The organism is Petrotoga sp. HWHPT.55.6.3, from assembly GCF_002895495.1.
Taxonomy (GTDB): Bacteria; Thermotogota; Thermotogae; order Petrotogales; family Petrotogaceae; genus Petrotoga; species Petrotoga mobilis.
Genome location: NZ_AZRJ01000021.1, coordinates 1 through 84,733, shown reverse-complemented (window position 1 = coordinate 84,733; position 84,733 = coordinate 1). Strand labels below are relative to the sequence as shown.

Below are 84,733 nucleotides of genomic sequence, written 5' to 3'. Positions count from 1 at the left end.
ACCATATTTGACAAAGAGCCGTAAAAATTTAAATTTTCACAAAAGATTAGAGAAAATTTTGCTGAATGCTTCGGTAAATTTGATGAGGAAAGGTTGATTATTGAAGTAATCTTGAGAAATGTGAGAACTAATTTTTAAATCCTCTAGGAAAATATCTTCTATTTCTTTAGTTTTTTCCCTATCGTATATTAAGAGATTTGCCTCGTAATTCAGTTCAAAGCTTCTGATATCTATATTTGCGGTCCCTACGGTTGATATTAAACCATCTATGGATACAAATTTAGAGTGTATGAATCGATCTTTTCTGTAAAAATAGACTTCAACACCATATTTTATAATTTCTTCCAAATATGTTCTTGAAGCAAAATATACTAAAAAATGATCCATCTTTCCCGGAAATAAGATTTTTACTTTAATACCTGAAAGAGCAGCTATTTTCAAAGCCGAAAGAATACTATCATTTGGGATGAAGTACGGGGTAGCTATGTATATATGGTCTTTAGCAATAGTAATCATCTTATGGATCGTTTGCATTATGGATGAATTTTCTGACTCTGGGCCGCTCACCGCTATTTGTATTAAAGAGTTCCCTTTTCTCTCTTGTTTTTTAAAGTATTTACTAGGATCTATTTTTTCTTTTTTTCTCTCTGCCTTTACAATTGTTTGATAGTCTTCAAAGAAAATTTTTTGAAGTCCGTTTACAGCCTCTCCTCTAACTTTTAAGTGGAGGTCTCTCCAATATCCCAAACTACTTTTACCAATGTATTCATTTCCAATGTTTATCCCTCCGATAAATCCGATTTTAGAGTCAATTATCGCTATTTTTCTGTGATTTCTGTAATTTACCTGAGTATTTACAAATTTAAGTAAAGGCGATAAAAAATAGCTATAAAAAGCAATTTCAACTCCTGCATTTTTTAATTGCTTTATATAACTTTTCTTTAGACGACCTGAACCTATTTTATCCATAATGAATTTGATTTCTACGCCCTCTTTAGCCTTTTTTATCAGGAGGTCTTTAAGTTTTTTTCCTGTTTCATCGTCTTTTACAATATAGTATTCTAAATTGATAGATTCTTTTGCGTTTTCAATTTCTTTAAAGAAAGAAGAGAATTTTTCTTTCCCATTTTTAAAAATTTCTATGTCGTTTCCCAAAAATAAAGGTGACTTAGAGTTCCTTTTTAAAAGATTAATTAGTTGTAAATATTGAATATCATTTTCCCCAAGTACCTTCTTTAGCCATTCTTTTTCTTCTTGCGATAAAGTAGTGTTTGAATTCAAGTAAATATCACTGGTAAGTTTTCTTCTTTTCCAGTTTCTTCCAAAAAAAAGGTAGATTACAAAGCCTATAAGTGGGATTACGGCAAATATTAAAAGCCAACTTATGGTTTTTTCTGGTCTTTTTCTTTCCAAGATGATAACAGTCGTAGCAACAACTGCATATATTAATACAAAAAAAGTCCAAAATCCAAATTTGAAAATTATAGCAAAAGCCATTTTATATTTCTCCCAAATCTCTTATGTTTTTCCATATAGAGTAGATCTCTTCGTGAATTTCTTCGATTGATTTTAATTCTTCGTTTTCTTTTAAACAGTTTATTATTGTCCAATTGTACTTCTGGGCGATGTATTTCGCATTTGCGTATGTCTTATTTATATATTCAATATTTTTTTCATGGATATCTTTTCCTGTTAGGGCTATTATTTTTTCCTTTCTTTTTTTCAGCAATTCTATACTTATTTTGGGAGGAATATCTAAAAATATTACGTAATCAGGTTTTGGCAAATTAAATTTGTTGAATTCCAAATCCCAAAGCCATTCCAAAAATTCATCTTTTTCACTTTGATTTTCAAATTTTGAAGATTGATATATCATGTTGGAAGTTGTATACCTATCAGATATTAAAACTCCTCCAGATTCATAAAAAGGTTTTAATTCTTTTTGGTAAGTTGCGAATCGGTCCACAGCAAAAAAAGTGGAAGCAGCATATGGATTTATTGCTTCAGGATTTTCCCCAAATTCCCCTTTTAAATACATTTTTATCAAAGCGGAAGAGTCGCTTTTGTAATTTGGAAATTCAACTTTAAATGCCTTGATTTTTTCATCTTTTAATCTTTGTGACAATATTTCTGCTTGTGTGGCTTTGCCACTTGCGTCCGTTCCAGATTCTATTACAATAAGCATTCCTTTTTTCATAAATATCCTCCTACCGTTTAAGCACAGGTGTCTGTGCTTATTTTACTGATTAACTAAGTTAATAAGTTAAAACTTAAAAATGATTCCAACAGCCGCTCCTAAAGCCAAATAAACTACAGGATGCTTTTTAAATCGTTTCATTAAATAAATGATGATTAGAAACAATATTATAGCCTTAAAATTGAACACAGAAACCAAAGTTTGAGTTTCTGTAAGCCTCTCAAGATAAAATAAGGAAACTTTTGCTACTTCATACGTTGCGGCACCTATCAGCCCAACCACTGCCGGTCTTAAAGCATAAAATCCACTTTGTATAAATGGTTTTTCATTGAACCTTTGAAAGTAATGGGCAATTGTAGTAATAATAATTATTGAAGGTGTCACTATCCCCAGCACAGCTATTATACCACCAAAAATACCTCCCGAGTTGTAACCCACAAATGTTGCTGTGTTTATTCCAATAGGTCCCGGCGTAGATTCGGATATAGCTATATAATCAGCTAAGTCATTAAGGGTTAACCAATCATACTTACGAGCTAGATCTTGAAGAAAAGGTATAGTTGCTAAACCTCCACCTACAGAAAAAAGTCCTATTTTAAAGAATTCAAAAAAAAGTATAATGTAATTCACTTTCTATCATCATCTTTATTTTGTTGTATAATCAATCCGACTATGAAAGAAGTTATCACAACTACAACTGGAGATAGTTTTAGGAAGGCAACAACAATAAAAGCAACTGAAAATATAATTATACCTATGTAATCTTTGATAGACTTTTTCCACATATTTATTATAGCGTTCAACATGAGTGCAACTACAACTACCCTAATGCCACCGAAAGCATTTTGTACTATTTGCAAATTTTGAAATTGTTCGAAAAATATGGCAATAATGGTTATTATTACGATAGAAGGGAAGACCATCCCTAAGGTTGCAAATATTCCTCCAAGGATTCCTTTTAATTTGTAACCTATGAAAGTAGCTGTATTTATAGCGATTATTCCGGGTGTACTCTGCCCAATGGCATAATAGTCAATTACTTCCTCATCAGTTGCCCAATTGTGTTTTTTAACAACTTCTTCTTGAATCATTGGTAACATTGCGTAGCCACCACCAAAAGTTAGACTCCCGATTCGAGCAAAAGTTATAAACAAATTCCATAAATCTTTCATAGATACCCTTAGCTCCTTCTATATAATTTTTGAATAGTTTTTATTAACATTAAAAAAGACTTATGTATAGTATCGAACAGACTATACATAGGTCTTATTTAGAGAGTTTATGAACGGATTAAATGGTCTTAAGACTTTCTAATACTAATTTTGTGGCTCGACAATCATCTTCGTTGTATTTAAAAATATTTTTCAAAGCATTTTTATTGCCATTCAAATAGCTTTTGTATTCGGGTATAACAGCAAAACCATTTAACTCTGTTTTCCAAGCAAAGCCAAAGTATTTGCTGATATCTTTTAATGAATAAGAAACAACAGGTAAGCTGTAATTTTTTCTTATTATCTCGTATAGATCACACGTTTTTGAGGAGATCTTGTTTAATTTATCTCTCAACATAGGATATTTAGATGAAAGTTTTTTTAAGGCTGTGAGATCGTTTTTATCGTAATGCAATAGCACCTTGTCTTTTTCATACAGAAAATCAACCATTTTTTCAGCGTTTTTGTATTCGTTTTTTCCTAAAAAGAAAGGAACATACGTTTCATTTTCTAAAAATCCAAACAAAAAGTCTTTGTTTAAGTAAGTTTCTACGTCAAAGACTATGTAATCTTGTGGAAGAGAGTTTTTATTAATAACGTAAACTTGGTTTTCAATTAGAGACTTTAGATTGTATAAAGGTTTTTTGAATCTTTTGTCTAATTTTTCTATTTGATTGGTTTTTATAACTGTCAAGGGTTCCAAATTCATGTTTTTTAAATCCTCAATCATAGGTTTACTTAAATTTGGGACTACGGAATAATCTCCTTCCCTTAAAAATTGCAAATGACATTGGTTTTTAATTTTGCAGAACTTGCAGTGTGGCCCATGGACTTTTTTCGTTGATTTAAGTTTGTTAAGTTCTTTCTTTATCCATTTTTCTCTTAAAAGAATATCAGAAACATTTATTTCGTAACTTCCATTGGATGTTTCTAAGACTATTCTTTTTATATGTTCACCTTTATCTTTGAAATATCTATATACGGTATATATATGTAACCAATAAGATTTTTTAAAATTGTTCCCCATTCTAATGATTTTCACTACACCGTTGTTAATACTTTCAAAATTAGCTTCAACGTTCAAACCATTTAGGTTAATTTTAAAGTATGTGCCTTGCCTTTTATAGGTAGGAACAAAATAACTACAACTTTTAAAATTTTCATAGTAAAGTAAATCCATTGTTCAAACACGCCTTATCTTAAAATTTAGCCCTTGTATAATTTTTCCACGTCTCCAATTTCATAAAACAGAGCAGATAAAGATTTTAAAAAACCTAGTCTATTGCTTCTTATAGATTCGTCTTCAGACATAACAAAGATGTTATCAAAATATCTGTCAATATTTTCTTTTAAAGAGATTAAGCTTTCAATTGCCCCGTCGTAATCTAATTTTTTCAAACAGTTTTCAAAATGGGATTTGACTTCTAAATATTTTTGAAATAATGTTTTTTCTTCTTCTTCTATGAATAGTCTTCCATTATATTCTTGGGATTTATGATTTTTCGAAATGTTGTTTACCCTTTGAAACGCAATAATAAAATCTCGAAATTCTTCTTTTTTTATAAACTTGTCCAAAGATTTTGCAGCCAAGTAAGCTCTTAAAGGTTTATATATATTTATTAAAACCGAATTTATAGCCTCTTTGGATATTTTTTCTCTTTCTAAAATGGTTTCTAAACGGTTGGATAAGAAATTTATTAACTCATTTTCTACAGATTTTATTGAGATATTAGATTTTCCACTTTCAACGAAGGTCTTTTCTGATAAATCGATAAGTTCTTTAAGATTCAGGTCCCAATCCAACGATATTAAGATTCTTAAGATTCCAAAAGCTTTTCTTCTCAATCCAAAAGGATCTTTTGATCCTGAAGGGATCTTTCCAATACCGAAGTATCCAACGAGGTCATCTATTTTATCAGCTAAGGAGACGAGGTTAGCGACTAAATTTTGAGATATTTCATCATTTTCCGAAAGAGGCTTGTAGTGTTCTTGGGCCGTTAAGAAAACATCTTCATTTTCTTCTTTATGTTTCAAATAGATTCTCGCCATAATTCCTTGCAATTCAGGAAATTCATATACAACTTTGGAAGGAATGTCAATTTTACATAACAACCCGGCTCTTTTAACTACATCTAAATTTTCAAAACCCAGTTTTTCGGCAATTTTTGAACTGAGTGTTGATATTCGCTCACATTTTTCTCTGTAATTACCTAATTCTACTTGATAAGTAATACTCTTTAAATCTTCAAGCCTCTTCTGTATATCCGCTTTTAAGTCATCTTCATAGTAAAAAGCCGCATCGTCTAATCTTGCGTTTATTACTCTAGTATAGCCATTTGTAACGTTGCCTTTCCTGCCAAAGCCGTCTTGGAAAGCTATGTATTTATTGATTACCTTTCCATCTTTCATCGCCACAAAACTTCTTTGATGGTGTCTTACAGTGACAATAATAATTTCTGGGGGTAGAAAAAGATATTTTTCATCAAAACTTCCAACTACCCCTTTGGGAAATTCTGTCATTTTGGCAATTTCTCGAATTAAATCCTCGTGCTCTTCCAAAGAAATCTTGATATTATATTCATCTTCTAACTCATGAATTTCTCTCTCTATTACTTCTATTCTTTCTTCATATAGAGGGATTACATAGTTCTTTTTTAATTCACTAAAGAAACTTTGAGGATTTGTAATCAATATCTCTTCACCAAAAAAACGATGGCCATAACTTTTGTTGGAGGATTTTTCATCGAATATTTCAAATTCTAAAATCTCTCTGTTGTACAAACCTAAGACCCAATGTACCGGTCTTACAAAGGTGTAATTACCTTTTCCCCACCTCATACTTTTGGCAAAATTCATGTTGGTTATCAATTCTGGAATGATATTTTGTAAAATAATTTTTGTGGGTTCTCCCGCTTTAACAGACTCTATATATGCGTATTCTGCGCCGTCATTGTTTTCAAATTTTACATCTTTTACCTGGACACCTTGGCTTTTAGCAAAACCTTCGAGTGCTTTCGTGGGTTGGTTATTTCCATCAAAGCAAATCTTTTTTGGAGGACCTTTTCTTTTTTCTTTTTTATCAGGTTGTTTATCTGGAAGGCCCACGATGTAAGCTCCAAACCTACGAGGGGAAATAAAGATATTCATGGATAAAAAATTTAAATCATTTTTTTCAAATGATTTTTTTAATTCTTCTTCTAATTGAGCTCGGATATTATCAAATTCTGATGGGGGTAAATCTTCAACACCTATTTCAAAAATTGCTCTATTCAACATCAATTACCTCCGCATTTGAACTGTCGATATATAGTTTTGCACAGCTTTTCGCCATATTCCTTATATCCAATATGTATTGATGCCTTTCGTTAACTCCAATGGCATTTCTTGCGTCCAATAAGTTGAATACATGTGCTGATTTTGCTAAATAGTCGTATGCAGGTAAATATAATTGTTTTGCAATTAGCCTTTGAAATTCTTTTTTATACATATTGTAAAGTGTTTTAAGCATGTCTATATCAGCTTCTTCAAAATTATAGTAAGAAAATTGCCTTTCGTTTTCTTTATATATGTCTTTGTACTTTACATTTTTATTCCATTTGGTTTCATAAACGTTGTCGATATTCTGTAAATACATAGCTATTCTCTCAATTCCATAAGTAAGCTCAACGGGAATATAGGTTAATGGGATGCCTCCCATCTGTTGAAAGTACGTGAACTGAGTAATCTCCATACCATCTAACCATACTTCCCATCCAACTCCCCACGCACCTAAAGTAGGAGATTCCCAATTATCTTCTACAAACCTTATGTCATGTTCCTTAGGGGATATCCCTAAAGATTCCAAAGACCTAATATATAGATCTTGAATGTCTTTGGGTGAAGGTTTGATAACTACCTGGTATTGATAAAATCGTTGCATTCTATTCGGATTTTCGCCGTATCTACCGTCTGTTGGTCTTCTACAAGGTTGAGCATAGGCAACTCTCCATTCATTTGCTCCAAAAGACCTAAAAAAAGTGGCAGGACTGTATGTCCCTGCCCCCATCTCAATATCATAAGGTTGGTCTATAACACATCCTAAATCGGACCAATATTTTTCTAAGTTCATAATCACATCTTGAATGTACAAATCAAATCCTCCATTCTTCTTGGATAAATTATTAAATGATTATTTGTCAGATTTCACTCAACGGAAATGAGAAGTGGATAATGTCTCTGTCCACCGTTGTGAATTTCTACCTCTATATTGGTGTATTTTTGGGTCAGATTTTTTACTAGTTGATCGATTTTTTCTTTTTTAGCCCCTTCACCGTAAATTATAGTAATGATTTCATAGCCTTTTTTTATTAGTTCTTCTAAAACTTTTTCCGTTTCTTTATAAACATTCTTTCCATGAGCTTTTAATTCTTTCCCAAGAAATATCAAGTACTCACCTTTTTTGATCTTTTCACCCTTAATGGTAGAATCCCTCACCGCATAAGTAACTTCAATTGGAACGATTGATTTAACGTATCCCATCATGGATTCTTTTAGTTCTTCTTTGTCCATATTGTCATCGAAACCAAGCATGGCACTTATGCCTTCTTGAACATGTTTTGTTGGTAATATCAATATTTCTTTATCTGTTAACTCTGCAGCCTTTTCTGCAGCCAGTATTATATTTGGGTTATTGGGAAGTATGATTACTTTTTTTTGTGTAATTTTGTTAATTGCTTCTGAGATATCTTTTACACTAGGGTTGGTAGATTGACCTCCAAAAATAACTTGATCCACTCCCAAGCTTTTAAAAATTTCTGAAATTCCTTTTCCTGGAGAGACTGCAATCACACCCCAATTTTTATTGTTCAAATTATTGTTAACGGCCACTTTGGCTTGCTCTATATCGGCTGTTTTGCCCTCTTTTTGTTTTGTTATAATGTGTTCATGTTGAGCTTTCATGTTGTCTATCTTTGTTTTGATCAATTCGCCATGTTCTAAAAACTTTTCAAAGACAAGTCCTGGATGATTGGTGTGTATGTGTGTTTTTAATATGTCATCCTGATTAACTAAAACGATGGAATCTCCGAGACCTTCCAAAAAACTCCTTATTTCTTCTAAGGTCTTTTTTTGTATAGGCTGTTTCTGGAATTTTACTATCGCTTCTGTGCAATACTGATATGTTAGTTCTTCATAGGCTATTTCTGTTATTTGTTCAGGTGTGGCAGACTCTAATTCCTCTAGTTCTACTTCAATATCACCGTGAAGTGCATCGTTCATCCCTTTTAAAATGTAAGCAAGTCCTTTTGCTCCAGCATCCACAACATTCGAATCGCGTAATTTTTTCAAATATTTTGGGGTTTCCTCTACTATTTCAAATGAATACTTTACCATCGCATCGAAAAAAACCAAAAAATCTTTTTCTTCGAACATAGTTTCTTCCATCTTTTCTGACAATCTTCGTATTAAAGTCAACATTGTTCCTTCAACTGGTTTCATAACGGCGTTATAAGCTCTATCTTTAGCGTTTTGAAGGGCTTTTATAAAATCTTGGGTGTTGATTCTTTTCTTTTTTTCGAGAATTTCTGTTATTCCACGAAATATTTGTGACAAAATAACACCTGAGTTACCTCTTGCTCCTAACAAAAGTCCTCTTCTTAAACTTTCCATCATAGATTTCATATCGTTCTTATCTTCAACTTCATCCATACTTTTACAAGCTTCGAGCATACCTGCTAACATATTATTACCTGTGTCTCCATCTGGGACAGGGAAAACATTTAAGGCGTTAATTTCATCTTTGTTTTTAGCTAATTCTTCCGTACCTTTTTTTAAAGCCAGATATAGGTCTTTTGCATACAAAAACTTGAGCATTCAACAAACACCTTCTCTCAATATTTCAAGCCAGATATGCTCACGTTTACTTTGATATTATCAAAATTTAACATAGATGTAACTCTATGATGAACATTCTCTTGTATATTTTGAGCGACTTTTTTAATGGGAAGGCCATATTCAAAAACGAGGAAGAGATCAATTACTATGCTTTCTTCATTTTCCGATACATTTATTCCTCTATCTTCACTTTTTGACCATAAACTTGATATCCTATCGAAAAATCCTTGTTTTCCGGAGATTTCAACCGTCCCATAGGATTCGATAACAGCTTTATAAACCAATTCTTTTATAACTTCGTTTTTTATATCTACAGTACCAAATTCTGTTTCTATTAACATGAGGTTCACCTCCATAGTTTATTATTTTTGTGAATTACTAACTATTGCAGAGATGTATCCAACTACCGCTTCATAATCCCCACTTTTCTCGCCACTCGTCGTATGGTCAATTATTTCAATATCATCAAATCCTATACTTAAAAGAACAGCGACGGGACCATATCCACACATAGTAATATTATATCTTTTTATTCTATCATACATTTCTTGTAAATCCATCTTTTTTAATGTTTCTATAACTTTTTCATCTTTTAGCAATGTCTTTTCATGACTTTCGTAATGATTCATATCCGAAGAAGCAACGACTAAATCTCCGTCTTCTATTATATTTGCTAAAATTTTTCCTAGTTTCTTGGAGGTTTCTAAACTTTGATCCATCATACAAATAGGTACAATTTCAAAATCATTTCCCATAGCATACTGAAGAAAAGGTAACTGTACCTCTAGTGAATGCTCATTTAAATGTGCAAATTCATCGTTATAAATATCTAACTCTTTCAAAATCTTTCTTGTGGTTTTTTCGTCAACTTTTATTTTTCCCAAGGGGGTTTCCCAACTACCACTTGTAAAAATTGATATTTTAGACCCTAATCCTGTATGATTAGGCCCTAACAAAAATACTCTTTTTGCTATACCTTTTTCAAATATCTTTTTATAGGCTTTTGCTGCGGTTTCCCCAGAATATATGTAACCAGCATGAGGTACTATAACCCCCATAGGAGGAATTAATTTTTCAGAATTTACTTTAAAACTATCACCGAAAAGCTCTTTTATAAGGCTTTTTAAATTTTCTGGATTCGAAGGGTAAAAAGTACCTGCAACTACAGGAGTCCTTGTCTTCTCCATATTTCTAATCGCCTCCTGAGAGACAGATGTTTCAGAAATGATTCTCTATTTTAGGTTTATTAGATACTTCAACATGTATAAGAATAACTAAATCGTATACATTTTCTGTTTTTTCATACGAAGTGAATAATTGTCCTATTACTGGTATTTCTTTAAAAATAGGAATACCGCTTTCGTTTTCAACTATGCTGGTAAAATTCAATCCACCTAATTTTATAAAACCACCGTTGGGTATGGTGAATTTACTACTCATATTTCTTTCATCAACTATGTTTTTATCCTCGTTTTTTAATTCGCTTATACTTATATCTAATTCAGTGTTGACCAATTTTGTAATATTGTCGTATTCACCACTTACTTCCATTATAAAACCTGATTCTATTTTTGAAACTATCTTACCTTCCTCATCGAATACGGGAACCGATAAGACAGATTTTATTGATGCTGGTTCACCTTCATTGACATATATTACAGGTTTTGATATTAATGAAGCTCTATCTTTACTACCATTTATTATACCATCAAATTGTAAAGTTAATAAGTAAAGTTCTTCTACAGAGAATCTATCAACATTTTGTCCTGAGAAGACGAAAATCTCGTATTTTAATAATTTTTTCTGTTCATAAAATCTAAGGGTATTATGCCCGATGTTCTCGTACCATATGTCTTGAGATACCAGATAAGGCTGTAATGATGACATATCTAAATTAAAATTATTGATAGTTATCTTTTTATCGTTTTCAAAATCTGATATAACGTTTATAGATTGTGCTTTTGCTACCAAGGAAATTAACTCTTTTAACGAAACTTCAATATCACCCTTTTCATAAGGGAATGAATCCAGAATATTTTTTACAAAATTTGTTAGGGATTCTTCATATTCTAACATATATAGAACATAATCTTCCTGTGCTGTGATTTTTGAAAAATGGATATCCTCCTGGATTAATAATTTCTCAAAAATTGTACTCTTTTTAACAGAAATGGTAACAAGTTCTTGGTTGATTACAGGTTGGGTCTTTTTAGGAATAATTTGAGGTTGAACAAGTTCGTTGATTTTTTCCGCTATCTTTATTGATTCACTACTTCCTATTAATAAAACATGTTGTTTGTCTAACTTGTAAGTTTTTAGAGGTAGAATTTCTTCTAAAAATGTCATATCGTAGGTAGACGTTAAAACAATATAACTTTCATCATCGTAATTTTCTTTCTTTTCAATAGGAGTAGGCGTTTCACTAATTTCTTGTGATGCTATTAGTAAAGACTCATCGTATGTTTCTGGAATTTCGTTTAAATAATTTATTAGTTCGTTAATTTGATCCTTTTCCCCTTCTTTAGCAAGTACAGCGTAGTAACTATCCTCAAAAAAGGCTACTTTACAATCAAAAATTTTTTCTAAACGGGTTAGGTCATACTTTGATTCAAAGAAAAGCAAATATTCTTGATTTTTATCTAAAGAATCTTCCTTTGAAGAGACTTGCATAAAATTTGTTGATGAACTTTCTTCAGAGATATTTTCATTTTCAATGAATAAAGGCAGATCATTTTCAAAGACAGATGCTTGTTTACCTACCAATACGGTATCTTCATCATAAAAGATTGTGTTTAAAGAGTAAACTTCGTTCAGCATTCTTAAAAAATGTTCTATATGTATTTCATTTGAATTTATAGCGAAAAAGGTGTCGGGTAATTCTTCGGTTTTTATCCAATTCCATCCAATGTAGGTAAACAACAAATCTATAGCGTCATCTAACTTTATTTTTTCAAAGTTTATCTGTTGAAAATTGTATGGTTCATATCCATAAAAGATTATCCTATCATCCTTTATTTCTAAATTGTTTATTGGATAAAGAAATTTGATTGTAATTACATTTTTTGAAGTAGAGACTTCTTTTATAGGCCCTTTACTGATTTTGTAATTAACTTGTTCAAAAATTTTCTCTTCGAAAGAAATTTTGTAAATGGTCTTTGAATCGTTTGGATAAATTTCAAACTTACTTTGCGTTTCAAAAAATACGATATTGGCGTTGGTGGCTGAGTCATAATCTATGAAAAAACCAAAGAAAAATGAAGGTAATAGTAAAAAAATAAAGAAAAGAGATTTCTTCTGCCTCGGCATGAGACCCCCTTAAAATTCAGTAAAAACAGTATAAATTTGTTATTTTAATTGGGTTTTAAAAAAAGCCTTTAGAAAGTTTTAGAATATGGATATGTTTTAGAATATTTTCTTATTACTTTAATTATACCATAAAAACTCAAAAACTCTCTTTAATAGTCATTTGCGTTGTAACTCTTTTGAAATTGAAAAAAGCCCTTTTAGGGCGTCTTTATTTTTTTGATTTTATCATTAGCTTTGTGATCAGTTTTGCAAATGTAGTTTTATCTTCGATTTCTAATCCTTCAAGTAACAAAGATTGATTGTAAAGTAATTTAGCGTAATCTTTAATTTCTTCTGAGTTGGGATCTTTGTGGTATATATCTGTTAATATTTTAAATACTTGATGATCAGGGTTTAGCTCTAAGATCTTTTCAGCTTCAAAGGGTAGTTGCTCTAAGTTTTTTAAGGTTTTTTCCATGTTCAAGGAGATCGCTTCGTTGGCACTTACTATACATGCGGGCGATTCCTTCAATTTATCTGTTAATCTAACATCTTTTACTTTGTCTTTAAGATACTCTTTTATTTTTTGGAGCAAGTCTTTGTTTTCTTCTTCTTTTTCTTTAAATTTTTCATCTATTCTTACATTTGAACTGCTGATCGATTTGAATTCTTTTCCTTCGTAGTCATGCATCAATTTGATGAGGAATTCGTCTATTTCATCTGTTAAGTACAACACCTCATAACCTTTTTCTTTGAAGGATTCCATTTGAGGTAAGTTTTCAATAATATCTTTGCTTTCCCCCACTGCGTAATATATGTAATTACCTTGATCTTCTTTCATTTTTGAAATATATTCTTTAAGGGTTACCATATTTTTATCAGATGTAGAACTTTCGAATAAAAGTAGGTCTTGAACTTTTTCTTTTTCTTGTATATTCTGATATAATCCTGCTTTTATAACCTTTCCAAATTCTTTCCAAAATTCCACGTACTTTTCTCTTTCGTTTTCAAGTTTTGATTTTAAAGCATCTAATATCTTTCTTTCAATATTTTTTCTTATTACTTTTAGTTGTTTGTTTTTCTGGAGTATTTCTCTTGAGATATTCAAAGAGAAGTCTGGAGAGTCCACCAATCCTTTAACGAAACCCAAATAATCGGGGAGAACTTCTTCACAGTTTTCCATTATAAAAATGTTCTTTGAATAGAGGTTTAATCCCCTTTTGTAATCTTTACTGAAAAAAGTAAAGGGCAACTTAGAAGGGATATAAAGCAATGCGGTGAATTCAACCGTTGTTCCTTCAGCTTTGAAATGAATAACATCGAAAGGATCGTTCCAATCGTAAAAATGTTCTTTGTAGAATTCGTTGTATTCATTTTGAGATATTTCTTCTTTGTTTTTGTTCCATAAGGGAACCATCGAATTAAGTATTTTGTCGGTTATCTTCTTTTTACCTGCTTCTACTTCTTCTTCCCATTTCATTTTTATGGGATATTTTATATAATTAGAGTGTTTTTTGACTAATTCTTGAATTTTATATTGGTCCAAATAATTTTCATCCTCATCTAGATCATCTTTCAATATTAGGGTAATCTTAGTTCCTCTATTGGCTTTTTCACATTCTTCAATTGAATAAGTTCCTATTCCATCAGATTCCCATCTCACACCTTTATCCTGATCCCATTTTTTTGTTTCTACAATAACTTTTTTCGCAACCATGAATACCGAATAAAACCCAACTCCGAATTGCCCTATGAGGTTTATTATAGTGTTTTCAGATTGAGCCTGTTTTAGTTGTTCCAGAAAGTTTTTAGTGCCTGATTTTGCAATAGTTCCCAAGTTTTCGATTACTTCTTCATAAGACATTCCAATACCGTTATCTTCAACTATCAAAGTGTTGTTATCTTTGTCTATTTCAATCCTTATCTGCAATTCAGTATCATTTTGTAGAACGCCAGGGTCTTTTAAAGATAAGAATCTGATTTTATCAAGCGCGTCTGATGCGTTAGAAATCAACTCTCTTAAAAATATGTCTTTGTGAGTGTAAATGGAGTTTATTATTAGATTGAGTAATTGTTTTGTTTCTGCTTGAAATTCTTTTACTTCAGGCATTTATTTTCCCTCCTGCTTTTTAGAATCTTAGTGTACTTATAAACTCTAACCAAAAAATAATTATATCGAATCTTTTTGAAGGTTAATTTTCTGTTTTTTTATTATTTTTATATAGAGAACTTTGTTGAGCTCTTGAACTCATTTTAGAATGCAAAGAATTTTGATATATTTTTTTATTATGCTATAGTATTTTTTAATGTAATTTGATAAAATAACACTATGCACTGAAGAACGCATTTTTGGGAGATGGTTTAGTGTTTTTTTGGAAATTTGCCCTTCGTAATTTTTTAAAGAAGTGGCAAGTAAGTATTTTGCTAGTATTGGGGGCTATCATCCCTTCTTTGTTGACTGTTTCTTCTCTTTCCCTTAATGATTCGATAGTTTCATATAGAAAAACTCAAGTGGAAGTTAATTTTGGCCAAGCAGATGCCTTTATTGTTAATAATAGGACATCTCCATTTCTTTCTTTTCCTTTGTCACAAATGATTTTAGACGATCTAAAAAGCAATCCCCAAGTAAAAAACATTCTGCCGGTTTCGGAAAGTTTTGGAAGAATAGAAAATAACGGACGTTTTTTGGAAGTTTTGGTTGTTGCGGTTGAAGAAGAAGACCTTTCAAACTTTGTAGGTCAAACTATTGATTTAAGCCCTGGTAAAATAGTTGTATCTCAGGATATAGCAAAGGAAATTGGAGTTAATGAAGGAGAAACCATTGTAATTCATATGCCTGGAGGTTCAAAAAATTTAGAGATTTCCTATGTTGGTGAAAAAGGTTTTTTGAATTACCGAGGAGAGATGGCACAGTATCCAGGATCAGTCTTTGTTAATGTATCAGATTTCAAAGGTAATACAGTTTTCCCATCCAAGGCGTATGTAGATTTTGTTGAATCTGAAAATGCACATATTTCTGATATTTCTCTCCCTTCAAATTTGGAGATTAATAATATAAAAGAGGATTTTTTAAATTCCCCGGCAAATGAAATTCTAGGATACATTGTTTTTGCCTTTAGTTCTTTTTCAATATTGGCAGGTTTAATATTAGTTATTGTTTTTGGGAATAATTTTGCAAACGAGCAAGAAAAAACGGTGGGTATTTTAAGAATTTTAGGTTTTAAAAGATTTAAGATCTTATTTCTTTTCTTTATGGAGGCTTTGTTATATTTCGGGATATCTTCTATAATAGGAGTCATTTTGGGGGCGAAAATAGGAGCAGTCCTGTTAAACCAACTTGGTGAAATTGCATCAGGTCTAACTTTCGAAACTTTTGGAAGTTTTACAACCGTTCCTTATGAATTAAGTGTTAGAACAATAATATTTGGTTTTTTAATAGGTATTGTAATTCCGTTGATTATTTTTATGATTAAAGGATTACATATTTCCAACAATTCTCCTGTAGAATCCTTGAAAAAAGATGTGGAGGCATACGTTCCTCATGGTATTAACGGATGGTTTGCCCTTCTTTTTATTATATCTGGTATTCTTTTAATCTCCTTTGCAAAAGAGTTTGAAATCCTAGGATTAATTCTAATTTCATTGGGATTAGTATTTGTATTCAAAAACCCCTTATTTAATGTCGGGTTATCCGTTTTTCTTATGATCCTTAGTAAAACATATTTTTCTCTCTCTTCAGGAGTATTATCTTTTAATTTTATTTTTCAAAGATCTTTTTTATTCGGTTTTATCGTTGTTCTTTTTTTTACTTCTATAATTCCAATTTTAAAAAGGTTTTCTAAGGTATTTTCCTCAAAGAAGAGTGTTCCTTTTCTTTTGGGATTTTCGTATGTCGAGAGATTCCCAGTGAGAGTTTTAATGCTTTCTTTGATGTTTGGTATAATTATTTTTGGTTTGATCGTTATTTCTTCTATCCCGGCTAATTTGGTTAAATTTGTTGATACTTCTATGCAAGAAGGATTGTTTGGATACAATTTTTTGGTTGTATCAAACCCTATAAAAAACCTATTTTTTTCTGATGATATAGCTGTTTATGAAGGAATAGAAAAGCCAACTAAAGTTCAAGTTGCCCTGCTCAATTCACAGATCATAGCTTTTGTTGACAATACTTTTCTTGAATCGGCGATAATTCCATCAGAATCAGTAACAGATTGGAGAGAAGAACTGAAGAGTAAAAATACCGTTCTTTATGGAAAATTTAGTGATGAAGAAAAAGTCCCAGCATACGTGAAGGGTAATCTTTCTTCTATTACACCCTTAGGTGGAGAATCTAACGTTTCTTATGATGTTGTTGGTTTTTTTGACTTAAAAGATATTACAATTCCTGTAAAATATGTTGCAAATATAGTTTCTAAACCTAATAGTGTGAAAAGTATCGATATACTTTTAGGGAATGTGCCTAAAGAAAATATTGACGAAGTCAAGCAGAAATATATGTCAAACTTTGATTATCCCATTTTTATAGAAGAGGAATTACAAAATATTTATAATGGGGTGGATGGTATAATTTCTTTAGCAATGGGAATGCTTTATCTTGGATTAATTAGCGGATTTTCAGGACTGGCATTGTACTCTGTGAGATCATGTATAATTCGCCAAAGAATAATTGGAACTCTAAGGGCTATTGGTTCAAGTTCAAAGGATATAACCAAGGGACTTCTCATTGAAAATTTCAGCATTGTATCCGTAGGAGCTTTCATTGGTCTGGTGGGAGGTTACCTAGTTGCAAAGGATGTAATTTTCGCCATCTTTCAATTTTTAGGAAATGTTGATTTTTATTTTCCTTTGTTGAATGTAGTTGGAATAATTGGAATGGTATATTTAATCACTTTTCTAACCTTGATGATACCTTCGTTTTTAATAACTAAAATCACACCAGCAGATAGTTTGAGGGAGATTGGATAATGGAAGTTGAGAATAAAAATAGTGCTTTGATAAAAGCGATTGAATTGTACAAAGTGTACAACGATAAGAGAGTAAAAGTAGAGGCTTTAAAGAACATTAACCTAACGATTAAAAAAGGTGAATTTATTGGTATATTAGGGCCTTCAGGTTCAGGTAAAACCACCTTACTAAATTGCCTTTCGGCAATAGATAATCCTACCAGAGGGGAGATTTACTTTAAAGGGGTTCCGTTCCAAAATTTGAAAGAAGAAGAACGGACTTCCTTCAGAGCCAAAAACATGGGCTTTGTGTTTCAATTTTTTAATCTTATTCCGGTTTTGACGGTTTTAGAAAATGTTCAGTTGCCTTTGCTAATCTTAGGAGAAAAGAACAAAACCTCAAAAGACAAAGCTTATGAAGTTTTAAAGAAGGTTAAGCTTGATAGTAAAGTAGAAAGATTCCCCTATGAACTATCAGGTGGAGAGCAACAAAGAGTTGCTATTGCAAGGGCTATAATACATTCGCCAGAGGTTATATGGGCTGACGAACCAACAGGAAATCTTGACAGTGAAAACGGTGAAATAATAATAGAACTTTTGGAGGAAATAAGAAAAGAAAAGGGAACAACGCTTGTGGTAGTTACCCATGATTTGAATATTGCAAAAAGAGCCGATAGAATTATTCAAATTAGAGATGGAATTATACAAGAAGTTTAATTATTTGATGAATTTTGATATAATATAAAAAGAAGGGGTTGTAGCGCAGCGGGAGCGCGTTGCCTTCGCAAGGCAAAGGTCGTGGGTTCGAATCCCATCAACTCCACCATATTGAATTAGCCGCCTCACCTTCGGCGCGCAAATTTCCCAAATTTTACTCTCTTCTGTCGAAAAACTTCTCATAAGCCGAAATGTTAGTGAAATTCCTTATATTGCCGAGATATGAGGACAAAAAGTCGCATTTTCACTATTACGCTTTTTATTAGATTCGGTTTTCTACTTTCAAAACTGGTAAAGTCTAAGCCTGAGGCTATCAAAGAAACGGATAAAAGGCTACGGTTTACGAACCTTCGCTCACATGCAGCAAAGTCGGACTTTTCAGATACACTCGGAACGTTATCTGAAATTGTGCTTAAAAAAAGAAAGGAAGGGGAAATATGCTTAAAGTATCAGACTACATAGATGTTAAAAAGAAAGCAGAGGAATTAGGATGCAATATACCAACTTCCATAGCACTTTTACCTCGTAATTATGAAGTAGCCGTAACTAAAGAAGATCTTCTTCATGAAAGTACAACATCAACTGTGAGGACACTCTGGCGACAAAATAATGTAATTGAAACACCACTTGAACAATCGGGTGAAAAATTCTCTTTTATATCTGAAAATGCATTTGAATGGGTTGGACCCACTATTTTCATTTCAGCAATGTTATTAAGTGAAAATCCACATTTAGTGTCAATTACTCTTAATGTCATCTCAAATCATCTAACAGAATGGTTTAGAGGAATTCCGAGGGATAGTAGGAAGTCAAAACTTCGTATAGTTACGGAAACTAAAAGTGGACATTATAAAAAAATAGAATACGAAGGTCCACCAGAAGGATTAAAAGATCTTCCTAAGATAATTAGAGAGGTACACAATGAATAGTGAAATAGAGTTGTTTTTAAAAGATTTTTACGAAGTGATAATAGAATGCGGAAAATTTTTTTTTATTAGTAGAGATAAAGAATTTCAGCAAGAGGCTGTTAAGAAGTTGACAAACCTTAAGCATAGAACCATATCTTTGAAGGAACAAATGATAAAAGTTGAAGATGAGAATTCTGCAAACGCTATGCTAAGCTTAGAAAGTTTAATAGATGCTATGGTTAATGAGTTGGAGATGTGGATTGCATTAAAAGAAGACGATCCCAATAAAGCATGGGATTTTCTAATAAATGCTCAATCTGCAGTTAGGACAGCAGCACAAGCACATAGCATAGCAATAGAGCTAAATGCAGAAGGATATGAAAATAAGTTACATTTGATAGAGAAACTTCTTTTCCCTCCTCAAATGTTTGTTAGTCCTAGTTTTATTATTGAAAAAGAAGATTGTTCTATATGTGGGAAGGAATATGGAGAATGTGAACATATCGTGGGCAAAGCTTATATGGGTAAAATGTGCTATAAGAAAATAACAAAAATCAAGGAGATTAAAGAAATATCAATAGTTGAAGAACCGGCGAACAAACATGCAAGAATGTACAGGTTTACTGGTGATGGAGTAACAAGAGACTTTATGACTTGGAGGAAGATTGAGAAAAATGAGTAAGAGCACAACTTCATATAACAGAGAGAGTGTGGCTTCGGAGCTTTGCGCCTACGTCCAAATCCACCTTCGGTGGACTTTCAGATTTGTGTCAGCCGTAATATGACATTCCGTCTGCCTCCAAAAAATTCTCAAGGGTGATATGAATGGTCGATAACAGTAAGATTGAGAAAGATATAAAAAATTACTTTAAAGAAGTTTACAGTATATACTCACAAGGAGATTATACGGAGTGGACTTACAGAACTCCGTTTGAAAATCTTATTAAAGGGTTAAATCCAGATTATAATCTTACTCAGGAACCGAAAAGAGCTGCTGGGCTTGGTGCACCTGACTTTAAGGCGTTTTATAATAACCGAAAAATTGGTTTTATAGAAACAAAAGACCTTGGAGAAAATTTAGATAAAATACTTGAGACGGACCAACTTAAAAAATATATTGAAAGTATTGATAATCTGATACTCACTAATTATCTTCAATTTGTTCTTATTAGAAAAGGGCGCAAGGTTTATGATTGCGATCTTTTCATGCTTTCCGATTTGGATAAAAGAAATTTATCTATCTCTAAAGAGAAAATAGAAACATTTGCCTCTCTCATAAATGAATTTTTTGAGTATAAACTACCAACAATAGTATTAGCTGAAGAACTGGCTGTAGAACTCTCTAAAAGAGCGAAATTATTGAAGGAACTGGCTAAAGACCAACTTTTAAATGATTTGGAGAAAATTAAAAATAATGAATCTCCTTCATCAATCTATGATTTTTATCTGGGTATAAAAGAACTTATCAAAGATGTAAAATTAGAGGATTGTGCAGATGCCTATGCCCAAACCATCACCTATGGCCTATTTTTGGCTAAGAAAAGTTGCCGAGGTAAATTAGATAGAAGAACAGCATCATACTATATCCCCAGAAATGTTGGTGTGATTAAACGTATCTTCTTGAACATTTCTGGTGAAGAGTTTCCTCCAAATATCTCATGGATTGTAGATGACATTATCGATATACTAAATGCTGCAAAGTTAGACGAGATTCTAATTAAAATTGATAAGCGTGGCAAAAAGGACAAAGATCCAATAATATTTTTCTATGAAGATTTTTTGAATTATTACGAGCCTGAGAAGAGAAAACATCTCGGAGTTTATTATACACCCCGCCCTGTTGTAAACTTTATTGTAAATTCTGTACATTCAATTTTGAAGAAGCACTTTGATAAATCATTAGGCCTTGCAGATGACAGTGTAAATGTTCTTGACCCTGCGATTGGAACGGGAACTTTTTTCTGGATAACTTTTCTTGTTGCATTGGGAGAATTAAAGAATCAAGGGTTAAGAGGTATAATTTTTGATAAAATCGAGAATCACCTTCTAAAGCATTTTTATGGATTTGAAATCTTAATCACGCCTTATGTAATCTCACATTTAAAGATTACAGACCTACTTCAGAGATGGCATTACAGGTTTAAAGATGACGATAGAATACAAGTTTACCTTACAAACACATTAGAACAATCAGAGGTTCATGATCCTTTACTGTTCATGAGAGAAATAACAGAGGAAAGCAGAATTGCAAATCAAATAAAGACGGAGAAGCCAATTCTTGTTGTAATGGGTAATCCACCATATTCTGGAATATCTGTCAATAAGGGAAAGTGGATTGATGATTTGTTGAAAAAAGGCTATATAAGAGCAGATGGAAGCAAAGACGATGGTTACTATAAGGTAGATGGTAAACCTCTTGATGAGAAAAACCCTAAATGGCTTCAGGATGATTATGTGAAATTCATAAGATATGCACAGTGGAAAATAGATCAAAATGGTGAGGGCGTTGTAGGTTTTATTACTAATCACAGTTATCTTGATAACCCAACATTCAGAGGGATGAGGGAATCTCTACTGCAAAGTTTTGATAGAATCTTCATCTTAAACTTGCATGGAAATTCTTTAAAGAAAGAAAAATGCCCTGATGGCAGCAAAGATGAAAACGTTTTTGATATACAACAAGGAGTCGCCATTGGAATATTCATAAAGAATAAAAATTTAAGGGAGAAAAAAATTTACTATACCGATCTTTGGGGATTAAGAGAAGATAAATATCATTGGTTAGACAGGCACACAATAGATAATGTTAATTGGCAAGAAGTTAAACCTATTTCACCATTCTATTTCTTTGTTCCTAAAGATACCACATTAGAAGAAGAATATAATAAATTCTGGAAGGTTACGGATATTTTTCCATTAAATGGTGTCGGGATGACTACCGCTAGAGATAATTTTGTAATAGATATGGATAAAAGCAAACTAGAAGAAAGAATGCGTCGCTTCAAACACAGCGATAATTCAGATGAAGAACTTCATTCATCCTTCAATATAAGAAAAAAGAAAGGATGGAGTATCAGAAAAGCTTGGAATATGCTCCAGCCTATCTCTGATTCTGATTTGAAAAAATATATCAAGCCAGTTTTTTATCGCCCTTTTGATGTTCAATGGATTTTTTGGCATGATTCGGTAGTGTGGAGAACTGTTAAAAGAGTTATGAAACACATGCTAAAGGAAAATTTGGGATTGATAACTGTTAGGCAAGTTGCTGAGGGTATATTTAATCATGCTTATGTTACAAACACTATCATCGAGAGTCGTATAACATTAAGTAATAAGGGAATCGCATTTCTTTTCCCACTATATCTTTATTCTGACTTCGAGAAGAAAGCAAATATTGATCCAAATATTTACAAAACCCTATCTGAAAAATATAATAAAGAACTAACTCCAGAAGATATTTTTTACTATATCTATGCCATTCTTTACTCACCTACTTATCGTAAGAGATATGAAGAATTTTTACAATACGACTTCCCAAGAATTCCATTCGTAGACGATTATGAGGATTTTACTAAATTAGCTGAATTAGGCAAAGAATTAGTTGAATTACATTTAATGAGAAAGAGATTGCCAACAAGTGTAAAGTTTGATGTAATTGGTTCAAATATTGTTGAAAAAGTAAAGTATGAAAATGGTAAAGTATGGATTAACAAAGAGCAATACTTTGATGGTGTACCTGGGGAAATCTGGAATTTTTATATTGGCGGTTATCAGGTTTTAGATAAATGGCTTAAAAGCAGAAAGAATAGAAAATTAGAAAGCAAAGATATAGAGCAATTCCTCCAGATTGTTGAAATTATTAGAGAAACGATCAGGTTGATGAAGGAAATTGACAAATTTAATATTCCTTAAAAGGAATAAAGGTGAAAATCAATAAATGTCCGCCTGCGGAATACTTCGTCGATTTGCTCCTTATTCATTCATCATTCTAAGCATATAACTGTGGATAAAAGAAAAATTCAAGTTTTCCCCAATCCACCGGCTGATGAACTTCTTTCATCTGAAGGACGTTATATGCAAAGCTGTGCTTAAAAAAAGAAAAGGCCAATCTTGTGGAAAAGCTGGCATAAAGTAAAGGAGGGCCGAGAAAAACAAAATGAATGATAAAAAATGGTTCAACGAAGGTGTTGCACTCGGTGAGCTTGGGAGGTATGAAGAGGCGTTAAAGGCTTTTGAGAAATCCATTGAGATAAATTCACAGTATGTCGAAGCCTGGGTCAATAAAGGCGTTGCACTTAGCGAGCTTGAGAGGCATGAGGAAGCGCTAAAAGCTTACGAGAAAGCCATTGAGATAAATCCACAGTATGCCGAAGCCTGGTTCGGCAAAGGTTTTGAACTTGGTGACCTTGGGAGGCATGAGGAAGCGCTAAAGGCTTACGAGAAAGCCATCGAGATAAATCCACAGTATGCCAAAGCTTGGTTCGGCAAAGGTTTTGAACTTGGCGAGCTTGGGAAACATGAAAAAGCACTAAAAGCTCACGAGAAAGCCATCGAGATGAATCTACAGTATGCCGAAGTCTGGTTCTACAAAGGTGTTGCACTTGGCAAACTTGAGAGACATGAAGAGGCAATAAAGGCTTTTGATAAAGCCATCGAGATAAATCCATATTATGTCGAAGCCTGGGTTAACAAAGGAGTTGATCTCGGCGAGCTAGAGAGACATGAAGATGCGCTAAAGGCTTACGAGAAAGCCATCGAGATAAATCCACAGTATGCCGAAGCCTTGTTCTACAAAGGTGTTGCACTTAGCAAGCTTGAGAAACATGAAGAAGCACTAAAGGCTTACGAGAAAGCCATCGAGATAAATCCACAGTTTGTCGAAGCCTGTTTCAACAAAGGTGTTGCACTTAGCAAGCTTGAGAAACATGAAGATGCGCTAAAGGCTTACGAGAAAGCTATCGAGATAAATCCACAGTTTGCCGAGGCTTGGTTTGCCAAAGGTGTTGCACTTGGTGAGCTTGAGAAACACGAAGATGCGCTAAAGGCTTATGAGAAAGCTATCGAGATAAATCCACAGTTTGCAGAAGTTTGGTTTGCCAAAGGTGTTGCACTTGGTGAGCTTGAGAAACATGAAGAGGCGTTAAAGGCTTACGAAAAAGCCATCGAGATAGCTCCACAGTTTGTCAAAGCCTGGGTCAACAAAGGTGGTGAACTTGGTAAGCTTGGAAGACAAGAAGAGGCGTTAAAGGCCTCCGAGAAAGCCATTGAGATAAATATACAGTTTACTGAAGCCTGGTACGCCAAAGGTGTTGCGCTTGTTAAGCTTGGGAGACATGAAGAAGCGTTAAAGGCTTTTAATAAAGCCATTGAGATGAATCCACAGTTTGCCTTGGCATACACCCTCTTGGGAGAATTATCCTTTAAACTTGGAAATCTCAAAGAGGCTTCTGAAAATGTTAAAAACGCTCTCAATATAGATCGGGATCTTGTTCCTGCATTGAGTTTACAAGGCAGAATCAAAATCGAAAAAAAAGACTATGATGCTGCAAGTGAATCCTTTAAAAAGGCAATGTATTTGGATATAGGTAATCCAATACATTTCCTCTGGGATATATACGCTAACTATCTTAAGGCAGAATTCTCCTTGGATTCAAAAGATAAAAAGTATCAAGAAGAAGTAGCCACAATCATAAGAAACCTGGAAAAGATGAATGAAACGTTGTCGAAAAACCAAAAACAGGAAAAAGAGATGAGGGCGTATGTCCTGTATTTTTTAGGGCACTTCTACCTTAAAAGCAATGACATTTTTACAGCAAAAGAAAAACTTGAAGGGTGTGTCAAGTTAAAATCAAAAACCCCAATAGAGGCACCCGCTCGTGAATTGCTCGGCAATATCTGGAACTATCGAATTAAGCCACCCTGGTGGCGCTGGTGGTTAAATTCCCCTTTACATCGCTGGCTTAAGAGGATCGGATTTTTCATTCTTTTACTGCTTATTTTTGCATTGTTGCTGCTTCACCCATTTATTCCTGGCTGGTTTCCTTCTCTTCAAATAAACTGGTCTCTTTATGCATTTCTTATTGTATTTTTAATCATTATCCTTGTTTCACCAAGCATAGAACACATTCGGGCAAGAGATATTGAAGTAGAATTGCGTTCCCCTCCTCCCTATGAGCCTGTTCTATCTCCCGTGGTAATGGGAGAAATAATGAAGGAGATAGAAGTAAAATACTTGGCGAAATACTTGGAATCGAAATAACTGAGGTGAATAACAATAGTAAAACCCCAGGTGTTGATCCTACCTGGGGTTTTGATGGTTATTACTCATTATTCAGCGTATTCACCTGTCTCCTTTAATCCTTTTTCTAAAGTATTCACGATGGCATCGTATGTTTCATCTACAGTCGCCATATCGTTTAGGAAGTTAGCAAATACTGTGCTGATATCGTTTCTTATATCGTTCCATGCGGCTGGCTTTGGATCTGGGATAGCAGTTTCTAATTCTTTTAGTGCAATAGTTGGCTTATCATCTGTTGCCGTATAGGTTTGCCACTGTGGAACCTCTTCAACATCTCTTCTTATTGGAACATATCCCGTATTTATAGACCAGTAAGCAACATTAACGGGATCCATCAAAAATTTCATGAATCTCCATGCTGCGTCTTTTTGATCTTGACCTACCCAGTTAAACATTATCAAATCTGTTCCAGCTATAGGAGAGTGAGGAACACCATCTACGGAAGGTAATGGAGCCCAAGCAACACCGTGTTTTCCTCTGGAGGATTGTTCAGCATAAGTTAAACCTGCCACCGTTCCCATGTATGCAGCTATTTCTCCAGAGCCGAACTGGGGATCCAAATAGGCGTTTTGGAACAAAGCGTATCCGGAATCTTTCAGGTTCTTTATGTAACTCAAAACCTCTTTTGTTTTCTCTTCGGGTAAAACAATCTTGTATTTGCCATCGCCGACGTATTCTAAAAATGTTGCGTTATGTGCATATAAAAATATTTGAAAATCATCGATAAAGTTTCTTGCACCTAATCCGTATTGATCCATTTCTCCATCCATATCCAAATCCATTGTTAAAAGTTCACTTACTTCAAATAATTCATCCATGGTTTTGGGGGGATTAACTCCAAATAGGTCAAAGAGATCCGGGTTATAATAATAAACGTAAACAGATTTGTTGAATGGGATTCCATATACTGTGTCTCCCCATGTAACTAAATCCTTTAGAACAGGGAATATCTGATTATCCCAAGCTTCTTTAAACTCAGGATCCTTTTCAATATATCCGTTAAGTGGTTGCACTACATCAGAAAAAAGGTACATTGCGGTCCAGTTTCCATAAGCTTGAGATAAAGTTGGGAGGTCTGTAGTACTTCCTTGGGAGTAAGCGGTGATCGTAGAAAGTAACTTTTGGTTTAAGGCACTGTAGTTTCCCACATATATGGCTGAGACATGGACATCTGGGTTTTCTCTATTAAAAGTGTCGACTAAGGAATTCAACGTCTCTCCCAGTTGTCCCCCCATAGCGTGCCAAAACTCAATTTCAACTTGAGAAAAAGCAAAAGAAACAAGTAAAACCGTAAAAAGAATAGAAACAACTTTCTTCATTCCGAACACCTCCTCATAAGTTTTGGATAATTTTTTCTGTTTCTTTGTACAATTGGTCAAAATTACCAATATTCGATATTTTAAAATCACAACGCTCAGAGTTTATGTATTCTTGGGATTTAACGATGTTTCTTGCTTTCTCCAAGGGGATACCGCGATTTTCTGACAGTCTTTCAATACGTAATTCTTCTGGGGCATCTACGTAGATAATTTTATCGCATAATTTGTCCAATCCTATTTTGAAAAGCAAAGCTGCATCTACAATTATTATATCATTTTTATTTGAAATTTCTTTCAGTATTTGTTCAGTTTTTTTAAGAATTTCTGGATGGACTATCTTATTCAATAATTCTAACTTTTCTTTGTCTGAAAAAACTATTTCGCCAAGTTTTGATCTAGAAATATTGTTATCATCATCGAATATTTCTTCTCCAAAATTTTCTTTTAATTTCTCTTTAATAAAAAAATAGGTTAAGACCTCGTGTCCTAACCTATCCACATCGATTATGGATGCCTTATCTCCGTATATATTTTTTATTATCTTTGATACAGTGCTTTTTCCAGATCCTGCAGGGCCTGTAATTCCTATTACCATTTTTACATCGTCACCTGTTTTTTGTTTTTAAGTTTGTTTTCTACCTCAATGCTGAAATCTTCGTAACCTTTTCTTCCCATCAAAGCATAAGTAACCTTTTTACCTAATTCGACGCCCGGTTGGTCATAAGGGTTTATCTCTAATAGATTTCCCATTACTGCTGTTTGAAATTCATATGCGAATATGAATTGTCCCACATTGAAGGGATTGATCTGAGGAAAAATAACTTTTAGATTTGGTCTATTGTTTTCTGTCAAAGCGTATTCCGTACCAGCTAGTTCTGTATTCAAAAGGGCTGAAAGATTTTTACCTCCCAGATAAGATAACTCGGGAAGATCACAGTGTATGTTAGGGATTTTTATGTTTCGTTCGAAATTTTCTAGTTGTATGAAAGTGATTACTTTATCGTAAGGCCCTTCGTTGTATAGTTGAACTTGGGAATGTTGGTCTGTTGTTCCTAATGCTTTTATTGGAGTTTGCCCAACGTTCACGATTTCACCTTTTAAATTGTATTTTTTCCCCAGACTTTCTGCCCATAATTGTCTGTACCAATCAGCTAGTAGATACAATTTGTTTGAGTAGGACATCATTACAGAAATATTGTAACCTTTCTGGTAATATAGATAATGCACTAAGGCGTTAAAAGCCGCAGGATTTTCCCAAATATTTGGATTGGTAACCCTTTTGTGCATTTCTTTGGCACCGTTGTATAAATCAATTATATCTATTCCACTTGCCAAAGCTGATAATAAGCCAACAGGGGTTAAAACACTAAACCTACCGCCAATTGAAGGAGGTATATCTAAAGTTTTTATTCCCTCCTCTTCAGCTAGCTTCTTTAATATACCTTTTTCAGGATCGGTGGTGAATAGAAAGTGTTTTTTTGGATCTAATCCGTATCCTTCGATTATTCCTCTTGCAACTAGATAATTTGCCATGGCTTCTGCTGTTGTACCGGATTTTGATATAACATTGAACAGAGTAGTCTTTGGATCGATTTGGTCCAAAACTGATGCTATAAAATCGGGGTCAACATTATCCAGGATGAAAATTTTAGGAGTTTTTCTTATTTCTTTAGACAAAGCGTTATAATGCAATGGATTAAGGGCTGTTTGCAGCGCTTGATTTCCTAATGCAGAACCACCTATGCCTAAAACTACTACACTTTCAAAACTTTGTATCCACGTTTTTAAATCCAAAACTCTATCTATGTAAACCCTTGTGAAAGGTAGATTCAAAAAGCCAGGATTGTTTTGTTTTATCGTTTCCACAATATCTTGAACTCTGTTGGCTTGGTCGTTTATTTCTTCTTCAGTTAAGCCATTTTCAATATTGGGATGGAAAACATTTGAAAAATCAAATTTTATTCCATTCATCTTTTTTCCCCCTTCTTGCGTTTAAATTATACTTTCAATATCGTATCAAACTGGCAATTTCTAAATCTTTTAGATTTTCCCTTGGGTTTAGGTAGGTTAGTTCAGCAAGACAGACAACACCAACGGTTTTCCCTCCGGCTCTGTCTATTAATTCCTTTATCGCTTTTGTAGTACCTCCAGTGGCTAACACATCATCAACGACTATCACCTTTTCGCCTTTATCTATCGCGTCAATATGCATTTCCAGAGATGTTTGACCATATTCTAGTTCATAAGAGATCGAATAAGTTTTGTAAGGTAGCTTTCCTGGTTTTCTTATGGGAACGAATTCTTTATTCATGATGTAAGCTAAAGGTGTGGCAAATATAAACCCCCTCGACTCGGGGGATACGATACAATCAAAATCCCACTCTTTTATCAATTCAGCGATTTTTTCGACTGAATACTTAAAAACTTCTGGATTTTTCAAAAGTGGGGTGATATCTCTGAATATAACGCCTTTTTCCGGAAAATCTGGTATATCTCTTATCCATTTTTTTAGGTCTACTATCTCCATGAGTTATCCTCCTAATACCTTTCTATTCTTATTTTTGTGCCAATTCCATGCGTCAGATATTATCTTTTCTAATTCCTTATGTTGAGGGTGCCAGTTTAAAACTTGTTCGGCTTTCTTTGAGGAAGCTATTAAAACAGCAGGATCACCAGACCTTCTTTCTACTACTTCGTAATTTATCTTTTTTGAAGTTACTTTTTCAGCTGTTTTAATAACCTCTAAAACGGTAAATCCTTGACCGTTACCTAAATTAAAAACGTCAGATTTTTCATTTTCCTTCATCCATTTCATAGCTAAAATATGGGCTTCTATCAAATCCATCACGTGAATATAGTCTCTAACGGGTGTGCCGTCCTTGGTTGGATAATCATCTCCATAAACGTACAACTTGTCTCTTTTTCCTAAAGCTGTTTCCAGGACTAATGGGATCAAGTGAGTTTCTGGCTCGTGAGCTTCGCCTATACTGCCATCATAATACGCCCCAGCGGCATTGAAATATCTTAAAGCTACATATCTTATAATATCAAGTTTGGAATACCAATTGAGAATCTCTTCAACCATTAATTTTGATTGACCATAGATGTTCGTAGGGTTCTTAGGTTGATCTTCAGTGATGGGGACTTTTTCTGGTTCTCCATAAACAGCTGCGGTAGAAGAAAAAACTATGTACCTACATTTATGTTTTTGCATGCTTTTTAAAAGGTTCAATGTTCCACATATATTGTTTTTAAAATATTTATTAGGTTCTGTCATAGATTCACCAACCAGTGAAAAAGCTGCAAAATGATATACCTCATCTATTTTGTAATTTTCAAATACGTAATCAATGTCTTTTTCGTTTCTAAGATCTCCTTCAACGACTTGTACGTCTTTAACAGCCCACCTATGGCCTTTTTCAAAGTTATCAAAAACTACTACTTCTTTATTTTGATCTTGCAGCCTTTTCACCAAATGAGAACCTATGTACCCAGCTCCTCCTGTGACAAGTATCATTAGGTCACCCCTCAAATCAAGCGTTAGCTCTAATGTTTAATATTTCTCCATCTTCCAATATTTCATCTTTTCCAGCTAATCTCCAAAGTCCCTGTTCTTTCACTTTTTCTTCGCTTCCGTATTTAATTAAGTCCTCATATTTCATAACCTCTGCACGAATGAAATTCTTTTCGAAATCAGAATGTATTTTTCCAGCGGCTTCCTTCATTGTACTGCCTTTTTTTACCGTCCAAGCTCTTACCTCGTCTTTCCCGACAGTGAAAAAAGAAATCAATCCAACATGATTATACACAATTTTTGCTAATCTTTCAACACCAGGTTCTTTAATTGATAAATCTTCTAAGAATAGTCTTTTTTCTTCTTCATTCTCAAGCTCGTTTATTTCTACTTCTATTTTTCCGTCTATTTCAATATACGCAAAATTTTGCTTTTTACATTCTTCGACTACCGGTTCCTTATATTCATAGCTATTTTTTGAAAATTGGTCATCGTCGACGTTGACACATACGATAATGGGTTTTAAAGTGAATAAAGCTAAAGAACCAACTAATTTTTTATCTTCCTCGCTCAAGTCCATTTTGGAAACGAAAACCTCATCCTCTAAAACTTCTTTTATTTTCAACAAAATTTTTTCTTCATTTTCTTCCGTCACTGAGAATTTTGTCTTTTTCTTTTGGGTTTCAAGCCTTTCTAATCGATTTTCTACAATTTCTAAATCTCTAAAAATTAGTTCCGTTTTCAATATTTCTAATTGTTTTATTGGATTATCAGCATTTTCTGGCCAAGGAACAGAGGGATTTTTAAAAGATCTTATGACCAAAAGCAAAGCATCAACATTTTGTATCATCTGAAAAATTCTCGTTTTTTCTTTCGGATCCCCCTTGTGGTCATAACTTGGTATATCTATAAAATCTAAGCTAGCGAAGATAACCTTTTTAGGATTGTATAAACGAGCAAGAGAATTAACTCTTTCATCTTTGATAATTGCCGTTCTTTTTATAGCCTCTCTTTTATAACTATCCTCTATTTTATAATCAGTTAAAAGGGAAAAAATAGTAGTTTTACCTGTTAACGGAAGGCCGAATATGCCTATTTCCACCTAATTCTCACCTCTTTTCTTCTTTTTTTACTAATTCCCAATATTTATCTAACTCTTCTAAATTTAAAGCTTCAAATTCTTTTCCATCTTTTTCAATTGCTTTTTCCATTTGGTTGAACCGTTCTATAAACTTCTCATTCGCCTTTCTTAAAGAAACTTCTGGGTCTATCTTTAAAAAACGAGCCAAGTTAACAAGTGCAAATAATAAATCCCCAAACTCTTCTTCTACCTCTGGTTGGGTTTTAGCTTCGTTAAGTTCGTCCACTTCTTCTTTTACTTTATCGAGCACGTCTTTCACTTCTACCCAGTCAAACCCTACCGCAGCAGCATTTTCTTGAATCCTTCTTGCTAAAGAGAGTGCAGGTAAGGCTTTGTTGAGTCTCCCGATTCTGCTAAAGTTCTTCTCTCCATTCTCTTTTGCCTTTATTTCCTCCCACCTGGCATAAGAATATCCTTTTTCATCTCCAAAAACATGGGGATGTCTTCTCACTAACTTATTGATCAGTTCATCTATCACTTCAATGGTAAAAAACTCATTGTTTTCCTCAGCAATAGTGGAATGGAAAACAACTTGGAGTAATATATCTCCTAACTCTTCTTTTATTTTTTTAATATCTTTTTCGTCAATAGAATCAACCAATTCATATGCTTCTTCAATTATATAAGGTTTCAAACTCTCATGTGTTTGGACTTTGTCCCAATCGCAACCTTTTGGTCCCCTTAGTCTTTTCATCACTTTCATAAGCTCTTCAAATTTTTCACCTAACTCCAAAATAATTCCTCCCGTATTGTACGTATTAGCTCCCCTATTTGTTATTTTGTTCTTTAAAGATTCGATTGTGTTCTTTGATCTTCCTTTTTTTATCCAAATAATAGAGTAACCATAAAGCAAAAGCTACTCCTAACAGCAAAGGTAATAAATATTTAAGGAAAATTTCAAGTACAACTCTCGATCTCAGTTCTTTTAAAGCTTTTTCAGTTTCTTCAGTTATATAATTGCGACTTTCAGCACCGTTGAGAAAGTATCTTGCCAACTGAGCATACTCTTTTTTATCCCAATTGTAGTAAGTTAACCCCAATTTAGACATTATTCTTCCGTTTTCCTTGTCGAGAGATAAAGCTTTTTGATAATATTCTATCCTTTTTTCGTAATTGTTTTCTATGTCACCTAAAAATTCGTATGTTTCAGAAAGAATCGATGAATCTTTTGAAACAGGAACTAAAGAAAGGGCTATTTCCTTTGATTTTTCTGTTTCTCCCATGTTATAAAAAATTTTTGAAAAGTACAGTAAGGTTTGAGAATCCTTCCCTTTTAAATTCATATAAGTATTATAAAGGTCTTGTATAATTTCGTAGTTATTTGTTTGAAAACTTATTTCAACCAAAGATTCAATTATTTTTTTATCGTAATTGTAAGTCAGATAGATTTCTTTTAAATCATTATAAGCTTTTTGAGGGTCATTATATATTTTAGATTTTGATAAGATTTGTGCTTCACAATAAACAGTAAAAGGAGTTTTTTCTCCCACAAGCTTTTCGATTTTTTCAGAATATTCAAAGATTTCTTCCACTACAGATGGGTCCAAAGAATTTTGCCAATATTGGAAATTGAAAAAAAGATACATAGAATTTATTATTATTGAATTGGGGTATTCTTCTAAGGCTTCTTCAAACAATTCGGTGGGTTCAAGGTAAACATAAGGGTCCAAGTCTTTTAATATCTTTAAGGTTGTCTCATCATCAGGAAACAACGTAAGATCTGAAAGTTGTAAATTATCTACGTACATTGGTAAACCCGTTTCCCATCGCTTCAACAAACCTCCAAGTGTCTTTAAATATGGGTCATCTGATTCATACATTGTTTGAAGATCTACGTAGTAAACAAAATCATCAAAAACTGTTGCGAAGTTCGATAACGTAAAAATAATAAAAAATGACAACACAACTAATTTTTGTCTCAAAACGCTCCTCCTAGGATGTCAAATAGTTTTAAAGGTTTTTGAAATTTTCATCAAGATATTCTTGTAGTGTAATTATACCATAAAGCTGTTTTCTAAGAAAGCTAACGAAGTAAATCATAATTCGATATCTTTGAAATAATATCATAATATCTTTCAATCTTTTTGAAGAAGAACAAAAAAACTTGAAATACATTTTTGGTTGTGGTATAATCTTATGAAAGCGATGACCTTTGGTCATTTTTATTTTATTAGTATGAGGCGAAATAGTTTGGAGAAGAAAAATAAAGAGGAAAAGATGAATTTAATAATGAATGTAGCAGAAAAAATTTTTGTGGAAAAAGGTTATGAGGAAGCTACAATGACCGAAATTGCAAAAAGAGCTAATCTTGCAAAGGGGACGTTGTATTTGTACTTTTCAAGCAAAAAAGATCTATATTTTACCTCTGTTGAAAGGGCATTATCTACTTTACTCGCCTCAATTATTAAAAACTTTTCCTCTTGTAAAAACGGTTTTGAAAAGGTTGTATCAATGGGAGAAACATACGTGTCTTTCAGCCTTGAATATGTCGATTATTATAAATTGATATTGAATTATGAAACGTTGGAAGTTCATTTCGATGATAAAGATCCCCATGTGAAGAAGGCATATGAAAAGAGTGAAGAGATTTTTAAGTTATTAGTTAGCTCGGTTGAAGAAGGAATAAAAGATGGTTCAATAGACGAAAGATTAGAACCTATAAAGATTGCAATGGTTTTGTGGAGTGAGATAACTGGAATGGTTCAGCAAGTAAGCCTTCGAGAGACATTATATCAAAAATGGGCGGGGTTGAAACCTCAACAAATATATGAGTATTACATAGAAGTAACAAAAAAGATGTTGGCTTCTTCATCCTTGTCATAAATCTATCATAAGAACTTTAACAAATCAATAAAATTACAGGCAGGAGGTATGTGGATGCATAAAGTCGTAATAACTGGAATGGGAACAGTAAACTCAATAGCAAAAAACACACAAGGATTTTTAGAAAGTTTAAAAGAAATGAGAAGCGGCATAGATAAAATAACTCAGTTTGATCCCTCGGATCATAAAGTTAAAATAGCTGCTGAAATAAAAGATTTTGACCCTCAAGAGTATCTGGATAGAAAAACAGCCAAACGTTATGATAGGTTTTTGCAATTAGCTATTGCTGCCTCAGATGAGGCTATTGAAGATGCCGGGTTGTCTCAAGATGAAGATTGGAGAGAAAATGCTGCAGTAATAATAGGTTCGGGGATAGGTGGTTTTAAAACGTTGTATCATGAGTTTGGAGTCATGAACGAAAAAGGTCCGAAGTATGTTAGCCCTTTTTTAATACCAATGATGATTGCCGATATGGCAAGTGGAGTTGTTTCTATAAAGCATAAATTAAAGGGACCAAATTTTACTACGGTTAGCGCTTGTGCTTCAGCTGTCCATTCAATAATAAGTTCTGTGATGTTGGTAAGGAATGGAGAAGTTGATGTGGCCATAACTGGAGGTTCCGAGGCGGTTATTGATCCTATGCCAATAGCGGCTTTTGCTAATATGATGGCTCTTTCTCAAAGAAATGATGAACCACAAAAAGCATCAAGACCTTTTGACAAAGATAGAGATGGGTTTGTTATGGGAGAAGGAGCTGGTATATTAGTTTTAGAATCAGAAGAACATGCAAAGGCAAGAGGAGCAAAGATTTATGGATATATAGCAGGATATGGAATGACAGGTGATGCTTACCATATTAGTCAATCTGATCCAGAAGGTGAAGGTGCTGCAAGGGCAATAAAGAACGCCTTAAAAATGGCTGAATTAGATCCTTCGAAGGTGGATCTTATAAATTGTCATGCCACTAGTACTCCTGTTGGTGATAATTCAGAAGTAAAAGCTATTAAAAAAATATTCGGCGAATTTGCCGATAAGCCGTATTTACAATCAACTAAAACTTTAATAGGACATACTTTGGGAGCTGCTGGTGCAATTGAATTAATAGCTTCAGTTATAGAAAGCCATAATCATTTTGTTCATGGAATGCCAAATTTAGAAGAGCCCGATGAAGAGATGAAAACACTTAATATCCCAAGAGAGACTCAAGACGCTAAAGTGGACGTAATTTTAAAGAACTCCTTTGGGTTTGGAGGACACAATGCGTCTTTAATTTTTGTTAAATCATAAAAGGGGGCACAATTATGCCTAAAATAGGAATAGTAACCGATAATACCTGTGACATTGATCCAAAACAATTAGAAGAAATGGGGATAGGTTGCGTTTCTTTGTATGTAAAGTGGAAAGATAAGTTTGAAAGAGCTGTGGATATTGATGTAGACGACTTCTATGAGTTTTTAAAAACATCTGACTATATACCTGCCACTTCACAGCCCACGCCTCAAGATTTTGAAGAAGTATATAAAAAAATGTTGAAAGATTACGATGAGTTAATATCTGTCCATCTTTCAGGAAAACTGAGTGGCACGTATAATTCTGCTAGGATAGCTGCTCAAAATCTCGATGAAAAAAGGATCCATATAGTGGAAAGTTATGAAGCGACATGGGGATTAGGTTATTTAGTACTAGAATTAAAAAAACTTATAGACTCAGGAGATTATAGTATAGAAGATTTGAAAAGTTTCGTGGAACATTTTCAAGAAAAAGTAAATGTATATTTTACCGTAGGAAGTTTAAATTATCTTGCAAAAGGTGGAAGAATAGGGAAAGCAACCGCCTTTGTGGGTAGTATGTTAAACATTAAGCCATTGTTAAAACTAGATAATGGTGAAATATTGCCCGTTAAAAGAATTAGAGGATACAATAAAATAATTAAAGAGCTTAGCACATTGGCAATGGAAGAAAAAGGCAAAGGAGAGTTAAAGAATATAACCGTTGAACATACAGGGAGCTTGAAATTAGGTGGCGATTTGTTGGATGAAGTAGTTAAATTGGGAGTCCCGAGGGAAAAGATCATCTTTGAACCGATGGACATAATAATAGGTATGCATTTAGGACCTGATTCCGGTGGAATAGTAACTACATGGGAGTGAAAAATTATGAATATAGAGGAAATAATGAAAATATTGCCCCATCGCTATCCTTTTTTGCTTGTTGATGGGGTATTAGAGTTAAACGAAGAAAAGATCAAGGCGTTTAAAAACGTGAGTATTAACGAACCTTTTTTTCAAGGCCATTTCCCAAATTATCCCATAATGCCGGGAGTACTCATAGTTGAGGGTATGGCTCAAACCGCCGGGTTATTGCTTATGAAAGATATGGATGAGAATGTAATTCCTTTATTTACAGGTATAGATAAGGCACGATTTAAAAAAGAAGCAAGACCTGGAGACAAGCTGATATACGATTTAGAGATTCTACAGAGGAAAGCAAACATGTTCAAATTAAAGGGAATAGCTACTGTTGAAGGACAGGTATGTGCCCAAGCAGAAATAATGGTAGGTATCAAAAAGAGTTGAAGATGGAGGTGCTGATTTGGAACCAGTAAAAAATAGAGTTACTGACTTATTGAAAATCAAATATCCCATATTAGAAGGCGGAATGGCATGGGTGGGTACTGCAAAATTGGCTGCAGCTGTTTCTAATGCTGGCGGATTAGGAACTATAGGTTCTGGAAACATGGATGCAAAACTTTTAAAGAAACAGATTGATTCAATCAGAGAAATGACCGATAAACCTTTTGCCGTGAACGTTATCATGCTTAATCCTCATATAGACGAAGTCATAGATCTCATAATTCAAGAAAAAGTTCCGGTTGCTATTTTGGGGGCTGGAAATTCTAGCAAATATATTCCTATGCTTAGAGAAAATGGGATAACAACCTTAGCGGTAGTTTCCTCAGAAAATCTAGCTTTGAGGTTAGAAAATGCAGGGGCGGAAGCTATAATAGGTGAAGGTATGGAATGTGGTGGACACATCGGAGATGTAACTACCATGGTTTTAGTTCCAAAGCTTTCTAGCATTTTGTCGGTTCCTGTAATAGCAGCCGGTGGAATTGCTAACGGGCCTGGTGCGGTTGCAGCTTTATCCTTGGGAGCAGAAGGTATTCAGATGGGAACTCGTTTTATAGCTACATATGAATGTGAAGCCCATGAAAATTACAAAGAAAAAATAATAAATGCGGGTATTAGGGACACTATAATTACAGGTCAGAAAATGGGTCATCCAGCTCGCATAATAAAAACAAAATTCGGTAAAAAAATAGCGAAGTTAGAATCATCATCTCCTGAAGAAGCCGAAGAAGCTTTGGTAGGTAGCCTTATGAAGGCTTTCTTGTATGGTGATGAAGAAAGTGGGTCTTTCATGGCAGGGCAATCCGCTGGTTTGATCGATGAAATAAAAAGTGTTAACGATGTTATTGAAGATGTAATGTCGTATATTTTGAAAAATTATGACTTAGAAAATAATGTCGATGAAAGGAGGAGATAAGTTTTGCGATGTTTTGTTTTTACAGGACAAGGATCCCAATACCTGGGTATGGGAAAGGATATATTGGAAAAAAAGCCTGAATATGAATTGTATTTTGATAAAGTAAAAAATAAGATTGGATTGGACATAAAAAGTATAATATTTGGGACTGATGAAAAAGAGCTTACCTTAACCCAAAATGCCCAAGTCGCTATACTCACAATTAGCTATATGAAATATTTGAATGCTTTAGAAGAAGGCCTCAAACCTGATGTGGTAGCTGGTCATTCTTTAGGAGAATGGACAGCACTTTTAGCCGCAAAAATGATCGATTTTGAAGAAGCAATTGAAGCGGTTTATTATAGGGGATTGTACATGAGTGAAGCCTTTGAACCAGGAAAAGGCGGTATGGCAGCGGTAATAGGTATGGATTTAAATGAGATTGAAAAAGTTTTATCCAATTATCCAAACGTCCAAATAGCCAATTACAATTCTCCCTCACAAGTTGTAATAAGTGGGGAAATGGAAGAACTTTTGATCTCTATGGAAAAGCTCAAGGAAGAAGGAGCCAGAAAGGTTGTTCCGTTGAATGTAAGCGGTCCGTTTCATTCGAAATTTCTAAAAGATGCAGAAGAAAGGTTAAGAAGAAGAATTGAGCATATAGAATGCAAAAAGCCAACGGTTCCCATTGTTCAGAATGTAACGGCAAAGTTTGAAACTGATCCTGATATCATAAAGGAAAATGTAATAAAGCAAATAACTTCACCTGTTAGGTGGATAGAATGTGTTGAGGAATGTGTAAAAAACGGTGTGGATGAATTTGTTGAAATTGGACCAACAAAAGTGCTCACAAAATTTATTAAACAAATAAATAAAAACGTTAAACTACTTAATATATAAAAAATCGGGGGTGTTCCCTTTGAAATTAAATCAAAAGATTGCAATCGTAACAGGTGGCTCTAGAGGAATAGGAAAAGAAATATCAAGGAATTTCATAAAAGAAGGAGCCACCGTAATAGCGATCGCTGTAGATGAAAGACCTCAAATAGAAGAAAACGAAAAAAGTGATTTTCCAGAAGATAGGTTCATTTATTACAAAGCAGATATAACTGATTTTAGTACTGTTAGTGAAATTGTGACTCAGATATATAACAGATACCAAAAAATAGACATATTAGTAAACAATGCCGGAATGGCAAAAGATAACTTCTTGATTATCATGAAAGAAGAGGATTTTGATAAAGTAATACAAGTAAATTTAAAAGGAACATTTATAATGACAAAAGCAGTTGCAAAGATAATGAGAAAACAAAAGTTTGGCAATATCATAAGCATGGCAAGCGTTGTAGGTATTGAAGGTAACATTGGCCAAACTAATTATTCAGCAGCAAAAGCAGGTATAATAGGAATGACAAAATCTTGGGCGAAAGAACTTACAATGAAAGGAGAAAATATCAGAGTAAACGCCATAGCACCAGGATTTGTTAGAACAGGAATGACAGAAAGTTTAAAAAAAGAATTGATAGAGTATGTTGTAGAAAATACGTGTTTAAAACGATTGGGAGAACCTCAAGATATAGCCAACTTAGCCGTATTTTTAGCCAGTGATGATTCTTCCTTTATAACGGGACAAGTTATAAGGATAGATGGTGGATTAAGAATTTAATCATAAAGAATAAAAATCCCGAGGCTGTACATTAAATGACCTCGGGATTTTGTTTTCAAAAGAGATGATACACTTTAAAGATTGAAACAGTTATAAGCGCCGTTACCGACATAATCTTGATTAGTATATCCAAAGAAGGACCAACAGTGTCTTTCAAAGGATCTCCAACTGTATCCCCCACGACTGTTGCCTTATGGGCATCCGTACCTTTTCCTTCTCCTTCGACGCCCCCGGCTTCTATTCTCTTTTTAGCGTTATCCCAAGCACCTCCAGAATTGGCAGAAAATATTGCTAACATAACACCACTAAGAGTAGTACCTATTAAAAGTCCTCCTACAAAGTTTGGCCCGAGTAAAAATCCAGAAATTATAGGCGTTAATGTCGCAATGAGGGCAGGGAATTTTATTTGACTTAGCGAACCTTCACTACTAATCCTGATACATCTTTCGTAATCGGGGTCTGTCGTTCCCTCCATCAATCCAGGTATTTCTTTAAACTGTCTTCTTACCTCATCAACCATCTTGTTAGCTGCATTTACTACGGCATTTATTAGAAAAGAACTAAAAAAGAAAGGTAGTGCAGCACCAAAAATAGCTCCAGCTATTGTTCTAGAATCTATCATGTTCAAGATCAAGATATTTTCTAAATGTCCTACTCCTCCATCTCCAGGACCGGCTTGAGAATAAATAAAAGATGCAAAGAGAGCTAATGCCGCTAAGGCAGCGGAACCGATAGCAAAACCTTTACCTATAGCAGCTGTTGTGTTCCCCACGGAGTCTAGTTTATCGGTTATCTCTCTAACCTCTGGCGGCAATTTTGACATTTCGCTTATCCCACCAGCATTATCTGCGATTGGACCGTACGAGTCAACTGAAACCGTTGCTGCAACGAAAGAAAGCATACCCATAGCGGCCATTGCTACCCCATACAATCCTGCTATTTCAAAGGATACAAGGATTCCTAACATCAAAAGGAAAACAGGCAACAGAACGCTTTCCATTCCTAATGCTAATCCCTTTGTAATTACAATAGCCGGACCACCTTTGGCAAATTCGCTCAATTCCTTTGTAGGATGGTATGCATCATTGGTGTAATATTCTGCTATAAGCCCCATGAAAATACCATCTATTATACCGATGACAGCTGCCAACCAAGGTGAGAAGTATCCCAATCTGAAGCCGATATTTTGAAATTCTGTAGCACTAATGCCTCCCAAATAGAAAAAGCTAAGGAAAAAGGTTATAATTAAAGTTAAAAATGCCGATGTCATCAAAGAGATATTTAAATCTCTATGAGGATCATCGGAAGGCTTTTTTAAGATTATATACAATATCCCAATCATCGAAGAAATTAATCCTAGCGATATAAAAAGTATCGGATAGTAAGTTAATCTCATAGTTGCATCATAAGAAAGGTTTTGAGGTCCCAAAAGGAAATGAGAATACAATATTAGAACTATAGATGAAATTACGGCACCTACATAACTTTCCAACAAATCAGCCCCAAGTCCTGCAACATCTCCAACGTTATCTCCGACGTTATCAGCGATAGTCGCGGGATTTCGTGCATCATCTTCCGGTAGAGCTAATTCTGTTTTTCCAACTAAATCTGCTCCCATGTCTGCAGCTTTTGTGTAAACTCCTCCTCCAACCCTATCAAACATAGCGATTATTGAGCATCCAAGAGCGTATCCTGAAACAGTCATGGTGAAAGGAATGTAATTTATTCCCAACCAGTTGACTTTTATTACCAAATTTTCTGCAGAAAGCTGTCCCAGCCAATTTCCAAAAATAATGTATACTAAAAATAAACCTAATAGAGCCAATCCAGAAACGCTGAGTCCCATAACGCTTCCGCCTTGAAATGCAACTTTCAAAGTTTTTCCTACACTTTTCTCTGTTCGAGCCTTATTGCTAACTCTGACGTTAGCGTAAGTAGCTATTTTCATACCTATGTATCCAGCAAGGGCACTCATAAAAGCTCCCATTACAAAAGCGACTCCAACATACCATTCTACCACGATACCTAAAGCTAGAGCGATAAATATACCATAAATTGATAATACTTTAAGCTCATGGTTAACAAAGGCGGAAGCACCAATTCTAATAGCCTTTGCAATGTGTTGCATCCTCTCCGTACCTTCATCTAATACAACGACCTGTCTAAAGTTAACACTAGCAAAAATTAAAGCGATAATAGGAACTATTGCCAAAATCCATAGACTACCCACTGTTTCACCTCCGAAGTGTTGTGAGATTTTAGTTATAACATACTACCCCATTTTATTATATCATTTTCTATTCGAAAAAATAAGTTTTAAAAATAACAATTAAATGTGATTAGGAGCAATTAAACGACTTTAGAAACAATTAGAAGGATATTTCTTCCAAATGGTATATATTGTTTTTTAAATCACTTTTGATAAAATAGATAACAAAGAGCAGCATTTTTAAGGGGAATTTATATATGTATTGTGTTAAATATCACAAAAAAGGAGGAGTTAATTTGTTATCTGATATGAGTTTAAAAGAATTTTTAGAAAAGCTTTCGTCCAACGAACCAGCTCCCGGGGGTGGAAGTGCAGCGGCGCTAGCGGGTTCTATAGCAGCTAGTTTGGGATGCATGGTAGCAAATTTAACTATCGGCAAAAAAAAGTACGAAGAAGTTGAAGAAGAAATGAAAAATTTGAAAGTAAAATTGGAGGAGTACAGAGACAAATTTCTTCAGCTCATGGAAGAAGATGCCGAAGCTTTTAATGAAGTAATCGATGCCTTAAAACTTCCAAAAAGTACTGAAGAAGAGAAAAAAGCTAGAAATGAAAAAATCCAAGAAAAGACAAAAAAAGCCACACTTGTTCCTCTACAAATAGCCAAAGATGCGTTGGAAGTCATGGAACTTTCGGGGGTTACAATAGAAAAAGGTTATAAAATGGCTAAAAGTGACGCAGCTATTTCCCTTGTAATGGCTAAAGCAGCTGTTGAGGGTGGATTATACAATGTAAAAATAAATCTTCCATCGATTAAAGACGAAGATTTTCTAAGAGACATTAACAGTCAAATTGAAAAAATTGAGGGAGAAGCAAACACTCTTCAATTAAGACTGCTTTCTAAAGCTAATATATAATAAATAAAGGGGGTGGAACATAATGGCCGGAAAAGAAAATTTAAGAGAAGAATTAATGAAAAAGAAGAAAACTTTAGAGGCACAGAAAAAATCTATAGAAAAGTACATGGGCCCTCATGAACATGATGAATCTCTTGAAAAAGAATGGGAAAGGATTAACCAAGAGTTAGAGCAAATAGAAAAACAGTTGGAAGAAATAGAGAAAACATAAAAAATTGGCCGGGTTTTTCTTACCGGCCATATGTTTATAAAACTCATTTGATAGGGATTTTAGGGGTGAAAATAAGTTTGATTTTCCAGCAATTCCTCGTTTGGTACGTTTCGAATTTCCCTCGCGGGAACGCCAACGTATATTTTTTTTGGTTCTAAATTTTTAGTAACCACACTCCCCGCACCAACCAAAGCATCTTCTCCAATTATTATTCCTGGTAATATTGTTGCGTTGGCCCCTATTCTTGCCCCTTTTTTGATAGTAGGACCTTTGAAAAGCGCTTTTCTCTTCTCTGTTCTTCCCAAAAATTGATCGTTGGTAAAGGTAACTTCCGGAGCTATGAAGCAATAATCTTCTATTGTAGATATGGCTGTAATGTAAGCCTCTGTTTCTATCTTTACGTAGCTACCTATTTTACTTTTATTTTCTATTGTTGCTCCTTTTCCGATGATAGTATGTTCTCCGATTTCCACATCTTCTCTTATACTCGCTAAATCTCCAATAAAAACATCATTTGATATTTTAGTACCTTTATATAAGAGGCAACATGCTCCTACGATTACATTATTGCCCAAAATTAAAGGAGAAAGATCTTTTGTTTCAGTAGTGGCAGAATTTTTAGCTTTAAGAGGCGATTTACCTATTATACAATTATCCGATATTGTACAGTTTTCTCCAATAATACTGCCTTCTTTTATTATTACATTGTTTCCAATGATAGTACCTTTTTGAATAACGACATCTTCTTCAATTATTGCATTGTAACCTATTTTAACGTTAGCGTCAATTTTAGCGCTTGTAGCTATATAAGACGACATTTCTATCCCCCTTTAGCGGCATAAAAATTGATTTTAATTATACTCTTTTAAAACTTCTTCTATTATTTTATCATCTATCAAACCTTTAACAGTTTTCCCCTTTTTGATCCTTTGTCTGATTTCAGTGGATGAAATTTCAACAATAGGACTTTCCAATTTTATATACTCAAAATCTACGCTGTAGGGACTTTTTTCTTCGAAATATCTGGGATAAACTACTAGTTTTACTTTTTTTACTATTTCTTCCCATTTATACCATTTGTGAAAGTTTTTAAAGGAGTCTTCGCCGATCAAAAGATAAATATTTTTATCAAAATTCATTAAATACTCTATGGTCCTGATTGTGTATGATGGTGAAGGTAGTTTGCTTTCTATGTCGCTTACTTCGAAATAATACTCAAAAAAAACCCTCTCACACCAAGAAAACCTCTTATCGAAATTTGCTATGAAATCTATGCTCTTGTGTGGGGGATTTTTAGACGGTACTATTAAAAACCTTTCAGGTTTGAATTCATCATAAGCTATTTCAGCGATTATTCTATGACCTATATGAGGAGGGTTAAAACTACCGCCAAAAAGCATTAACATGACAAACACCTTTTCTTATGGTATATATTCAAAAGCAAAATTTCCAATGTACACCGTATCTCCTTCTTTAACTCCCGCATCTGTTAAAATTTTATTCAATCCATTTTTCTCTAATGTATTTAAAATTAACAGACGAGAATCCTTTTGGTTGATATCGTATCTAGTTAACAACTTTTCGATACCATCTCCAACTATTTCAAACGTTTCGTTATCCCATTTTATAACGTTGATTTTTATAAAAGGATCAGGTTCATAGCTGACGGGTTGTATTTTTATTTTTTCTGTCACAGTGGATTTCAACCTTTTTTGGAAAAACTTTTGTTGCTCAATTTTTTCTTTACTTATATGATTCCATACCATAGTTATGAGCTCTTGAATGTTTTCACCAGTATAAGCAGAAATAGGGAAAATATCTTTACCCGATCTATTTTTGAAATCTGCTAATCTTTTTTCAAGGGTGTCTTTCTCTATGGCATCTATCTTATTTGCAACAATAATCTCTTTCTTTTTCGAAAGAATATGAGAAAAAGCCTCTAATTCTTTTCTAATGAGTATATAATCCTCTACCGGGTCATCTCTTTCAAAACAAGATATATCTATAAGATGTACCAAAATAGAACATCTTTCAATATGCCTTAGAAATTGATCCCCTAAACCTTTTCCCAAATGTGCTCCCTCTATAAGTCCAGGGATATCAGCTACCACGAAAGAATAACCTGTGTCAACTTTTACCACGCCTAAATTTGGAACAATAGTTGTAAAAGGGTAATCAGCGATTTCCACTTTGGCGTTTGAAATTCTTGAAATTAATGTAGATTTACCCACGTTAGGATAACCAATCAAGCCGACATCTGCTACAATCTTTAAGACGAGCTTTAGATTTTTAGATTCACCTTCCACACCTTTTTCTGCGATTTTAGGAACCTGTAGAGTTGAAGTTGCAAATCTCGCATTTCCTCTGCCGCCTTTACCCCCCCGAGCAACAATCAAATATTGCTGTGGAGCTTTTAAATCTGAAAGTAATTCGTTGGTTTCAAGGTCATAGACACACGTACCTACGGGTACCTCAATCAAAACATCTTCTCCGGCTTTTCCAGCTTTCTTTTTATTTTTACCGTTTTCCCCGTTTTCTGCCCTAAAAATTTTCTTGTATTTAAAATCTACCAATGTATTTTTATTGAGGGTTGATTTGATGATAATCGAACCACCATCTCCTCCGTCTCCGCCATCTGGCCCGCCCTTTTCTACGTATTTTTCTCTTCTAAAGCTTACAGCTCCATCGCCTCCTTTTCCAGCAATCACTTTGATATTCACTTCATCTACAAAATCACCGATCAAAACGTTACACCTCCACTTATTTATCAAAAATCCTTTTAATAGAATTTTTATCGAATCCAAATTCTTCTTCCTCTTTGTTCCCTAAAGGTTCTACGTGGATTATCACATCTTTTATGTAAGGATTTATTTTCTTTAATTCCTTTTCAACTTGCGATGCTATTTCATTGGCTTCTTTTACGCTCATTTCTTCATCGACTTCGATATGAAGTTCGACGAAATAAACATATCCAGCTTTTCTCACCCTAATTTTATGAGGATTATTGGCTTTGTTAACTTTTTCAACAGCTTCTAAAGTATTATAGTAAATTTCTCCTAACTCTTTTGAACTACCCATGAACTCATCTGAGGTTTCTACAAACATCTTTATTCCAACTCTGAATATGAAGACGGATACTATAATCGCCACCAACGGATCCACCCACATTATGTTTAACGTAAGATAAAATATGATCCCAATTAAAACAGACAAAGAAGTTAAAATGTCATTTCTCATATTTAAGGCATCAGCCACTAAAGAAGAACTTCTTATTTTATTTCCGACGGAGAATTTATATTTATATAAAAAATATTTGGTAACTATCGAAATCAAAGAAATCCATAGCACTAAATAAGGTCTGTAAATTGAAAAATTGTGGCTTATTATACTTTGAATGGCACCTATGAGAACTTGAAAACCGGCGTAAATAATCACTAAAGATAAAACCTTGGTAACTATTGTTTCAGCTCGTTCATGGCCAAAAGGATGGCTCTCATCAGCGGGCTTACTTGAAATTTTTGATGCAATTAAAGTTAGTATAGAAGTTATTATATCTGTAGTTGTATCTATTCCATCAGCTAAAATCGCCATACTTCCGGTAATGAAAGAGATAACTAATTTAAAAAAAGCAAGGGCACCGTTTATTATTATTCCCATCCACGAAGCATTTGCGGCTAATTTTTCTCTTTTTGAATTAATTTGAAAAGCTTCTTCATTTAATGTTTTCTTCAAATGATATTCTCCTTTGATGACTTTTGTGAATGTTAGCTAAAATTGAAGTTCTGAAAGTCAATATACCTATGTGCATTGGTTATTATACCACAACTAATATTTTTTGAAAACAAACTTATTTTTTCACATAAAGTTCTTTTATGATATAATTAAAATGAGTAATTAAATGGGTGGGGAGTGAGACAAAGGGGCGCTAAAGCAACTAAAAGCAGTGTAGAAGACAAAAAGGGAGAGTGAATCTTATAAATATTTTAAACATCAATGGTTTAGTTCCGAAGCTACCAATAATCCAAGGAGGTATGTCTGTTGGTATATCTCTTGATAATTTGGCTTCAGCGGTAGCAAACGCTGGAGGGATTGGAGTAATAGGTACTGCAGGAATTGGGTTAATTGAAAATCCTCAAACGAGAAAAGTGAAAGAAGCGAATATAGAAGGCCTTAAAAAGGTTATTAGAAAGGCAAGAGAAAAGACAAAGGGAATAGTTGGCGTTAATATAATGACCGTTTTGACTGATTATAAAGAGCTTGTGAAAACAGCAATAAAAGAAGAAATAGATTTAATAATATCTGGAGCGGGGTTACCTTTAAATTTGCCTGAATTTCTAGATAAAAATTCTAAAACAAGGTTAGTTCCTATAGTTTCTTCTTTAAAAGCTGCCCAGGTGATATTCAAAAAATGGTGGATGAAATATAAGTATATTCCTGATGCTTTTATAGTGGAAGGTCCAAAAGCTGGAGGACATTTGGGATTTAAAAAGATTAACCTTGAAAATCCCGAATTTCAACTCGAAGTTACCGTTCCTCAGATAGTAAGTTTCTGTGAGGAAATTAAAAAAGAATATAACAAAGAAGTACCTGTAATAGCTGCGGGAGGTATCAACACACCCGAAAAAGTGAAAGAAATATTTTCGTTGGGGGCGAAGGGGATACAAGTAGGAACTCCTTTTATAGCCACTCAAGAGTGTGATGCCGATATAAAATTTAAAGAGGCTTTGATAAATGCCAAAGAAGAAGATATAGTAATAATTGAAAGTCCCGTAGGCCTTCCGGGAAGAGCTATCAAAAACAAATTTATAGAAGATGTTTCAAGAGGAATTAAAAAGCCGTTCAAATGTCCTTATCACTGTATTAAAACGTGTAATTTTGTTGATGCTCCTTATTGTATTGCCCAAGCTCTGCTTAACGCAGCAAAAGGGAATTTAGATGACGGATTTGTTTTTAGCGGACAATACGGTTACAAAATCGATAAAATTACAACCGTACAAGAGGTAATAAACTATCTTTTTGAAATCAACGTAGATAAAGTGAAAGAGTCATCTCCTCACCTCTCGTAGAGACAGGGGGCTCGTGATAAATAGAATGTGTTAATGGGCCTCAGTTACAAACAAAAAGCTGAGAGGCGTAAGCCAGGGCGAAAAAGTCTAACGTAAAATTTAAATTAAAGACATTAAAAAATAAAAAAAAGAGGAGGTTGCGTTATGTTAAATTTTGAATTTGTAAGTCCTACACGAATAATCTTCGGGAAAAAAACCGAGGAAAAAGTTGGAGAAGTGGTAAAAAAGTACTCCAATAAAATTTTATTTCACTATGGGCAAGGAAGTATTAAAAAAACAGGTTTGTATGATAAAGTGGTAAAATCTTTGAAAAAAGCAGGGGTTGAGTTTGTTGAGTTGGGTGGCGTTCAGCCCAATCCCAGATTAAGTTTGGTAAGAAAGGGTATTGAAATATGTAAAAAAGAAAATATTAATTTTATATTAGCTGTTGGTGGAGGAAGTGTAATAGATTCTTCAAAGGCTATAGCAGCAGGAATGAAGTATGAGGGAGACGTATGGGAATTATATGAAGGGAAGGGAACTTTGAAAGAAGCGCTTCCCGTGGGTGTCATTCTAACCATCCCTGCTGCGGGTAGTGAAGCTAGTATGGGGTCGGTTATTACAAATGAAGAGGGATGGTATAAAAGAGCAATAAATTACGATATTTTAAGACCGGTTTTTGCAATAATGAATCCTGAACTGACTTATACACTTCCACCTTTTCAAACAGCCGTAGGAACGGTGGATATGTTAACTCATGTAATGGAAAGGTACTTCACCAACACCCAGCATGTTGAGTTAACCGATAGATTGAGCGAAGCTACAATGAGAACTATAATTCACAATGCACCTTTAGCCCTTAAAGATCCTTACAATTACGATGTCAGAGCTGAAATCATGTGGGCTGGTACCGTTGCGCATAACGGTTTATTAGGAAATGGAAGGGAAGAAGACTGGGCAACCCATGATATAGAACATGAAGTGAGTGGCATTTACGACGTTGCCCATGGAGCAGGTTTGGCTGTTTTATTCCCTGCATGGATGAAATATGTTTATAGGCACGATTTAAACAGGTTTGCTAGGTATGCTGTAAATGTTTGGAACGTCGAAGCTGATTTCTTTAACTTAGAAAAAACCGCTTTAGAGGGTATTAATAGGCTTGAAAAATATTACAAAGAGGATTTAAAATTACCAATCACTTTGAAGGAATTGAAAGTTCCCGATGACAGATTCGAAGAAATGGCGCAAAAGGCTACGGAAAGAGGACCTGTGGGTAATTTTGTAAAACTTTACAAGGAAGATGTTCTAAATATCTTAAAATTGGCAAAGTAAAAAAAGGGCTCTATGCCCTTTTTCCATTTTTGAATGGACTATTTCGTTCTCAGAAATCACACTTTAAAGAAAATCAAGGAAGGATCACAGTTGGAGCAAAAAAAGAAATCAGTTTTTTGGAATAAAAATTTACTAATAGTTTTCGGTGTAACTTTGATGGCAGTTTTGGGGGTTTCAAGCATTTCTCCCATTTTTCCTGTTCTCATAGAAGAATTTGGAATATCTGAATCACAAGTAGGCTTGCTAATAACTTTTTTTACGTTACCAGGTGTTATACTAACTCCTATATTCGGGATTTTAGCGGATAGATACGGAAGAAAAAAGATTTTGATACCCTCTCTATTGTTGTTTGGGATCGCTGGTTTTTTATGTGGATTTTCTAAAAATTTCTCAATTTTGCTATTTTTAAGATTCTTTCAGGGTATGGGTGCAGCTTCTTTAGGGGCTTTGAATGTCACTATTATAGGTGACCTATTTTATGGGGAAGATAGAGTTAAGGCTATGGGATACAACGCTAGTGTTTTGAATATCGGAACTGCGGTTTATCCATCCATTGGTGGTGCACTTTCACTTTTAGGATGGAACTTCCCATTTTTTCTTCCGGTTTTAGCCATTCCAATTGGGCTTTTGGCATTATTTTTGTTAGAAGATAAAAGTGTAAGGAACAACGAAAGCATAAAAGATTACTTTTTTAACCTTATAAGATCCGTAAGGAATGCAAAAATTATCTTACTTTTTATAGGTGGCCTTTCAACTTTCATTATCCTTTATGGAGTCCATTTGTCTTATTTTCCATTTTTAGCAAGTCACAACTTTGGATTGTCTCCTTTTCTTGCAGGACTTTTAATGTCTGGGATGTCTTTTACAACCGCTTTAGGTTCATCGCAACTCGGAAAGTTGGGGAATAAATTTAACGTTAAAAATTTATTGATATTTTCTTATTTGTTTTATACTTTATCTCTTATTTTGACACCTTTTATGCAAAAGGCATGGCAGTTGCTGATACCGATAATTATATTTGGAATAGGACATGGTATAAACGTCCCATCAATTCAGACTATGATAGCAGAATTGGCTCCTTCTGAGTACAGAGGAGCCTTAATGTCATTAAATGGAATGATTTTGAGACTAGGACAAACATTAGGTCCTATAATAATGGGCTTTTTATACACTTTTGGTGGAGTGAATATAGTTTATTTTTCTGGTGCTATTTTCGCTATAGGGATATTCTTCTTGTTATTATTGCTTTTTAACGTTCATAAGACTTAATCTGTTTATCAAAATTGTTGACTAATTCTTTAAAAAGCGATAGAAACTTTTGATTTTCTTCTTTGGTTCCAACGGTTACTCGAATTTTATTTTCTAAAGTCCCAGAGTATTTTCTCAAAAGAATTTTATTTTCTAAAAAGTAGTTGTAAACATCTTTAGCTGTTAAGCCTTCTATTTTATCAAAATCCAGAAGTACAAAATTAGCATCACTTTTTAAGGCGACTCGTCCAAACTCTTTTGAAAGTTTATTTCTTTCTTCGATAATGTAATCAATTTTTTCTAAAACAGGATCGTAATTTTCTATTATGGTTTCCACCATCTTTTCAGTTAATACGTTGAAACTGTAGGGGGATTTTATTTTCATTATTTGTTTAACTATTTCTTCATTGGCTATTAAGATACCTGCTCTGATACCTGCCAATCCAAACGCTTTGGAAAATGTTTTTAATATTATAAGATTTGGGTAGTCTTTTAAATGTTGTATCATGCTTATTTTTGAGAAATCTGCATATGCTTCGTCAACAATTACAGGGACCCCTGTTTTTAAAGCTTTTAAGATCTCTTTTTGGGGTTGTAAATTTCCAGTAGGGTTATTTGGCGAACAGATGAATATCATACCCGTTTGATCATTTACGGATTTATCTATGTCTTTTATTTCGTAATTGGTGTTCAAAGGGATTTTTTTTACTGAAAAGCCGTTGAGTAGAGAATAAAATTCGTACATTTCAAATGTAGGTGGACAAACTATTACCTCGGTTCCAGAAAAGATTTTAACCAAGTAAGAAATCATCTCATCGCTGCCATTTCCTACCACTATGTTGTTTATGTCAAGATCTATATTATATTTTGAAAAATATGAGTTTAAGAAAGTCGCTATTTTTTGTCTGATGTTGTCAGCGGTTAATTCGGGATACCGATTTATGTTTGTTTCTGTTATCTTTTGGAAAAAGATCTTTTTAAGATCTAAAGAAAGATCGAATGGATTTTCATTTTTGCTGAGATCTATGAATCCTTCATTGATATTAATATTAGAAGGTTTATATTCCTCAAAACTTTCTAAAATTGGGTTGAATTTCAACTTTGCTTACCCCCCTCTGGTGAGTGCCTCTTTTTTAATTCTTGAACAACTTCTCCTATATCTATTCCTTCGTAGGTTAATAACACCAACAAGTGATAAATCATATCGGCGGTTTCATATATGGTTCTTTCTCTATTTGGAGCAACCAAAACTTCGACCGCTTCTTCTCCAAACTTTTTATAGATTTTTTCCTTTCCTTCATTAAACAGATAAGTTGTGTAAGATCCTTCTTTTGGGTTCTTTTTTCTCTCTTTTATAATTTCCTTTAATTGGTTCAGAAAATCTAGTGAGTAATCTATATTAGATTCAGGTAGTTTGTCAATTTGTTCGATTTTTCTAAAACAACTTTTCGTTCCTAAGTGGCAAGCTGGTCCTGTTTGATCAACTTTTAAGAGCAATGTGTCGTTATCACAATCTACAAACGCTTCTTTCAATTTTTGATAGTTCCCGCTTGTTTCTCCTTTCATTCTGATTCTTTCTTTGCTTCTTGAGTAATAATGAACATATCCTGTTTGTAGAGTTTTACTAAGAGCCTCTTTGTCTGTATAACCTAAAGTTAATACGTCACCATCGAGACCTTGAACTATTACAGGTATGAGGCCATTGTTTTTTTCCCAATCTAATTTGTCTATTATTTGTTTATAATCTAACATTTATTCCCACCTTCTTCAATTGGATTTTGAGGTCTTTTGCAGTGTAGATACCATAATGGAATATGGATGCAGCAAGAGCGGCATCTGCACCTATTTGAAAAACATCGATGAAATCTTTAACTTCTCCCGCTCCACCTGAGGCGATAACTGGGATTTCTACAGCGTCAACTATTTGTTTGGTTAAATTCAAGTCATACCCTTTTTTTACTCCATCGGTGTTCATAGAAGTAACCAGTAGTTCCCCTGCTCCCAACTCTTGACACTTTCTAGCCCACTCAACAGCGTCTAAATCCGTTTTTTTACTTCCTCCGTGTGTGTATACATAGTACTTTTCACTTTCGACGTCTTTTTTTGCATCTATTGCAACTACTACGTTGGAGCTCCCTATTATTTTTGAACTTTCTTTAATTAAATTTGGATTTTCAACGGCAGCTGAATTTATGAACACTTTATCTGCTCCACATTTTATTATTTCTACCATTTGTTCGACTGTTTTTAATCCACCACCCACGGTGAAAGGTATGAAAAGTTCTTTGGCAATTTCCTCAACAAGGTTTTTGAGTATATTACGTTTTTCTTTAGATGCCGTTATATCTAAGAATACGATCTCATCAACCCCATCTTTTTCATATTTTTTGGCAAGTTCCACAGGATCTCCCGCGTCCCGTATGTTCTCAAATTGTACTCCCTTTACGACTCTTCCTTCTTTTATATCCAAGGCTGCTACGATTCTTTTTGTCAACATTATCGTTCACCTCTTAACTCCTGCAGATTGATTTTACCTTCGTAAAGAGCTTTTCCTATTATAGCCCCATCGAAACCTATATTTTCCAATTTTTTTAAATCTTCTTTTTTACTTACACCCCCGGCGTATATTATTTCTTCATCTTGCCAGAATCTTTTTATGTTTAAAGAAACACCTTCTAAAGTTCCGTCTTTGCTTGTGTCTGTATATATGAATCTGTTGGTGTATTTTTTAAAAATAGAAAAAGCATCTTCTAAGGTAATTAGTGAGTTTTCTAACCAACCTTTTGTTTTTAAAGTTCCGCTCTCAACATCCAAACTAATGGTTATATTGTTAAAAGCACTGGTGACTTTTTCTAAGAATTCTAAGTTAAAGGCTGCCGTACCTATGATCACATAAGTAACACCTATTTCGTAGGCATTTTTTATGTTCTCAAAAGTTCTTAATCCTCCACCCAGTTCAACTTTCAACCCGGTTTTTTTGATTATTTGTTTTACAACATCTAAGTTTTTTACAGAGCCTTCAAAGGCACCATCTAAGTCAACAATATGAATCAGATCGACATATTTTGAAAATTCTCTGGCTATTTCTATGGGATCTCCATATTCTTTTATTTCATTTTTGCTACCTTTAAAGAGTCTTACCGCTTTTTTGTTCATAAGGTCTATTGCCGGTATTATTTTTATGTTGTTGATAGACTTCACCTCGTTATAGATTTTTAAAGTTTTCTAATAATTTAATACCTTTTTCGCCTGATTTTTCAGGATGGAACTGTACTCCGAATACATTTTCCTTTTGAACACTTGATGCAAATCTACAAATTTTTCCTTTGCTTTCGTATTCTGTGTATGAAATTGTGTATTGATCTTCAGTTGTTATGTAATAAGAGTGTACAAAATAGAAGAAACTCCCATTCTCTATTCTTCGAAAAATCAGAGAATCTTTTGAAAATTCCACACTGTTCCAACCTATGTGGGGTACTTTCATGTTTTTAAACTTAACCACTTTTCCAGGTAAATAAGAAAGTCCTGTGCCTTCACCTTCTTCGCTACTTTCAAATAACAGTTGCATTCCTAAACATATACCTAAGAAAGGCTTGTTTTTGTCGATATGTTCCAATATATAATCTTTTAGAGGAATTATGTTATTTGAAACTATTCCAAAAGAACCTACCCCGGGTAGTATGATTTTATCTCCTTTTTTTATGTCATTTATTTCATTGCTAATAATGCCTCCGACAGCTTTTTGGACATTTGAAAAGTTACCAACTCCACCATTTAATATGACTATTTTCTGCATATCTACCACCTCTATACTTCGTAAACTCTATTTGTACTTTCGAGTTTGTCACTTGGTTCAAGGGCCGTTTTTAAAGCGCTACCCAATGCCTTGAAAGAAGCTTCAATTATATGATGAGCGTTTTCACCATTTATTTGCTTAATATGGATAGTTGATTGTAAATACCTTGATAACCCCAGAATTAATTCTTTGAAGTTACCTAATTCAAACCCTTTTTCAGCATCTTTTATGTCGATATCTATGTTTGTATAGGATCTTGAAATATCAATCGAAACGAGAATAAGGGCGTCGTCCATTGGTAGGATGGAGGTTCCAAACCTTTTTATCTTCTTGCCTTCCACTTCATTCTTTAAAAATTGGCCGATTGTTATACCCATATCTTCCCATAAATGGTGGTTAAGATCGAACTTTGCCTTGATAATTACATTCTTTCCCATGTAGTAGAATAGGGTTTTCAATAAATGGTTTAACACAGGATCCCCGGTATCAACAAATAATTCCTTAGAATAATTTATTTCTATGTCCGTTTCGTCAGTTTTTCTTCTCATTTCCTCACCTCCATAGACTTTTTGTGTTGGTACATACCCTCGATTTCCGCCATTCTTATACCTAAGTATCTCTCTTTTAACAACTCGTCTTTACTCACTTTTGCAACGGATATTTTTTTTGTAAAATCTGATAAGTTCAAAACGGAGGAGAAACGTGCCGCACCACCCGTTGGCAGTACGTGGTTAACTCCCAAGAAATAATCCGCTGCCGGTACAGGTGTGTAATCTCCCAAATAAATAGCCCCAGCATTTTGTATGAGTGGTAGTACAGATTCAGGATCTTTTGTCATTATCTCTAAGTGTTCAGGTGCTATTTCATTAGTTTTAGCAGCACAATCTTCTATACTTTTGAAAAGGTATCTATCTATCCCTTCTCTTTCGCAATATTCGTATAATTCTTTTGAAGTAGTGACCAAGAAAGCTCTAGATTCATAACCATGTTCAAGTTGGGAAAGTAAGTCGTTTAGAATGTATTCTGGTTTTGCTGTCTCATCGGCTATCACACAGATTTCTGATGGTCCTGCCAAACTGTCTATCCCAACTTCCCCAAACACCTGTCGTTTTGCTTCATTCACATATTGATTTCCGGGACCAAATATTTTATCTACCTTCTTCATGCCTATGCCGTATGTCATAGCGGCTATTGCTTGAATTCCACCAATTTTGTAAATTTCTTTTATTCCTAACTTTTTTGCTATATAAATTATGTAAGGGTTTATTACCCCATCTTTTGGAGAGGAAGTGATCAACATTTCTTTTACACCTGCAATTTTTGCTGGAATGGCGACCATCAACAAACTTGAAGGTAGAGGTTTACCTCCAGGAACATAAATACCTATCCTGTTTATGGGTCTATTAATCAGTCCGTAGGTTGAGTTATATTCATTGGAATACAAGATATCTTCTGTTTTTTGTTTTAGATGGTAATCCTCTAACCTTTGAATCGTTCTTTCTATAATTTCTTTATCTTGCATTGGGATTACTTCGTCGATATCCCATTCTTCAACTTTTAATTCTAAATCACCATCATAATTATCGAATTGTTTTGAATACTTTTTTACTGCAAGCATTCCGTTGTTTTTTATGTCGTTTAATATCTGTGAAACATAGCTCTGCAATTCCATTGATTTTCCCTCCTTCGATTTTTTGCACCGTCTTTATAGACTCTAGAATTTGCTCAGAGTTCTTTTGTTCCGTTTTTATAATTCTTTGCCTTATTTATTAGATCGTTTATAAAATCGAACTTTGTTTTTTGGGTTATCCTGTTTACCAAGAGTACTGCGGAGATATCCATTATCTTGTATGACTCTTTTAAATTGTTTGCTTTTATCGTGTTTCCCGTATCAACAATATCTACTATGGCATCCGCTATACCGGTTTTTGCTGCCAATTCTACCGCTCCATTTAACTTGAGTATCTTCACCTTTAAACCCTTTTCAGAAAAGAAATTTTTTGTAATTTCAGGGTATTTGGTCGCTATTTTGTATCCTTCCATATTTTGAAAAGATATTTCTCTGTTTTCTGGTAAGATGATACTCATTCTACATTTACCAAAAGGTAGTTCTAATGGAATATACACTTCATTGTTTCTTTCAAGGACAACATCACTTCCGCATATCCCAATGTCTACTCCATTTTCTACGTATACAGGGACATCAAAAGCTCTTGGAAAATAAAAGGCATAACCATTTTCATATGATATAAGTTCTCTCTTCGCAGGTTCTTTAACATTTATACCTATCTTTTTTAGAAAAGCCTTACTGTCTTCCAGCAATCTTCCTGATGGCAATGCGGCTGATATTGTTGTCATCTCATCATCTCCCCTATAATATCCAAATTTAAAGCCATTCCACACGAATATTTGCCGTTTATCTTGTATTGACCACCGTTGCCTAAAAGGTAACCATTATCCGGTGAATAAATTTCAAATACAACATCTTCATAGTAATTCATGTATTTCATTGTTCCAAGATCGATATATATTCTTGGGTCGTTAATGTTTTTAATTATTGTGTTTAATTTTGGAATGTTTGTTTCTTTTCCTCTGTAATTGAAAAGAGTAGCTATAGATGCTTTTACCCCCTCATCCAGCGGAAGGTTTTCAATGATCTCAAAATTTCTCAACTCAACAGCCCTTAAAATTTTGTCTCTGTATTGTGGGACTGTTTTTAAAATTCTCTCCCAACTCCTTATTGAACTTACGTCTATAAAGAAATTTTTTATATCCAACAGTGATAGAATTTCGATGGTTAAACGCAGAATTTCTTCTTCGATTTTGACTTCTTCTCCATTTAGTATTTCAAATCCAAACTGCCAAACACCGGATAAATTTTCATCTAAAATTTCCGAAATGTAAAATACTTTTTCTTTTTCTTCTACTTTATCCATGTCGATCAACCAAGAAGTCACATCGGGTTTTAAAAGGTAAAAATTTCTTCCATCAGCAAATTTCAGCCCCTTTATTAAATTTTCAGAATACTTTGTTATAGAAGGGGGAAACAGTTCATAAAAATCGTGTTTAAATAGGACACTCCTAATTTTGCTAACGATATTTGATAATTTTTGAGATTCAGTAAAGATGTCTTTTTTCATTTTAAACCCCTTTCTTTTGTATTTTAAAAATAAAAAACCGGTCACAATTATTCGTGACCGGTTATTACGTTTAGCCTTGTATGCGGTGATTTATAAATAACAACATACATGGCATGTGTTAACTCGGCCACGCCATGTATGATGATGAGTATTTAAATTAAACAATGTTTTTGAATTGATGCTCGTTTTAAAATTAGACATTATATTTACCCCGTTTATAACAAATAATCAAACCAACTAACAAAATTTTATCATATTTTTGCAACAATGTCAATCAAATAAATTGTTTGAACAAAAGTCAGATAGCTTTTTTAAATAATGGGATATTTAATGGCAATCTTATTTATGTTATAAACTACTTTATTTGCGTAATAATCATTTCCGCCGCCATTGTACCACCCTAGGGCTTTGTAAGGATCGCCGTGAGTTTCCATCAAATACTTCAAATAAGCTGTCCCGACAAGTATGTTGTACCTAGGATCTAATAAAAGTCTTTCTTCAATCCAATCCAAACTCGTTTCAGTATAATTCAAGCTTGCAAAAAGGTCATAATATTTGTTTACAACAAACTGCGCGGTTGATGGTCTAAGCTGCATGTAACCTACTTCTCCGTAACTGCCAATAATATTTTTGAAATTTGTTTCAGTGTCTATTATTGCCGCTATCATCAAAGGGGATATTTCAAAGATTTTTGAAGCTTCCATAATGGAGGAAACAAGTAATTGCAACCTATCTTGTGGCATATCTTTCCCGACTGCTAGTTTGTATTGTGATGAAATAAAATCGAATAAAACGGTTTTAATAGTTATATCTTCTTTGACATCCTCTTGATTGTTAACATTTACATAGGGGGATAAAGAGAACGCTGCCAACGAAAGCGTTAAGAGCATTATAATAGTAGTGTATCGTTTTTTGTGCATTTTTGTATCACCTCTCTAATGGACCCCCACAATCCCTTCAACTTTTTTTGATTAAATAAACACCGTAAGGTGAAAGTTCAACATAACCTTGTGCTGCTTTATTGTTTCCAATAGACAATAATTCTTCTCCATTTTCAAGCAAAACGGAGCATTTGGAAGATTTTAGGTTATAATAAGCTATAAATTCATTTAATTGACTATAACACCTTAATTTTACCATATTTTGGTCAAAATTCAAAATCTCGATCCGTGCATCGTCAATCCATGGGTTAGACTTTCTAAATCTAATCAAATTTTTTATGATATTTAAAATCGAATTTTTCTTGTTTATCTGCTCTTCAAAAGATTCCCCCGAATATGGAGGGTTGAATTTATACCCTTTCCATTCCGTTTGACCAGGTCCAAAACCATTTTCGTACCAATGAAATGGTTCTTGACTGTCTTCGGTAAAATTAACGTCAAGGGGTATGCCTTTCATTCCTGTTTCCTCGCCATAGTAGATAAAAGGAATCCCTGGAAGGGTATAAAGAATTGAAAAACCTAACTTTACTTTCTCCTCGTCTTTTAAGTCAGACAGAATCCTTGTCATATCGTGATTAGTTAAAAAATTACCTGACATAGATAGAACCTTACCATTTGGTAGATACTCTGTCATACATTTTTTCAATGTTTCTACTAGTTCCTGAGGTGATTCGTTCTTTAGCGTCATCTTTAAATCCTCTGCAAGAGGAAAATTAAAACTTATATCGAATATTCCTTCGTACTTTCTTACTATTTCCGGTGCATCCCAGACCTCACTTATAACTAAAGCATCGTTTTTTATGGATTTTATATAGCTAACCATCTCTTTCCAGAATTCGATATTTTTTTCATGTTGGTAATGGAATCTCATCTTTTCAATGTCAAAATCAAAAATGTGTTTTGCAGCGTCCAATCTAAAACCATCAAAACCATTGTCTAACCAGAATTTAAAGATCCTTTTTATCTCTTCCCACAATTCTTTGCTTTCAAAATTAAGGTCAGGAGAGGCAGGACCGAAGATGCCGTAAAAATATCTGTCACCTATCTTTTGCCAGATTTTACTTTCATCCCAATGCCTTTTTTCTTCTAAATCAGCTTTCTCGTTAGCCCAAATGAACCAATTTTTGTAGGGCTCTTCTCCCCTAAGTGCGCGTTGAAACCATTCTGATGTAACTGCAACGTGATTAATGGGAAGATCAAGGATAAATTTAATACCTTTCTTGTGGCCCTCGTTTAATGTCTCTCTTAAATCTTTTAAATCCCCATAAACAGGGTTAACCTCAAAAAAATTGGAGACTGTATAACCATGAAAGGCTGGAGATTTCATAATTGGTAAGAACCAGACATGATCAACTCCCAAATCACAAAGGTAATCCAGTTTTTGTTTTAATCCCTGTAAATCTCCCAGGCCGTCACCATTTGAATCATAAAAAGAACGTAAATATAATTCATAAAAAGTCATTTATTTTCCCCCTTTTCACTTATTTTGTTCTATTGCTTCAATAAATGCTTTGAAGATAGGATGCGGATCTCCAACTTTTGTTTTAAATTCTGGATGGTATTGAATGCCAATATAAAAAGGATGAGAATTCAATTCAATGGCTTCAACGAAATCTGTCATAGCTGAAATAGAAAGTTTATTAGGAACATTTTTTCCTTTTTCAAACATATTCTCGAACTCTTTGTAATTGACTTCATAACGGTGTCTGTGCCTTTCAAGGACAGAATTTTTTTCTCCATAAATCTTGTGAAGTTTCGTATTTGGAAATATTTCAATTTTTTGAGCGCCTAGTCTCATAGTACCACCCAAATTCAACATCTTTTTTTGTTCTTCCATCAAATCTATAACAGGATAAGGAGTATTTTCATCGAATTCTGTAGAATTAGCTTCTTTGTAGTCGAAAACATTTCTGGCATACTCAATGACCATTAGTTGCATACCCAGACAAATCCCTAAAAGAGGAACATTATTTTCACGAGCATATTTTATAGCCTTTATTTTTCCTTCTATTCCTCTTGATCCAAATCCACCTGGGATAATTATACCTTCGTATTTACTTAAAAGTATTCTAATTTCCTCTTCATTCATTTCTTCCAGTTCTTCGGAGTTGATTAGATCGGGCCTTTTAGTGCCACTTAAAAAAACACTTTCCATTATGCTCTTGTAGGCATCATCGGTACCTAAATACTTGCAAATCATAGCAATTTTTAGGTTTTTAAATGTTTTGGGACATTTCCAACTTAATTCTCCTACTTCTTTTGATATTTCCAGATTCAATTTACTTGAGATAAGCGCATGAATATTCTTTTCATATAGCATTTGAGGAACTTCATAAACATTGGCTAAATCAGGAAGGTTGACAACGTACTCTAAAGGGACGCCGCCAAACAGAGCTACTTTTTCAAGACTGGAAAGATCTATCTCTTTTTCCGTTCTTACCAAAAGCATATCTGGTTGGATTCCTATTCTTCTTAAAAGTTGAATAGATTGTTGGGTTGGCTTGGTTTTAAACTCGTTGGTTACATGTAAATAGGGAACAAAGGTTACATGTATAAACATAAAATTTTCTCGGCCTTTCTCAAAGGATAGCTCTCTTACTGCCTCTAAAAATATTTCACCTTCAATATCGCCAACGGTACCCCCTATTTCAATGAGCAAGACTTCTGTGTCTATCTCTTCGATTCTTTCTTTTATTCTTTCGGTGACGTGAGGCACCATCTGAACGGTGGCTCCTAAATACTTTCCTTCCCTTTCTTTTTCGATAACGTATTTATACACTTGGCCAGCTGTCATATTGTTAAAACTTTTCATCTCTATCCCTAAAAATCTTTCGTAATGGCCCAAATCAAGGTCTGCTTCGTAACCATCTTCTGTCACAAAAACTTCTCCATGTTGATTTGGGTTCATAGTTCCTGCATCTACGTTTAGATAGGGATCTATTTTCAAAGAATTGACTTTTAATCCCAGTTCTTTTAAAAGCCTTCCTATTGAAGCAGAAACGACTCCTTTTCCTATACCGCTGAGTACTCCGCCGGTTACTATAATATATTTTTCAGCCATTATTTTTCACCTCTTTTTTAAGAAAAAATTACCATATTTTAAAAAACAAGGGGGAGCGAAAGCTCCCCTCTTTTTGTGATTAATTCAATCCTCATCGTCGATGTTCAATTTTTCAGATAATAAATTAACCGCATTTTCAACGGTTTTGATTTTTTCTAACTCTTCATCTTCTATCGTTACTCCGAATTCAGACTCAAAAGCCATGGTCAAATCCACTAGCTCTAAAGAATCCGCGTCTAAATCATCGGTAAATGAGGCATCCAACGTAACTTCATCCTCGTCGACACTCAATGTATCTACGATTATTTCTTTTACTTTTTCGAACAACTCATCCTTTGTCATATTCGTTTACCTCCTTAGCCATAATTTATCATCTTCCGAACGTTGGTCATTGATAAAATTCGTGTCAATTATAATGAGTTATTTTGGTTTTGTCAAGTTTCTTATTTTCATAAAAGTAAAATATTTATGAAATTTCTCTTTTTTATAACCTAAAAATTCTTTTTCAAGGATATTTAACAAGATTTTGAGCGTTGTTCAAAGAAAATGGCGTTGATATGGTATAATTATATATATACAAGTTAAGTAAAGAGGAGATTGCATTGAAATATGAGAATGAGAGAAAGTATAGAATACCCGATAAATATACATTTAAAAAGTTAGTCACAAAGGCCTTTGATGAATGGCTTATACTTCAATGGTACGATAAAAATGGTTTGAGAACGCGGTTAGAGATAAAAAAGGGCGAAAAAGTGTGGACTACAAATCTTAAAAAAGAAATAAAAAAAGGACTTAGAGAAGAGGAAGAAGGGTTTATAAAAGAAGAAGATATTGATTTTGACAATTTAAAAAGTCAAAGGATGGTAATGAAAAAAAGATATCTTTTAAATAAAGACCCGGAAATAGTAGTAGATGAGTTGTTAAACCCTGATAATTGTATAAGGTATAAAAAAGAATTTTCGGAGATAATGTATCTTCTAGAAATAGAAGAAAAGGGAAAAAAGGTTGATTTAACTAGGTTCTTGATGGATTTTTTAGGCGACATTTTCTGGAAATTGGAAGACTTAACTTATTTAGATGGATACAACAATTCCGACTTTGCAGGAGAACATCAATGCGATTTAAACAAAATTATTGGATGTGAAAAATCAAAATGGGAAAATTAATTCTAGTTGGCACACCCATAGGTAATTTAGAAGATATTTCTTTAAGAGCCTTAAAAACCTTGAAAGAAGCTGACTTGATACTCACGGAGGATAAAAGGGTTACCTTGAAATTGATAAATCATTTTGAACTGGGCAAAAAGGAGTTATTCACTTTCAACGAGGCAAACTCAGAAAAGATTATGGACACAGTTCTATCTTTGATTGAAAGTCATAATATAACAGCCTTAGTATCAGATGCGGGTATGCCTGTTTTAGCAGATCCTGGCTTTAACTTAGTACAAAGATGTTGGGAAAAAGGTATTCCAATAGATGTGGTGCCAGGCCCTTCAGCCTTAACTTCTGCTTTAGCTGTGAGTGGATTCCCTGCTTCGAAGTTTTTGTTCTTAGGTTTTTTACCTCGGGATAAAAAATTGAGAAGACTTTTGAGAGAGATAAAAGAGTTCGAATATCCAATAGTTTTTTTTGAATCTCCAAATAGAATAAAAAAAACCTTGCAAGAGATTTTGGAAATTTTTGGAGAGATAGATGTACTCGTTGCTCGAGAAATGACGAAACTGTATCAAGAATTTTTTAAAGGGAAGATTTCTGAAGGGATAAAATTTTTTGAATCAAAAGATCAAGTGAAAGGAGAGCTTACCGTTGTTATTTTCCCAACAAGAAGAATTTAAATTTGAAAGTATACAAGAGTTGATAGAATATTTGAACAGTATATTCAGCAGTTCTCCTCTTTACAGACAAGAGATCGAGGTTATAGGTGATGTAACTCATGCAAAGTATAGCAAAAGAGGGGATCTCTACGTCGAACTTTCTCAAAGGGTGGGAAGTTCCAATTATTCAATAACAGTTGTTTTCAGCCAAACTGTTGTTCCATATGTTTTTGAACATTGCAGTATTGACAACGAAAGGGAACTCTTCAACAAAAGATGGAAGTTTCAAGGGGTTGTTAATTTTTGGAAAAGAGAAGCTAAGTATGTAGTATCAGGCTCATCAATAATACCTTTAGGTGCTTCTGAAATAGAAAAGAAGAAAAAAGAAATATTGGAAAAGCTGGAAAAGAGCAACCTTTTGAGGAAAGTGAAACATGAACTAATAGAACTTGATCCAATAAAAAAGATAGCCGTTATTACTTCACCAACCGCCGCAGGTTTTGGAGATTTTCAAAAAAACATTAATCATTCTAGGTTTATTCCTATTGTACACCTATACCCTGCCCCCATGCAGGGAGCAGAAACAGTGCCTGGAATCAAAAAAGCCTTGTTTGCCATTTTAAAGTCAAGCATCGATTACGATGTAGTTGTTATAATTAGAGGAGGCGGTTCAAAAAGCGATCTGATGTATTTTGATGATTTTGAACTTGGTTCTCTTATAGCAAAGTTTAATAGAAAGATCCCTGTTCTTACAGGAATAGGTCACGAGCAAGATTCTACAATCCCTGATTATGTTAGTTGGAAAAACTATTCAACACCTACAGAGGTATCAAGAGACATAGTCAACCAAATTAACTATTTCGCAGATACTCTAGAAACTTTAGAAAAAAATATAACCTATTCTTTTACCAATGTTTATTCCCAAATGGAGAACTTACTTTCTTTCAATACAATTAACAACATTAAATACTACCTCGGTAGAGAATTGATAAATATGTTCAGAGTTTTGGACGAAGATCAACTTAGCATTAATAGAAAAATTAATCAAATGATTGAAAGTAGTGAAAAATCAATCTCTTTAAACAAATTACTATATATTCAAAGATTCATAGAATATAGCATCAAAACTTACAATCAAAATATAATAAGTACAACGAATGAAATTATTTCTGAGTTGAAAAGTAAGTTCGAAGTATCAGAAAGGCTTTTATTTAGTACTTTTCAAGAGCTCACTAAGTCGAGTCCTTTTGGTGCTTTTTTAAATAACGGAGTTTTGGTAAAAAAAGGCGAAGATATCATTGATAGTGTTGAAAAATTACAAACAAAAGACGAGGTTAAATTAATATTTAAAGATGGAGAAGCTGAATCTAGCATCGAAAAGATTCAAAAATGGGGATAACTTTAGATGGGCGGGCTGCGGGGCGAAGGGGCGCTAAACATGGTTAAAGTTTCTAAAAGCAAGAAGAAATTCAATGAAAGAGGTGAATAAGAAGGATGGAAGAAATAATTAAACTCAGTGAGGAAGAAATTAAAAACTTGAGCTTCAAAGAACAATTAGAACTCTTAGAACGTATCAACGATTACTTTCAAAATGAAAAGCAAGACGAATTGGACATTGAAAATGCCCTTGAAATTTACAAAAAAGCGTTGGATATACTCACCTACGCAAGAGAAAAATTAGTCGGCTTAAAGGAAGAAAAAGCACAAATTGATGAAAAATACGAAAAGATAAAAAATCAATTGAGCGAGTCGGCTGATATCGATTAAGGATAATTTAATCAAAAAATAATATTTGTTGTGTATAATTAATTTAGCAAAAAGCATATGGAAGAGGAAGATTGATAGGAATGTTTATATCGGTTGGAAAAGGTGTTTTTGTGCCTACAGAGAGGATTCATTCTATAGTCCCAGATTCCTTTGTTCAGTTTAGTAAAATAAAAAAGATTTATCATGGAATAGATGTAGTTACTCAGTTTGGAGATGCAAACGAGTTAGAAAATTTGCCTCCACCTTTAACTGCTTCTGTCAGTTTAATTGATGCTTCATATGGCAAAGCAGTCAAATCGATTATTTACATGGATAGCGGTCAAATAGTGTTATCTACACTTGAAGCCAAAAAAATTATAGAAAAGATCAAGAAAGGAAGGCGATAAATTATGTCAATACCTATGCCGGTAGTTATAGAAACTGAAGGAAGATACGAAAGGGCTTATGATATCTATTCTAGATTGTTGAAAGATAGAATAGTTTTTTTAGGGACACCCATAAACGATGATGTGGCTAATGTAATAATTGCCCAATTACTCTTCCTAGAATCTCAGGATCCAGACAAAGATATATTTTTATACATAAACTCTCCAGGAGGTTCTGTAACCTCAGGATTAGGAATATACGATACGATGCAGTACGTAAAGCCAGATATTTCAACTATATGTATAGGTCAGGCTGCCTCTATGGGAGCGGTATTATTGGCTGCTGGTGCAAAAGGTAAAAGGTATTCTTTACCTTATTCAAGAATAATGATACATCAACCTTGGGGTGGCGCCGAAGGAACAGCGATCGATATACAAATACACGCTAGAGAAATTTTAAGATTAAAAGATGATCTAAACAACATACTTAGTAAACATACTGGACAATCTTTAGAAAAAATAGAAAAAGATACTGAGAGAGACTTTTTTATGAATGCACAAGAAGCTCTAAACTATGGTCTCATAGATAAAGTTATAACAACCAAGAGTGAAGCCACCACTAAAGAAAACAACGAAAAATAATGGAACACCGTTTTATTTATCACCAACCAAATTTTATTAACTTTTCAAATCAAAAGAGGGCGCCTGAAATAATGCGTCCTTCTTTTGATTAAAGAGATGATATATTAGTAATAAACCAATTGTTAAAAGGTAACATGGCGTCAAAGAATGTGAGGAGGATCAATTATGAGTGACTTAACTCCGATGATAAAGCAATATCTAAAGATAAAGGAAGAATATAAAGACTCTATTTTACTTTTTAGACTCGGAGATTTTTATGAAACTTTTTTTGAAGATGCCAAAAAAGTCAGTGAAATATTGCAAATTGTCTTAACGAAAAGAAATGGTAATCCTATGGCAGGGATTCCATACCATGCCTTAAACAACTATTTAAAAAGGCTTTTAGATGCCGGGTATAAAGTAGCTATATGTGAACAGATGGAGGATCCTCAAAGTTCAAAAGGTATAGTCGATAGAAAAGTAACTAGAATACTGACGCCTGGTACCATCATAGACGAAGGAATGTTGGAAGAAAGTAACAGATTTGCCGCCTTAATTACCAAAAATGGGAATTTGTACAAAATAGCTATTTTTGATTTTTCAACCGGTGACTTCTATTTAGATTCATTTGACTTCAAAGAGGATGAACTATTGGACTTTATTTCCTCTTTTGGTTTGGTACAGATTTTGTTATCTAAAGAACTTGAACAACTATCAAAAAAGATAAAAAATTTAACCAACGAGATTTATGTAGAAATATTGGACGAATGGTACTTTTCAAACAATTTCAAAGACCATTTGAAAGAAACCTACGAAGTTTTAAGTCTTGATCATTTGGATTACGACGATGATGAATTAAAAGTAGCCGACGCCGTTTTAAAGTATTTAGAAGTCACACAATTTTCAAAAATCAAACACATGAAACTTCCAAAAAGATTTAAGACAAAAAAATACATGTTTTTAGATTCCAACACTATAGAAAATCTTGGTATTCTTCCCACCAATTCAAACAAGGGGAAAACTCTTTACGACATTCTAAAATTAACAAAAACCAGTATGGGGAATAGGAAATTGAGAGAATTCATCCTTACTCCTTTGACCGATAAAGAAAATATAGAAGAAAGGTTAAACAAAGTCGAACATTTAGTTGAAGATCCTCTTTTATTAGAAGAACTAAAAGAATATTTGTCATCTATAAAAGACCTTGAAAGGATCTCTTCCAGGATTTCCTTGATGAAGGCAACCCCAAAAGACCTTGTTGCGTTAAAGGATTCTTTGGAAGTGGTTCCCTATATAATCGAATCTTTAACTTCAAATCCAGGATTGTCTGATTTTTTTGATGGTATAGATGTCCTTAAAGAAGTTAAAAATTTTATCGAAAATACCATTATCGAAGAACCATCTCTTGTTCCTGGTAGCGGGAAAGTAATTAAAGAAGGTGTTTCAGAAGAGTTAGATGAATACAGAAACATATTTAATAACCTAGATAGTGTTTTAAAAGGTATTGAAAAGAGGGAGAAAGAAAAAACTAAGATTAGCAGTTTGAAAGTAGGAAGGAATAAGATCTATGGTTTCTATATAGAAGTTTCGAAAGCGCAATCCTCTAAAGTTCCCGATAATTACGTAAGGAAACAAACGTTAGTTAATACGGAAAGGTATACAATAAAAGAATTGGAGGAAGTTGAACAGCGCTTAGCATTATCAGAAGAAAAAATAAAGGTTATTGAAAAAGATATTTACGATAAGGCATTAACACATCTAAGTCAATATGTAGATAAAATAGAAGAACTTTCCAATAAGATCGCTGAACTTGACGTTTTCAGATCTTTCGCAGAGGTTAGTAGAGTTTACAATTACAAAAGACCAACTTTTGTGCAAAACTCCAAAGAAATAAAGATAATCAACGCAAGACATCCGGTGGTGGAAAGATATGTAGATGAGTTTACTCCTAACGACTTATATTTAAGTGAAGATAAGTTTTATATAATCTTGACAGGTCCTAATATGAGTGGAAAATCAACTTTTATAAGGCAAATAGGGCTCATAAGTGTGATGGCACAAATTGGTTGCTTTGTTCCCGCCCAAAAGGCTGAAATCCCTATTTATGATGGTATATTTACAAGAATCGGAGCAAGGGACGATATAGTTAGCGGAAAATCAACCTTTTTAGTCGAGATGCTAGAGGTTTCAACTATATTGAATAAAGCAACGGATAACAGTCTTGTCCTCCTTGATGAAGTGGGAAGAGGTACGAGTACGTTAGATGGTATTTCTGTCGCATGGGCAATTTCAGAATATTTATTTCAAGTTAAAAGATGCAATACAATCTTCGCTACCCATTATACTGAGTTAACTTATATGTCACATATATACGAAGAAGTTGCTGCAAAAAGGATAAAAGTTTTAGAAACTATGGATGGGGTTATATTTTTACACAAAATTGAAGATGGCACCAGTGACAACAGTTACGGTATAGAAATAGCAAGATTGGCAGGATTTCCCATAGAAATAATTGAAAGATCAAAAGAAATATTGTCTCAACTGTCAAATAGAGTTGACTTGGAAAGTAGGTTGAAGAGAATTAAAAATATTAACAAGAAAAAATATGAATCACAGGAAAATCAGTTAAAAATGTTTTAATTTATGATATAATTACAAAATAGGTAAAATATTAATCTTAAGGAGGGAAAAACAATGCCTTTGAACGAGGAAAATGATTTTGGAGAAATAAGCATTTCAGAAAATGTGTTAAAAGATTTAGTTTTCAAAAGTGTAGAAGGTTATCTGAAAGAACAAAAGGTGTATAACGAGAAAATTCAAAAAGAATTGCAAAAGAGTATAAAGATTACAATTAATGACGATGCCAGTGTTAGTATTTCTTTAAAGGTACCTGCTAAATACGGGCAAAACATTGTTGAATTTTCTAAAAATATTCAAAAAGCGATTAAAGACGATCTTGAAAGAATTGCAGAGGTCTATGTATCAAACATTGACGTATCCATCGAAAATCTTGTAAAACCCGAAGAGTTGGAAGAAGAATACGAAGAAATAGAAGAAGAAACCTTAGAAAATGAAGAATCCCCTGAAAGTGAAGAAAAGGAGGATGAAGAGCAAAAGGACAAGAATGAATGAAAACATACCAAAAAAAAGAATGATGAGAAAGTTGATTTTTGAAAGTCTTTTCCAACTATCAATAAAGGATGTTAAGTTAGACAACATATTATTCACTTTTGAAAAATTAAACGAAAAGGCACATTTAGAAGAAAGTTATTATTTGGAAGCTAAACAATACATTGAAGATATTTATAAAAATAAAAATGAGTATGATGCGTTGATCAACAAATACTCTGAAGGTTGGCCTGTAGAAAGGATAGGAAACATCGAAAAAACCGTGATGAGGATCTTTATCTATGAGCTAATAAACAAAAAAGATATACCCGTTAAAGTAATATTAAATGAATCAACGGAGTTAACCAAAACTTATGCGACACAAAAAGCCGCCGCTTTTGTTAATGGTATTATGGATAAGATCGCACGTTCGCAGGCATCGATTATGTAGAGCCACAAAATCGAAAGGGGGGAAGTATAGATTTTAAATAAATAAAATCTATACGAAATGTATGGCGCCACAAAATACTCCTCTGTATAAAGCACTTAAGAACATGAGTTACAAAGAATTAGAAGAAATAGCCCAAGAGATTCGAAAGTATATTTTCAACGTTGTATACAACAACAATGGTCATCTTGCTTCGAATTTGGGTGTTGTGGAACTAACAATCGCATTGTACAGGATATTTGACCCCATAGAAGACGTTATTATTTGGGATACCAGTCATCAATCTTACGTACATAAACTTTTGACGGGTCGGTGGAAAGATTTCAAAACCATACGTGAAAAAGGTGGCATAAGTGGGTACACAAATATCTACGAATCACAAGCTGATAGATTCGGTGCTGGGCATGCAGGGACTTCTATAGCAGCTTCTTTGGGTTATACACTATCTGATAAAATAAAAAATAGGAAAAGAAATATAGTTGCTGTTATTGGAGATGGAGCCTTAGGTTGTGGGATGGCTCTTGAATCGTTAAATCAGTTGAACTATCAAGATGCAAAAGTTAAAATAGTTCTAAACGATAACAACATGGCTATTTCCAGAAATGTAGGAACGATTTCCCAATTGTTGAATAATTTTAGAATAAAAAAAGAATATACCCAAGCAAAAGAAATTTTAAAGAGTTCTTTAGAAGACTCTTCCTTGGGTAAGGATGTAGAATCAGTTTTAAAGAAAGTCAGAAACGCTTTAAAATTCTCTATTTACGATACTCCAGCATCACTATTTGAAGAGTTGGGAATCAAGTATTATGGACCCGTTGATGGACATGATATCAAAAAAATGGAAGAGTTCTTGGAATTCATTAAAGCTTATGATGAGAAATCTGTAATACTGCATGTTGTTACTACCAAAGGTAAAGGTTTCGAAGAAACTGAGAAATCTCCCACCAAATATCATGGCGTATCCAAAAAAGAACCGAACAAAGTCTCTTACAGTAAAATTGTTGGACATACGTTATCTCATTTAAAAGATTATGAATTTTTAGCTTTCACGGGAGCCATGGCAGATGGAACTGGGTTAAATGTACTTCAAGAAATATGTCCGGACAAAGTCATTGATATGGGTATCACCGAACCAAGTATAGTCACTACGGCGTCCGCTCTGTCTTTAGGAGGAGTTTTGCCCGTTGTAGATATTTACTCGACTTTCATGCAAAGAGCATTTGACTCACTTATTCATGATGTAGCCTTACAAGAGATCCCAGTTCTATTTTTGTTAGATAGGGCTGGTTTGGTTGGAGAAGATGGCCCAACTCATCATGGGGTTTTTGATATAGCATATACTAGGTTAATTCCAAATGTTGAAATCTGGACGCCGTTGAACGCCCAAGATTTAGCTAATATGATTTATACTTCTGTGATAAAGGGTTTGAAAAAACCTAGATTTATTAGATTTCCAAGAGACGGGGAAACGATAGAAATACAAAATATAATCGACAATCTTCAAATAGTAGATGGAGAATGGAAGTATCTAAAAATGGCTGATTCTGGAATTTACGCTCTCGCCGTTGGAACTATCTCTCAAAACGTTTATGAAGCGCTCAAAGATTATAACGTTAATATAATTGGGGTACGAAGCGTCAAACCTTTATATGAATATTTTCTGGAAATACTAGAACAAAGAGCTGAATATATTTTTGTTTATGAAGAGGGAAGTTTGAAAGGTGGTTTCAACGAAGAGATATTCAAACTGAGAAATAAGAAAATTTACTCATTTGGTGTGAAAGACGAGTTTGTTTCTCATGCCACAAGAGAAGAACAATTAGAAGAATGCGATCTTTCTATAAAAGCAATAAAAGAAAACTTTGAAAAAATTATCGGTGGCGTTAAAGCACAATCATCTAAAAAAAGGGAGATTAAAAAATGATAAAAAATAAACTTTTTTTAGCATTTTCGATATTCTTTTTCATAACTAGTATCACATATGCTTTTGAGTTATTATTGACCCCTTCCTATTCCTACACTCTTAATTCAACAGGCGATACAAACACTCAACAGAGTTTAGATTACACTGGGGGAAGGATTTCTTTTTTAATTCCAACCGAAGATAGTGAAGAAATCTCCTATGGCCCCTATCTGGGATTTTTCTACAATTACAATTTATTAGAAAATTTACAAAATCTAGAAGATGTAGGAATCTCCTTAGGTTTGAATATGAAATATACAACCAATATAATTGGCAACTTAAATTTTTTGGTAACCGCCTTCGGAGGCGTTCACACAGGAGATTATTTTAAAACCTTTAAAACAGAAATACTTATAAATGGAGGAGTTAGCTACAACAATTTATCTCTGTCGGTTGGTTACGAGACCCGGTACTACGAAGAAGAACTAACTGTAAATTATTTACCAATCTCGTTGGGAGTGAGTTTTAAATTTTAGAAAAAACCTACAAGGATTTGGAAATCGAAAAAATATTAAATTTAATTTCAACCTATAGTCATACCGATTATGGGAAAGCGTATTTTTTAAAAAATGTAAAAATGTACAAAGATCTAACAGAATTAGACCGAGAAGTGAACATTTCTCGAGTTTTTTTTGATATGGCGATTAAAGGTACATTAAAAGATTTGTATGGTTTAAGTTATATCCCTTCGATAATGAAAAAAATAAGCAACAAGGAAAGTGTTGAAGGGAAAGAATTCAGAAAGATTGGAGAGTTTTTGGAGGACGGTTATGCCATCCAAAAACATTACAGCGGTATAAACGATCTACTCACTGATAAGTTATCAGATTACAAACCTCTACTTGAGTTAAAAGATCAGATCTTTAAAGTTTTTACTCCTGAAGGAGAAATTAAAGATAACGCCTCAATCGAATTAAAAAGAATAAGAAACGGCATAGACACGGTAAAACGTCAATTAAATATAGAATTCAACAAGATAAAAAGTAAGTATATTAAATACCTTTCTTTAGACCAGCCTGTGGAAAGAAACGGAAGGTTATGCATAGCGTTAAAGAGTGAAAATAGAAATGTCATAAAGGGTATTACCGTAGGAAGATCCGATTCCGGTGCTACTTTGTTCGTAGAACCAGATACCATTATAGAACTAAATGAAAAGCTTACAGATTTATTCTCACAAGAGAAGAACGAAATCAATAGAATACTCTCAAATTTGACCTTTGAACTTCAAAAAAACAAATTTAAAATAGAAAAAAATATAGAAATAATAGAATATATAGATGCCAATATAGCGAAAGCCAGATACGCCAAAGATATGAATGCAGTATTCACTCAACCCCATACTACTAAAAAGATTCTTCTCAAAGAACTAAAACACCCTTTAATACCAAAAGAAAAAATAGTCCCCATAGATGTAGAACTGGATAGAAACGGAATGATAATAACGGGTCCCAACACAGGGGGTAAAACGGTTTCTTTGAAATCAATTGGATTAGCCTTTTTTATGGCTCATTCTGGTTTACCAGTCTTAGCTTTAAAGGCTGAAGTACCTTTTATAGAAGAAATATACACGGATATAGGTGACCAACAAGATATATCTCAAAATCTAAGCACTTTTTCTGCCCATTTGTTGAATTTAAAAAATATACTTGAAAACGTTAATGAAAAATCTCTTGTATTGATAGATGAATTAGGAACAGGAACCGATCCTATTGAAGGAGCTGCCTTAAGCAAAGCTATTTTGAAATATCTGCTAATGAAAGGGCCAATAATATTTGCTACTTCACATCTGTCTGAGATTAAAACATTTTCTTTGGAAGAAGAAAAACTACTCGCCGCTTCTATGTCTTTTGATATTGAAACACTTAAACCTACATACAAACTAATGGTAGGCGTACCTGGAGCATCCCATGCCATTGAAATAGCAGAAAGATTGGGGATTGACCCTCAGATAGTAGAAGAAAGTAAAATAAATCTCAATGAAGAATTTTCACAAAGTGAAAAAATACTCAGTAGATTAACTTCTATTCACAATGAATACGAAGAAAGTTTAGAAAGGATCAAGAAGAAAGAAAAAGAGATCGATAAAATGAAAAAAGAGTACGAAGAAAAACTACAAAAACTAAAGAAAAAAGAAATAGAAAGTCTCGAACCCGAGTTGTATCAACTTAAAGAACAGATAAAAAATATGAGAAACCAGATTCAAACCATATTAAAAGAAATTAAGCAAAAAAAAGATCAAATCGATTTACAAGAAATCAGCAAAAAACTAAAAGAATCTGAAAATATGGCTTCACAACTTGAAGAGATGAGAAAAACGTTATCTCAAAATCAAAAAGGGCGAAAAATTGAAAAGTCTAAAATAAAAGTTGGGATGAAAGTAAAAACGTCCAATAATATTGAAGGAACGGTAAAAAGAGTAACAAACTCGAAGATAACCGTTCAGATTGATGGTTCTCCGATAGAGATAACTTATAATCCAACGGAAATTGAGCCTGTAATTAACACAGATAAAGAAAAAAACGAAGAAAAAAGAATTTACGTTAAAATAGATCAAAAGAAAAGTGTAAAATCCGAATTAGATATTAGGGGTTATTCAGTAAATGAAGCTATACCCGAAATAGAAAAATTTATTTCGGATTTAATAAGTTCTGGGATAAAAGAAGGAAGAATAATACACGGAAAAGGAACAGGGAAACTAGCTATGGGAATTTGGGATTATTTAAGAAAATCATCTCTAATTAAAGATTTCAAAATCGCTCGAAGTGAAGAAGGGGGAACAGGGGCGACAGTAATAGAAGTTTAAATAATGGGGGAGTGGAAATGATCTTTGGACTTGATATAGGTACAAGGACTCTTGTAGGGACATTGGCAGAATATGATGAAGAAACAGAAAATATAATAATCAAGCATTTTGCAGAAGTTGAGCACGAAAATAGAGCGATGCTTGACGGACAAATTCATGATGTCAACAAGGTTGCAAAAGGTGTATTCAAAATAAAGAAAACACTGGAGGAGGAAAGTTCCATCAATCTTTCCGAAGTTGCCATCGCTATAGCTGGTAGGTTTCTTATCTCTTCAATTGGCTCATACAGCCTTGATATTTCAACTCATGGTTATTTAGACAGTGAAACAATCAAAAAGATGGAACTCGAAGCCGTTAAAGTGTCTACAGAAAAATTAAACTACTCCCAAGAAATGTACTGCGTAGGATACTCCATACTCTACTACAGTCTTGATAATCAATGGATTAAACATCTAGAAGGGCAAAGAGGTAATCAAGCAAAAGTAAAAGTTTTGGCAGCTTATCTACCAAAAAATGTTGTAGAAGCTATGATGTCTGTATTGGATAAAGTTGGATTAAAACCAATCCATGTCACATTGGAACCGATAGCCGCCACAAGTTTAGTTGTGCCTGAGGACTTGCGAAACCTGAATGTTGCGATGGTAGATGTAGGAGCAGGAACAAGCGACATATCCATATCAAATAAAGGGGTAATAACAGGCTATGGAATGGTACCCTTAGCTGGGGATGAGATAACAGATACTATCTCTCAACAACTATTGGTGGATTTCAAAACCGCTGAAAAGATAAAAAAACAATTATCTCAAAACGATGAAATTACATACAACGATATTCTGGATAATGCACAAATTGTAAGAAAAGAAGAGATAATCAAGATAATAACCCCTGTTATAGACACCATAACGGATAAAATAGCTAAAGAAATATTAAATCTAAATGGGAAACCTCCTGTTGCTGTGATGGTAGTAGGTGGCGGAGGAAAAGTACCAACTTTCACCGAAAAATTAGCCGGCAAACTTGGACTTTCCAAAGAAAGGGTATCTTTAAAAACTACCAAAAACTTGGAGAATATCATTTTTGAATCAAAAAGAATGGAAGGTAGTGAATACATAACCCCTTTAGGTATAGTAAATGTCGCACTGAAAAAACAGGGTAGTGTATTCAATACTGTTAAAATAAACGGAAGAAATGTAAATATGTTAATCATAGGCAAAGATATGAACGTTTTACAGGCGTTACTACAATCAGGTTATTCTCTAGACAAATTGGTTGGATTGCCATCCCCTGCGATAGCTTTCGAACTGAACGAAAAATTACAGATAAAAAAGGGAAATATGGGCGAAAAGGCAAAAATAACAGTAAACGGAGTATCGGCGGATATACATTCTCCCATTAAACCAGGAGATCACATTGAAATAGAAGAACCTAAAAATGGCAAACCTGTCAATTTAAAATTGAAAGACGTGATTCAACCCATTGAATTTTACTTAAATGGAGAACCCAAAACCACTTACCCTGTAGTAATAAAAAATGGTGAAAAAGTAGAAAGCTTAGAAGAAGAGATCAAAGATGGAGATAAAATATTTACTTCACCTCCAAAAATAGAAGATGTATTTAAAGAGTACAACGAGAAAATATTTTTCACAATAAATAACCTTCCATATGAAGTCCCTGTGGGTACGATTATCATGAAAGACGAAGAAATCTTAGATAAAGATTATCAAATAAAAAATGGAGATCTTCTAAAAACAAAGGCGGTAAAGCTTCCTAAGATAAAAGAATTCTTGGATATCGAAACCGAAAAGATGAAAGTATTTTTAAACGGGAAAGAGGTTCATTTAAACAAAGAAGAAATAATCGCATCCTATGATGGAAAAATAATTGACATAGAAGAAGAAGTGAGCAATGGAGCAAATTACTCGATTAAAAAGGTAAAAAAGGATGTTCAATTAATAGATGTATTTTCTCATCTTTCCATAAACATGGAAGAAATTCAATCTTATGAAATTTACTTAAATGACCAAAAAGTCGAAAGCTTTCTACAAAAGATCGAACCAGGTGCGAATGTGAGGTTGTTAATCAATGATCAGAGGAATAGGAGTTGACATCGTAAAAGTCGACAGGATCAACGAAAAAAACGTCCAAAAAATTCTCTCTCAAAAAGAAAAAGAAATATACGATACGTTTAAAGGGCAAAAAAGAAAAAAAGAATATGCAGCGGGTCGTTTTGCAGTGAAAGAATCTTTAATAAAATGTTTCAAAAGGTTTATCCCTTACTCACAAATTACCGTTCTAAACAAACAAAGTGGAGAACCCTATTTAGATGAAGAATCGGTGAAATATCTATTCGAAAAGTTTGGAGGTAACGGAACGATACACATATCTATAGCCCATGAAAGAGAGTTTGCCGTAGCAACAGCGGTTGTGATAGATGAAGACTAAAGGGGGATTGTAATTTGGACATACCAAAAAACATAAAAGAACGATACGAAAAGTTAAAAGCAGAAATAGAAGAACATAACTACCGATACTACGTATTGGCTGATCCCATTATCTCGGATCAGGAATACGATAAGCTATTTAAAGAATTAGTAGAGCTCGAAAAGAAATATCCCGAATTGAAAACACCCGATTCTCCCACTCAAAGGATCGGTGGGATAGTTGTTGAGGGATTCAATAAAGTAAACCATTCCATACCGATGTTATCTTTAGATAACACCTACAACGAAGAAGAAATCTTAGATTTTCACAAAAGGGTTTTAAAGAACTTGAACTTAACCCATGTTGAGTACTTCTGTGAACTAAAGATAGATGGAGTATCGGTAGCTTTAAGGTACACCGATGGAGTATTAACTCAAGCTATAACCAGAGGCGATGGAACAACAGGAGAAGATATCACGCAAAACGTAAAAACCATCCCATCTATTCCTTTAAGATTGAGGAAAAATCTATCCATTGAAGTACGTGGAGAAATATACATGCCAAAAAAAGAATTTGTGAGAATAAATTCTGAAAGGGAAGAAAAAGGGTTACCTGTTTTCGCTAATCCTAGAAATGCCACAGCGGGCACTTTAAAACTTTTGGACAGTAAAGAAGTGGCAAAAAGAAAGTTAAGCTCTTTTATGTATTACGTTATCTTCCCTCAAAATTACAACTTAGAAACTCAAGAGGAAGCAATAAATTTTCTGAAAGAAGTTGGTTTCAGAATCAATCCTAATTACAAAAAGGTCGAAGATATTGGACAAGTTATAGAATTTTGGAAAGAATGGAATCGAAGGAGAAAGGAATTAGAATACGAAGTAGATGGAATAGTAGTTAAGGTGAACAGTTTTGAATTACAGAGAGTCCTTGGTGAAACTGCCCGATCCCCAAGATGGGCAATAGCTTTCAAATTTGAAGCTGAACAGAAAGAAACGAAACTAAAAGCTATAAAGCTTCAAGTTGGGAGTACAGGAATAATAACCCCCGTTGCAGAATTTGACCCCATACAACTCGAAGGAACAACGGTAAAAAGGGCAAGTCTACACAACTTTGACTATATAAAAGAAAGAGATATAAGGGAAGGCGATTATGTATTAATTGAAAAAGCAGGTGGCATAATACCACAAGTTATAGGGCCCGTTAAAGAAAAAAGAACCGGGGAAGAAAAAATAATTCAACCTCCTGAAAAATGCCCTGTATGTGGTGGAAAAGTTGGGAAAATAAAATCTTCCGAAGTGGCAATAAGATGTTTGAATCCCTCTTGTCCAGAAAAGCTTTTAAGAACTTTGGAAAATTTCGTTTCAAGAGACGCAATGAATATCCAAGGACTTGGCCCAAAGTTATTGAAAAGAATGGTAGATGCAGGTTTAGTTAAAGATGTAGCAGATCTGTATTATTTAAACGACCAAAAAATTAGAAGCTTGGGAGAAGGTATAGGAGACAAAACAGTAGAAAATATATTGACACAAATAGAGCAATCCAAAAATAGAGAATTGGATAGATTAATTAACGCTCTTGGTATACCAAATGTTGGGTCAAAAACTGCGAAAGACCTTGCAAATCATTTTAAAAATTTAGACAGTTTAATAGATGCAAAATTCGATGAACTTGTAGAGATAGAGGGAATTGGTGAAGATATAGCAAATGCAATTATAAAGTTTTTTTCACAGGAAGAAGTTAAAAAGATCGTTAAGAAATTAAAAGATGCAGGAGTCAACATGGGGAAAAAAGAAGAAGAAAAATTAGAAGGACCTCTAAAAGGTTTAGTTATATGTCAAACCGGTGCTCTTTCTAAAATGACAAGACAAGAATTCGCCGAATACGTTGAATCTAAAGGTGGGACCTTCTCTGAAAATGTGACGAAGAAAACGAATATCCTAGTCGTTGGAGAAAACCCTGGTTCTAAACTAGATAAAGCTCAAAGTTATGGAATTACTATAATGAGTGAAGAAGAGTTCTTTGATAAATATGGAGAAAGTTAGAAAAATAGTAACGCTTCAAACATTAGTACTTATCTTCATTTTTTTTAATACGAAGGGCTTCTCTGAGATAACTGCAAACGAAGTTTATCTACTATCTTCAATATACGCAGGGAAAGATTTTACAAACATAACACCTTATCCAATAAATTCAAACGATGAGTTTGAAGTTTACCCTGGCTTCTTCTACAAATCTTTTGATCCTCTGTGGTTGATTGGTGGAATATTTGAAACCAATTGGTCAGATTTGGAAAGAGGGGTGTATCTTTCTGACTCATTACCTTATGTTACTGGGTTCATGGGTGGATACGATGCGGGAAGTATGAGAATTGTATCAGCCATGTACTTCTTCGACCCTTACTTAACTGAAGATGAGTTAGCAAGGCAAAAAGCTACCTCTTTTGATGGCAATTTTGATCCTAATTTTGATACTAACTCCGACAGAGCTGGATTGGAAGATTTTGGGTATTCTGATCCTTCAAAAACTTTGTTTATACACAGATTAGAATTTAATCTTTTCGATAGAGTTAGACTCTCTTTGAACGAATTAAATTTGATCGGAGGGAAATATCCAGACCTTTCTGATGCTAACCCTTTTGGTATAGCTCATAATAACTTAGGTGAAGGATTCTCAAATAATATGTTGGGAGTAGACGCTTCTATTATTCCTACCAACGGTTGGCAAATATACGGGCAATTTGCGATGGACGATTTTGTAGTACCAGATACTGAAGGAGGAGCAACAGATTACAAACCGACCGCATTCGCTTGGGGAGTAGGAACAAGATTAGTAGGTAAAACTTCGCAATACTACATATCTCCAAAAATTGAGTATTATAAGATTTACACTTGGATGTACAATCAATGGGCACCTTACTTGAAATATACCGCCAAATACGATGAAGAAGATATTCCCATAGGCTTTGACTACGGGAACGACATGGAAGGTTACTTAATAGGATTGGATATTGCCAACGAAACCATAAGATACAAAATTACTTTCGAACACTACCTCAAAGGTGAAATAAATTTAGAAACACCCTACGACGATGAGAGAAAAGAAGATGTGGAAGGTTGGCCTGGACCGTACGGAGAAACAACGCCGTTTATCAAAATATCCTTTTCAATTGAAGTAGGGTTTTAAAACATATACTATCCGAGTTAATCCACGAATAATCTGCTAAAGACTCCTTACCAAAAACAGTTGTGAAATACACTAAAGATAAAGTAAAGTTAATCAAAGATATGATATAATTTACATAAATTAAGGAGAATGTTAAGTAAAGCAAAAATTGGTTCTCTTCCAAAAAGTAATCGGTTAGCAAGTTGACTGCTAAGTCAGGAAACAAGCTTTTTAAGCAACGACCAAAAGGTCTTGTAAGGAGGAAGGGAATCTTCCTTTGCTATTCATCCTGGTACTATTTTAGCATTAGGGTATCTCTTTAACATAGGAAATAATGAAAAAAGTAAAAGGCAGGTTTTAGTACCATTTTTTGAGTTTCATATCCATACATATTATACGAGGATTGCTGGAGAAAATTTGGTTTAAGACAAAACAGGAAATGGGAGGTGATAATGATGGAAATAAACGAGGAGATATTTGAAGGATTCTTTAAGAAACTCGAAGATGACAAAGAATTCCCTCGCTCAATTATTGAAAAACTGAGAAAGCTCTTCGAAAGTGAGGAAGTTATATCACAAAAAAACATCCTTGATATAATAAAAGGGGGATGTGAGGATGTCGGTGAAGATTAAGAAAATTAATATCAAAGCTTTTAGGGGGATTCCAGACCTAGAGCTAGAACTTAATGGAAAAAGCCTTTTATTACGAGGTGAGAATGGCACTGGAAAAAGTTCAATAGTGGAAGCAATTGAATTTTTCTTTACTGGGAAAGTGTCTCATTTAGAAGGTATCCAAGGTTTGTCTTTAAAACGACATGGGCCCCATGTAAATTTCAAGCCTGATGATATGAATGTGGAAATAACCTTTAATCCAGGTAATATCTCTCTAAATAGGAATTTTACATCTGTACCTTCCCCACCCAATCAGTTTAGTGACTATTTTCATATAACTCAAAAGGGTACATTCATCTTACGCAGGTCGCAAATTCTTGAGTTCATTATGAGTCAACCAGCGGAACGCTTTAGAGCAATAGGAAGCATGATCGGCATCGAGCCCTTGGATAATGTTGAGCTTGAAATTATGCGACTTCGTGATGAATTACAAGGAAAAGTGGTATCAAAAGAAGAGGAGATTAAAAGATTAATTGGCGAGGTTTCAAATGTCGTGGGGAAAGAAATCACAGGGGTTAAAGAGGTATTACCAGCTTTAAACGAAATGCTTCAAAAAAGTAATTTATCGATAATTGGATCTTTGGAAAAGGTTGATAAATATACTGAAGAAATTTTCAGAACAGTAAAGAAGGTCGAGAACAGAGAGAAGATTGAGGCTCTTAACGAGATATTAAAGCTTACCAAAATTCCCTTTATATCTGACGAGGTTGTTAAGAAATTGGATGACATTAATGAAAAGATAAAATATCTTTTACAGGAGCAAGTGAGAGGAGAACTATCTAATGCTGAACTGCTTGAATCTGGTAGAAAGGTTATAGAAGAAGAAAAAAAGGATATCTGTCCACTGTGTGAACAAAGGATCGACAGGCAGAAATTACTCACAAGAGTTAATGAACGTCTTGAAATTCTTCGAGCACTTTCTGATAAAGCCGCAGAAATCCGAAAAGGATCTGTTTCGGTTATAGATTGTTTGAGAAAAATTTCAGATAAACTTAACTCCATTATTTCAGAAATTGAAATACTTCCTGAGTTATCCAGGGAAAAAGAAGAGCTAAAGGCTAAAGTGAAGTTTTTGAATGGTTTCGTAGAAAAAGTTGATACTGCTAAGGAGCTCAAAAATGAAATACCAATTCAAGAAATAATCCAACAGGAGGAGGAAATTAATAAATTAAGGCGCTTTATATCAGTAAAATGTAGTCAACTATTGGATGAGATCGAACTTACAGAAGGGGAAAAGAAAGTTTTAGAAGTTATTCGTTTAATCGAACAAGTTAGAAGTAAGGTTAAAGATATATCAACAATTAGTTCTGAACTTCAAAAATATCAAAACTACTTTAAATTGGTTGAGAAAATGTATGATGCTTTTTCAAATATAAAAAAGTTAAAAATTCAGGAAATATACAATACTATACAGGGAGATATGCAAAGTTTTTACTCGATGCTTCATCCTAATGATCCTCACAAAAGTATAGAACTTACAGTCACACGTGGGAAAAGGGCAAGCACAGAGATGAAGATAGAATCATTTGGGCGAAAGAAAGAGGATCCAAGAGCATTAACAAGCGAAGGACATCTTGATTCTTTGGGACTATGTATATTTCTTGCCTTTGTTAAAAAGTTTAATGAAGGCTGTCCATTAGTAATATTGGATGATGTAGTGGCTACAATAGATGCTGGTCATAGAAGTAAAATAGCTAAATTACTGTTGAAAAAATTTAAAGACTATCAGTTTGTTATCACCACACATGACGGAATATGGTACGACCAGCTTATTAGTTCCCAAAGAGCGTTAAATGTACAAGGCAATTTCATAAATATGGAAATTACCCAGTGGGATGTAAATGCCGGTCCAAGGATCATTCCATATAAACCTCGATGGGAAAGAATATCTGAAAAATTAAAAAATAATGATAAAACTGGGGCAGGCAATGAATGCCGGATATATTTAGAGTGGTTATTAAAGAAAATTTGTGAAAGGCTAGAAGTACCTATACCTTTCAAGCAAAAGGGAAGATATACTGTAGCAGAATTATTTGATCCCGCGGAAAAACGGATAAAAGATAAATTAAAAGATAGTGATTTAAAGAAAGACCTCCTAAACAAATTTAAAAACCTCAAAGAGTCCTCGTTTATGGGGAATCTTCTTTCTCACGATAACCCAGAAATAGAAAACTTATCCTCTGAAGAAGTTAAAACTTTTTGTGATGCGGTACATAGTCTTCATGAAGCGTTTTTATGCCCAGAATGTAGAAGCTTCTTAAAGTACTTTAGAGATTCAAAAATAGTGAAATGTCCTGATGTTGGATGTGAAAGTCCTAAAAAGTCGAAGACCAAATGATAGAAGTATCATTCAATTCCTTCCGCTATGACTCTGCGATCGTTAAGGCTATCCTATAGAAACAAATAGAGGGAAAAGGCTTTTCAGCGTCAAAGTTAGAAGGTTGGCCTGGACCCTACGGAGAAACAACACCATTTATCATAATATCCTTTTCAATTGAAGTAGGGTTTTAAAATTCTCAATACTTTTAATTTATCTAACTACTAATAAAGTTAGTAAGTTGTATTTAATTATAAAAGGCATGCTAAAGGCATTAGAGGTGATAAAAATACCGAATTATAAATATAAAATTGGGTTGCACATATTCAGACGAGATCTTAGGTTAGAGGATAATACTTCTCTCATAGAAGCACTTCAAAGTTGTGAAAGAGTCATACCTACTTTTATATTTGATGATCGACAGATTAAAGACAATGATTACAAATCAGACAACGCGGTTCAATTTATGATCAACAGTCTAAAAGAACTCAATGATGAGCTACACCAATTGAGCGCTAGGCTATACTTTTTTGAAGGACTTACTGCTAAAGTAGTTGAAAGTTTAATTAAAACATTAGGAATAGAAGCAGTTTTCGTGAATAAAGATTACACTCCATTTAGTAAGAAAAGAGATAACGAAATAAAAGCCATTTGTGAAAGGGAAAGAGTAGATTTCAAGGAACATTTTGATGTTTTATTACATGAACCCACAGAAGTTTTGAAAGATAATGGTATGCCATATATAAAGTTCACCGATTTTTTAAAAAAATCCAAAAAAATAGATGTGCGAGAACCGCAGAAGAATAAATTTAAAAATTATTTTACAGAAGAAATTAGCTCAAGTATAGCTCTTCAGGTTGATAAATTTCCTCAAAATGAAAATTCAATGTTAAATGGTGGGCGAGAAGAAGGGTTAAGTTATATAGAGAGAATAGTCAAACTAAAAAATTACAGTGAAATTAGAAACATACCTTCAATCGATGGAACAACAAAGTTATCTCCCCATCTTAAATTTGGAACAGTTTCTGTGAGAGAGGTATATAGAAAAGTAAATGAAAACTTCGGTAATGAACATGAAATTATTACACAACTTCACTGGCGTGATTTTTTTACTCATATCCTTTATCATTTCCCTCATGTTTTAGGCAATTCCTTTAAGGAGAAATATAACCAAATACAGTGGGAAAATGATGTGGATAAATTTAAGGCTTGGTGTACAGGGAGAACAGGTTATCCTATAGTTGACGCTGGAATGATGCAATTGAATCTAACGGGATGGATGCATAACCGAGTAAGAATGATAACAGGGAGTTTTCTTGTTAAGGATTTACATATTGACTGGCGATGGGGAGAAAAATACTTTGCACAAAGACTAGTTGATTACGATCCTGCAATTAATAATGGTAATTGGCAATGGGTTGCTTCAACAGGTTGTGATGCTCAGCCTTTTTTCCGAATATTTAACCCAATTTTGCAACAGCAAAAATTTGATGCTGCATGTGATTACATAAAGACTTGGTTACCAGAATTAACCAATCTTAACTCAGAGCAAATACATACTTTGAACATTCCAAAAGACATCGATTATCCAACACCTATTGTCGATCATAAAATAGCTTCAGAAAAGGCTAAAAAACTTTATAAAATATGATCAAAAAGCGAAGTATGTTTGTTATCTGTGGATTTTAATAATACGTTTAAATATAGCGGTGCAAAAGCACCGCCAAATATTTTTAGAAAAACAATCTACCCATCTCGTATAATTCTCTACTTATCTCTTTGTTCTTCAAAATTTCTTCCGTAAAGGGTTTTTCCACTACATCAAAACCATCCAAACCTAAAGCCACGTTAGATTTTCCTTTTTTAACAGCATCTATGGCGGTTACACCAAATTTAAAAGCCAAGTATCTATCAAAAGATGAAGGAGTTCCTCCTCTTTGTAAGTAATCCAAATCAACC

Annotated in this window: 74 protein-coding genes, 1 tRNA gene and 2 pseudogenes; 38 read left to right on the top strand and 39 right to left on the bottom strand. The window is 33.9% G+C overall.

The genetic code is table 11. The features are described 5' to 3' along the window. Positions 1-36: 36 nt before the first annotated feature. From cls to htpG, 12 genes are all read right to left on the bottom strand, one after another. On the bottom strand, positions 37-1,497 hold the full coding sequence (gene cls, locus X926_RS07125; RefSeq protein ID WP_103065559.1) for a cardiolipin synthase: 1,461 nt from the start codon (positions 1,495-1,497) through the stop codon (positions 37-39). Between the two features lies 1 nt (position 1,498). Continuing rightward, entirely contained in the window at positions 1,499-2,197 is a 699-nt protein-coding gene (locus X926_RS07120; protein WP_103065558.1) for a deoxynucleoside kinase, read from the bottom strand. A 66-nt stretch (positions 2,198-2,263) separates the two neighbouring features. Further along, complete coding sequence (locus X926_RS07115; RefSeq protein ID WP_103065557.1) at positions 2,264-2,827, bottom strand: chromate transporter; 564 nt, start codon at positions 2,825-2,827, stop codon at positions 2,264-2,266. Then, complete coding sequence (locus X926_RS07110; protein ID WP_103065556.1) at positions 2,824-3,369, bottom strand: chromate transporter; 546 nt, start codon at positions 3,367-3,369, stop codon at positions 2,824-2,826. Before X926_RS07110 ends, X926_RS07115 begins: the two co-directional genes overlap by 4 nt. A gap of 118 nt (positions 3,370-3,487) precedes the next feature. After that, entirely contained in the window at positions 3,488-4,588 is a 1,101-nt protein-coding gene (locus X926_RS07105) for a TM0106 family RecB-like putative nuclease (protein ID WP_103065555.1), read from the bottom strand. Between the two features lie 26 nt (positions 4,589-4,614). Continuing rightward, positions 4,615-6,684 carry a glycine--tRNA ligase subunit beta gene (gene glyS, locus X926_RS07100; protein WP_103065554.1) on the bottom strand — a complete coding sequence of 690 codons (2,070 nt, stop codon included), beginning with the start codon at positions 6,682-6,684 and terminating at the stop codon, positions 4,615-4,617. Beyond that, positions 6,674-7,537 carry a glycine--tRNA ligase subunit alpha gene (locus tag X926_RS07095; RefSeq protein ID WP_103065553.1) on the bottom strand — a complete coding sequence of 288 codons (864 nt, stop codon included), beginning with the start codon at positions 7,535-7,537 and terminating at the stop codon, positions 6,674-6,676. Before X926_RS07095 ends, glyS begins: the two co-directional genes overlap by 11 nt. A 53-nt stretch (positions 7,538-7,590) precedes the next feature. After that, a complete protein-coding gene (locus X926_RS07090; RefSeq protein ID WP_103065552.1) occupies positions 7,591-9,258 on the bottom strand; it encodes a DAK2 domain-containing protein in 1,668 nt (555 codons plus the stop codon). Positions 9,259-9,275: 17 nt separating this feature from the next. Next, positions 9,276-9,620: an Asp23/Gls24 family envelope stress response protein gene (locus X926_RS07085; RefSeq protein WP_158245213.1), complete on the bottom strand. Its 345-nt coding sequence runs from the start codon at positions 9,618-9,620 to the stop codon at positions 9,276-9,278. 21 nt (positions 9,621-9,641) lie between these two features. Further along, complete coding sequence (gene amrB, locus X926_RS07080; RefSeq protein ID WP_103065550.1) at positions 9,642-10,466, bottom strand: AmmeMemoRadiSam system protein B; 825 nt, start codon at positions 10,464-10,466, stop codon at positions 9,642-9,644. A 31-nt stretch (positions 10,467-10,497) separates the two neighbouring features. Next, the gene (locus tag X926_RS07075) at positions 10,498-12,585 is read right to left on the bottom strand and encodes a hypothetical protein (RefSeq protein ID WP_103065549.1); all 2,088 of its coding nucleotides are present in this window, start codon (positions 12,583-12,585) and stop codon (positions 10,498-10,500) included. A 208-nt stretch (positions 12,586-12,793) separates the two neighbouring features. Further along, positions 12,794-14,674, bottom strand: a complete 1,881-nt coding sequence (gene htpG / locus X926_RS07070) for a molecular chaperone HtpG (protein ID WP_103065548.1) — start codon at positions 14,672-14,674, stop codon at positions 12,794-12,796. 254 nt (positions 14,675-14,928) lie between these two features. Between htpG and X926_RS07065 the strand changes: the two genes are divergently transcribed. From X926_RS07065 to X926_RS07035, 7 genes are all read left to right on the top strand, one after another. Then, positions 14,929-17,529: an FtsX-like permease family protein gene (locus X926_RS07065; protein WP_103065547.1), complete on the top strand. Its 2,601-nt coding sequence runs from the start codon at positions 14,929-14,931 to the stop codon at positions 17,527-17,529. Next, the gene (locus X926_RS07060; RefSeq protein ID WP_103065546.1) at positions 17,529-18,224 is read left to right on the top strand and encodes an ABC transporter ATP-binding protein; all 696 of its coding nucleotides are present in this window, start codon (positions 17,529-17,531) and stop codon (positions 18,222-18,224) included. Before X926_RS07065 ends, X926_RS07060 begins: the two co-directional genes overlap by 1 nt. 34 nt (positions 18,225-18,258) lie before the next feature. Further along, a tRNA-Ala gene (locus X926_RS07055) sits at positions 18,259-18,333 on the top strand. Positions 18,334-18,661: 328 nt separating this feature from the next. Next, positions 18,662-19,153: a hypothetical protein gene (locus X926_RS07050; protein ID WP_103065545.1), complete on the top strand. Its 492-nt coding sequence runs from the start codon at positions 18,662-18,664 to the stop codon at positions 19,151-19,153. Further along, positions 19,146-19,814, top strand: a complete 669-nt coding sequence (locus tag X926_RS07045) for a hypothetical protein (RefSeq protein WP_103065544.1) — start codon at positions 19,146-19,148, stop codon at positions 19,812-19,814. The genes X926_RS07050 and X926_RS07045 overlap by 8 nt, the downstream gene beginning before the upstream one ends. A gap of 143 nt (positions 19,815-19,957) precedes the next feature. Then, positions 19,958-23,044, top strand: a complete 3,087-nt coding sequence (locus X926_RS07040; protein WP_103065543.1) for a type ISP restriction/modification enzyme — start codon at positions 19,958-19,960, stop codon at positions 23,042-23,044. 244 nt (positions 23,045-23,288) lie between these two features. After that, positions 23,289-25,391, top strand: a complete 2,103-nt coding sequence (locus tag X926_RS07035) for a tetratricopeptide repeat protein (RefSeq protein ID WP_103065542.1) — start codon at positions 23,289-23,291, stop codon at positions 25,389-25,391. A 68-nt stretch (positions 25,392-25,459) separates the two neighbouring features. Here X926_RS07035 and X926_RS07030 read toward each other — a convergent pair whose 3' ends face one another. Genes X926_RS07030 through X926_RS06995 form a run of 8 tightly spaced genes read right to left on the bottom strand, consistent with a single transcriptional unit; the run spans position 25,460 to position 33,326 of the window. Continuing rightward, positions 25,460-26,749, bottom strand: a complete 1,290-nt coding sequence (locus tag X926_RS07030) for an ABC transporter substrate-binding protein (RefSeq protein WP_103065541.1) — start codon at positions 26,747-26,749, stop codon at positions 25,460-25,462. Between the two features lie 13 nt (positions 26,750-26,762). Continuing rightward, a complete protein-coding gene (gene coaE / locus X926_RS07025) occupies positions 26,763-27,344 on the bottom strand; it encodes a dephospho-CoA kinase (protein ID WP_103065540.1) in 582 nt (193 codons plus the stop codon). Positions 27,345-27,346: 2 nt separating this feature from the next. Continuing rightward, entirely contained in the window at positions 27,347-28,720 is a 1,374-nt protein-coding gene (locus X926_RS07020) for a glucose-6-phosphate isomerase (protein WP_103065539.1), read from the bottom strand. Between the two features lie 34 nt (positions 28,721-28,754). Then, entirely contained in the window at positions 28,755-29,276 is a 522-nt protein-coding gene (locus X926_RS07015; RefSeq protein ID WP_103065538.1) for an adenine phosphoribosyltransferase, read from the bottom strand. A gap of 3 nt (positions 29,277-29,279) precedes the next feature. Continuing rightward, complete coding sequence (gene galE / locus X926_RS07010; RefSeq protein WP_103065537.1) at positions 29,280-30,266, bottom strand: UDP-glucose 4-epimerase GalE; 987 nt, start codon at positions 30,264-30,266, stop codon at positions 29,280-29,282. 16 nt (positions 30,267-30,282) lie between these two features. Next, complete coding sequence (locus X926_RS07005) at positions 30,283-31,365, bottom strand: DUF933 domain-containing protein (protein WP_103065536.1); 1,083 nt, start codon at positions 31,363-31,365, stop codon at positions 30,283-30,285. A 7-nt stretch (positions 31,366-31,372) separates the two neighbouring features. After that, the gene (gene mazG / locus X926_RS07000) at positions 31,373-32,140 is read right to left on the bottom strand and encodes a nucleoside triphosphate pyrophosphohydrolase (protein WP_103065562.1); all 768 of its coding nucleotides are present in this window, start codon (positions 32,138-32,140) and stop codon (positions 31,373-31,375) included. A 31-nt stretch (positions 32,141-32,171) separates the two neighbouring features. Next, positions 32,172-33,326 carry a lipopolysaccharide assembly protein LapB gene (locus X926_RS06995; protein WP_103065535.1) on the bottom strand — a complete coding sequence of 385 codons (1,155 nt, stop codon included), beginning with the start codon at positions 33,324-33,326 and terminating at the stop codon, positions 32,172-32,174. Between the two features lie 268 nt (positions 33,327-33,594). Here X926_RS06995 and X926_RS06990 point away from each other — a divergent pair, with 268 nt between their 5' ends. From X926_RS06990 to fabG, 7 genes are read left to right on the top strand one after another with little or no spacing between them, the layout of a single operon-like run. Next, the gene (locus tag X926_RS06990; RefSeq protein ID WP_158245212.1) at positions 33,595-34,227 is read left to right on the top strand and encodes a TetR/AcrR family transcriptional regulator; all 633 of its coding nucleotides are present in this window, start codon (positions 33,595-33,597) and stop codon (positions 34,225-34,227) included. A gap of 54 nt (positions 34,228-34,281) precedes the next feature. Continuing rightward, positions 34,282-35,514: a beta-ketoacyl-ACP synthase II gene (fabF, locus tag X926_RS06985; RefSeq protein WP_103065533.1), complete on the top strand. Its 1,233-nt coding sequence runs from the start codon at positions 34,282-34,284 to the stop codon at positions 35,512-35,514. Positions 35,515-35,528: 14 nt separating this feature from the next. Further along, positions 35,529-36,377, top strand: coding sequence for a DegV family protein (locus X926_RS06980; protein WP_103065532.1), 849 nt, complete (start codon positions 35,529-35,531; stop codon positions 36,375-36,377). Positions 36,378-36,383: 6 nt separating this feature from the next. Beyond that, on the top strand, positions 36,384-36,803 hold the full coding sequence (fabZ, locus tag X926_RS06975) for a 3-hydroxyacyl-ACP dehydratase FabZ (protein WP_103065531.1): 420 nt from the start codon (positions 36,384-36,386) through the stop codon (positions 36,801-36,803). A gap of 16 nt (positions 36,804-36,819) precedes the next feature. Beyond that, positions 36,820-37,773 (top strand): nitronate monooxygenase, encoded by a 954-nt coding sequence (locus tag X926_RS06970; protein WP_103065530.1) that lies wholly within the window; start codon positions 36,820-36,822, stop codon positions 37,771-37,773. A gap of 3 nt (positions 37,774-37,776) precedes the next feature. Further along, the gene (fabD, locus tag X926_RS06965; protein WP_103065529.1) at positions 37,777-38,652 is read left to right on the top strand and encodes an ACP S-malonyltransferase; all 876 of its coding nucleotides are present in this window, start codon (positions 37,777-37,779) and stop codon (positions 38,650-38,652) included. 19 nt (positions 38,653-38,671) lie between these two features. Then, positions 38,672-39,418 (top strand): 3-oxoacyl-ACP reductase FabG, encoded by a 747-nt coding sequence (fabG, locus tag X926_RS06960; RefSeq protein WP_103065528.1) that lies wholly within the window; start codon positions 38,672-38,674, stop codon positions 39,416-39,418. 55 nt (positions 39,419-39,473) lie between these two features. On the opposite strand, the gene X926_RS06955 is transcribed toward fabG, so the two are convergent. Beyond that, the gene (locus X926_RS06955; RefSeq protein ID WP_103065527.1) at positions 39,474-41,648 is read right to left on the bottom strand and encodes a sodium-translocating pyrophosphatase; all 2,175 of its coding nucleotides are present in this window, start codon (positions 41,646-41,648) and stop codon (positions 39,474-39,476) included. 236 nt (positions 41,649-41,884) lie between these two features. Between X926_RS06955 and X926_RS06950 the strand changes: the two genes are divergently transcribed. Further along, positions 41,885-42,541: a cyclodeaminase/cyclohydrolase family protein gene (locus tag X926_RS06950; RefSeq protein ID WP_233186706.1), complete on the top strand. Its 657-nt coding sequence runs from the start codon at positions 41,885-41,887 to the stop codon at positions 42,539-42,541. A 22-nt stretch (positions 42,542-42,563) separates the two neighbouring features. Next, positions 42,564-42,752 carry a hypothetical protein gene (locus tag X926_RS06945; RefSeq protein ID WP_103065526.1) on the top strand — a complete coding sequence of 63 codons (189 nt, stop codon included), beginning with the start codon at positions 42,564-42,566 and terminating at the stop codon, positions 42,750-42,752. A gap of 59 nt (positions 42,753-42,811) precedes the next feature. Here X926_RS06945 and X926_RS06940 read toward each other — a convergent pair whose 3' ends face one another. From X926_RS06940 to X926_RS06925, 4 genes are read right to left on the bottom strand one after another with little or no spacing between them, the layout of a single operon-like run. Then, positions 42,812-43,570 carry an N-acetyltransferase gene (locus X926_RS06940; protein ID WP_103065525.1) on the bottom strand — a complete coding sequence of 253 codons (759 nt, stop codon included), beginning with the start codon at positions 43,568-43,570 and terminating at the stop codon, positions 42,812-42,814. Between the two features lie 33 nt (positions 43,571-43,603). After that, positions 43,604-44,158 carry a nicotinate (nicotinamide) nucleotide adenylyltransferase gene (gene nadD / locus X926_RS06935; protein WP_103065524.1) on the bottom strand — a complete coding sequence of 185 codons (555 nt, stop codon included), beginning with the start codon at positions 44,156-44,158 and terminating at the stop codon, positions 43,604-43,606. Positions 44,159-44,173: 15 nt separating this feature from the next. Further along, entirely contained in the window at positions 44,174-45,496 is a 1,323-nt protein-coding gene (gene obgE / locus X926_RS06930) for a GTPase ObgE (protein WP_103065560.1), read from the bottom strand. A 16-nt stretch (positions 45,497-45,512) separates the two neighbouring features. Further along, complete coding sequence (locus X926_RS06925) at positions 45,513-46,484, bottom strand: cation diffusion facilitator family transporter (RefSeq protein ID WP_103065523.1); 972 nt, start codon at positions 46,482-46,484, stop codon at positions 45,513-45,515. A 233-nt stretch (positions 46,485-46,717) separates the two neighbouring features. Between X926_RS06925 and X926_RS06920 the strand changes: the two genes are divergently transcribed. From X926_RS06920 to X926_RS06910, 3 genes are all read left to right on the top strand, one after another. Next, on the top strand, positions 46,718-47,818 hold the full coding sequence (locus X926_RS06920; protein WP_103065522.1) for a nitronate monooxygenase family protein: 1,101 nt from the start codon (positions 46,718-46,720) through the stop codon (positions 47,816-47,818). Between the two features lie 144 nt (positions 47,819-47,962). Continuing rightward, positions 47,963-49,129 carry an iron-containing alcohol dehydrogenase gene (locus X926_RS06915; protein ID WP_103065521.1) on the top strand — a complete coding sequence of 389 codons (1,167 nt, stop codon included), beginning with the start codon at positions 47,963-47,965 and terminating at the stop codon, positions 49,127-49,129. 90 nt (positions 49,130-49,219) lie between these two features. Then, positions 49,220-50,398: an MFS transporter gene (locus X926_RS06910; protein ID WP_199171189.1), complete on the top strand. Its 1,179-nt coding sequence runs from the start codon at positions 49,220-49,222 to the stop codon at positions 50,396-50,398. Here X926_RS06910 and hisC read toward each other — a convergent pair. The 13 genes and pseudogenes from hisC to acpP form a co-directional block, all read right to left on the bottom strand. Then, entirely contained in the window at positions 50,379-51,476 is a 1,098-nt protein-coding gene (gene hisC, locus X926_RS06905) for a histidinol-phosphate transaminase (protein WP_103065519.1), read from the bottom strand. The genes X926_RS06910 and hisC overlap by 20 nt on opposite strands. Then, a complete protein-coding gene (hisIE, locus tag X926_RS06900; protein WP_012208846.1) occupies positions 51,473-52,129 on the bottom strand; it encodes a bifunctional phosphoribosyl-AMP cyclohydrolase/phosphoribosyl-ATP diphosphatase HisIE in 657 nt (218 codons plus the stop codon). The genes hisC and hisIE overlap by 4 nt, the downstream gene beginning before the upstream one ends. Then, positions 52,116-52,874, bottom strand: a complete 759-nt coding sequence (gene hisF, locus X926_RS06895; protein ID WP_012208845.1) for an imidazole glycerol phosphate synthase subunit HisF — start codon at positions 52,872-52,874, stop codon at positions 52,116-52,118. Before hisF ends, hisIE begins: the two co-directional genes overlap by 14 nt. Next, entirely contained in the window at positions 52,874-53,578 is a 705-nt protein-coding gene (hisA, locus tag X926_RS06890) for a 1-(5-phosphoribosyl)-5-((5-phosphoribosylamino)methylideneamino)imidazole-4-carboxamide isomerase (protein ID WP_103065518.1), read from the bottom strand. The genes hisF and hisA overlap by 1 nt, the downstream gene beginning before the upstream one ends. Positions 53,579-53,582: 4 nt before the next feature. Beyond that, positions 53,583-54,173, bottom strand: coding sequence for an imidazole glycerol phosphate synthase subunit HisH (hisH, locus tag X926_RS06885; protein WP_103065517.1), 591 nt, complete (start codon positions 54,171-54,173; stop codon positions 53,583-53,585). Positions 54,174-54,184: 11 nt separating this feature from the next. Beyond that, on the bottom strand, positions 54,185-54,721 hold the full coding sequence (gene hisB, locus X926_RS06880; protein ID WP_103065516.1) for an imidazoleglycerol-phosphate dehydratase HisB: 537 nt from the start codon (positions 54,719-54,721) through the stop codon (positions 54,185-54,187). After that, positions 54,718-55,848: pseudogene (gene hisD, locus X926_RS06875) on the bottom strand (histidinol dehydrogenase); the annotation flags it as partial. The pseudogene hisD and the gene hisB, both read right to left, overlap by 4 nt. A gap of 50 nt (positions 55,849-55,898) precedes the next feature. Beyond that, positions 55,899-56,531: an ATP phosphoribosyltransferase gene (hisG, locus tag X926_RS06870; protein ID WP_103065514.1), complete on the bottom strand. Its 633-nt coding sequence runs from the start codon at positions 56,529-56,531 to the stop codon at positions 55,899-55,901. Beyond that, positions 56,528-57,313, bottom strand: a complete 786-nt coding sequence (locus X926_RS06865) for an ATP phosphoribosyltransferase regulatory subunit (protein WP_103065513.1) — start codon at positions 57,311-57,313, stop codon at positions 56,528-56,530. The genes hisG and X926_RS06865 overlap by 4 nt, the downstream gene beginning before the upstream one ends. A 311-nt stretch (positions 57,314-57,624) precedes the next feature. Continuing rightward, the gene (locus tag X926_RS06860) at positions 57,625-58,233 is read right to left on the bottom strand and encodes a transglycosylase SLT domain-containing protein (RefSeq protein WP_012208838.1); all 609 of its coding nucleotides are present in this window, start codon (positions 58,231-58,233) and stop codon (positions 57,625-57,627) included. A 37-nt stretch (positions 58,234-58,270) separates the two neighbouring features. Further along, on the bottom strand, positions 58,271-59,716 hold the full coding sequence (locus tag X926_RS06855; protein ID WP_103065512.1) for an alpha-amylase family glycosyl hydrolase: 1,446 nt from the start codon (positions 59,714-59,716) through the stop codon (positions 58,271-58,273). A gap of 15 nt (positions 59,717-59,731) precedes the next feature. After that, a complete protein-coding gene (locus X926_RS06850; protein ID WP_103065511.1) occupies positions 59,732-61,315 on the bottom strand; it encodes a CTP synthase in 1,584 nt (527 codons plus the stop codon). Between the two features lie 84 nt (positions 61,316-61,399). Continuing rightward, positions 61,400-61,657, bottom strand: a complete 258-nt coding sequence (gene acpP / locus X926_RS06845; protein ID WP_012208836.1) for an acyl carrier protein — start codon at positions 61,655-61,657, stop codon at positions 61,400-61,402. 260 nt (positions 61,658-61,917) lie between these two features. Here acpP and X926_RS06840 point away from each other — a divergent pair, with 260 nt between their 5' ends. The 19 genes from X926_RS06840 (at position 61,918) to X926_RS06755 (ending at position 84,425) form a co-directional block, all read left to right on the top strand. Further along, positions 61,918-62,481: a hypothetical protein gene (locus X926_RS06840; protein WP_103065510.1), complete on the top strand. Its 564-nt coding sequence runs from the start codon at positions 61,918-61,920 to the stop codon at positions 62,479-62,481. Further along, positions 62,469-63,149: a 16S rRNA (cytidine(1402)-2'-O)-methyltransferase gene (rsmI, locus tag X926_RS06835; RefSeq protein ID WP_103065509.1), complete on the top strand. Its 681-nt coding sequence runs from the start codon at positions 62,469-62,471 to the stop codon at positions 63,147-63,149. The genes X926_RS06840 and rsmI overlap by 13 nt, the downstream gene beginning before the upstream one ends. Continuing rightward, entirely contained in the window at positions 63,121-64,527 is a 1,407-nt protein-coding gene (gene xseA, locus X926_RS06830; RefSeq protein ID WP_103065508.1) for an exodeoxyribonuclease VII large subunit, read from the top strand. The genes rsmI and xseA overlap by 29 nt, the downstream gene beginning before the upstream one ends. A 95-nt stretch (positions 64,528-64,622) precedes the next feature. Then, the gene (locus tag X926_RS06825; RefSeq protein ID WP_103065507.1) at positions 64,623-64,895 is read left to right on the top strand and encodes a hypothetical protein; all 273 of its coding nucleotides are present in this window, start codon (positions 64,623-64,625) and stop codon (positions 64,893-64,895) included. Positions 64,896-64,975: 80 nt separating this feature from the next. After that, positions 64,976-65,281: an extracellular matrix/biofilm biosynthesis regulator RemA family protein gene (locus X926_RS06820; protein WP_233186707.1), complete on the top strand. Its 306-nt coding sequence runs from the start codon at positions 64,976-64,978 to the stop codon at positions 65,279-65,281. Between the two features lie 3 nt (positions 65,282-65,284). Then, positions 65,285-65,902, top strand: a complete 618-nt coding sequence (clpP, locus tag X926_RS06815; RefSeq protein WP_103065505.1) for an ATP-dependent Clp endopeptidase proteolytic subunit ClpP — start codon at positions 65,285-65,287, stop codon at positions 65,900-65,902. A 165-nt stretch (positions 65,903-66,067) separates the two neighbouring features. Then, positions 66,068-68,521: a DNA mismatch repair protein MutS gene (gene mutS / locus X926_RS06810; RefSeq protein WP_103065504.1), complete on the top strand. Its 2,454-nt coding sequence runs from the start codon at positions 66,068-66,070 to the stop codon at positions 68,519-68,521. Between the two features lie 54 nt (positions 68,522-68,575). After that, positions 68,576-69,013, top strand: coding sequence for an Asp23/Gls24 family envelope stress response protein (locus X926_RS06805; RefSeq protein WP_103065503.1), 438 nt, complete (start codon positions 68,576-68,578; stop codon positions 69,011-69,013). Beyond that, complete coding sequence (gene nusB, locus X926_RS06800; RefSeq protein WP_158245211.1) at positions 68,985-69,440, top strand: transcription antitermination factor NusB; 456 nt, start codon at positions 68,985-68,987, stop codon at positions 69,438-69,440. The genes X926_RS06805 and nusB overlap by 29 nt, the downstream gene beginning before the upstream one ends. A gap of 61 nt (positions 69,441-69,501) precedes the next feature. Then, complete coding sequence (gene dxs / locus X926_RS06795; RefSeq protein WP_103065501.1) at positions 69,502-71,361, top strand: 1-deoxy-D-xylulose-5-phosphate synthase; 1,860 nt, start codon at positions 69,502-69,504, stop codon at positions 71,359-71,361. Continuing rightward, positions 71,358-71,876 carry a hypothetical protein gene (locus tag X926_RS06790; RefSeq protein WP_103065500.1) on the top strand — a complete coding sequence of 173 codons (519 nt, stop codon included), beginning with the start codon at positions 71,358-71,360 and terminating at the stop codon, positions 71,874-71,876. Before dxs ends, X926_RS06790 begins: the two co-directional genes overlap by 4 nt. Further along, a complete protein-coding gene (locus X926_RS06785) occupies positions 71,870-74,203 on the top strand; it encodes an endonuclease MutS2 (RefSeq protein WP_103065499.1) in 2,334 nt (777 codons plus the stop codon). The genes X926_RS06790 and X926_RS06785 overlap by 7 nt, the downstream gene beginning before the upstream one ends. 17 nt (positions 74,204-74,220) lie before the next feature. Next, positions 74,221-76,308, top strand: coding sequence for a cell division FtsA domain-containing protein (locus X926_RS06780; RefSeq protein ID WP_103065498.1), 2,088 nt, complete (start codon positions 74,221-74,223; stop codon positions 76,306-76,308). Beyond that, the gene (gene acpS, locus X926_RS06775; RefSeq protein ID WP_012208822.1) at positions 76,286-76,645 is read left to right on the top strand and encodes a holo-ACP synthase; all 360 of its coding nucleotides are present in this window, start codon (positions 76,286-76,288) and stop codon (positions 76,643-76,645) included. Before X926_RS06780 ends, acpS begins: the two co-directional genes overlap by 23 nt. A gap of 14 nt (positions 76,646-76,659) precedes the next feature. Then, entirely contained in the window at positions 76,660-78,666 is a 2,007-nt protein-coding gene (ligA, locus tag X926_RS06770; protein ID WP_103065497.1) for an NAD-dependent DNA ligase LigA, read from the top strand. Next, entirely contained in the window at positions 78,653-79,807 is a 1,155-nt protein-coding gene (locus X926_RS06765; RefSeq protein WP_123821398.1) for a hypothetical protein, read from the top strand. Before ligA ends, X926_RS06765 begins: the two co-directional genes overlap by 14 nt. A 434-nt stretch (positions 79,808-80,241) precedes the next feature. Then, the gene (locus tag X926_RS10160) at positions 80,242-80,418 is read left to right on the top strand and encodes a hypothetical protein (protein WP_233186703.1); all 177 of its coding nucleotides are present in this window, start codon (positions 80,242-80,244) and stop codon (positions 80,416-80,418) included. Continuing rightward, positions 80,402-82,795 carry an AAA family ATPase gene (locus tag X926_RS06760; protein WP_103065495.1) on the top strand — a complete coding sequence of 798 codons (2,394 nt, stop codon included), beginning with the start codon at positions 80,402-80,404 and terminating at the stop codon, positions 82,793-82,795. Before X926_RS10160 ends, X926_RS06760 begins: the two co-directional genes overlap by 17 nt. A gap of 259 nt (positions 82,796-83,054) precedes the next feature. Beyond that, entirely contained in the window at positions 83,055-84,425 is a 1,371-nt protein-coding gene (locus X926_RS06755) for a deoxyribodipyrimidine photo-lyase (RefSeq protein WP_233186702.1), read from the top strand. 82 nt (positions 84,426-84,507) lie between these two features. Here X926_RS06755 and X926_RS06750 read toward each other — a convergent pair. Beyond that, a pseudogene (locus X926_RS06750) lies at positions 84,508-84,733 on the bottom strand (6-phosphofructokinase); the annotation flags it as partial.

Coding starts and splice junctions, on each gene's coding strand:
- cls (WP_103065559.1), bottom strand. CDS start 1,497: ATGGCTTTTGCTATAATTTTCAAATTTGGATTTTGGACTTTTTTTGTA.
- X926_RS07120 (WP_103065558.1), bottom strand. CDS start 2,197: ATGAAAAAAGGAATGCTTATTGTAATAGAATCTGGAACGGACGCAAGT.
- X926_RS07110 (WP_103065556.1), bottom strand. CDS start 3,369: ATGAAAGATTTATGGAATTTGTTTATAACTTTTGCTCGAATCGGGAGT.
- X926_RS07105 (WP_103065555.1), bottom strand. CDS start 4,588: ATGGATTTACTTTACTATGAAAATTTTAAAAGTTGTAGTTATTTTGTT.
- glyS (WP_103065554.1), bottom strand. CDS start 6,684: ATGTTGAATAGAGCAATTTTTGAAATAGGTGTTGAAGATTTACCCCCA.
- X926_RS07090 (WP_103065552.1), bottom strand. CDS start 9,258: ATGCTCAAGTTTTTGTATGCAAAAGACCTATATCTGGCTTTAAAAAAA.
- X926_RS07085 (WP_158245213.1), bottom strand. CDS start 9,620: ATGTTAATAGAAACAGAATTTGGTACTGTAGATATAAAAAACGAAGTT.
- amrB (WP_103065550.1), bottom strand. CDS start 10,466: ATGGAGAAGACAAGGACTCCTGTAGTTGCAGGTACTTTTTACCCTTCG.
- X926_RS07075 (WP_103065549.1), bottom strand. CDS start 12,585: ATGCCGAGGCAGAAGAAATCTCTTTTCTTTATTTTTTTACTATTACCT.
- htpG (WP_103065548.1), bottom strand. CDS start 14,674: ATGCCTGAAGTAAAAGAATTTCAAGCAGAAACAAAACAATTACTCAAT.
- X926_RS07060 (WP_103065546.1), top strand. CDS start 17,529: ATGGAAGTTGAGAATAAAAATAGTGCTTTGATAAAAGCGATTGAATTG.
- X926_RS07050 (WP_103065545.1), top strand. CDS start 18,662: ATGCTTAAAGTATCAGACTACATAGATGTTAAAAAGAAAGCAGAGGAA.
- X926_RS07045 (WP_103065544.1), top strand. CDS start 19,146: ATGAATAGTGAAATAGAGTTGTTTTTAAAAGATTTTTACGAAGTGATA.
- X926_RS07040 (WP_103065543.1), top strand. CDS start 19,958: ATGGTCGATAACAGTAAGATTGAGAAAGATATAAAAAATTACTTTAAA.
- X926_RS07035 (WP_103065542.1), top strand. CDS start 23,289: ATGAATGATAAAAAATGGTTCAACGAAGGTGTTGCACTCGGTGAGCTT.
- X926_RS07030 (WP_103065541.1), bottom strand. CDS start 26,749: ATGAAGAAAGTTGTTTCTATTCTTTTTACGGTTTTACTTGTTTCTTTT.
- coaE (WP_103065540.1), bottom strand. CDS start 27,344: ATGGTAATAGGAATTACAGGCCCTGCAGGATCTGGAAAAAGCACTGTA.
- X926_RS07020 (WP_103065539.1), bottom strand. CDS start 28,720: ATGAATGGAATAAAATTTGATTTTTCAAATGTTTTCCATCCCAATATT.
- X926_RS07015 (WP_103065538.1), bottom strand. CDS start 29,276: ATGGAGATAGTAGACCTAAAAAAATGGATAAGAGATATACCAGATTTT.
- galE (WP_103065537.1), bottom strand. CDS start 30,266: ATGATACTTGTCACAGGAGGAGCTGGGTACATAGGTTCTCATTTGGTG.
- fabF (WP_103065533.1), top strand. CDS start 34,282: ATGCATAAAGTCGTAATAACTGGAATGGGAACAGTAAACTCAATAGCA.
- X926_RS06980 (WP_103065532.1), top strand. CDS start 35,529: ATGCCTAAAATAGGAATAGTAACCGATAATACCTGTGACATTGATCCA.
- fabZ (WP_103065531.1), top strand. CDS start 36,384: ATGAATATAGAGGAAATAATGAAAATATTGCCCCATCGCTATCCTTTT.
- X926_RS06950 (WP_233186706.1), top strand. CDS start 41,885: ATGTATTGTGTTAAATATCACAAAAAAGGAGGAGTTAATTTGTTATCT.
- X926_RS06945 (WP_103065526.1), top strand. CDS start 42,564: ATGGCCGGAAAAGAAAATTTAAGAGAAGAATTAATGAAAAAGAAGAAA.
- X926_RS06940 (WP_103065525.1), bottom strand. CDS start 43,570: ATGTCGTCTTATATAGCTACAAGCGCTAAAATTGACGCTAACGTTAAA.
- nadD (WP_103065524.1), bottom strand. CDS start 44,158: ATGTTAATGCTTTTTGGCGGTAGTTTTAACCCTCCTCATATAGGTCAT.
- X926_RS06915 (WP_103065521.1), top strand. CDS start 47,963: ATGTTAAATTTTGAATTTGTAAGTCCTACACGAATAATCTTCGGGAAA.
- hisIE (WP_012208846.1), bottom strand. CDS start 52,129: ATGTTAGATTATAAACAAATAATAGACAAATTAGATTGGGAAAAAAAC.
- hisF (WP_012208845.1), bottom strand. CDS start 52,874: ATGTTGACAAAAAGAATCGTAGCAGCCTTGGATATAAAAGAAGGAAGA.
- hisH (WP_103065517.1), bottom strand. CDS start 54,173: ATGCAGAAAATAGTCATATTAAATGGTGGAGTTGGTAACTTTTCAAAT.
- hisB (WP_103065516.1), bottom strand. CDS start 54,721: ATGAGAAGAAAAACTGACGAAACGGACATAGAAATAAATTATTCTAAG.
- hisG (WP_103065514.1), bottom strand. CDS start 56,531: ATGACAACAATATCAGCCGCATTGCCATCAGGAAGATTGCTGGAAGAC.
- X926_RS06865 (WP_103065513.1), bottom strand. CDS start 57,313: ATGAAAAAAGACATCTTTACTGAATCTCAAAAATTATCAAATATCGTT.
- X926_RS06860 (WP_012208838.1), bottom strand. CDS start 58,233: ATGCACAAAAAACGATACACTACTATTATAATGCTCTTAACGCTTTCG.
- X926_RS06855 (WP_103065512.1), bottom strand. CDS start 59,716: ATGACTTTTTATGAATTATATTTACGTTCTTTTTATGATTCAAATGGT.
- X926_RS06850 (WP_103065511.1), bottom strand. CDS start 61,315: ATGGCTGAAAAATATATTATAGTAACCGGCGGAGTACTCAGCGGTATA.
- acpP (WP_012208836.1), bottom strand. CDS start 61,657: ATGACAAAGGATGAGTTGTTCGAAAAAGTAAAAGAAATAATCGTAGAT.
- rsmI (WP_103065509.1), top strand. CDS start 62,469: ATGGGAAAATTAATTCTAGTTGGCACACCCATAGGTAATTTAGAAGAT.
- X926_RS06825 (WP_103065507.1), top strand. CDS start 64,623: ATGGAAGAAATAATTAAACTCAGTGAGGAAGAAATTAAAAACTTGAGC.
- X926_RS06820 (WP_233186707.1), top strand. CDS start 64,976: ATGTTTATATCGGTTGGAAAAGGTGTTTTTGTGCCTACAGAGAGGATT.
- clpP (WP_103065505.1), top strand. CDS start 65,285: ATGTCAATACCTATGCCGGTAGTTATAGAAACTGAAGGAAGATACGAA.
- mutS (WP_103065504.1), top strand. CDS start 66,068: ATGAGTGACTTAACTCCGATGATAAAGCAATATCTAAAGATAAAGGAA.
- X926_RS06805 (WP_103065503.1), top strand. CDS start 68,576: ATGCCTTTGAACGAGGAAAATGATTTTGGAGAAATAAGCATTTCAGAA.
- nusB (WP_158245211.1), top strand. CDS start 68,985: ATGAAGAGCAAAAGGACAAGAATGAATGAAAACATACCAAAAAAAAGA.
- dxs (WP_103065501.1), top strand. CDS start 69,502: ATGGCGCCACAAAATACTCCTCTGTATAAAGCACTTAAGAACATGAGT.
- X926_RS06790 (WP_103065500.1), top strand. CDS start 71,358: ATGATAAAAAATAAACTTTTTTTAGCATTTTCGATATTCTTTTTCATA.
- X926_RS06780 (WP_103065498.1), top strand. CDS start 74,221: ATGATCTTTGGACTTGATATAGGTACAAGGACTCTTGTAGGGACATTG.
- acpS (WP_012208822.1), top strand. CDS start 76,286: ATGATCAGAGGAATAGGAGTTGACATCGTAAAAGTCGACAGGATCAAC.
- X926_RS06765 (WP_123821398.1), top strand. CDS start 78,653: ATGGAGAAAGTTAGAAAAATAGTAACGCTTCAAACATTAGTACTTATC.
- X926_RS10160 (WP_233186703.1), top strand. CDS start 80,242: ATGGAAATAAACGAGGAGATATTTGAAGGATTCTTTAAGAAACTCGAA.
- X926_RS06760 (WP_103065495.1), top strand. CDS start 80,402: ATGTCGGTGAAGATTAAGAAAATTAATATCAAAGCTTTTAGGGGGATT.